Source organism: Thiocapsa marina 5811, from assembly GCF_000223985.1.
Classification (GTDB): Bacteria; Pseudomonadota; Gammaproteobacteria; order Chromatiales; family Chromatiaceae; genus Thiocapsa; species Thiocapsa marina.
Window position 1 is genome coordinate 226,168 of the sequence record NZ_AFWV01000004.1, and the last position, 115,343, is coordinate 341,510.

General features: G+C 62.5%; 85 protein-coding genes and 2 pseudogenes (2 of these 87 only partly in view). 50 read left to right on the forward strand and 37 right to left on the reverse strand.

The window, feature by feature from the left end; all coding sequences use genetic code 11:
* Positions 1-691, forward strand: partial view of a trypsin-like serine peptidase gene (locus tag THIMADRAFT_RS07285; RefSeq protein WP_007192345.1) — the 3' portion only. The gene continues 536 nt to the left of window position 1, outside the view; the window shows 691 of its 1,227 coding nt (coding positions 537-1,227); its start codon lies off the left edge, out of view; the stop codon is at positions 689-691.
* A 300-nt stretch (positions 692-991) separates the two neighbouring features.
* Positions 992-1,570, forward strand: coding sequence for an FkbM family methyltransferase (locus THIMADRAFT_RS24515; protein WP_158308363.1), 579 nt, complete (start codon positions 992-994; stop codon positions 1,568-1,570).
* 146 nt (positions 1,571-1,716) lie between these two features.
* Here the strand turns inward: THIMADRAFT_RS24515 and THIMADRAFT_RS07295 are convergent, their stop codons facing one another.
* Positions 1,717-2,523 (reverse strand): glycosyltransferase, encoded by an 807-nt coding sequence (locus tag THIMADRAFT_RS07295; RefSeq protein WP_007192347.1) that lies wholly within the window; start codon positions 2,521-2,523, stop codon positions 1,717-1,719.
* Between the two features lie 194 nt (positions 2,524-2,717).
* Here THIMADRAFT_RS07295 and THIMADRAFT_RS07300 point away from each other — a divergent pair, with 194 nt between their 5' ends.
* The 5 genes and pseudogenes from THIMADRAFT_RS07300 to THIMADRAFT_RS28510 form a co-directional block, all read left to right on the forward strand.
* Positions 2,718-3,419 (forward strand): glycosyltransferase family 2 protein, encoded by a 702-nt coding sequence (locus THIMADRAFT_RS07300; RefSeq protein ID WP_007192348.1) that lies wholly within the window; start codon positions 2,718-2,720, stop codon positions 3,417-3,419.
* On the forward strand, positions 3,416-3,817 hold the full coding sequence (locus THIMADRAFT_RS07305) for a DUF2304 domain-containing protein (RefSeq protein WP_007192349.1): 402 nt from the start codon (positions 3,416-3,418) through the stop codon (positions 3,815-3,817). Before THIMADRAFT_RS07300 ends, THIMADRAFT_RS07305 begins: the two co-directional genes overlap by 4 nt.
* Before the next feature lie 5 nt (positions 3,818-3,822).
* Positions 3,823-5,001, forward strand: a complete 1,179-nt coding sequence (locus THIMADRAFT_RS07310; protein WP_007192350.1) for a glycosyltransferase — start codon at positions 3,823-3,825, stop codon at positions 4,999-5,001.
* Positions 5,002-5,604: 603 nt separating this feature from the next.
* Positions 5,605-5,727, forward strand: coding sequence for a hypothetical protein (locus THIMADRAFT_RS28225; RefSeq protein ID WP_007192351.1), 123 nt, complete (start codon positions 5,605-5,607; stop codon positions 5,725-5,727).
* A pseudogene (locus THIMADRAFT_RS28510) lies at positions 5,718-6,047 on the forward strand (reverse transcriptase domain-containing protein); the annotation flags it as partial. The gene THIMADRAFT_RS28225 and the pseudogene THIMADRAFT_RS28510, both read left to right, overlap by 10 nt.
* A gap of 20 nt (positions 6,048-6,067) precedes the next feature.
* Here THIMADRAFT_RS28510 and THIMADRAFT_RS07320 read toward each other — a convergent pair.
* The 3 genes and pseudogenes from THIMADRAFT_RS07320 to THIMADRAFT_RS28515 all read right to left on the reverse strand — a co-directional run.
* Positions 6,068-8,290: a recombinase family protein gene (locus THIMADRAFT_RS07320; RefSeq protein WP_007192352.1), complete on the reverse strand. Its 2,223-nt coding sequence runs from the start codon at positions 8,288-8,290 to the stop codon at positions 6,068-6,070.
* On the reverse strand, positions 8,283-8,456 hold the full coding sequence (locus tag THIMADRAFT_RS27010) for a hypothetical protein (RefSeq protein ID WP_007192353.1): 174 nt from the start codon (positions 8,454-8,456) through the stop codon (positions 8,283-8,285). Before THIMADRAFT_RS27010 ends, THIMADRAFT_RS07320 begins: the two co-directional genes overlap by 8 nt.
* 106 nt (positions 8,457-8,562) lie before the next feature.
* Positions 8,563-8,709 (reverse strand): annotated as a pseudogene (locus tag THIMADRAFT_RS28515) (hypothetical protein); the annotation flags it as partial.
* 74 nt (positions 8,710-8,783) lie between these two features.
* Between THIMADRAFT_RS28515 and THIMADRAFT_RS07325 the strand changes: the two are divergent.
* On the forward strand, positions 8,784-9,608 hold the full coding sequence (locus THIMADRAFT_RS07325; protein ID WP_007192354.1) for a reverse transcriptase domain-containing protein: 825 nt from the start codon (positions 8,784-8,786) through the stop codon (positions 9,606-9,608).
* A 271-nt stretch (positions 9,609-9,879) separates the two neighbouring features.
* Here THIMADRAFT_RS07325 and THIMADRAFT_RS07330 read toward each other — a convergent pair whose 3' ends face one another.
* From THIMADRAFT_RS07330 to THIMADRAFT_RS07340, 3 genes are read right to left on the reverse strand one after another with little or no spacing between them, the layout of a single operon-like run.
* Complete coding sequence (locus THIMADRAFT_RS07330) at positions 9,880-10,629, reverse strand: glycosyltransferase family 2 protein (protein ID WP_007192355.1); 750 nt, start codon at positions 10,627-10,629, stop codon at positions 9,880-9,882.
* A gap of 28 nt (positions 10,630-10,657) precedes the next feature.
* Entirely contained in the window at positions 10,658-11,818 is a 1,161-nt protein-coding gene (locus THIMADRAFT_RS07335; RefSeq protein WP_007192356.1) for a glycosyltransferase family 4 protein, read from the reverse strand.
* 26 nt (positions 11,819-11,844) lie between these two features.
* Positions 11,845-13,104: a glycosyltransferase family 4 protein gene (locus THIMADRAFT_RS07340; RefSeq protein ID WP_007192357.1), complete on the reverse strand. Its 1,260-nt coding sequence runs from the start codon at positions 13,102-13,104 to the stop codon at positions 11,845-11,847.
* Between the two features lie 224 nt (positions 13,105-13,328).
* Between THIMADRAFT_RS07340 and THIMADRAFT_RS07345 the strand changes: the two genes are divergently transcribed.
* The 14 genes from THIMADRAFT_RS07345 to THIMADRAFT_RS07395 all read left to right on the forward strand — a co-directional run bounded on the left by THIMADRAFT_RS07345 (position 13,329) and on the right by THIMADRAFT_RS07395 (position 31,520).
* Positions 13,329-14,306 (forward strand): GDP-mannose 4,6-dehydratase, encoded by a 978-nt coding sequence (locus tag THIMADRAFT_RS07345; RefSeq protein ID WP_007192358.1) that lies wholly within the window; start codon positions 13,329-13,331, stop codon positions 14,304-14,306.
* Between the two features lie 21 nt (positions 14,307-14,327).
* A complete protein-coding gene (gene gmd, locus THIMADRAFT_RS07350) occupies positions 14,328-15,419 on the forward strand; it encodes a GDP-mannose 4,6-dehydratase (protein WP_007192359.1) in 1,092 nt (363 codons plus the stop codon).
* A 120-nt stretch (positions 15,420-15,539) separates the two neighbouring features.
* Positions 15,540-16,343 (forward strand): ABC transporter permease, encoded by an 804-nt coding sequence (locus tag THIMADRAFT_RS07355; protein WP_040730144.1) that lies wholly within the window; start codon positions 15,540-15,542, stop codon positions 16,341-16,343.
* A gap of 275 nt (positions 16,344-16,618) precedes the next feature.
* Positions 16,619-17,833: an ABC transporter ATP-binding protein gene (locus THIMADRAFT_RS07360; protein ID WP_007192361.1), complete on the forward strand. Its 1,215-nt coding sequence runs from the start codon at positions 16,619-16,621 to the stop codon at positions 17,831-17,833.
* Positions 17,830-19,428, forward strand: coding sequence for a class I SAM-dependent methyltransferase (locus THIMADRAFT_RS07365; RefSeq protein ID WP_007192362.1), 1,599 nt, complete (start codon positions 17,830-17,832; stop codon positions 19,426-19,428). Before THIMADRAFT_RS07360 ends, THIMADRAFT_RS07365 begins: the two co-directional genes overlap by 4 nt.
* Positions 19,428-23,108, forward strand: a complete 3,681-nt coding sequence (locus THIMADRAFT_RS07370; RefSeq protein ID WP_007192363.1) for a glycosyltransferase — start codon at positions 19,428-19,430, stop codon at positions 23,106-23,108. Before THIMADRAFT_RS07365 ends, THIMADRAFT_RS07370 begins: the two co-directional genes overlap by 1 nt.
* Positions 23,109-23,198: 90 nt before the next feature.
* Entirely contained in the window at positions 23,199-25,265 is a 2,067-nt protein-coding gene (locus THIMADRAFT_RS07375; protein WP_007192364.1) for a hypothetical protein, read from the forward strand.
* Complete coding sequence (locus THIMADRAFT_RS26500; protein WP_139052732.1) at positions 25,262-25,879, forward strand: hypothetical protein; 618 nt, start codon at positions 25,262-25,264, stop codon at positions 25,877-25,879. The genes THIMADRAFT_RS07375 and THIMADRAFT_RS26500 overlap by 4 nt, the downstream gene beginning before the upstream one ends.
* Complete coding sequence (locus THIMADRAFT_RS07380; protein WP_007192366.1) at positions 25,876-26,802, forward strand: glycosyltransferase family 2 protein; 927 nt, start codon at positions 25,876-25,878, stop codon at positions 26,800-26,802. Before THIMADRAFT_RS26500 ends, THIMADRAFT_RS07380 begins: the two co-directional genes overlap by 4 nt.
* Before the next feature lie 681 nt (positions 26,803-27,483).
* A complete protein-coding gene (locus tag THIMADRAFT_RS28520) occupies positions 27,484-27,891 on the forward strand; it encodes a GtrA family protein (protein ID WP_040730147.1) in 408 nt (135 codons plus the stop codon).
* Between the two features lie 24 nt (positions 27,892-27,915).
* Complete coding sequence (locus tag THIMADRAFT_RS25510) at positions 27,916-28,548, forward strand: class I SAM-dependent methyltransferase (RefSeq protein WP_007192368.1); 633 nt, start codon at positions 27,916-27,918, stop codon at positions 28,546-28,548.
* Positions 28,545-29,678 carry a dTDP-4-amino-4,6-dideoxygalactose transaminase gene (rffA, locus tag THIMADRAFT_RS07390; RefSeq protein ID WP_007192369.1) on the forward strand — a complete coding sequence of 378 codons (1,134 nt, stop codon included), beginning with the start codon at positions 28,545-28,547 and terminating at the stop codon, positions 29,676-29,678. The genes THIMADRAFT_RS25510 and rffA overlap by 4 nt, the downstream gene beginning before the upstream one ends.
* Positions 29,679-29,879: 201 nt before the next feature.
* Positions 29,880-30,440: an acyltransferase gene (locus tag THIMADRAFT_RS25515; RefSeq protein ID WP_139052733.1), complete on the forward strand. Its 561-nt coding sequence runs from the start codon at positions 29,880-29,882 to the stop codon at positions 30,438-30,440.
* 339 nt (positions 30,441-30,779) lie between these two features.
* Positions 30,780-31,520, forward strand: coding sequence for a class I SAM-dependent methyltransferase (locus THIMADRAFT_RS07395; protein ID WP_007192371.1), 741 nt, complete (start codon positions 30,780-30,782; stop codon positions 31,518-31,520).
* A 205-nt stretch (positions 31,521-31,725) separates the two neighbouring features.
* On the opposite strand, the gene THIMADRAFT_RS26505 is transcribed toward THIMADRAFT_RS07395, so the two are convergent.
* From THIMADRAFT_RS26505 to THIMADRAFT_RS07415, 5 genes are all read right to left on the reverse strand, one after another.
* The gene (locus tag THIMADRAFT_RS26505) at positions 31,726-32,109 is read right to left on the reverse strand and encodes a hypothetical protein (RefSeq protein WP_139052734.1); all 384 of its coding nucleotides are present in this window, start codon (positions 32,107-32,109) and stop codon (positions 31,726-31,728) included.
* 464 nt (positions 32,110-32,573) lie between these two features.
* On the reverse strand, positions 32,574-33,308 hold the full coding sequence (locus THIMADRAFT_RS26510; protein WP_139052735.1) for a hypothetical protein: 735 nt from the start codon (positions 33,306-33,308) through the stop codon (positions 32,574-32,576).
* Positions 33,309-33,481: 173 nt separating this feature from the next.
* Positions 33,482-34,051, reverse strand: coding sequence for a hypothetical protein (locus THIMADRAFT_RS07405; protein ID WP_040730152.1), 570 nt, complete (start codon positions 34,049-34,051; stop codon positions 33,482-33,484).
* A 205-nt stretch (positions 34,052-34,256) separates the two neighbouring features.
* Positions 34,257-34,640, reverse strand: coding sequence for a hypothetical protein (locus THIMADRAFT_RS07410; RefSeq protein WP_007192375.1), 384 nt, complete (start codon positions 34,638-34,640; stop codon positions 34,257-34,259).
* A 55-nt stretch (positions 34,641-34,695) separates the two neighbouring features.
* On the reverse strand, positions 34,696-36,366 hold the full coding sequence (locus THIMADRAFT_RS07415; protein ID WP_007192376.1) for a S8 family peptidase: 1,671 nt from the start codon (positions 36,364-36,366) through the stop codon (positions 34,696-34,698).
* Positions 36,367-36,816: 450 nt separating this feature from the next.
* Between THIMADRAFT_RS07415 and THIMADRAFT_RS07420 the strand changes: the two genes are divergently transcribed.
* Complete coding sequence (locus THIMADRAFT_RS07420; RefSeq protein ID WP_007192377.1) at positions 36,817-37,551, forward strand: transposase; 735 nt, start codon at positions 36,817-36,819, stop codon at positions 37,549-37,551.
* A gap of 180 nt (positions 37,552-37,731) precedes the next feature.
* Here the strand turns inward: THIMADRAFT_RS07420 and THIMADRAFT_RS07425 are convergent, their stop codons facing one another.
* Positions 37,732-38,058: a type II toxin-antitoxin system RelE/ParE family toxin gene (locus THIMADRAFT_RS07425; protein WP_007192378.1), complete on the reverse strand. Its 327-nt coding sequence runs from the start codon at positions 38,056-38,058 to the stop codon at positions 37,732-37,734.
* Positions 38,051-38,335: a type II toxin-antitoxin system Phd/YefM family antitoxin gene (locus tag THIMADRAFT_RS07430; protein ID WP_007192379.1), complete on the reverse strand. Its 285-nt coding sequence runs from the start codon at positions 38,333-38,335 to the stop codon at positions 38,051-38,053. The genes THIMADRAFT_RS07425 and THIMADRAFT_RS07430 overlap by 8 nt, the downstream gene beginning before the upstream one ends.
* A gap of 523 nt (positions 38,336-38,858) precedes the next feature.
* Between THIMADRAFT_RS07430 and THIMADRAFT_RS07435 the strand changes: the two genes are divergently transcribed.
* A complete protein-coding gene (locus tag THIMADRAFT_RS07435; protein WP_007192380.1) occupies positions 38,859-39,053 on the forward strand; it encodes a type II toxin-antitoxin system RelE/ParE family toxin in 195 nt (64 codons plus the stop codon).
* A gap of 77 nt (positions 39,054-39,130) precedes the next feature.
* Complete coding sequence (locus THIMADRAFT_RS07440; protein WP_007192381.1) at positions 39,131-39,445, forward strand: HigA family addiction module antitoxin; 315 nt, start codon at positions 39,131-39,133, stop codon at positions 39,443-39,445.
* 143 nt (positions 39,446-39,588) lie between these two features.
* Here THIMADRAFT_RS07440 and THIMADRAFT_RS07445 read toward each other — a convergent pair whose 3' ends face one another.
* The 4 genes from THIMADRAFT_RS07445 to THIMADRAFT_RS07465 form a co-directional block, all read right to left on the reverse strand.
* Positions 39,589-41,070 (reverse strand): hypothetical protein, encoded by a 1,482-nt coding sequence (locus THIMADRAFT_RS07445; RefSeq protein WP_007192383.1) that lies wholly within the window; start codon positions 41,068-41,070, stop codon positions 39,589-39,591.
* A gap of 1 nt (position 41,071) precedes the next feature.
* Positions 41,072-41,890, reverse strand: a complete 819-nt coding sequence (locus THIMADRAFT_RS07450; RefSeq protein ID WP_007192384.1) for a hypothetical protein — start codon at positions 41,888-41,890, stop codon at positions 41,072-41,074.
* A gap of 530 nt (positions 41,891-42,420) precedes the next feature.
* Positions 42,421-42,699, reverse strand: coding sequence for a type II toxin-antitoxin system RelE/ParE family toxin (locus THIMADRAFT_RS07460; protein ID WP_007192385.1), 279 nt, complete (start codon positions 42,697-42,699; stop codon positions 42,421-42,423).
* Complete coding sequence (locus tag THIMADRAFT_RS07465; RefSeq protein ID WP_007192386.1) at positions 42,699-42,908, reverse strand: TA system antitoxin ParD family protein; 210 nt, start codon at positions 42,906-42,908, stop codon at positions 42,699-42,701. Before THIMADRAFT_RS07465 ends, THIMADRAFT_RS07460 begins: the two co-directional genes overlap by 1 nt.
* A gap of 268 nt (positions 42,909-43,176) precedes the next feature.
* On the opposite strand from THIMADRAFT_RS07465, the gene THIMADRAFT_RS28525 reads away from it, so the two are divergent.
* Together THIMADRAFT_RS28525 and THIMADRAFT_RS25520 are read left to right on the forward strand one after the other, a co-directional pair.
* Positions 43,177-43,443 (forward strand): DUF29 family protein, encoded by a 267-nt coding sequence (locus tag THIMADRAFT_RS28525; protein ID WP_139052749.1) that lies wholly within the window; start codon positions 43,177-43,179, stop codon positions 43,441-43,443.
* A 1,087-nt stretch (positions 43,444-44,530) separates the two neighbouring features.
* A complete protein-coding gene (locus THIMADRAFT_RS25520) occupies positions 44,531-45,790 on the forward strand; it encodes a trypsin-like serine peptidase (RefSeq protein WP_007192388.1) in 1,260 nt (419 codons plus the stop codon).
* On the opposite strand, the gene THIMADRAFT_RS07470 is transcribed toward THIMADRAFT_RS25520, so the two are convergent.
* Positions 45,753-46,928 (reverse strand): glycosyltransferase, encoded by a 1,176-nt coding sequence (locus tag THIMADRAFT_RS07470; RefSeq protein WP_139052736.1) that lies wholly within the window; start codon positions 46,926-46,928, stop codon positions 45,753-45,755. The two genes, THIMADRAFT_RS25520 and THIMADRAFT_RS07470, sit on opposite strands and share 38 nt — an antisense overlap.
* A 600-nt stretch (positions 46,929-47,528) precedes the next feature.
* Here THIMADRAFT_RS07470 and THIMADRAFT_RS07475 point away from each other — a divergent pair.
* The 8 genes from THIMADRAFT_RS07475 (at position 47,529) to THIMADRAFT_RS24520 (ending at position 53,709) form a co-directional block, all read left to right on the forward strand.
* Positions 47,529-47,747 (forward strand): methyltransferase domain-containing protein, encoded by a 219-nt coding sequence (locus tag THIMADRAFT_RS07475; protein WP_007192390.1) that lies wholly within the window; start codon positions 47,529-47,531, stop codon positions 47,745-47,747.
* A gap of 275 nt (positions 47,748-48,022) precedes the next feature.
* On the forward strand, positions 48,023-49,027 hold the full coding sequence (locus THIMADRAFT_RS07480; RefSeq protein ID WP_158308365.1) for a glycosyltransferase family 2 protein: 1,005 nt from the start codon (positions 48,023-48,025) through the stop codon (positions 49,025-49,027).
* Positions 49,024-49,449 (forward strand): glycosyltransferase family protein, encoded by a 426-nt coding sequence (locus THIMADRAFT_RS07485; RefSeq protein WP_040730161.1) that lies wholly within the window; start codon positions 49,024-49,026, stop codon positions 49,447-49,449. Before THIMADRAFT_RS07480 ends, THIMADRAFT_RS07485 begins: the two co-directional genes overlap by 4 nt.
* Before the next feature lie 39 nt (positions 49,450-49,488).
* Positions 49,489-50,352, forward strand: coding sequence for a hypothetical protein (locus THIMADRAFT_RS27015; protein ID WP_007192393.1), 864 nt, complete (start codon positions 49,489-49,491; stop codon positions 50,350-50,352).
* Positions 50,353-50,356: 4 nt separating this feature from the next.
* The gene (locus THIMADRAFT_RS07495) at positions 50,357-51,169 is read left to right on the forward strand and encodes a glycosyltransferase family 2 protein (protein ID WP_007192394.1); all 813 of its coding nucleotides are present in this window, start codon (positions 50,357-50,359) and stop codon (positions 51,167-51,169) included.
* Positions 51,166-52,050, forward strand: a complete 885-nt coding sequence (locus tag THIMADRAFT_RS07500) for a glycosyltransferase (RefSeq protein ID WP_007192395.1) — start codon at positions 51,166-51,168, stop codon at positions 52,048-52,050. Before THIMADRAFT_RS07495 ends, THIMADRAFT_RS07500 begins: the two co-directional genes overlap by 4 nt.
* Positions 52,047-52,796 (forward strand): glycosyltransferase, encoded by a 750-nt coding sequence (locus tag THIMADRAFT_RS07505; RefSeq protein ID WP_007192396.1) that lies wholly within the window; start codon positions 52,047-52,049, stop codon positions 52,794-52,796. Before THIMADRAFT_RS07500 ends, THIMADRAFT_RS07505 begins: the two co-directional genes overlap by 4 nt.
* The gene (locus THIMADRAFT_RS24520) at positions 52,789-53,709 is read left to right on the forward strand and encodes a glycosyltransferase (RefSeq protein ID WP_007192397.1); all 921 of its coding nucleotides are present in this window, start codon (positions 52,789-52,791) and stop codon (positions 53,707-53,709) included. The genes THIMADRAFT_RS07505 and THIMADRAFT_RS24520 overlap by 8 nt, the downstream gene beginning before the upstream one ends.
* Before the next feature lie 150 nt (positions 53,710-53,859).
* Here THIMADRAFT_RS24520 and THIMADRAFT_RS24525 read toward each other — a convergent pair whose 3' ends face one another.
* Together THIMADRAFT_RS24525 and THIMADRAFT_RS07520 are read right to left on the reverse strand one after the other, a co-directional pair.
* Entirely contained in the window at positions 53,860-55,653 is a 1,794-nt protein-coding gene (locus THIMADRAFT_RS24525; protein WP_007192398.1) for an ABC transporter ATP-binding protein, read from the reverse strand.
* An 87-nt stretch (positions 55,654-55,740) separates the two neighbouring features.
* Positions 55,741-56,256 carry a LiaF transmembrane domain-containing protein gene (locus THIMADRAFT_RS07520; protein ID WP_007192399.1) on the reverse strand — a complete coding sequence of 172 codons (516 nt, stop codon included), beginning with the start codon at positions 56,254-56,256 and terminating at the stop codon, positions 55,741-55,743.
* A 727-nt stretch (positions 56,257-56,983) separates the two neighbouring features.
* Between THIMADRAFT_RS07520 and THIMADRAFT_RS24530 the strand changes: the two genes are divergently transcribed.
* Complete coding sequence (locus THIMADRAFT_RS24530) at positions 56,984-58,171, forward strand: glycosyltransferase (protein WP_007192400.1); 1,188 nt, start codon at positions 56,984-56,986, stop codon at positions 58,169-58,171.
* A gap of 42 nt (positions 58,172-58,213) precedes the next feature.
* On the opposite strand, the gene THIMADRAFT_RS07530 is transcribed toward THIMADRAFT_RS24530, so the two are convergent.
* Complete coding sequence (locus THIMADRAFT_RS07530) at positions 58,214-58,849, reverse strand: FkbM family methyltransferase (RefSeq protein ID WP_007192401.1); 636 nt, start codon at positions 58,847-58,849, stop codon at positions 58,214-58,216.
* Positions 58,850-59,046: 197 nt separating this feature from the next.
* On the opposite strand from THIMADRAFT_RS07530, the gene THIMADRAFT_RS07535 reads away from it, so the two are divergent.
* From THIMADRAFT_RS07535 to THIMADRAFT_RS07570, 8 genes are all read left to right on the forward strand, one after another.
* Entirely contained in the window at positions 59,047-61,413 is a 2,367-nt protein-coding gene (locus THIMADRAFT_RS07535) for an O-linked N-acetylglucosamine transferase family protein (protein ID WP_007192402.1), read from the forward strand.
* A gap of 317 nt (positions 61,414-61,730) precedes the next feature.
* The gene (locus THIMADRAFT_RS07540) at positions 61,731-62,960 is read left to right on the forward strand and encodes a glycosyltransferase family A protein (RefSeq protein ID WP_007192403.1); all 1,230 of its coding nucleotides are present in this window, start codon (positions 61,731-61,733) and stop codon (positions 62,958-62,960) included.
* A 300-nt stretch (positions 62,961-63,260) separates the two neighbouring features.
* The gene (locus THIMADRAFT_RS07545) at positions 63,261-64,391 is read left to right on the forward strand and encodes a hypothetical protein (RefSeq protein ID WP_007192404.1); all 1,131 of its coding nucleotides are present in this window, start codon (positions 63,261-63,263) and stop codon (positions 64,389-64,391) included.
* Positions 64,392-64,641: 250 nt separating this feature from the next.
* On the forward strand, positions 64,642-65,880 hold the full coding sequence (locus THIMADRAFT_RS07550) for an FG-GAP repeat domain-containing protein (RefSeq protein WP_007192405.1): 1,239 nt from the start codon (positions 64,642-64,644) through the stop codon (positions 65,878-65,880).
* Positions 65,881-65,994: 114 nt separating this feature from the next.
* Positions 65,995-66,909, forward strand: a complete 915-nt coding sequence (locus THIMADRAFT_RS07555; RefSeq protein WP_007192406.1) for a peptidylprolyl isomerase — start codon at positions 65,995-65,997, stop codon at positions 66,907-66,909.
* A 97-nt stretch (positions 66,910-67,006) separates the two neighbouring features.
* Positions 67,007-67,417 (forward strand): hypothetical protein, encoded by a 411-nt coding sequence (locus THIMADRAFT_RS07560; RefSeq protein WP_007192407.1) that lies wholly within the window; start codon positions 67,007-67,009, stop codon positions 67,415-67,417.
* A gap of 24 nt (positions 67,418-67,441) precedes the next feature.
* On the forward strand, positions 67,442-68,890 hold the full coding sequence (locus THIMADRAFT_RS07565) for a GNAT family N-acetyltransferase (protein ID WP_007192408.1): 1,449 nt from the start codon (positions 67,442-67,444) through the stop codon (positions 68,888-68,890).
* Between the two features lie 34 nt (positions 68,891-68,924).
* On the forward strand, positions 68,925-70,466 hold the full coding sequence (locus tag THIMADRAFT_RS07570) for a PIG-L family deacetylase (RefSeq protein ID WP_007192409.1): 1,542 nt from the start codon (positions 68,925-68,927) through the stop codon (positions 70,464-70,466).
* Between the two features lie 17 nt (positions 70,467-70,483).
* Here the strand turns inward: THIMADRAFT_RS07570 and THIMADRAFT_RS07575 are convergent, their stop codons facing one another.
* The 10 genes from THIMADRAFT_RS07575 to THIMADRAFT_RS07620 form a co-directional block, all read right to left on the reverse strand.
* Complete coding sequence (locus THIMADRAFT_RS07575) at positions 70,484-72,355, reverse strand: ABC transporter ATP-binding protein (RefSeq protein WP_199484221.1); 1,872 nt, start codon at positions 72,353-72,355, stop codon at positions 70,484-70,486.
* 66 nt (positions 72,356-72,421) lie between these two features.
* The gene (locus THIMADRAFT_RS07580) at positions 72,422-73,216 is read right to left on the reverse strand and encodes a glycosyltransferase domain-containing protein (protein ID WP_040730172.1); all 795 of its coding nucleotides are present in this window, start codon (positions 73,214-73,216) and stop codon (positions 72,422-72,424) included.
* Positions 73,217-73,268: 52 nt separating this feature from the next.
* On the reverse strand, positions 73,269-80,801 hold the full coding sequence (locus THIMADRAFT_RS07585; RefSeq protein WP_007192412.1) for a type I polyketide synthase: 7,533 nt from the start codon (positions 80,799-80,801) through the stop codon (positions 73,269-73,271).
* 69 nt (positions 80,802-80,870) lie between these two features.
* Complete coding sequence (locus tag THIMADRAFT_RS07590; protein WP_007192413.1) at positions 80,871-81,161, reverse strand: hypothetical protein; 291 nt, start codon at positions 81,159-81,161, stop codon at positions 80,871-80,873.
* Positions 81,158-82,354: an aminotransferase class I/II-fold pyridoxal phosphate-dependent enzyme gene (locus THIMADRAFT_RS24535; protein ID WP_007192414.1), complete on the reverse strand. Its 1,197-nt coding sequence runs from the start codon at positions 82,352-82,354 to the stop codon at positions 81,158-81,160. The genes THIMADRAFT_RS07590 and THIMADRAFT_RS24535 overlap by 4 nt, the downstream gene beginning before the upstream one ends.
* A gap of 5 nt (positions 82,355-82,359) precedes the next feature.
* On the reverse strand, positions 82,360-83,445 hold the full coding sequence (locus THIMADRAFT_RS24540) for a Gfo/Idh/MocA family protein (RefSeq protein ID WP_007192415.1): 1,086 nt from the start codon (positions 83,443-83,445) through the stop codon (positions 82,360-82,362).
* 138 nt (positions 83,446-83,583) lie between these two features.
* The gene (locus tag THIMADRAFT_RS07605; RefSeq protein ID WP_007192416.1) at positions 83,584-84,360 is read right to left on the reverse strand and encodes a ChbG/HpnK family deacetylase; all 777 of its coding nucleotides are present in this window, start codon (positions 84,358-84,360) and stop codon (positions 83,584-83,586) included.
* On the reverse strand, positions 84,357-85,481 hold the full coding sequence (locus tag THIMADRAFT_RS07610; protein WP_007192417.1) for a glycosyltransferase: 1,125 nt from the start codon (positions 85,479-85,481) through the stop codon (positions 84,357-84,359). The genes THIMADRAFT_RS07605 and THIMADRAFT_RS07610 overlap by 4 nt, the downstream gene beginning before the upstream one ends.
* Before the next feature lie 52 nt (positions 85,482-85,533).
* A complete protein-coding gene (locus THIMADRAFT_RS07615) occupies positions 85,534-85,845 on the reverse strand; it encodes a hypothetical protein (RefSeq protein ID WP_007192418.1) in 312 nt (103 codons plus the stop codon).
* On the reverse strand, positions 85,833-89,846 hold the full coding sequence (locus THIMADRAFT_RS07620; protein WP_007192419.1) for an acyltransferase domain-containing protein: 4,014 nt from the start codon (positions 89,844-89,846) through the stop codon (positions 85,833-85,835). The genes THIMADRAFT_RS07615 and THIMADRAFT_RS07620 overlap by 13 nt, the downstream gene beginning before the upstream one ends.
* A gap of 559 nt (positions 89,847-90,405) precedes the next feature.
* On the opposite strand from THIMADRAFT_RS07620, the gene THIMADRAFT_RS24545 reads away from it, so the two are divergent.
* From THIMADRAFT_RS24545 to THIMADRAFT_RS24550, 5 genes are all read left to right on the forward strand, one after another.
* Positions 90,406-95,952, forward strand: coding sequence for a type I polyketide synthase (locus THIMADRAFT_RS24545; RefSeq protein WP_007192420.1), 5,547 nt, complete (start codon positions 90,406-90,408; stop codon positions 95,950-95,952).
* Positions 95,949-100,094 carry a non-ribosomal peptide synthetase gene (locus THIMADRAFT_RS07630; protein WP_007192421.1) on the forward strand — a complete coding sequence of 1,382 codons (4,146 nt, stop codon included), beginning with the start codon at positions 95,949-95,951 and terminating at the stop codon, positions 100,092-100,094. The genes THIMADRAFT_RS24545 and THIMADRAFT_RS07630 overlap by 4 nt, the downstream gene beginning before the upstream one ends.
* Positions 100,091-101,107: an O-methyltransferase family 2 gene (locus THIMADRAFT_RS07635; RefSeq protein ID WP_007192422.1), complete on the forward strand. Its 1,017-nt coding sequence runs from the start codon at positions 100,091-100,093 to the stop codon at positions 101,105-101,107. Before THIMADRAFT_RS07630 ends, THIMADRAFT_RS07635 begins: the two co-directional genes overlap by 4 nt.
* Positions 101,049-101,951: a 4'-phosphopantetheinyl transferase family protein gene (locus tag THIMADRAFT_RS28530; protein WP_083829234.1), complete on the forward strand. Its 903-nt coding sequence runs from the start codon at positions 101,049-101,051 to the stop codon at positions 101,949-101,951. Before THIMADRAFT_RS07635 ends, THIMADRAFT_RS28530 begins: the two co-directional genes overlap by 59 nt.
* 134 nt (positions 101,952-102,085) lie before the next feature.
* Positions 102,086-102,697: a class I SAM-dependent methyltransferase gene (locus tag THIMADRAFT_RS24550; protein ID WP_007192424.1), complete on the forward strand. Its 612-nt coding sequence runs from the start codon at positions 102,086-102,088 to the stop codon at positions 102,695-102,697.
* Positions 102,698-102,913: 216 nt separating this feature from the next.
* Here THIMADRAFT_RS24550 and THIMADRAFT_RS07650 read toward each other — a convergent pair whose 3' ends face one another.
* The 5 genes from THIMADRAFT_RS07650 to THIMADRAFT_RS24560 form a co-directional block, all read right to left on the reverse strand.
* The gene (locus THIMADRAFT_RS07650) at positions 102,914-105,190 is read right to left on the reverse strand and encodes a CRTAC1 family protein (RefSeq protein ID WP_007192425.1); all 2,277 of its coding nucleotides are present in this window, start codon (positions 105,188-105,190) and stop codon (positions 102,914-102,916) included.
* 51 nt (positions 105,191-105,241) lie between these two features.
* A complete protein-coding gene (locus THIMADRAFT_RS07655) occupies positions 105,242-105,958 on the reverse strand; it encodes a sulfotransferase family 2 domain-containing protein (RefSeq protein WP_007192426.1) in 717 nt (238 codons plus the stop codon).
* A gap of 67 nt (positions 105,959-106,025) precedes the next feature.
* Positions 106,026-107,942, reverse strand: coding sequence for a glycosyltransferase (locus tag THIMADRAFT_RS24555; RefSeq protein WP_007192427.1), 1,917 nt, complete (start codon positions 107,940-107,942; stop codon positions 106,026-106,028).
* A gap of 70 nt (positions 107,943-108,012) precedes the next feature.
* Positions 108,013-108,882 carry a hypothetical protein gene (locus tag THIMADRAFT_RS07665; RefSeq protein ID WP_139052739.1) on the reverse strand — a complete coding sequence of 290 codons (870 nt, stop codon included), beginning with the start codon at positions 108,880-108,882 and terminating at the stop codon, positions 108,013-108,015.
* Positions 108,813-113,357 (reverse strand): glycosyltransferase, encoded by a 4,545-nt coding sequence (locus tag THIMADRAFT_RS24560; protein ID WP_007192429.1) that lies wholly within the window; start codon positions 113,355-113,357, stop codon positions 108,813-108,815. The genes THIMADRAFT_RS07665 and THIMADRAFT_RS24560 overlap by 70 nt, the downstream gene beginning before the upstream one ends.
* 615 nt (positions 113,358-113,972) lie before the next feature.
* Here THIMADRAFT_RS24560 and THIMADRAFT_RS25525 point away from each other — a divergent pair.
* Positions 113,973-115,343, forward strand: partial view of a glycoside hydrolase family 99-like domain-containing protein gene (locus THIMADRAFT_RS25525; protein WP_007192430.1) — the 5' portion only. Its footprint extends 834 nt past the window's final position; 1,371 of the gene's 2,205 nt are visible here — the first part of the coding sequence; it begins with the start codon at positions 113,973-113,975; the stop codon falls past the right edge of the window.

Genomic DNA, 115,343 nt, shown 5'->3' on the forward strand with positions numbered 1-115,343 from the left:
TGCAACCGCGGGGCACTGCGTCAGTAGCGGCAGCGGCTCGTGGGCAACGAACTTCCTCTTCTGTCCGGGCTACAGCCAAAGCGGGCCGATGACCGGGACCGGTTGCTGGGGCGTGCGTGACGGCGCGACCAGCACCGCATACTTCGAAACGGCCGATGTTGATTACGATGTGGCCTGTTTGATCACGAATACCACCGGCGATCAATACAGCGGTCCGATCGGGGATCGAACCGGTTGGTCGGGCTATGCATACAATTGGGCAACGACTCATCCAATCATTCAGTTCGGATATCCGCAGGGCGCACCTTTTGATGGAAAGACGATCCAGCAAGTGGCTTCCGCGGAGTGGTATGAGGTTGATATGGGAGCGGGTGGCCAGAAATCGAAATATATCGGCAGCGACCTGACTGGTGGATCCAGCGGGGGCGGCTGGTTCCTGAGTTGGCGCCATCCTGCAACGGAATATCCCGATACCGACGGATCTGTGGGGACCGACCCCGCAGGCGCGCGGAATGGTCCTTATATCAACGGGGTCAACAGCCACCGTCGCTGCCGTTCGAATTGCGGCAGTCCCCCGACGGCGACTGCGGGTGTCTTCTGGCAGGAGATGGGTTCTCCTCAATTCCTGAACTCGGCTAGCGACAATCAAGACGCTGCGGACATTTTCGGGTACTGCTTCGACAATCAATAAGGCTGCGCCGACCCGGGCTCCGAACCGGATCCGATTCATCGGATGCTCGACGAGGCAGACAGCAGACTCCTGCGCGTCTGCTGTCTGCCGCCACTCCGGGATCTTCGAGTGCCTCGACCGACGAAACGAACGCGGCGCCAACTGAGGAAGATCGTAACGGTCTTCGGGCCGGAGCGCGCGAGACGCCTATTGTGTCGCGAACGATGGGGAGATCGCAGGCTGGTTGCCGTCGACTGTTGCGGGCGGAAGTGTTTTCTTCGTCTCGGCAGCACCGATCCCTTGGTCTGGTTCAGCGTCTTCATGCAAGAGGACTACGGTGCGGTCTTGCCGTTCGAGCCCAGGATCATTGTCGACTTAGGTGCCTACACCGGCTTTTCCGCAATTTTCTTCGCCAACAAGTACCCTAATGCCGAGATCATCGCCGTCGAGCCGGATCCGGAGAACTTCAAGCTATTGACGAAAAACATTGGATACTATCCGCGAATCAGGCCTGTGCAGGCTGCAATCTGGTTCGAGGACACCGTCCTCGATCTCTACGGCCAGAAAGAAGGTCATTGGGCATCTTCCCTTTTCTCATCGACTCCCTTCCCCGGTCGTTCGGGGATTCATCGCGTGCGGGCGATCGCAATCGAGTCATTGATGTCGCGATTCTCGCTGGATCGGATCGACGTACTGAAAGTCGACATCGAAGGGGCAGAGAAAGAGCTTTTCGAACACTCGGCTCATTGGATCGACCGAGTCGGGGCGATCTTTATCGAGCTTCATGACCGCTTCAGACCTGGCTGCGGAAAAGCCGTAGAGGCGGCAACCGGTGGATTCGACCATCAGGTTGTTGGGCCGATGACTTCTCTGTTGGTGAATTGCAGTCGCCGCAGTTGATCGGCGTCATGTTCCAAAGGTCGGCCTTGGTCCGGTAGACGCGGGGCGGGTTCGCCGATTGCCAGGTTCGGGTGTTTCGCGCCGCGGATTCGACCGTCGCGCGGGACGCCGCGGATCAGCTGAACACTGCCTCGCGGATTGCATGGCTATCGGAGAGAAAAAACTGGGTGAGCCTGCAGAGGCTCAGAGGCGTCAAGTTCCTGATCCGATCGATACAGTCGCAACTCGTTCGAGCTCTGCAGTCGTATGGCTGACGCCTGAAGCCGGGCACGGGAGCGATGCCAACCCCGTTCTAGCTCTTCCGGATCATAGTGCCGGTCAATCCACTTTTCTTTGGCATGGGCTGTGCTTAAGAAGAGATAATGGCGCATAAGAAAATCGGTTGGATAGACCTTTAATTCCGGGAAGCCGATTTGATGGCCACCCGATGACGCAAGGTCGGGAGACGATGCCTGGCGTTTCCAAAGATTGAGGCGATTGTGCGGAAACGGCCTTATCGCGTAATACCGGCGCATGGTGTCTTGGAACTGCGGATGATCGTGATCGGGCTCCTCGCGGGTCGGAACGAAGCAAAGCTCCGCAAAATTGACTGCGTTATAGCCTTGTGAATCGACCTCCCCGAGTGCCTCGTGAATCGTTCGGAAAGGTGGAGGGGGAAGCCGGATCTCATCGGCGTCGACATGCATGAACCAATCGTGACCGGATGTCTGCGCGATCTCGACCTTGCGCTGAAGAATCCGCTCCCAACGGTAGAACCCGTCGCGCGGTAGCGACTCGATTGCGATCAAGCCACGGCCAAGGTACTGCCGGGCGATCTCGACGGTCCCGTCCGTTGATTCGTTGTCGAGGAGGTACGTCTCGAACCCTTGTCGAGCCAGGTTCTCGATGCACGCACGCACGAACCGTTGCTCGTTGTAGGTTGCGAGGATGGCAAGAGCGGTGAGCTTGGCCACGATGATTCCTTCTGCGTTGTGGGCGCGACCTTCCGCCCGTAGGTTCGAGCGCCGATTCCGGGGGCGTTCGACGGGGCGAAGCGTCTCGAAATCCGGCTTCGTTTTGTTGTATCGTGTCGCCTATCCGAGCTCCTTCGAGCTCATCCGGGGCGGGCGCTTTAGGGACGGCCACCTCCTGACCCTCGGCAAGCATTATGATCCTGATCCCGGCGCACAACGAGGCCGCGACAATCGAGCGGATCGTGACCGCAGCGCGTGATCGCGGGGACCGTCCGGTGGTCGTCATGGACGACAACAGCAGCGACGATACGGCCGATCTTGCCCGTGCAGCCGGTGCGATCGTGCTGCCGCTTGCGCTCCAGCTCGGCGCGTGGGGAGCCACGCAGACCGGACTTCGGTTCGCCGCGCGCCACGGATGGCCGATCGCCGTCACGCTCGATGCCGATGGCCAACACGAGCCCGCCCTGATCCCCGAACTGATTGCGCCCATCCGCGCCGGCGAGGCCGATGTCGTCATCGGCGCCTGCCCCTCGCGCGCGAGCCTGGCGCGCCGAATTGCCTGGCGCTATTTTCGCGCGCTCACAGGTATGGATGTGGACGATATCACGTCCGGCTTTCGCGCCTATAATCGCGCGGCGATCGAGCGACTCTCATGCCCGGACGCCAGCTTGCTCGACTACCAAGATGTCGGCGTGTTGCTGATCTTGCGTCGTCAAGGGTTGCGCATCCAAGAGGTCCAAGTGCCGATGCAGATACGCGGCGACGGCCGCTCGAGGATCTTCGATTCCTGGTGGACGGTCGGCCGATACATGATCCAGACGAGCCTGCTGTGTATCGCCCGCATCGGCCGCGGTCCGGTACAACCCTTCTTGGATGAACCCGGGTCTCCCGTATGACCTATCAGTTGACATCGATGGCCATCGGGTTGGCCGTTGCCGGCATCATCCTGTGGCTGGTGCGACGCGACCACCTTCACGGCCCGTTCGCACTCTGGTGGATCGGCGCGGCTGCCGCGGTTGTTGTATTGGGTTTCTGGCCGCGATCTTTCGACGTTTTGGCGTCTTACCTCGGCGTCAGTTATCCCCCGATCCTGGCACTGATTCTGGGATTTACCCTTCTGCTCATCAAGATCCTGACGATGGACCTGGAGCGTTCACGGCAGGAGCGGCAGATTCGTCGGCTGGCCCAAAGACTGGCGATGCTCGAGGCGCGTCACCCGCACCTCGAGTCTTCGGCCTCGGGCTATGTCGCGGACGTTCGGAGCAAGGTGCCGGACTCCGGATTTGACTCCTGACAGCAATGCGCGTCCTTCACGTCGGCAAGTTCTATCCGCCGTTCGCCGGCGGCATGGAGTACTTCCTTTTCGATTTGATCGGCGCGCTGCGGGAAGGCGGCGTGGATGTTGCGGCCTTGGTTCATCACGAACGATTTGGTCCGACGGGAGCTCGCCCCGATGAATCGGATCCGTCGCCGGTCTATCGTGCTCCGACCTTCGGTCGATTGCTCTATGTTCCCGTCAGTCCGACCTTCCCGTTCTGGCTGGATCGCGCGATTCGGGAGTTTAGGCCCGATCTGCTGCATCTCCACCTGCCGAACAGCTCTGCGTTGTTCGCGATGGCGATCGCGCGAGCGCGACGCCTGCCCTGGGTGGTTCATTGGCATGCCGACCTGGTTGCCTCCAAGATCGATCGCCGTTTGGCATTGGCTTACCGAGCATACCGTCCGCTGGAGCAAAGGCTCCTGAATCGGTCAGATGCGATTGTGGCGACGTCTCCGACCTATCTCGCCGCGAGCGAACCTCTCAGGTCTTGGCGATCCCGCTGTACCACAATCCCTTTGGGGCTGGACCCAAGGCGGCTCTCCGATCCCGATCCGGATGATCTGGTGGAGGTCACGCCTCTTTGGGGTTCAGCGCCATTGCGCGTGCTCGCGATAGGTCGTTTGACCTACTACAAGGGTCACGAGGTCCTCATTCGAGCAATCTCGCGGTTACCCGAGGTCGGATGTCTCATCGTCGGCGCCGGGGAGAAAAGCACCTCGCTTCTGGCTCTGATCCGTTCGCTCGGGCTCTCCGCTCAAGTAAGACTGCTTGGATTCAGGTCCGAGCAAGAGCTTCGGGCGTTGCTTGCAACCTGCGATGTGGTGTGTTTACCGTCTCTCGAGCGCACGGAGGCATTCGGTCTCGTGCTTCTCGAGGCCATGCGATTCTCCAAACCCGTCGTGGTCAGCGACATTCCGGGTTCAGGCACCGGCTGGCTGGTCCGCCGAGCCGGTCACGGCCTACTGACGCCCCCGGGTGATGCGCAAGCATTGGCATGCGCATTGAGTCAGCTCAAGTCAGATCCGCAACAGCGGCGGGCGCTCGGCGCTCGAGGAGTCGCCGCGCTTGCCGGCGAGTTCGGAATCGACGCGGTCGGCAGGCAGGTTCGTTCCCTGTACCAAGATGTTCTTGCGCGAACGAATCAAGGTCTAAGTTAGGCGATTTTCGAGAATGAGCATCTCGACTGCGCATGCCTTCAAGGTATGTAGGGGCTGAAGGGGCGACTAAAGTCGCCCCTAGGGTGCCCGGCATGGGCAGACTTGTGACCTGTAAAGAGGTCACCGGAGAGAGTGACGACAACCGTAGTGAAGCGCAAGGTGGAAGCCGCGAGGCCAAGCTGAAAGAAGCGTGGATCAAAGGCACGACCGTAGGAACACGAACAAGCAGTGAGGCCGGATGCGGGCGATGAGCGTGCTAGGGACCGCGAAATCCAACCGTCACCGAAAGACGCATCAGGTAGAGCTTGGCGGCACGGGCCGAAAGTCTTGGCACCTTACCCGGGGAGATCTCGGGTCCGAGAGGATCCGAGAAGTCAGCAGAGGCCGTACTAGCGAAGAAGCCCGGTAACGCGGGTGGAGCGAAGGGCCGAAGGACCACGAGACAGCGAGAGCCAAAAGACGCGGCGTGACCCGCGAAGTCGTCCGAAGCCTCGGGGCGTTGCAACTGCGGCAGCCACCCTGAAGGACGTGGGAGCCGAGAGGTGTGGATCACCTGAAGGCGAGCACGGGGACGGCAAGGGGATCGTCGTGGAGAGCGGAATCATGACAGTGCTGAATGAGCGTTTGATGGAGACGGTACTCACGGAGGAGAATCTTCAGGCCGCCTACCGACAGGTGAAAGCCAACGGGACGGTGGCGCGCCCGGAGTGGACGGGATGGGCGTGAAGGCATTGGCGGAACATCTCGACCGACATGGCGACCGGATCAAGGCCAAGCTCCTGGAGGGGCGCTACGAACCGAGTCCGGTGCGAGGCGTGGAGATCCCCAAGCCGCAAGGCGGGGTCCGTGTCCTCGGTATTCCCACAGTGCAGGATCGGTGGCTGCAACAAGCCATCCAACAAGTCCTGACACCGCGGTTCGAGCCGCTGTTCAGCGACAGCAGCTTCGGGTTTCGTCCCGGACGCTCTGCCCACGATGCCGTTCGCGCGGCACGCGGGTACCTGTTGGACGGGAAGACCTGGATGGTCGATATTGATCTGAAGGCGTTTTTGGATCGCTGTTCATACTACCCCCTGGCTGTTTTGCGGTCGTCGAAAAGATCCGGTGTCGGTTCTGAAACCTTGATTCTCAAGCCCTTACGGTTGCCTTGCGAGACATGGATGGCCTCGAGCTCGCCACGCTTGACACGCTGCAACACCGTTTGGCGCGACACGCCGAGCCGGCGCATGGCCTCGACGATGGGGACAAAGCCTTCGGGCGCCTCGCCGGCGAAGTGCGCGCGCAACGCCGCGGTGATCACGATGCGCCAAGGCGCGCCCGGCGTGACCTGCTCGCCGGCGATGAGCCCGTCGTTGAGCTGACGGTGTAGGGTCGAGGGCGCGACCCCGAGGACGGCGGCAGCGTCGCGGATGGTCAGGGGCTCGCCGGAGACGGGCTGTGCCGGCGGCACGAAGCAGGGAATGCCCCAGTGGGTGCGCAGGCTGCCGACGCGGTTGATGGTGAAGGGTAAGCCGGTGGCCGTGGTGCGCTGCTGACGATTGAGCACGCCGGCGATGACGGCGTCCGGATAATACGCGGCCAAGCGGCGAATGAGCGCCACGGTGTCCTCGTCGGTGCGGACCGTGGCCGCGCGGGTGCGCGGCAACGCGATGCTGAGATCGCTGATCAAGCCGCCGTTCCACCGCAGGGTGACGTGCACCGCGTGCGCGTCCTTGTCGTGCGTGACCAGAACCTCTTCGAGGAGGGCACGCAACAGCTCCTTGCGGTCGCGATCGCTGGTGGAAGGCGCCGACCAGACCGCATCCAAATCCTCGGCCAGGTCGAGCAGGGCGTCGCGCTCGGCCGCGCAGAGCGCCTGCGGATGTTGCTGCTCGGCACGCTGCAACTGCTGCTCGGCGGCCTGCACGGCGTGTAAGGCGCTCTCCCAAGCCGCTTCCAAGCCGCGGGCGACCAGGCGATTGTCGGGGTCGACGTTCTGATAGCGGCGCTGCGCCAGCTGCGCCTGATAGCGCGCCTGCTCGAGCTGATGCTGCCATTGCACGCGGGCGGCCTGCGCGGCGCTGTCGCCGGCCTCGGCCGCATCCAAGGCCGCCTGCAGGGCGGCGGGCTGGACCGCCGCGAGGACGGCGGCGGCCACCGCCTGATGGAGGCGCTGCCCACCGACACGCAGGCACGCCTCGCCGCGCCCGTTGGCGAGGTTGTCGCCGGGGCAGGCATAGGACGGGGCGGCGTTGCGACCGCTATAGGCCACCACGAGCTTGCGCCCGCAATGACCGCAGAGGGCGAGGCCCTGCAGCAGGGCCGCCCCTTCGCGCAGCGCGCCGCCGCCGTCGTGGCGTATCGGGCGGGTATTGGCGGCTAAGCGCACCTGATTGGCCTCGAAGGTCGCCCAGTCGATGAAGCCCCGATGGTGATCATGCAGCACGACACTCCAGTCCGCACGTGGTAAGCGCTTGAGGCGTTTGCGCACCTCGCCATGCTCGTCAATATAGCGCTCCTGGCAGGTTTTACCGTAGACGTAGGCGCCGGCATAGACCGGATTGGTCAGCACCTGATGGATTTTCGTGTAGCTCGGCGTACCCCATTGAATGTCGCAGCATCCATTGGCTTGCGTGGGGAACGGCAGCGCCTCGCTGCGAAACCACAGCCAGACCCGCCGTGCCGAGCCCATCTCGGCGAAGCGCTCGAAGACGGCGCGGATCGCTCCGGTGACCGCCGCGTCGGGGTGAAAGCGCACCTCCCCGTCGGCCTCGCCCCATACCAGCCCGATGGGCAGACCCCGGCGCAGCTCCCCGCGCGCTGCCTTGTTGCGGATGCCGCCATTGAGGCGGGCACGCAGGACATGCAATTCCGCCTCGGACATGGTGCCCTTGAGGCCGAGCACGAGTCGATCGTTGAACAGCCCCGGGTGGTAGAGGCCGTCGGCATCGCCGATCAGCGTATCGGTTGTCCCGCACAGATCCAGCAGGCGGTACCAATCGGCGTTGTTGCGGGCGAGTCGCGAGACCTCCAGGGCGAGCACGATCCCGACATGACCGAGCGCCACCTCGGCGGCAAGCTCGGCGAAGCCCGAGCGGGTGTTCAGGCCCGACCCGGAGAGCCCGAGATCCTGATCGATCACCCGGATCTGCGCCGCCGGCCAGCCGAGCTCTGCGGCGAAGGTCTGCAACTGATATTGCCGCGCGGTGGACTCGCGGTTGGACTCGACCTGTGCGCTGGTGGACTGGCGAATGTAGACCACCGCGAGACGCGCGCGATGCGACGGGGTAATTTTGCCCGGTTCAGTCATCGGGATGCTCCTGCGGCTGTGGTGCCCGCCGGGCCAACACGATCTGGCGCATCAGACGCGCCAGCAGTGCGCGAACGCGCTGTTGCTGTTCGAGTGGGAGGGTCTCCCAAGCCGGCACTGCCCCGGCGGGCGGAGGTGGCTCCAGGAAGGTCAACTGCTCGGGCATCGCTCGGCTCCTTCGGTGAGGTTGGCGGGGCCGACTCGGCGGCCTGCGCACGGCGAAGGAGCCCATTAACAACGCCGCGGAGCTGACGCAACTGCGTCACCGAGGCCAGCACCGCCGGACGCGGCGCGGGCGGGCCGTAGAGATCGGTCCAGGTGGCCGGAACGCGCAAGCGCGTCCCGTCCGGGAGCACCAGGACGAGCTTGAGTTCACCTTGAAGGGTGACGGCGCTGAAGACTTCGAGTGACTGGCCGTCAAAGGGATGGCGGGTCCGCCGGACAGTTACCCGCTCGGGGTAGCCGTCGACGTGGTGGTGGTGGGTATTGTGTCGTGGAGTCCTTTGATCATGTCAACCAGGACCGCCTCGTGCACCAGTTGCGCGAGCAGATTGGCGACCCGCGGGTGCTGAGCCTGATCGGGCGCTATTTGCGGGCGGGTCTGCTGCGTCACGGGGAGGTCGAGGTGCGCCTGGAGGGCACGCCGCAAGGCGGGCCACTGAGCCCGTTGCTGGCGAATCTCTACCTGACCCCGCTGGACCGAGAGCTGGAACGACGCGGCCTCGCGTTCTGTCGCTACGCCGATGATATTACGGTGTTCGTGGGCAGCGCGCGCAGTGCCGAACGTGTTCTGAACAGCCTAGTGGCATGGATCGAAGAGCACCTGAAGCTCCCCGTGAACCGCGAGAAAAGCGGCTGGGGACGCCCTTGGGAACGCCAGATGTTGGGTTTCCGGCTCTTGGAAGATGGCCGGATCGGGATCGCGCCCAAGAGCATCACGCGCTACAAGGACGCGGTGCGCCGACTCTGGGATGCACGCCAGAGCCTGACCAGCAAGGAGCTGGTCCAGCAGTGGCAGCGCTACGTGCGCGGCTGGTGGAACTATTTTCGCCTCGCCGACGCACCGAAGGCACTCACCCGTCTGGATGGCTGGGTGCGTCGCCATATGCGCAAGTGCTTTTGGCTGCGCTGGCATAATCGTCCAGGACGACACAACGCCCTGAAACGTCTAGGGATTGTGGGGCGGGCGCTGAAGTTGGCAAGCAGCCGCAAAGGCGCGTGGCGAATCGCGCGCTCGCCGACGTTACAGCATGCGCTGTGCAACCGCATCCTTCGCCGATACGGATTGTGGGTTCCATCAGACCTCGCTGCCGATTAACCGGTGGCTGGGTCCAACCGCCGGATGCGGAAAACCGCATGTCCGGTGGTGTGGGAGGGCTGACGGGCGCAATCCCGTCAGCCCGACCCGATCGCGTGGGTCGATCCTGTCCGGGAAATAGCCTGAAGATTCATAATCCGACGCGCGGGTCTGCCGCAACATCCAAACCGGCATCATCCGGATCAGGCCTGGCGCGCAATGCAGGAACACTCGGTTGCGACGTGCGGAGTCGGCAGTTTCGATCGCGGTTATCGCGCCGGTCAAGGTGCCGTCAACGCCGAACGAGTGAGCGCAGCCATACGGCGTAGGGTTGTGCCAACCACCACTTGAGCGGAACGCGGCCGTAATGCTGCCTTACCACGGACATCGCCTCCCGATAGTGACGCCGACGCTGACTGTTGGTCTTGGTTTGGCGATGCTCGCGGTTGACTGCGACGAAATGATCGACGAAGAGAGGTTTACCGAAACGCCTAAACATGCGCCACCACAGGTCGTAGTCCATTGCCATGTGCAGGGATGGATCGACACCTCCGACCTCCTCCCAGGCCGAACGTCGCATAAGGGTGCCGGGCTGAGAAATGATGCACGCCTGCGCCATGATCCACGTATTGAACGGCATCACCATCGCCGGTCGCATCTTCTGCGTTGTGTCGCGACAGTTCCACGTGCGTCCATAGGCCATTGCGGCCGCGGGATGTTGCTCAAGCGCGTCGAGAAGCTTGCGCAGGCCGCCGGCGTGCAGCCAGTCGTCACTGTTCAGCCAGCACACGAAAGGCGCTCGGCCGCGGCCGATGCCCTCGTTGATTGCCGCCGCTTGGCCGTCATCCGGAGCGCTGCGCCATCCGGCGAGCCGATGCTGCCACCGTTCGATCACTTCCGGGGTTTCGTCATCCGAGCCGCCGTCCATCAGAAAGACTTCAACCGGCAAATCCTGCTCGAAGATCGAGCGCAACGCCTGCTCCAGGAATCGACCTTGGTTGTAGGACGGCACCGCAATTGTGACCAAGGGCGGCGACACCATCAGGCGTCTCCTTTTTGAGCCTCGAAGCTCATGGCCGATTACCGGAACGTTTCGGAGTCGCAAGCGCCTCATCGTACAGCTCCAGCAGCTGGGTCGCGCTGGCTCCCAAGGCGAACCGCTTGGCCTGTGCCTTCGAGCGCGATGTCAGCACGTCTCTATGTGCCGGATTCGCCGCCAATCCCAGCATTGCCTCGCACCAGGCCTCCGTGTCGTCCGGGGCGAGCAGGATTGCGGCATCTCCCGCGACCTCGGGCAGGGATGTCGATGTCGCGGCGATGGTCGGTGCGCCGAACTGAAAGCCTTCCAGAACAGGCAAGCCGAAGCCCTCGAACAAGGATGGATACAGGTTTGCGTAACAGTTTCGATACAGCCAGATCAGCTCGTCGTCGGATACATACCCGGTCATGATCACGTCGCTGCGGATGCCCAGCTCATCGAGTAGGCGCCCGAAATCGTCCATCAACCACCCCTGTCCTCCTGCAAACACCAAAGGTATCCGTGCACCGCCCCTTGACAGATAAGCGGCGTAAGCCTCGGCAAGCCGCCGTTGATTCTTGCGTGGCTCGATCGTGCCTACGCTCAACCAAAAGCCACCCTGCCGGAGATGGCGTACTGTCTTGGGGCAACGCCCCGCGCGCCGCGTGTTCTCAAAGCGGGAGCAGGGATAAATGACCCTGACGCGCGTCTCCGGGAAATGCGGGAACGTCTCCAGGTAGTGCGCGCGCGATGCCGATGAAATGGCAACGACCCAGTCCGCGCTCAGTGCCGATTGGAATACACCTTGGAAGCAGCCGAGCCGGTTGGCCTCTGTTGTCCAGGATGGCATGATCGCGAAACTCATATCGTAGAGCGTATAGATCAATCGGCTCTGCTGCAGCTGAGATGGACACCAGAAATTATTCGCATGCACAATATCCGGCCGATCCAATGCGCTATCCAGGTTTGCTTGGCTCCAAAAACGCCGTGCCGTTTCCCGAGAGACATGTCGTGGGCCATACTTTACGTTCCTGCCAGGATAAGGCGAGGTGAGCGGCATCAGTGCGTCGAAAAAGAAATCGCCGAAGCTCGGGTAGAGTGAGTATCGGTGACTCTGATCAACCCGAAGCAACGCCTGAATCAACGTATCGGCATAATACCCACAGCCCGCCTTTGCGCGGCCGGCTTGGGAGATATCGAATCCAATGTGCATGACGTCCCTGAGCTCGGAATGCCGGCTCAAACCCGGCGAGCGATGGCGGAGCGAAAGAGCTGCCAATACTCTTCCGCCATTCGATCCGCATCGCCAAAGGCAAGCGCGCGTTGCAGCCCGGCACCGATAAGTTGAAAGCGGATACGCTCATCCAACGCCAAGCGGAGCATCGCGTCCGAGATCTGTGCCGGCACCCGCGGATCGAACAGAAGCGCCGCGTCTCCCGCGATTTCAGGCAACGCCGTCGTATTGCTGCACGCCAACGGAACGCCTGCCGTCATCGCCTCGATGATCGGGAGACCGAAGCCTTCGTAAAGCGAGGGGAATATGACGCCACGTGCTCGCGACAGGATCTCGGAAAGATCCCGACTCGACAGGAATCCGGGAAAAAGAACGCGCCCCGCTAATCCCATGGCCTTCGCTGCAGAGGCGAGCTCGCGCTGCCGTTCTCCCGGAGCCCCGGTGCAGACGAGCCGGATGTCAGGCGCGAGACCCTTGCGGCAAGCGATACCGAAGGCGGTCAGCAGCATTTCGTGGTTCTTGTGTTTCCAGAAGTTTGCCGGGTAGAGCAGATAACGTTGGTCCGCGAGACCCAACTGCGCAAACGTCTCGCCGGTCTCTGCGGGCCGTCCGGCCAATCTCTGCGCCAGACGTAAATGGATCGTCTGAATCCGCTCGGGATCAAGCCTGCCGACTTGAATCGCCGTTGTCCGGGTGTATTCGGAAATCGCGACGAGCGTGTCGGCGCGCCGACATGCCTCTTGGAAACTCCAGTGGCGGTTGGCGATATCATCCGCCGCGAAGAACCACGGATAGGTGTTGTGCTGGAGGTCGTAGACGACGCAGACCGTTGCGACGCCCGGCTCGAAAAACGCGGGAGCCGTGAACGGACAGAAGAGAAGATCCACCTCTAGGCGCCGAAGGAAAGAGGTGCCCCCTGAGCGTTTGAGTGCCGTATGGATACGGTAGCCGACCTGACTAGCCAAGCCGCGCAGCTGCATGGGTAGATGCGGCAACGCGCGTCTCGCGATGTTTTGCAGACCCGTGCGCATTGCGCCTGCCACCGCAGGGGCAGAGACTAAGTGGCGCGAAACATTCGCCCGGTCCATGGCGCCCAGTTCCTCGTGCGATGCACTCTGGGTGAGCAGCAGAAAGTGCGTGTCCGGCACCATGGCGGCAAGCCGATGCAGCAGCTCGATCACAAAGACCTTGGCGCCGCCGTTCTCTCCGCCGGGTAGGACGGGGGTGAGGTCAACCGCAATGATCCTTGGTGTACTGTCCTGCATTGTCCTCGGAGTATTTCGCCATCGTTAGCTGTTTGTTTTGGTGGGGTCTGCGGTCCCGGTTCCACGATCGGTGGGATTCTTGGTTCGCGACAACCGCGGTGGACATCGCTTACAATCCGGCAATCAAGAGTGGCGCGTTGAACCCGGATACCCGATCCGTCGACTCGTGAGCATTCGGGACGGTAAACCGTCGATCAGGCGACATGAAAAGGACTCAATCTGGCATGCCGACAGCCTTCATCACCGGGATCACCGGACAGGACGGATCTTACCTCACGGAGTTGTTGCTCGCCGAAGGTTACGAGGTCCATGGCGCCGTGCGCCGCACCAGCAGCCTCGAGCGCAGCCGCCTCGCGCATCTCTACACCGATCCGGCCGTCTACAATCAGCGGCTCTTCCTGCATTACGCCGACCTTGATGACCCGACCACACTGCGGCGTGTCCTGACGACGGTGGCCCCGCGCGAAGTCTACCACTTGGCGGGGCAGAGCCATGTCGGCCTGAGCTTCGAGATCCCGGAGACCACCTGCGAGTTCACCGCCATGGGCACGTTGCGACTGCTCGAGATCATGCGTGATCTGCCCGAGCCGCCGCGCTTCTTCCATGCGACCTCCAGCGAGATCTTCGGGCGCCCCGCGGACGTCCCGCAGACGGAGCAAACTCCGATGGCGCCGGTTAATCCCTACGGGTGTGCCAAGGCGTTCGCAACCCAGATGGTGCGGATCTACCGCGAGGCGCACGGGCTCTTCGCCGTCAACGGCATCTTGTACAACCACGAGTCGCCGCGACGTGGCGAGAATTTCGTTACCCGCAAGATCTGCCGCGCCGCGGCAGCGATCAAGGCCGGTCGACAGCAGAAACTGTCGTTGGGGGACACCTCCGCTCGACGCGACTGGGGACACGCGCGCGACTATGTCCGCGGCATGTGGCTCGCCCTGCGCCACGAAACGCCGGGCGACTATGTCTTCGCAACCGGTCGGTTGCACAGCGTCCAGGATGTCCTGGAAAACGCCTTCGCCTCGGTCGACCTGGATTGGACGTCTTACGTCGAGACCGATCCGCACCTCATGCGACCGGCCGAACCAATGCAACTCGTCGGCGACGCGAGTAAGGCCCGCGCAGTCCTCGGCTGGGTGCCGGAGATCGCCTTCACGGATCTCATCCGCGAAATGACCCTAGCAGAGCTCCAAGCCCTCGCCTGACAATCCCAAGGAACTATCTCCGTGTCGCAACCCAAAGTCGCACTCATCACCGGCGTAACCGGCCAAGACGGCGCTTACCTGGCCGAGTTTCTGCTCGCTAAAGGCTATATCGTCCACGGCATCAAGCGCCGCACATCGCTGTTCAATACCGACCGCATCGATCACCTGTACCAGGATCCGCACGAGCCGGATCGGCGCTTCGTCCTGCATCATGGCGACATGACCGATGCCAGCAGCCTGATCCGAATCATCCAGCAGACGCAGCCCGACGAGCTCTACAATCTCGCTGCCCAGAGCCATGTTGCCGTCTCGTTCGAGGAGCCGGAGTACACCGCCGACTCCGACGCCCTCGGCGCGCTACGCTTGTTGGAAGCCATCCGCATCCTTGGGCTGGAGCGCAAGACACGTTTTTACCAGGCGTCTACCTCCGAGCTGTACGGCTTGGTTCAAGAGGTGCCGCAAACGGAGACGACGCCCTTTTACCCGCGCAGCCCCTACGCCGTCGCCAAGCTCTACGCGTACTGGATCACCGTCAACTATCGCGAGGCCTACGGCATCTACGCCTGCAACGGCATCCTCTTCAATCACGAGAGCCCGCTGCGCGGCGAAACCTTCGTCACCCGCAAGATCACCCGCGCGCTCGCGCGAATCAAGCTCGGTCTGCAGGAGTGCCTCTATCTCGGCAATCTCGACGCCAAGCGCGACTGGGGTCATGCGCGCGACTACATCGAGATGCAGTGGCTGATGCTCCAGCAAGAGAAACCGGAGGATTACGTCATCGCGACAGGCGAGCAACACAGCGTGCGCGCTTTTGTCGATCTGGCCGCCAGCGAGCTCGGTATACAGCTGACTTGGCGCGGTCAGGGCGTCGAGGAGAAGGGTCACGACGCCAAAGGGGTTTGCCGCGTCGCGGTCGATCCACGCTATTTTCGCCCGACCGAGGTCGAGAGCCTCCTCGGTGATCCGAGCAAGGCGCAACGCCAGCTGGGCTGGCAGCCCAAGACTTCGTTCGGCGACCTGGTACGGGAGATGGTGCGGGAGGACCTCAGAGCATCGGAGCGCGATGAGTTGGTCCAACAGCACGGGTTCCATGCTTACGAGCGCCATGAGTGAGGGTTTAGCCGGAAACGGCGCCATTTTCCCAAACGCCGAATCGACTCCCCCTACTCTGCAGTCGCTCCGGGAGCGACCGAATCCACCGCATCCCGACAAGGATCTCCACCCGTGCCCCGCATGCCCGATTTGCTGATGTTTCGTGCCCTCTGGGTCTATCGCGGCTTCGTCTGGAGCAGCGTATGGCGCGAGTTCAACGCCCGCTACCGCGAGTCACTCCTCGGAGCATTCTGGTCGGTGGCCAATCCACTGACGATGATCGTCATCTATACGGTGATCTTCGGTCAGCTCATGCGCCCCACGCTCCCCGGGCATGAGGGAACCCCGTTTGCCTTCAGCATCTATCTGTGCGCCGGTGTCATCACCTGGGCACTGTTTGCCGAGATGCTCGGGCGATTGAACGGCGTTTTTCTCGACAACGGCAACCTGATCAAGAAATCCAATTTCCCGCGAATCTGCCTGCCGGCCATCGTAACACTCTCTGCCCTTGTGAACTTCGGGATCATCCTGTCCATCTATCTGGCTTTTTTAGCCATCATTGGCCACTGGCCAGGCTGGCTATTGCTCGCCTTGATTCCTTTGGTTATTCTTCAGATTCTGTTCGCCTTGGGGCTGGGCATTTTGCTCGGCACGCTCAACGTCTTCTTCCGCGATGTCGGCCAGCTGACCGGCGTTGTCCTACAATTCTGGTTCTGGCTTACTCCAATCGTCTACACGCTGTCCATTCTGCCGGAAGGTGTGCAGGATGCGATGCGCTTCAACCCCATGCAACCCATAATCGCCGCCTATCAGACGATCTTCCTTGATCGTCAAATGCCCGATTTTAAGTCGCTTATTCCGTTTTCTCTCCTCACCGCGTTCTTACTCATCCTTGGCGGACGCTTCTTCCTTTCCAGAGTAGGCGAGCTGGTAGATGAGCTTTGATATTTAGCAGGTTTCCTTAAGATGGACAATAAGGCAGCGCCACTAGTCCATGAGGTCGGCCACCGAACGCACCAGCCTCCTAGCGACACCACGCCGGCGGTGTTCGCCTCGCCTGGCACTCCGCGCCACGCGTCGCTCTGGCCGAGTTGATGAGCGAGACCCATGCAGCATATGAGTCTTTCACGGTTGACAACGAGCGTGTCCGCAAACCTCCTAAACGGGAAAATCGCGGATCCTGCCAATCAATCTTCATCTTTATTTCGTTCTTCACCTGAATGAGCTTTCTAACCGTCTCCAACGTCGGCAAAGCCTACAAGCGGTATCCCGGGAAATGGTCGCGCGCGCTCGAATGGATGACCGGCAAGCCGCACCATGACAAAAACTGGGTGCTGCGCGACATCAGCTTCACGGTGGGACCGGGTGAAGCGGTGGGCATCATCGGCGTCAATGGTGCAGGCAAGAGTACGCTGCTGAAGATCGTTACAGGAACCACTCAGCCCACCAGCGGCAGCGTCGCCATTCAGGGCCGTGTCGCGGCGCTGCTGGAGCTCGGCATGGGCTTTCATCCCGACTTTACAGGTCGTCAGAACGTCTTCATAGCCGGACAGTTGCTTGGTCTGCGCGCCGAAGAGATTGCTGCCTGCATGCCTGAGATCGAGGCATTCTCCGAAATCGGGGACTACATCGACCAGCCGGTGCGCGTGTATTCCAGCGGGATGCAGGTGCGACTCGCCTTCAGCGTCGCGACAGCAGTCCGCCCGGATATTCTCATTGTCGACGAGGCGCTGTCGGTCGGGGACGCCTATTTTCAACACAAAAGTTTCAATAAGATACGAGAGTTTCGGGAGCAGGGAACGACGTTGCTCATCGTTTCGCATGATCGATCGGCCATTCAGAGCCTATGCGACCGTGCTATCCTCTTGGAGCACGGTTATATCATCAAGGACGGCAATCCTGAGGAGGTGATGGACTTTTACAATGCCATCATCGCCGAGAAAGAAAATGCGACCGTTGAGGTGAAGAGGCTGGAGGACGGTAGGGCCCAAACGAGCTCAGGCACCGGCGAGGCACGGGTGGAGTCAATCACTCTACTGAATCAGAGTGATGAGGCAGTGGAATACATTAATGTCGGTGATTCGGTGAAATTGAAGATCGATGTCCGCATTCATGCTGATTTACCCGAATTGGTGTTTGGCTATATGATTAAGGATCGTCTCGGGCAGCCGGTGTTTGGCACCAACACGCATCATCTTGGCGTTGAAATAGGTCGGTGTTGCAAAGGTGACAAGGTGACTCTTTTTTTTTCGTTTCCAGCCAATATTGGCCTGGGTTCATACTCTGTTTCTACTGCGCTCCACATAGCGGACAGCCATTTAGCCGTTAATTATGAGTGGCGTGATCTCGCGCTGGTTTTCAATGTTGTCAATCTTAACCGCGACCAGTTTGTCGGCGGGAGTTGGCTTCCGCCGCAGGTCAAATGTCAACGATGAATCAAACCGGTTTTTACAGTACGTTCGAAGAACGTCATCGTGGTACGCGTGAGTTAATCAAGTCTCGGCTAGGTATTTATCGACCTTTTGTCGAGCCTCTGCTCATGCGCTTCAAAAATCCTAGTGCAATTGATTTGGGCTGCGGGCGTGGCGAATGGCTGGAGTTGATGGAGGGCTGGGGTTTTGATGCGCGCGGGATCGACCTCGATGATGATATGCTCTCAAGCTGCCGCAGTCGTGGGCTGAAGGTGCAAACCGGCGATGCGATCGCGTTTCTGCAAACCTTGCCAGATGCCAGTGAAAGTGTCGTGTCAGGCTTTCATTTTGCTGAGCACATCCCCTTTTCCGCATTGCAAACACTGGCTGCCGAAGCCTTCCGTGTGCTTCGGCCCAGCGGGCTGCTTATCCTTGAGACACCAAATCCGGAAAATGTGGTTGTGGGAACCACAAATTTTTATCTCGACCCAACTCACCAACGCCCGATCCCTCCTTCGCTGCTCGCTTTTCTGGCGGAATACTCCGGGTACGCGCGGGTAAAGATCCTACGCTTACAAGAAGCGTCAGAGATGGCCGGTTCGGAAGACGTTGGATTGTTCGATGTTTTTGCCGGGGTCAGCCCAGACTACGCGATCGTTGCTCAGAAAAGCGGGGGGGGTGAAATCCCGGATGCCTTCCGCGAGGCTTTCGACAAAGAATATGGATTAGAGCTGAGAGATCTGACAGATCGTTACGACGCGCTTCTCGACCGACGTCTCTCTGAATTTCGTCTACGCCTTGGTAATGCTGAAAGTCAGGCAGGTGGTATTAGTGACGCCTTGGCGCGTATCGGAGACCTGCAAGATCGGTTGATAGACTCTGTGTCACAGACTGAGCGAAACGCTGCCCGCGCTGAATTGGCTGAAGGTTCTGCGCAAATCGCCACGGCTGTTGCCCAAGAGCAAGAGCAGCGCGCCCTTGACGCGGAGAGTCTGGCTCGAGAGCAAGAGCAGCGCGCCCTTGACGCGGAGAGTCTGGCTCGAGAGCTAGAGCAGCGCGCCCTTGACGCGGAGAGCCTGGCTCGAGAGCTAGAGCAGCGCGCCCTCGCCGCTGAAAACCTGGCCCGGGAGCTGGAACAAAAGAATCATGAACTGGGCGGTAACTGCCATCACTGGTGGCTGTCGGCCAGCGCACTGGAATCCGAACGCGACGCGCTGCGGAGAAGCTGGTCCTGGCGCATCACTGCCCCCTTGCGCGGGGCAGCTGGGTTAGCCATCGGTGGCGTCACACCACTCAAGCGCGGCGTGAACCACCTTGCACGGATCAGTATCGAAACCCTTCACCACCCCGTCGCCATTTTGATGCGCCCCATCCTGCGTCGGCCTGATTTAAGTTATCGCATCAATCAGCGTCTGATGCGTAACCCCGCGCTGCACCAACAGCTCGTCCGAATAGCACGGCAGAGTGGCGTCATCCCCGATTTGCCGAACCACCCCGCCGAAAATACGGCTCAAGGCAGTCTCGCCGCCTCCCCGGAGCCCATCCAGCTTACCCCCCGCGCGCGCAGCATCTATGCTGACCTGAAGGCCGCGATTGAAAAGAACAGGGAAGTTCACTGATGCGAATCGTCATCGACATGCAAGGCGCCCAAACCGAAAGCCGGTTCCGCGGAATCGGGCGTTACACCCTTTCCTTCGCGCAAGCCATTGTCCGCAACCGGGGGGATCATGACATTATCCTTGCCCTCAGCGGCCTATTTCCCGACACCATCGAGCCCGTTCGCGCTGCGTTCGATGATCTGCTGCCGCAGGAGAACATCCGTGTCTGGCAGGCGCCAGGCCCTGTTCGCGAAGGGGTAGCGGGCAATGAGTGTCGCCGTGAGACCGCGGAGCTGATCCGGGAGGCGTTTCTAGCCAGCCTTCAGCCTGATCTCGTGCATCTCTGCAGCTTGTTTGAGGGCTATTGCGACGATGCGATTACCAGCATTGGGCGTTTCGACCTTACAACGCCGGTAAGCGTGATTCTTTACGACCTCATTCCACTGCTGAACCCGGACCACTACCTTAAGCCCAACCCGCAGTATGCCCAGTATTACCAGCGCAAGATCGAACACTTCAGAAAAGCAGCCATCTATTTGGCGATCTCTGAGTTCTCGCGGCAAGAGGGGCAGGCGCATTTCAAAGGATCTGAGAGCCAGTTCGTCAACGTCCTAACGGCCATCGAACCCCACTTTCAACCCCTCGAAATCGACAAAGAAGCCGCTATCCAACTACGCTGCAAATTCGGCCTGACCCGTCAGTTCATCCTCTACACCGGCGGTGCCGACGAGCGCAAGAATCTGCCGCGCCTCATCCGGGCATTTAGCTGCCTGCCCGAGTCGCTACGCGGAAGTCACCAGTTACTGCTGGCCGGAAAAATGAGCGAAGGTACGATTGCAGGATTTAGACGTCAGGCGAAAGCCGCCGGGCTTGAGCCCACCGACTTGTGCTTTACGGGCTACGTCACGGATCAAGAGCTCGTCCAGCTCTACAACCTTTGCCAACTCTTCGTCTTTCCCTCCTGGCATGAAGGCTTCGGTCTACCGGCGCTTGAAGCTATGGCCTGCGGAGCCCCTGTTATCGGCGCCAACACCACCAGTCTGCCAGAGGTGATCGGTTTAGCGGATGCGTTGTTCGATCCACTCAACGTCGCCGCTATCGCGTCTAAGATGGCCCACGCGCTTGAGGATGCGTCGTTTCGAAACGTGCTACGCGAGCATGGTCTTCGTCAGGCGCAGCGATTCTCCTGGGATGCCACGGCGCGGCGGGCATTTGCGGCGTTTGAGCAGATCGTTCCAGAGCGTGATGCGTCCCCGCGCAACAACAGTTGGCGGTCTGTGCGGGACCGACTGGAGCGGCGCTATGCGGAGTTGATCGACGGGGTCGCCGGGATCCAGGGTGCGAGACACAGCGAGTCCGATCTGATCCGATTTGCCGCGTGCATGGCAAAAAACGAATGTGAAGTCGATCCAATTCTGCGCGCGGGGGTGTTACCCGAGCGGCTGCGTTGGCGGATCGAAGGCCCGTTTGACAGCAGTTACAGCCTCGCGTTGCTCAATCGGGAGATGGCGCGAGCACTAACGGGTTTGGGGCACGAGGTAGCACTGTTCTCAACGGAGGGACTTGGCGATTTTGCCGCCAACGAGCAGTTTCTGGCGCAGAATCCCGACCTGGCGGACTTGCACGCGCGCGATGACGTCATGCATCCGCTGGATGCCGATGTCGTGAGCCGCAATCTTTATCCGCCGCGAGTGCATGACATGCAGTGCAGGCTCAATCTGCTGCACGCCTTTGGGTGGGAGGAGTCCGGCTTCCCCGGCGACTGGGTCGAGTCATTTAACGATGCTCTACAGGGCATGACGCTCATGTCCGAACAGGTGCGGAAGATTATGTGTGACAGCGGCGTTAGCGTTCCGCTGGCGGTTAGTGGGGTGGGGGTCGACCATTGGGAGCGCATCGCCAGCGATGGGGGTGCCGAACTGCCGGCGTGCAGAGGGTTTCGTTTTCTGCACGTCTCGTCCTGCTTTCCGCGCAAGGGCGCCGATGTGATGCTGGCAGCCTACGGTCGCGCCTTTCGCGCCGAAGATGACGTGACTCTGGTCATTAAGACGTTCCCGAATCCGCACAATGAGATCCACGTGTGGCTGGCAAAGGCGCGGCTTGGCGATGCGGGATTTCCGCATGTCGTAGTGCTCGAAGAGGAGTATCCCGATGCGAAGCTCAAGGCACTCTATGAGCATTGCCATGCGCTAGTAGCGCCAAGCCGTGGCGAAGGCTTTGGGCTGCCTTTGGCGGAGGCGATGCTCTCGGGTCTGGCCGTCATCACGACGGGCTGGGGCGGGCAGGTGGATTTCTGCACGCCGGAGACGGCCTGGCTGGCTGATTACCGCTTCGAGCCGGCGCGCACGCACTTTGGACTGTTCGATTCGGTTTGGGCGGAGCCGGATGAGGGGCACTTGGCCAGCCTCATGCGCGAGGTTCACGGTCTGCCGGAGGCCGCTCGGGCTGAGCGCGCGGCCGCGGGGCGTCGGTTGCTTCTTGAAGGCTTTCGCTGGTCCGACGTGGCACGGCGTAACATCGAGGCGGCACGCCGATGGGCGGGCGCAAGCGAGCGGCCAGAGCCGAGAGTCGGTTGTGTAACAACCTGGGGCACGCGCTGCGGCATCGCCAGTTATTCCGCCCATCTGATCGGGAATCTGCCGCGGGCAGTCACGATTTTAGCGGCCCGTGCCGAGGGGACAGTCGACGAGGGCGCTACCGTCGTTCGGCGTTGCTGGACGGCCGGCGACGGCGATTCGCTGCAGGACCTGCGACAGGCGGTCGCCGAGGCCGGCGTCGATACCCTGGTGATTCAGTTCAATTATGGTTTCTTCGAGTTAGACGCCTTTGCCGCGTTCCTCATCGATCACGTCGAGACCGGCCATATCGTCGTTGTGATGATGCATGCCACGACCGATCCGGCGACTCAGCCGCAGAAGAAACTGGCTTCGCTGGTACCCGCGCTGGCGCGATGTCAGCGGATACTGGTGCATGCGCCGGCAGACCTGAACCGGCTCAAGGCCTTGGGGCTGGTGGAGAACGTGGCGCTGTTTCCTCATGGCATCCTTGACTGGGCGCCACCGTCGTGCGCAACGCAAGCGCCGGATGGCACGGATCGCGACTGGCTGATTGCCTCCTATGGCTTCTTTCTGCCCCATAAGGGTCTGCCACAGTTGGTCGAGGCGCTGGGGCAGTTGCGCACGCTGGGCATGCCGGTCCGGCTGCGGATGGTGAATGCTGAGTATCCGGTGCCGCAATCCAAGCAGGCCATCGAGCAGGTGCGGGTGCGAATCGCGGCCCTCGGCCTTGGCGATTTGATATCGCTACACACCGACTACCTGACCGACGACGACAGTCTGCGCCTGTTGTCAGATGCGGATTTGATCGTGTTTCCCTATCATGAAACCGCCGAGTCCTCCAGCGCCGCGGTGCGCTATGGCATCGCCAGCGGCCGCCCGGTGGCCGTGACCCCCTTGCCCATCTTTGCCGACGTCGAGCAGGCCGTGCACCAGTTGCCCGGAACCTCGCCGCAAGCGATCGCCGAAGGCATCGCGAGCATCCTGAGTCGGCTGCGCGATTCGGATCCGATCCTGTCGGAAAAAGCCCAGACCGCCCAGCGCTGGCGAGACGACCACCGCTACTCGCGGGTTGCGCGGAGGCTCGACGCCATGCTCGTGGCGCTGCACCTCGAGGCGCAGTGCGCCACGGCGGGTGCGTCGTAAGGTGCACGGCAATGTCGGTGCCCGATTTCCGCGGTCGATGCGATTGCCCTGAAAGATAAATCGCTTCGGCTTATCCTGGAGAAATTACGGATGAAACTGCTGGCTGATCACCTAAAGAACAGTCGCTTGCAGATTGTCATTTTGCTACTGATTTTTAATGCGTGCCTACTGGTGTGGTATATTTTTTTCGGCTACCAATCAGATTTTCACTCTGATAGTGCTGCTAAGGTATTGCTCGCTAGAGAAATCGTCGAGATGGGTGATTATTTCCCCGATGATTGGAACTACGTAAACGGAGATTTGTTTGTTCTTTTCGGGCATGCTTTCATTGTTCCTCTGCTCGCGTTCATGCCAGCGGGTTATACGGCACATGCCATTTCCGGGCTTATATCGGCTTCTCTAATTCTTTCGGGCATCTGGTTCTTAATTGGTATTCTAGAAGTTAGTCTCAGCCGGCGACTCCTCATCGTTGCGATTATCGCAGCCGGCATTTCGGGTTTTATGGCTGAGAACTTATACGGACAAGTTTCGTACGGGGCGATCGTATACCAAACCTGCTTCATAATTTATTTTTCTTTTCTTTTTATAGCAGTGGATAATAGAACAAGCCGGGGTCTGCTTGGGGCGGTCACGTTTGTTCTAATCGTTCTCGTTTTTTGGTCGAATCCGCAACGCGCTTTCGCGTTTATCGGGCTGCCGTTGATTTTAGCGATTTTATGGTATCGACTTAAAATCGTGAAATCTCATTCCGGGATAGAAAGGAGATCTGTTTGGCAATTGTGCGTAATCTTATTTGCGGGCGCAATGGTAGCGACGCTTCTGCATAACTGGGCTCTGACTGGTGCTAACAATGTGCTCGGTGCAGGCTATGCGCGTTGGCTGCCTTATGACGAAATGATGCGCAACTTGGGCTTTCTGTTAAAAGGCTATCTGGCCATTTTTGGAGGAATGCCATCACCTAATAATGCTGTTATGAGCATGGCTGGTCTCTACGATGCGACGAGACTCGGCGTTGCCTTGCTGCTCTTGGTATTGATTGCGTATCAAGTTGTGGTGGTTTTTCGACGAGGGCAGGGTGCGAATGTTTTTCTCGGCATATTTTCTCTGACTGCGTGCATGACAGTGCTCTTCTTGCAAGTGACAACGACTATTCCGGACATGACCGATCCAGTTGGGGCCTCTCGATATCTAGTGCCGTCGCTCTTTTTTTTACTTGTTTTTGTATTGGCTCAACCGCTTGATTGGTACAACAAGCCATTGGTTGCGTTTGGAACTATGTCGCTCGCGGCGGTTTTTGTGACGAGTGCAATTCCATCATTCGTAAAGTCCGACAATGGTTCCAACCTTAATTGGGGGCTGAGTGTTGAGCGTAAGGCCGAAAATTTGTTTGAGGGGTTGCGCATTTTTCTTGCGGATAACGGTTTACGGTATGGCTACGCAAGTTACTGGAATGCTGGGATTTTAAGCGTGATGAGTGACGAAGAGGCTCTCGTTCGACAGATCATATTTGACCGTGGCCTTCCAGTCCCTATGCGGCATTTGTCATCTAATCGCTGGTATCGGTCATCTGCCTGGCAAGGTGAAGCGTTCTTTCTCTTCACGAAGCAGGAAGCGGATTTGGTTGACTGGGAGCTGCTTCAGTCTTACATAGGAAAGCCAGAACGGGAACTTGTTTACGGAAACTTCAGAATCTTTGTTTTTGATCGGAACGAACCGTCATTACTGCCTGGGTGGGATACTCGATACGACTCGCCCATGACCTTCTTGGCGACGAAGCGGTCCCTCACACGTGCGGGGCGCTTCGTGGAGGGCTACGATAGTATCGGTTCGGTGTTGGTTGCAGAGAAAAGCGAGATAGGCCCACTTCACTTCGGCCCATACGTAAACGTCGATCCTGGTAAGTATAGAGTTACGTTTCTTGTATCCTCTGATTATAATGAGAGCGGTAGTGTGAGACTGGATGTGGTTGCCTTGCCAGATCAAAAGTTATTTGCCGAAGAGACGTTTAATTTCAGCGATGGCACGCGTGAGTTAAGTATCGAGCTGGATGAGCCACGGACATTAGAATTTAGGGTCTGGGCGCTAGGGAGGGAGAAAGTCGTTTTTAGAGGCGTCACTATTGAACGTGTCTCAGATCACGAGCGGGGTCTTGAGTGATCACCGCGGAGTGCATCGACCTGCCAATAATACTTGCGGCTCACCGCCACGAAGGAGCGGAAAAAAAGTTGACTTTTGTATCCGGTATCCAAGACAGGTTGACCTTCTCCGGAGTGCTACCTTCGCGATGTGATGAACCTGGGCTGGTGCGAGCGGTGGGATATCGCGTTTCTTCTCGATTTTATCGAGCAGTTGCCGGAAGATACAGGGGCGATGCCCAGGCGGTTCAGGTGCTCAAGCCCGGAGGGCTTGTATTCGTCACCACGCAGGCCTTTCTACAGTTCTGTAGCTTAAATGACGACGTCGCCAACCGGCCGCGCTGGTACAGGTGTGGGGAATTTGGCAATCTAGCTGAAGACTGTGGGCCTGAGCTGTGTGACGCGCGCTATTTCATGTTCCTGCTAGTTCCGCTCTATTGGTTGGTAAGGCGGCGGAAAGGTTTCGAAACAATGACCTGCGAAGAACAGCAGCGAATTCCCGAGAAGGCAAACCAAATCCCGGCTGCGCCGATCAGTTTTTTGCTGAGCGCCATATTTGCAGCGGGAACCCCGCTCGGGTACTGGCTGCGTTTTCCCTGGGGTGCTTCGATTTCCGGCGTCTTTCGTAAGCCATGATTTCCTTTGTTGTTCCCGTCTACCGCTCGGCGGAGAGCCTCGCAGAACTGTATCACCGCTTGTTGGCGGAGTTCGGCTCAACGGCGGCCGGGTTTGAGTTGATCTTCGTCGAAGACTGTGGGGGCGACCGCTCTTGGCATGTCATCCAACAACTCGCCGCCCGTGATGCACGGGTGCGTGGCTTTCAGATGAGCCGTAACTACGGCCAGCACAATGCGCTCCTGTGCGGCATCCGGGCGGCAGAAGGCGATGTCGTTGTGACGCTCGACGACGACCTACAGCATCCCCCGGAAGAGATTCCGAAGCTACTGGCTAAACTGGACGAAGGTTACGACGTAGTGTACGGTCCTCCGGAGCAGGAGCAGCACGGCCTGCTGCGCGATCTGGCCTCGCAGATCACCAAGCTGGCGCTTGAGGGCGCGATGGGAGCGGCGAATGCCCGCCACGCCAGCGCGCTGCGCGCTTTCCGCACGCGCTTGAGGGATGCCTTTGCTGATTACAGCAGCCCAACGGTGAACATCGACGTGCTACTGACCTGGGCCACTACGAGCTTTACAACGGTCCGGGTCCGGCATGAAGCGCGCAAGTTCGGGCAATCCGGCTATACGCCCCGAAAGTTGGTGCGCCATGCCCTGAATATGATGACCGGCTTCTCCACACGGCCCTTGCAGCTCGCTAGCCTCATGGGGTTCGCCTTTGCACTTTTTGGCCTGGTCATCCTCGGCTATGTGCTGATACGCTGGTTGCTGCAGGGTAGCGCAGTGCCTGGTTTTGCTTTCCTGGCATCCATCATCACGGTCTTTTCCGGTGCCCAACTGCTGGCGCTCGGAATAATTGGAGAGTATCTGGCGCGGATGCATTTCCGCACTATGGACCGCCCGCCCTATGTGGTACGTGAGAAAACGGGCGAATCGAGCTCCTGAGCCAACAGTTCCCACTCACCTTCATGCCAGATATGCCGCAGAAACGACTTTCGGCCCAGGAGGTGCCTCGGAACACGCTGGTGCTCATCGTGCCGGGAAATCAAGTTGAAGGGCTCGAGGTCTTCAATTCGCATGGTGCCATCACCGACTATGGCGGGTTCAAGGCTGGCTGGAAGGCGAGTGGACGGCGTTCTGATTTGCCGTCCGGCAGATTGCCGTTTGCTGGACGCGATACTTCTTGAGGGACATGTGTTTCGCTTTATTACTGCGGTTGCTCAAGGTTGGGGCGGTGGAGCCTGATCGGGATATTTTTCGTCGAGAAAAAGTCGAGGTTGTCGGTGTATTAGCGTCTGACCGTGATCGCTCCGCGGTTGCACTGGCGTGGTTATGGTCGAGATGTGTGACCGGCGGTGCAGAGGCGCCGCCAAACCGAAGGCTGAGAAGCCGTGCACACTACGGCCTCCGCCCGCAATACGGCGGCCTCAAAGTTTCTATGCGTTACTTCAGTTGCGTTTCATTCCGTTCGAGGTATCCTTTTAACGGATAGGGAGAGAAGAGTGATTGACTAGCATTTGCAGTGACCGCGCTCGATTGCACTCTGGTTCGCGTCATCACCATAAGCGATGACGATGGTCAAAGGTTTTTGTTCTATTGTGATCCTCGGCTCCTTCAAGCTAACGCATGAAATCCCTTCACGATTTAAGCAGGCAGACAATACGGTATGGCATCGTCGGGCTCGCTTCGAATATAATGCTTTATGTACTATATTTGATCCTTGTTGATTTGGGGGGGGACAGCAAGTTCGTAGTGGCGCTCCTGTATGTTGTTGGGTTATCAGTTACTTTTATTTTTAACAAGCGCTGGAGTTTTTCGCATCAAGGTAGATTAGAGTGCAGCCTGAAGCGTTACCTCATACTTTACGGGTGTCTCTATCTCACAAATGTCATGGTACTTTGGCTGTTTGTCGATTTGTTCGTCCTCCCACACGCCATTGTACAGGCATGCGTGGTCCTGACCTTTATTCCTGTAGTCTTTCTGGTGCAGCGTTATTGGGTATTCCCGGTAGCCGCTAGCGCAGGCCTTGAATGAAAAAATGATCAGCGGGTCTCTCTTATGGCACAGTTGACGACAGGCATCAGAAAAATTCTTACGCGGCCTTGGGTTTATGACCTGTTTCAAGAGGCGGTTGGGGCGGGGAGATTACGCAAGAAATATGTCGCATCTTCTGTGCAGCCCATTCCAGGCGTAAAGATTCTCGATATTGGGTGCGGTACGAGTGAGATTCTTCGCTTTTTGCCGGAGTCGGTAGTTTATGTTGGTTACGATTTATCGGCCGACTATATTCGCTCAGCACGAAGTAGATACGGGTGTCGGGGTGAGTGGCACTGTTCTCCGGTCTCCGATATGCACGTTGACGATTTCGGCACCTTCGACATTGTAATGGCGAACGGGGTCTTTCATCATCTGGATGATCAAGATGCGATGCGACTAGCAGAGATCGCGGCAAGGGCATTAAAGGTATCGGGACGATTCTGTTCCTTCGACGGTTGCTTCACTAAGGATCAAGGCCGAATTGCGCGATACATTATTGCCAAAGACCGGGGACAAAACGTACGTAAACCGGAAGGCTACCTGGCACTGGTGCGCCCATATTTTTCTACCTGTGATATTAGCGTGCGGCGAGATTTGTTAAGAATTCCTTACACCCACGCCATTATTGTGGCTACTAAGGATAGTCCAGGATGATCCCGTTCAACCGACCCCACCTCGTCGGCAAGGAGCTCTGGTACATCGCACAGGCCCACGCCAAGGGCCAGATGGCCGGGGATGGAAGCTTCACCAAACAATCTCAGGCCTGGCTGGAGCAGCGCACCGGCTGCCGAAAGGCTCTGCTCACCCACTCGTGCACCGCCGCGCTTGAGATGGCCGCCATCCTCGCCGACATCCAGCCCGGCGACGAGGTGATCCTCCCGTCCTACACCTTCGTCTCCACCGCCAACGCCTTTGTGCTGCGCGGCGCTGTTCCGGTGTTCGTCGATATACGCCCGGATACCCTGAACCTCGACGAGCGGTTGATCGAGTCGGCCATCACGCCGCGCACCCGTGCCGTCGTGCCGGTGCATTATGGCGGGGTTGGGTGCGCCATGGATGTGATCTTGAACCTAGCCGAACGTCATGGCTTGCTGGTCATCGAGGATGCTGCGCAGGGGGTGATGGCGTCCTATCAGGGAAGGCCGCTGGGCTCGATTGGGCATCTGGGTACACTGAGCTTCCACGAGACCAAGAACATCATCTCCGGCGAGGGCGGCGCGCTGTTGATCAACGATTCGACCCTTGCCGAACGCGCCGAGATCATCCGTGAGAAGGGCACCAATCGGAGCCAGTTCTTTCGCGGCCAGGTGGACAAATATACTTGGGTGGATATCGGTTCATCCTACCTGCCGGGCGAGATCATCGCCGCCTTCCTCTGGGCGCAAATGGAGGAGGCCGACACCATCACCGCACGCCGGCTGGCGATCTGGGAGCGCTATCACGCCGCCTTCGAGTCCCTGGAGCGGGCCGGGCGTGTGAGGCGGCCGGTGATCCCGCAAGGGTGTGGGCACAACGCCCATCTTTACTCGCTCTTGCTGCAGGATCTGGATGATCGCACAGCCTTCATCGACGCCATGAAGCAGTCTGGGATTCACTGTGTCTTTCACTATGTGCCATTGCATAGCGCACCGCATGGCCAGGTGGTGGGCCGAACCGCGGGCAATCTGCCGGTGACCGATGATCTCGCCGATCGCTTGGTGCGCTTGCCGCTGTGGCTTGGATTGGAGGACCAACAAGAACAGGTGATCGCGGCCGCACTGGCCTTGCTGGAGAATGCTCGCTAATGACGGATTAGCCTCTGCTGGTCGGCCGTCGACATCGGGGTGGAGTTAGGTGGATGGGTGCGTTACTGTCGGATCACCGGCACGTGCGGTTTCGGTAGTTGGCGTTGGGGGGCATTGGGGACTATCTGGCGGGTATGCCTTTCCTCACGATGGACCGCCCGCCTTATACCGTTCGCGAATTCACAAGAGGAAATTAGTGCCATGGGCTTTCTGTCACAGCAAGAGCTTGAGGATCTAAATTTCAGATCGCTTGGCAAGAGCGTTCTAGTTAGCACAAAGGCATCAGTTTATAATCCGGAGCTTATAGAGATTGGCGACCACTCTAGGATTGATGATTTTTGCGTTATATCTGGACGGGTTCGCTTAGGCAGGAATGTTCATATTGCGGTTTTTTGTAATGTTTGCGGCGGAGAAGAAGGTGTCTTTCTTGACGATTTTTCCGGGCTCGCCTACGGTTGCCATGTCTTTAGTCAATCAGATGATTACTCGGGTCAGACTATGACGAACCCGACTGTTCCTGACCGCTACAAGAAAGAAGCAAAAAAGCCAGTGGTCATAAAGCGTCATGCTATTGTTGGCGCATGTAGTGTCATCTTACCCGGCGTTGTTCTGGAAGAGGGTGTTTCCGTAGGGGCAATGTCGATGGTTTCAAAAAAGACCGACGCTTGGTCTATTTATTTTGGGGTTCCAGCAAAAAAGATTAAGTCAAGGTCTCGCGAGTTACTGAAGCTTGAGAAAGATTATTTAAATAGTGGTGTGTAGCCCGCTCCGCCAGGACCGAAAACACGTGTGCCGAGGGGTTCTCACGACGTGACCTGATCGGTTTTGGCTTAAGGAATCCTTAGGCTACATTTCCGCTAGGCTTATGCGGCTTAGCTCCAAAGTTAGCAAGAAGAAAGTAGACAGCGGCAAACTTAAATGAAGATGAATCCAGCTACGTTTCACGACTCGGTGCATCTGGAAAGTGACAAGCTTGAGCTACCTCACTCGGCGTGTCCATTCTGCGGGTCTACCAATCGAAAGCCTATATGCCTTTTGCAGAACGATCCAGAGGTACTCTTGCTGCGATGCTCTGGCTGCCACGCGGATAGCGCATCGAGGATGCCCACTGAGCGCGCGTTGGCAGAATATTATGGCAACTATTACAACTCGTCATGTCTCTCTAGCCGGGATGACAAGGTCACGTTCGCATCGGTCTCCCGTTTTGCTAAGCATCTGGCCGCCAAGTTCGTTCAATACCAGAGCGATTCAAGTATTTCCATTCTGGACTTCGGGGGCGGTGACGGGTCTATCTCGCATGCGGTAGCCGTTGAACTTCTGAAGACATGTAACCGAGTAGACATATCAGTTGTCGACTACACCGAACATCTGATCGTGCCGAGAGACAAGCGAATCTCTATATCCAGAAAAGACAACCTAGCGGAGATCTCTTCCGAATATTCCATCGTCATTGCGAGCGCAATCATCGAGCATCTTCCGAAGCCACGCGACACTCTGAGCGGGTTGCTGGAAAGATTGAAACCGGGTGGTGTGTTTTATGCTCGCACACCATACGTAGTGCCTTTGATGACACTGCTGTCTCCAATTGGAATCAAGCTTGATCTTACATACCCCGCACATGTGCATGATCTCGGGCAGGAGTTCTGGGAGTCATATTTCGCTCGCGTCGCCACGCCTAACAGCTTCCGGATACTGCAGAGCAAGCCATCAATCGTGGCAACCAATTTTCGAGAACATTTCCTGACGACTCTGGCAGCCTATCTACTCAAAGCTCCCTGGTATCTCATCGGTCGGTCATACAAATTCGTCGGTGGTTGGGAAGTGTTTGTTCGGAAGAACTGAGCGCTGATGGCAGAGGTAGGGGTAAAACGATAGCAAGCGAACAAGATTGAATGAGTGGATCGTGTGACCAAAACGATCCACGATCGGAGCGGTTTGTTCGCCGAGTGTCGGGGCATGAAGGCGACGTCGACATTCCGCATTGGTCGAAGAAGCTTCGACTCGCTGCTGTTCCAACTGGCGCCTGCTGGGGCCGTCGGTTCTATACTCAGGGAGCGCCGGGAGGTACGGCCGCGTCCTCGATGATGTCGAGAACCTCCGGATAACTGATTAACTCAATGAACTCTTGTTCGTTTATGTGCATCGCGACGGCGGGGGTTATCTCGAATGCCTTGATTGCCAATGCTTCTGGCTTGCTATCTGTTGATCTGAGAAGGCGATCAATCACAACCTTCTGAGTCGCGGAAAGTGTTACTTCTCCATTTTCCTGGATTCCCGACTGGCCACTTCGACTACGCAATCTCACGATGACGGGGAGTCGACCAGCCGAGCGTATCCGATTGAGAAGCGACAAATCAGCGGATTTGAAACCCGGCGCGGCCGTGGTCCTCAGGGGAGAGTCCTTCGCACCGGGTGGAGCATCGGCGTTCATCGATCTCTCCATTGCAAGGCTGGCGTAATCGGGCACGGCTGGCGACGCAGGTCCGGCAACGTGCATGCCGACATGTCGGAAATTTGGATCGAGCGGCACGCCGAATGTTACAGGAGCGGTGCTTCGGGAATCCCGAAGCGAGTGGGCGCTCTCCAATGGACCCGCGAAACCGGACGAAACGTGAAGGCCGCTTACCAACCACGCCAGCAAAAGGCAACTCAACGGACAAGGGACTCGAACGGGGGTCATCGAACTCTCCGATTCGATAAATCCAAGGATCGGAACCGCAACAATGGATCCATCTCTCGCCTGGTCACCTGAAGAGAATTGCTGCTCCGATTGCCGCGGCGACAATGGCAGGGTTCCGCCTGATGTCTCTTACTCGTGGTTAAGCATCTCCGGTGCCGAAAGGCAGCCACCCGATGGAGGTAGCTGCCAGCGACCATGTGCGTCTCGGCACTGATCTACGGGTTATCCATATCAAGCGCGCTTGGCGCTGGTGGGGCGACATCAATTGGGGTTGTATTCGTTACCCCGAGGCGGTCCTGAATTGGACCGGACACCACTTCAGCCATCGATGGCGAAGGGGGTGGCGGCGCGAGGGCGTCAGGAGGCAACAGCGGGGGCATGTTGCTGCCATCAGTAGTCCGCGAACCGGAAACCCCTGACGGACGTCGATACTGCGCGGGCTCGGGGGGCTGTGGCATCTCGGCTGGTCCATCCGGATCCGACGCGGCGGGCGTTGTTTCGGTCCACGCATCAGGCGGATCTACCGTCGGTTCCCCGGTAACGCCCGTTTCCCCCGGGGGCAAAGGAACACGCGGGGGCACGCCGTCTCCTTGCGAGGCCGGCTCTGCCGCAAACGCGGGCGCTTCGTCGCTGCCGTGATTCAGGATCAGAACCCGCTCGATCGAACCATCGTCACGAGACACAACAACCTTGTTATAGCGATCCAACAATTTTTCGAGGATCTGAGGCCAGCTCTCAGCTTCGACCACGCCGTCGATGCTGTCGTTTCGAACCCTGGCCTCGACATCGACGCGAATTCCGCTGCGGCTCTGCAGCGCTTCGGCAACGGCCCACAGGGGACGAGCGGCGACATCGATCCGAATGCCCGCTGGTGCCACATCGATAAGAAGCCTTGTATCGGAGCCGTCGCAGAATGCGTAACCGCCCGGAAAGGCGCTCAGCAGCACCATGAAACCTAGGTAGCTCCAAACCCGTTGCTCAGGCGAGCGATTCGGCACCCACCGGACCGCGCAAGGGAACAGTGTCAAGTTCTCCGCACGATCCAGGATTCCGAGTGGGCTTTTTGGCATTGATGCTTCCTCTTCATGATGTCCGGGGCTCCTCCGGCCCGCCGCGTGATCCCTCATTTAGGCTGGGTAGGGCTCCCCGTAGACTTGCGGTCGACCGCAGTTTCAAGATCAGCCGGACTGAACGCCGCTGGAGGGGGTGCGGTCATCGGTGCCGGCGTCATTCCCGCTTGAGTCGGCGGGTCGACAACTACAGTCTCCTGACGGTCGGGTATCCCCGTTGCGCTTGAGCTCCGATCAGTTTTGTTTTGTGCGGGGAATACGATCTTTTGAGGAGCAGGCGGCAGCTCAAATACGAATAGATCGAGAGTCGGAGGGGGCGAAACGCCGACGTCCAAGGCAACACCTTTCAACAGCATCTGGACTGCGGCCTGAATGTCCGCTACGAACTTGGTCGTGGCTGGTTCGCTGGGTTTCCATACCGCATCGGGGCCGAGCCCCGGGACGATGTTGAGATTCTTGAGAAGCTCGACCGCGCCATTTGAGTCTGAGGCTGTGGTCTTGTGGCCGAGCTTGCCGGCTAGCTCTACAGCGAACTGCCCTTGAGTGGCTGTCTGTACCGATTCGGCATAGGCCGCGGTCGTGGCAAAACACATACAAATCGCCGTCAGCAGGAGCGAGGACACCCTGCTCGCTCCTCCCCGGTGTTGACGCTCAGTCGAAAATCCGCGCATGATAAATCCGAAACCCGCATGACAGGCAGCTCGGTGATCGGGGACAAAGTGACCGCCGAGCGGCGCAAACCTGCTTAGACTCCTTTCCATGCCCCTTAACGGGGTAAGCGGGCATGGAACGGATCATGTTTCCCCTTTCTCCGAAGGAGTCGCCGGGTCAGTACTTGTAGAGCCTGACGTGATCAAACGTTGTGGTCGTATTGAAGTTGATCCCGAGCCAATGACCCGAGGCGGCCGCGGCGATGAAGGTCTTCTCGCACTCATTGTCGTCGCACCACACCCATACGGGAGCGGTGCTAGAGGACCCATAAAAGCTCTCCAAATAGGTCCACGTTTTGTTGTCCCCGATTGCCCGGTATGTTTGCTGGACCTTTGTCCAATAGAACCCTGGGGTTATCTGGACCGTAGCGCCAGTCACGCCGCTCAGATCGCTCTGGGCGGATGCAGCCTCGGGAGCGGCCTGCGCAAAGGACAACGTCGAGCAGAGAGCGAGCAATCCGGAAGCGGCGAGGCTTGAGAGAAACGCAACTCGATTCGTCATGGCTAATTTCCTCGTAGAGTTCGTCGAAGGTCACTGGGCTAAAGGCATGCGGGAATTAGTATTTGTAAACCCGCACGTCGCTCACGGTGAAGGAGGTTCCGGAGATGCTACTGACGCCGACTCCAACCCAATGGTCGGCGGCGGTTGCTTCGATCAAGGATTCCTCCGCCTCGTTGTCGTTGAGCGCGATCCAGGTACTGTTGCTTTCGAGGTAACACCAAGTGACCGTTTCGCCGAGACCGCGATAAGTCTGCTGGCAGTGATCCCAGTTCAGTCCTATGTTGAGGCCTGTCGGCAGGGCGGCCAAGGCGTTGTCAAGATCGATCCTCGGCTTGTTTCCCACCGTGGCGCCGGTCCAGATCGGGACTCCCGTGCTTTCCAGTGCATTCTCCACGGCCGTCACGGAGGCGACCCCGTTCTTGGACTTCATCAGCGCCCACGCGCCCGTCACATGCGGTGCGGCCATGGATGTGCCGCTGGCGAACCCGTAGCCGGTACCGCAGTCCTGAGTCCAACCGTTGACGGACGAGCAGATGTCGCTACCCGGTGCCATCACATCGACCCATGACGCGGCATTGGAAAAGCTGGACTCCGCATCGGACTTGGTCGAGCTACCCACCGTGATCGCAGTCGAGATGCAGCCCGGCGCGCCTGTCATGTTGGTGAACCCGTTGTTCCCCGAGGAGATGACGGTGGCGATTCCGACATTGCGGAGGTTGTCGATGATCGGCTTTCGGGAATCTGTATCGCAAACGGCCGTGTAGGCCCCTCCGCCGAGGCTCATGTTCGCGGCGGCAATGGCGTAACTGTTGCGAAGCGCGTGTACCCGCTCAAGCCCCCGGATTTGGTCGGAGGTGAAACTCAAAGCACAGTCGGTGGTCGAGTATCCGATGCTCTGGCAGTAAGCGGCGTTGAAACGGGAAAAAACCTGTACGGCGATCACTGTCGCATCGCGCCCGACACCATGCATGGTTCCTCCACTCGACGCCCCGTTCCGGCCTGCGGCAATCCCGGCGACATGGGTGCCATGGCCGCAACCGCGGATGGTGGCGGCTGAGCAATCAAGTCCGGAGCCGGAGGCCGTCGAGGAGCTGACGCCTCCCGGGCACAGTGAAGTCGAGGTGCAGCCAGACCCGCAGCTTCCGCTGGTGGAGTAGCAAGCCTCCGAGACGACCTTGCCAGTGAGGAAAGGGTGTGTCTTGGTCACCCCGGTGTCGAGGATGGCGACGGTTTGGGAGCCGCCTCGGTAACCTTGGTTCCAAGCTAGGTCTGCATCGATTAGGGGGATGCTCTGGTACAGAGTCGCCGGTTGCGGGACGTCTTCGTGGACCGCCGCCACTGCGGGGTCGTCGAGGATGTGCTGCAGCGCCGTTGCGTCGACGGCCATCGCCATACCCGGTATCACCTCGAACCTTTTGACCGAATTTTGGTCGATGCCGCCATACTGGCTCAGTCGATCTACGAGGCCATTCTGAACTGACGAGAGCCCCGCCGAGAAGTCTTCTGCGCCGATGCTTGCGGATGGCACCTTCAGCTCGACGATGACGCGGACGATGCCCTCCCGGCTAACCTTGTCAAGTAATCCCGCGACACGCTCTTGAGCCGCGAGCTCGATTTCCGCGTCTACTTGCGGCGACTGCGCCATCAAGGCGCCGCTCGTGAGAGTCAAAGCCAGGATCGCGAGACAGGCTCGCATCGTTGGCCAAGAGACAAGTGGTCTTTTCACCTAGTCACCTCCTCGTTGCTTGGATTATCGGTTCGCACTCTCGGGCAGCTTGGAACTGGATCCAGTCTGTAACCAAAACGACTGTTCTTTCGGGCGACTGGCTCAAAGTCGACGCCCCTTCGGTACAGCGATCGGGCGAAGATCCTAACTCCTCCTTTCCAGATTTCTATTTCTGCTGGTCCGGAGCAAGCTTCCTCGTTTGGCGGGCCGCGCAGGCGAATCTCATGAGTGGCAATCGGCTTTTACCCTACCATCACGGTGAGTAAAGCATAGGCCACTTAGTAAGCCTCTACAAGAATTTGGCGCATCGCCAGCAGCAAAAAAAACGAGGGTTGGTAAAGCCATCTTAATGATCCAGGTCTGACGTCCCTTGTCATCAAGTCAGTATAATTCAGAACGGCCGTGGCAGCAGGAAAAGGGGTCAGGTTCGTTTTCTGCTAAGCTTTCCCCATGCCTAGACGCCCGCGAGTCCATCTTGATGGTGTGCCGTTGCACCTCGTGCAGCGCGGGCACAACCGTGGTGCCTGCTTCTTCGACGAGCAGGATTATCACGCCTACCTGGGATCGTTGGGGGATGCGCTGCAGCGCGAGCAGTGCGCGCTGCATGCCTACGTGTTGATGACCAACCACATCCACCTGCTCGTCACGCCGCGGGACGCCGGGGCCATACCCAGGTTCATCATGGCGATCGGCCGCCGCTACGTGCAGCACATCAACCACACCTACGGGCGTACCGGAACCCTCTGGGACAGTCGCTACCGATCCTCGTTGGTCGAAGAGGACACCTACCTTCTGCTTTGCCAGCGCTACATCGAGCTCAATCCGGTCAGAGCGGGAATGGCGGACGACCCCGCCGCCTATCGCTGGTCGAGCTACCGAGCAAATGCTCCTGGGGAACCCAACGCCCTGCTGTCGCCTCATCCGCTGTACCTGGCCTTGGGGCAGGACAAGGCCGGTCGGGAAGAGGCTTATCGCGCCCTGTTTCGGACGGCGCTCGATGACGAACCGATCGGGGAGCTCCGCATGGCCCTCAACCAAAACCAACCGGTCGGAAACGCACGCTTCTACGAAGAGATCGAAGCAATGACCGGGCAACGTCGAGAGCTTCGGCAGCGGGGACGCCCGCGCAAAGCGGAAGCGGCCGAGGTCGTGGGGGAGTCTGCGCAACAAGAGCTACCGCTCTAGATCAACTGAACCTGACCCTTTTCCCCGCATCAACAACGCCGAAACCAAACAAGCAATTGCGACAGTCATTGAGCGCAGAGCTGCCGGGTTGCAGGCGAGACGGGCTTTCTGATCATCGGTCCGCCGGTGCGGCGCTCGGACATCGCGATCCGGGGCGTTGACGCGCGGCGAACGCGGTTGCTAGTCGCGCACCAGCCGTTCCAACATCAGCGAGGCCAAGTCGCGTCTGCCGTCGAGCACCGCCAGCACGACGACCTGATCCGGCTCGATCCGATAGACGATCCGCCAGGGCCGCTCGATCAGCTCGCGATATTGGAGAACATCCACGACCTTCAGCTCCGGCAATACACGACCACGCTCGGCAGCAAGGCAAAGTGACTCGGCCCGCTCCTCCAAGCGGTCGAGCACCGCGACCGCGTTTTCAAAGGAGTCCTCGGCAATGAAATCGACAATGAGCTCCAGGTCGGCGCGGGCGGTCTCGGTCCAGCGGACACGACGCTCATGCATCGGATGACGATGTGCCCTGGAATCGCTCTCGCAGCGCAGCGAAGACATTCCCTTGATCAGTCAGCCTTCCCGCGCGAGCATCTGCCTCCCCCTGCGCCATGAGCCTTAGCATCACCAGCGCCTGCTCACGACGCTGATACGCTGCATAATCCTCCACGACCGCACGTGCGCGGCCGTTCTGCGTCAGGACGATCCGGCTCGGCTCGTCGCGGATCTTATCGAGCAGCCGGCTCGCATCGGCCTTGAACTCACTCAAGCTGAGGATGGAATCGCTCATCGAAGCCTACCATTTTCGGACTGAATTCAGTGAATGAAGCCTGCTCGCGAAAGCCCGTCGAGTCAAGTTTGCTTGCGAGCGAAGGCCGGCTGACAGCGGCTCACTCGGTCGGCGGTGAGGTGCCCGTAGCGCTCCGGGCGTACGCGGGGGGCGGGATCGGGTATAGGTAACGGTTTAGAAACAACTTAGCCATTCCGGTGCATTCTCCCCCTCTCCCCAACCCCTCTCCCGCGAGGGGAGAGGGGCCAAGATGGATCTCTTGATATTGAACGGCTGCTAGGGTCGCGAAATGAGCAAAGGCTCATCGCCGCAGCCGGTCAATTAGGTCTTCGCGGCCGCGGTCCCGGCTTCTCGAATCAGTGCGGACACCAACAACGAGGTACGGAACAATGCAATCGTTGATGTGCCGCGCGCGCCGCGCGTAGGTGGGGGGATGTCACGGTCAACCAGACCGGCGGTTTCGTGGTTCGCGTGGAGGGTTTCGAGTTGACGTCGCCCACCTAGACGCCCGAGAATTCTCCACATGATCAAGGGGTTCCGCTGCAAAGAAACCGAGTCGATCGCCCAAGGTCGGCGCTTGCGGCGTTTCCCGCCGGAGATCCAGCGTCGCGCCAAGATGCTTATCGACCGCATCGATGCGGCATCGGCCTTGGACGATCTTCGCCTGCTGCCGTCTCATCGTCTCAATGCGTTGTTCGGAAACCGCGCCGGGCAGTAAAGCATCCGCATCAACGAACAGTGGAGAATTTGTTTTGTCTGGCTCGACGGCGACGCTGTCTGAGGTCGAGATCACGGATGATTCCTGAGGCCTTTACCACCATGCCCATACGCGACATCGCAACTGTTCACCCCGGCGAGCACCTGTTGGAGTTCTTGAACGAGCTTGAAATCGATGCTGATTGCGCGGTAGCCGACCTGCGCATCCCGGCTAACCTCCTGGACGCGGTTCTTGCCGGTACTCGAGGAATCTCCGCCGATATGCCATTGCGGCTTGGTCGCTACTTCGGCACGACCCCGGCATTCTGGATGTCTTTACAGAACAAGTACGATCTGGAACAGGCCAGCGATGCCCTGGGCAGCGAGATGAACCGAATCGCGCGCGTTGCCTAAATCCAAGCGGAAAAAGCGAAACGCCGAGGTAGAGACGGGTCTCTCTGCGGGGATAGGGCACACGCCTTGGAGCATTGAGTCTCCCGGGGTTCGGGTCTGAGCCCGACCCCTTTCTCCGCTGAACCCGACCCTTTTTCCGGCTGTCAAGTTATCTCGGACCCAGTCGAGCTCTCGACCGGTTTCGTTCGGTGGAAGACGGACTTGTCCTGTTCCACCGCAGTGAGCCGCAACATCCACACCGTCATCGTCCAGAACACGAAGGCCGGGGCAAAGTGGAGCACGATCCGATTGGTACTGGTCGCCTGGATGGCCCAGAGGGCGGCATCGGTCCAGAAGAAGAGGATATAGAAACCGAGCAGGCTGGCAACGACCCACGCCAGGCCGGCACGGAAGGCGGGATCGGTCGGCCGACGCATCGCGTGCGCCGTTCCCCAGCCGAGTGTCAAGGCCAACAAGTAAAACAAGAGGTGCCAGTTATCGTAAATGAAGAGATGCCGCAGAACCGGCTCCGAAGCTTCGGCGGGTGCGAGATCGAATCGCCCGATATGCGGCAGCTCGATACGATCCGGTCTCAAGGAGACTTGCCCGACCCACGGAATCTCGAAGACGATGCCGCCCGACATCCAGAGGGCGATGCCGAGACCGGTTACCACGAGCAACACGGCGGGTAGCCAGACACCGCGCAGTTTGGCGCCCAGCCAGGCGGCGACGAAAAGCATCGCCCAGGCCAGACCCTCGACCTTGATCAGCATGCAGGCCACCACCAGCAGGACCCACCAGACGCCGTCTCGAAGATCTCCGTCGCGCATCCAAAGAAGAAAGGACATGAAGGCAAAACCGAGGGCTGTCGCCAACCAAAGATCCGCGTAGCCGGCGAGCGCGATATGTGTGTTCAGTAGCGGGAGCGACATCAGCAGCCAGACTAAGACCATGGCCGTCAGCGGTGGCGCGCCCCAGCGGCGTGCTTGCCCGAAGAAGCCGAGTCCGAGCGCCAGGAAACAACCCAGCCAGGGTAGGTTGGCAAGGGGTTCGTTCCAAGTGCCGAATGCCAGTACAGGCCAGGCCGCGATCAGGGAGACCGTGGGTGGATAGTGCCATGCCTCGATGGTGTAGGCCCGACCGGTGGTGTCGATCAGCCAAGCCCCGGGCGAGATGAAAGGCACCAACTCGGACAGGTCCGCCCAAACACGCGCACGCAGCGTCCAGGTCGTCCAGGCGTCCCACGGAAACAGCGGCTGCCACCAAACCTCGAGCGCGAGGCCCATGAAGCGCAGGCCCAGCCACAGCAGAATCGCACCGGTCAAAACCGATTGCCAGATGGGGAAGGCAGGGGATTCGCGTCGATGGTCGATGGCGGCATCGTTGCGTGGCTGCCGGGAGATCCGGTGGATAGCAAACGCGGTCAAAAGGACCAGAAAGACCATGATCGGGACCGGGGCGAGCGGCAACCCGAACAAGTCGAAGAGCCGGAGCAACAGCGTGACTCCGACCCACCCGAGAAGGTAGCCGTAACCCAGGATGACGGGCCATCGTCCGGGGGTCGGTTCCGGCCACAGGCTCCGCAGCCAAGCGGCGCCGGCGATCAAGGGCAAGACGAGTGCAATGGCGACGGTCCAGGAGCTCACCTCAAGACCCCTCCTTGATTCGGTAGAGTGTCCCGAAGCGAGGGATTGCATGGATCGGCTCTGCCGGGATCTCGCTGTCGGACCCGACGAGTCGTCCTTTCGCCCGGTCGAACCGAACTGATCTGAGTGGCAACAGCACGAGAACGTAATCGCCCGGAACGACCTGAGTCGGGGCGGGCAGCTCGGATAATCCAACGTGCACCCGATGAGGCATCAAGTGATAACGGGTGCGGTACGACAACGCCCCGTGTGGATCGGCGCTCAGGAGTAAAAGCCGCGTCGGGTCCGAGGGAAGTCGCTCGCGTATCTCCTGCACCAGCCCGACGAGTTTGGCGTCCGGGGCCGCGCGCACGCGCTCCTCGAAAGACAGTCCGGCGTACCGATCCCGCGTCATGCTCAGGCGCTCCCACAGCTCCCATTGCCAACGCACGTCCAAGATCAGCCATCCCGAGAGGATGAGAAGTGCAATGATGCTCGGCGGGAGTCGGGGTCTTCGGCGCGTCGGAATCACGGCAAAGAGCAAAAGGCTGAGCCCGACCCAAACCGCAACCAACACGACCGGGGTGATTCGCGTGTCTTTAGGTGCCCCGGGGTGGAAATTGACGGACCTTCCGGTCCAGGGCTCGAAATGGCTCCAGACGTGCGCGAGTCCGGTGCGGATCTCGGCCGAGGATGGTACCGCGGCCTCCGGTGTCGGATCACGGTCGAATCGCGCATCGATCCAGAGCGCGAGCCAGAGCAGCAGTCCAGCCGCGACACCGGACAAAACAAGCCCGAGAGCGCGCGAGCCGAACGACGTCAATCGATCCGAGATGGTCAAGCCTACCCCTCTGTCACGGATTATCGAGCCGGTGATCCGGCCGGCGGCGATCGATCGTCGAACGAGGTAACGCGTCGGCCGAACAGCGTTTGGCTGAATCCAGGATCATGTCGAGGAACCATGCGTAAGTGGACGCCCTGCGGAGCCTGTGTTCATCGCCCTCGCAATTCTCGCACAGGGTCGAAGTCGCTGCGAGCCGCGGTTCCGCCAACGGGAACCACCGATGCTTGAGGGCATTGCCGGCGCTTGCGGGCATCCGCCCCCACGGTGATTTGCCTTTTCGATCATTTCGCCGCGACATCTTCGACGTGAAGGGCTCAGCGTTGTTAGGGTCTCGCCATGAAAATCGTTCATGTCGCAGTCGAGTGCGCGTGCCAGGCGCAGCGGGGCAGGGTTGGCAGTGGGATTCGCTTTGCCGCTTTCCGCCATCGACGGTATCTGCCGGGTGATGCCGGAGGTTTCCGGAAAAAGGGCTCCGGCTCCCTCTTCTCAGGCTGGCTGATGGCATGAGAGGTGCAGCGGATTTGCTGTCAGCCGTCCAGCCGCTTGAGATCGCGGTAGAAATTCTCGTGCGGACCGACCATCAAGAGTTTGAGCGTGTTCTCATCCAGGGCCCGGCAGGCTAGCAGGCACAGCAGATTGCCCATGCGGAATTTGTAGACCTGCACGCCCGCCAGGTCACCGACTTTGGTTTCACCAGCTGCTGGCTGGCTGGCGATCGTGCGCACTGCCTCGTCGAGCGCCGTTTTTTGTTGGCGGTGCAGTTTCTTGACCGTGCGCTCAAAGGTGGGAGTGACAAGGATGCGCATCAGCCGAACTGGTACTCACCCACGGGCTCTTCCTGATCCGCAATCAGGATGTCGCGGATGACGCTGAAGGGCAGATCCGGGTTTTCGGCGGCGATCTTGCCGATCTGTGACCAGTATTCGATTTGCTTGGGCACCGAGCGATGCTCGATGGTGCCGTAGCGCTTGGCGCTTTCGACCAGGGCTTCCGGCAGTTTGACGTTGATAGCCATGGGGACCTCCATTGAGTGGCGCCATCATAGTTCGTTATGGACCAAAATGGAACCTGGCGTCTGGCAAGTTCGTTGCGCGAGGAAAAGGGTTCGGAGCCCTTTGCTGCGATGTCTGAGGAATAAGGAGTCGGAACCCTCGCCTGTCTGGGTCTGGAGGAAGGCATCTGGTCTTCAGGCGAGTTGCGCGATCTGGTTGAGGGCTTCCAGCCCCTTGCGCGGTACCAATGATCAGTATGATCGATCGGCATGCCGAATACGATGGTGATTTCTGCGGCATGATCCGAGCGATCGTGGGATCAGCTGGCGATTGTCGATCGCGAATGCTGGCGATGAGATATCCGCAATCACTTGCGATAGCCCAAGCCTTCGGCCACGGCTCGCGGAGTCCGCCGCCGGCCGTTCTGAGGGCGCTCGGAAGCAAGCGATGCTCTGTACGGGCCTAGCGCCATCGATCCTTCCCGAACCGAAACATGCCGGTTCAGCGTCGAGCAGCTCCTGCAAGAAGACGAGCTGCCGGACTGAGCGCGTCGTCTAGGTTGAGCCTGCGAACCCGTGCGCGCGGGTGCGGTAGTCGTGCCGGGGTTTGCAAGCTCACCCCAGCCTACCGAGCTTCATCTGAAAGCCCAGGCGCATATGGCGCCGACAAAACACACGTTGCGGGCTGATCCGAACGCCGCTCCGGTTGGCTTCCGCGCACTGAACCGCCGGTAATGTCACGGGGCGGCGGCGGAAGGGGCCGGTAAAACTTTGGCTTATAGGTATGCTGGCTTCAATTAGCCTCATTTGTGCGTACCCCCTTTTTCCTGCGTTTCCCAAGAACACCACCAGATCACCTAGAGCGGCTCGTCTTGCCCCGGCAAGAGTCCATTTGGAGCCTATCCGTGTATGGGCTATAGTAGCCACACTAAAGACAAGAGAAATGGGATCGGTCGGCGGCATGACTTGGTGGCGGTGGCTCGCCGCCTTGATACCGGAGCGGTCCCTGAACGCCAGGGGTGCCGTGTCGGCTTCCGCGTCGTCACTCGCGGGTTCGATCCTGCCGCGTAGCATTCTCCGAACTGTCTGCTCAGGCGCAACTTCGCCGAGCGCAGGCGTCCATTCTCACCTGCTGAATTGACTGGTGCGGAATGCAAAGAGCGCTGTCGCCGCCTAATGAAGCGTGGGACGAGATCTGGGTCTATGACGTTGAGATGGCCGTATTTGCAGCCGTCGCTGGACGGGCTGTTCGTCATCAGCCTTATGTTTGTTCTCCGCGACTGGTCTACTGAGACAAGTCGTTTCGAAGGCGGCGAATCCCTGGACAGATCCGGATTATCATTCAAAGTCTCCGGCATGAGAATAGTAGAGCGGCGGGCCGGGTCGCGGGTTTGGATCAACGTTTGGTCCAGCTGCGGGATAGTCGGGTGACATCCGGCCGTAACAAGTGGATTCGCAACGGTATGCGTTGTGATGTCCGACCCTTGGATTAGGTTTTTGGGCGAGACGATGATCAAGGCCAGACCGCGACTATTGTTGCACTGTTCCCTGGTCGAGCTTGAGATGGCAGCAATAGACCGATGGCGGCTCCGTGTTGGCCCTCGAATTGGGGTTCTGATAATATTCTAGCGGTAGGAGTTTTCATAATGGAAGTAGAAGGAGAAAGGGTTATGGTAAAAACTGATGCTCGCTCGCTTATCCTGCTTCTCGTCGGTACGGCCGGTATCTCCTATACTGCAGTTGGCGGTGTCGATGGACCTGTTGGAATGCCTGCCTTGCAGGATTCAGGTGACGCTCAATCGGGTGGAATATACGAGTATTGGACCCCGGCGCGACTGATCTCCGCGCAAGCGTTACCCGCGCCTTTTCAGGTGGTCTCGGATGACCAGTTGAGCGAGGCATCGAGCGAGGCGGGCCCCATATCCGATCCTCCGATGCTTACGTCCGGTTGGGATCCTGGCAGCAATGCTCCGCAACCAATTCCAGGCGCTGTTTACACTCTGGATTTCTCAACGAGTGCTGGCGACTACACGACTCAAACCTTCGGAACGGCTCCGATCAATCCGAAGGATGGGCCCTATGCTCGATTTCAGCGGTGGACGATGCATGGCCGCTATGACATGTGGCCGAGATCGGTACACGGAAAACTGTTTTTTTCTCGTTTAGGCCGCGACTATGTTTGTTCCGGTACGGTAATCGGTAGAAGCGTCGTGGCTACGGCTGCACACTGCCTGACCGATGGATCGGGAAATTGGTCGACGAATGAGCTTTTTTGCCCTGGTTATAGCCAATCCGGTGCGATGCCTGGTGTTGGGTGTTGGGGTGTTCGCGGGGCATGGGTGACTGGTCCGTTTGCCGCGTCCGCGGATGTCGACTATGACTACGGATGTCTCGTTACCGACCGGGTCGGGAGTCAATTTGGAGGTGAGATAGGAGACCGCACGGGTTGGTCTGGAATTGCATGGAACTGGCACTCCTCCCAATTGATTTTGGCATTTGGTTATCCGGCGTCGGCTCCTTTTGACGGTCGAACCCTACAGCAGGTTGCCTCCACGGAGTGGTACGAGGTCGATACGCGCCGCGGGGGGCAGGTCTCCAAATACATCGGTGGGGATCTGGCAGGCGCTAATGGCGGTGGCTGGTTTATTAACTGGCGTCATCCGACGACCGAATATCCGGATACCGATGGAGGGAGCGTGTGGCCGACCGATCCGGGTAATCCGGCGACAGGTCCCTGGCTTAACGGAATCACGAGTCACTCACGATGCCGAACCAATTGCAACAGACCGCCGAGCGCAAGCAGCGGCGTCTTCTGGCAGGAGATGGGTTCAGCCGTATTCCGAAGCACTGAATCCGACATCAACGATGCTATGGATGTTTTTGGTCTTTGCTGGGACGATCAGTGATCCCGAATTCGGGTGAGTTTTTGGTTTGAGGCGGCGATGCGGGCGAGATCGTGGAGCCCATCGCGGACAGAAACGCTTCTCTCGAAAACAATGCCGCGCGTGTCTCGCAAGATGCGCGCAAGGCTTTTGCTTTCGCGGCCGTCATCGATCGAACGGCGCCCCTGATATCCTCGACAGTGAAGCTCGGCGGAAGGAGGTGACCGGTCTCGTCGGGCACAAGGGTTTCGAGTAATCCACCCTCTGCAACCCCGATGACGGGTTTGCCTGCTGCCATCGATTCCACCGGCGATATGCCGAAATCCTCGTCTTGGGCAAGATAGATCGATGCACGGCAGCTACCGATCAAACGGCTGAGCTCGTCACCGGCGAGCCAGCCGGTGAAGTGAATGTTGGATGCGTTTGCGGCGAGCCTGCGCAAGGCCTTCAACTGGCCTCCGCCCGAGGCTACGACCAGCGTCTGATCGGGCATCTGCCTAAACGCCTCAATGATCGGCGCGACTCGCTTCAATGGTTCCAATCTGGCCGTGGAAACAAAATAGTCGTCCTGTCCGGACCACCGAAAACGTGAAAGGTCGACTGGCGGATAGACCACCGTGGATTCGACATCGACGTAGTGTTTCAGTCGGTGCTGCACGTTGCGAGAGTTTGCGAGGACGACATCCATTCTGCTGATGGACGCCTCGTATCTGGATTTGAACCACGCTTGGAGTGCGCGCAGCAGTGGTCTTTGCAGCGGCGAGAGCCTGCTCAGATAGTAGTGTTCAAGATCGTAAAGGAACCGTGGCGGGGTGTGACAATAGTAGATGGAGCGACCGGAGTGGTCCGGTGAGGAGGCGAGCACGGAATATGAGCCGGAATAGATCCGATTTGGGTATCTGGCGACCGATCCGGCGATGCGTTGAAACCTCGCAAGGAGATGAATCAGCTCGAGCGGAGGAAAGCGGCTATGTGCCCGAAGGTCGATCAATCGACCGGGGTCGATCGCGTCGCCGAACACATGTTGACTTACAAACCCGACGCAGACGTCGGCGTCGAACGCGCCGTAGAGCGTCATCAGTACGTGCTCGGCGCCGCCACGGATTCCAAGTGAATCGTATAGCAGCAAAAGGGGTGCCGCTGATCGGGTCTTGCTCGTCATGTGCGTGTCGGAGCCAATCCGTGATAATCCCAAATGCCGTCTTGTTCCCCCGGCGAGTCTCGAGACGCCGAGCCAGCGGTCTTTTCGGAATCGCGGGTCCGCGGAATGGGCAGGCGGATGCGGCGGCTCGGGGGTGGCGCTCGGCACATGGTGTCGTGCCGGTGGGTGTGTTGGCAAGCAACCTTCCGAGACGCGGGCTGCATTCGAACGTTCGGGGCATCCGCGATTTGGCCCAGTCGATCGAAGTGTGGATCCGGTGCGCCGTGTGTGGCGCTACCGGAGCCGTTCGTGTCCTTCCGGAGGTTGACACTCGGACGATCTTCCCGGATGCTCGCGTCGCCCGAAGCGCCCCCTGCCGAGATGACGTCTCAGACGCGCCGCGCTCGATTCGGAAAGACGTTTCCCATGAGCGGAGCGGCTTGCTGGGCCGGGACCGAGTACCCTCGTTCCAGGCGCTCTGCCCGGGTGATGATGAATCCTTCTCGTGCCTTTCGCGTTGCAGGCTTCTTCCTGATCCGTGCTGCCCGGCAAGACCGCGCCGGCGTCGTCCGGTGACGGCCGAGTTTCGATTCAGGATCATTAGACGGGACGATTGTCGCTGTGAAACCACACTACCGGGATCGCACTTACGCGGCCTATCCCGATCTGCATCCTCGGCCCGATGTCGAATCCGATCCTGCCATCGCCGATTTGGTCGTCAGGGAGTGGCTCGACCGCATGGCAGCCTGGCTGCCGGTCGACAAGGATGCCGAATGCCTCGATGTGGGCTGCGGAAACGGGAGCTTGCTGTTGACGCTCAAGCGATCTCTCACATTCTGAAGGTGGCGGGGTTCACCGCCTTCGAGGTCCATGAGTGTTCTCCATTCGTGCACGACCTTCGGAGCAGCCTACGCCGGTCTTTCTGGCGTGTGCTCCGCACCTTTCTCTTGTTTTGGAGTGTTGTCGAGACCGATAGTACGGGCTCAGGGGTGCTGACGAGAGACTTCATTGCAAAGGTCGACAAGCCTGGATAGGGAGAACGCGTGGTTCGGTCGATGTCGAGCGACTTCTGCATGACGGCCGGCTCCGGGTGCCGGTCGGATGCCTGTCCTCTTGTGTGCACCATTGTTCTCAATTGGAATCGCCCCGATGCGACCTTGTCCTTTTTGGAGTCGCTGCTGCCGTCGGTTCGCAGCGGAGCGACTTCACTGATCATTTGCGACAACGGATCGGAAGACGACTCGGTTCGACGCTTCGGGGACTGGGCTGCTGGGGCCATCGTGCCGGACCGCGACGACCGATCCCCGTCCGATTGGGATGTGCTCCTGATCCGAACACCCCGGAATTTGGGGTACGCCGGCGGCAACAATCTGGGGATCCGCCGCGCGCTGTCCCGTGGTTTTCGGTATATCTGGATCGTGAACAATGACGTCGAGGTGGCTCCGGAGGCCCTTGAGGCATTAGTCGAGTGTGCCGAGCGAGACGCCTCGGCGATGATTCTCGGCAGCACGGTGCTTGATTTTGCCGCGCGAGACACTGTCCAGTATGCCGGGGGCGCCCGGTATCTGGCCCCGTTCACGATGATTCGCAATCCTTACCGCGGCATGCCGGTGGATCGCATGCGTGCGGCGACGAGGCCCGCGAAGCTCGATTACGTGTCGGGATGTGCCATGTTTTGCCGTGCGGAGATTTTCCGGTCTTACGGGCTCTTGGATGAACGCTTTTTTCTCTACTTCGAGGAGTTGGATCTGGCGTATCGGCTGCCGGACCCGAGGTCTCAACTCAGATGGTGCCCGGAGAGTTTGGTCTTCCATCACGAAGGGCATTCGGCAGGAGGACGATCCGCCGGCAACCGAACCGAGTCGGCGCGAAGCAGTTACCACGAGAACTTGAGTGCCTTGCGTCTGACCAGAAAGCATTGGCCCCTTTACCTGCCGATCGCGATGCTCGCGAGGCTTTGTGGCAAGTCGCTGGCAGCCGTTTCGAACGGGCGATGGCACCTGTTGGAGCCGTTGATGCGTGCCTTCCTGGAATTCCTGAAGGATCCGGAGGGACGCCACGGCAGCGGGAGCGAGCTCGCCGTGACGGAGGAGATCCTCTCGTGCCGGATTCGGCTGTGACGGCACGGAACGCCGGGCCCCGACGCGGTCGCTCTGTCGCGGCAGAGATTGGCACGGATGCGCCGATTGCTGCGCCCCCGAAGGCGCTCTTGTTCGGCCTGCATGTTGCTCGACGGGTCGGGGTGCCTTCTGTCGGCATTTTTCACGGGCTCGAGGCTTGGGCGGATTGGTCACACGCCTTCGCGCGCGCCATTCAGGCCTGCCCGGGTCTCGCCGCGGTCAGCCGATTCACCGCACAATCGGTAGAACGTTGGCTGACCCGCGCGGATCCGGAGTTGTTCTGCTTGCCACCGTACATCGATACCGCGCGCTTCGTACCGGGTCCATCGCCCGAGCGCCACGACGACGTCGCCGTTTTCTTGACCGTAGGCCGTCTGTCGGCCTGGGACAGGTACAAAGGACATGACCCTCGAACCCTGTGATTCGCTCCCTAAGCCGACGCCTCCCGGGACTCGTCTCGCATGAGCGCCCGCGTCTGTGTCGTGACCCTCGTTCTCGGCCGCGATGCCTACTATCGCAGTGCGCGCGAGTCCATCGCGTCGGTCTTGGCGAGGACACCCTTTGATCTCTGTGTCGTTTCGGATCGGGATGTCGCGGGGTTGGCGGACGCCGGTGATCGGATCATCCGGAGGAACCTGTCTGCGGCGGTTCGGGACGATTGCCGTGCCGCCCCCTTCCTGAAGAAGTTCGAGGCGATACAGCTCGCGTTGGCTGCAACCCCGGCGCCCGTTTTGGTGCTCCTCGATGCCGACGCACTCTTCGTGCGCGCGACCTGCGAGGCGGACGTGACGCACGCCTTGGGCGATGCGGAGCTCGCGATGGTGGAGCAGCCGACCGTGACCGGCTCGGGTATGACGCGTGCCGATTTTCTCGACCATTATCGCAACCACACCCTCGCTTGGTTCGGCGAGGATCCCGGCGTCGTGCACGACCCGGAGGCTTTCCGGTTTTTCAATTCTGGCGTGGTCGCGGGGCGTCGAGCGACTTTCGAGGCTATAGCCGATTGGGCGTCGACGACGATCGCCGGGCGCGACAGCCTGCACCGGGTCGGCAAGCACATGATTTCCGATCAGGACTACTTCCAGTACTGGTGCCACCGCCTCCGGCCCGGACGCTGCGCAGCCCTGACTTGGGACTGGAATCATTGCGAGCATTGGGATGACGGGTTTCCGCGGCCCGATGCCCGGATCGCGCACTTCAGCAACTTCTGCCACGGTCCGTCACGCGTGCAGATCCGGCGCATGCGGATTCTCGGGCAACGGGGCCGGCTCGACGGCCTCGAAGGACGCCTGCTGGGCTGGATCTCCCGGATCGGGCGCGGCTGACCCCATGCGTGCGGACATCGATGTGGTCGTGGTGACCTATCAGTCCGGGCAGAGGATCTCGGGCTGTCTCGAGGCCCTTCGCGCCTCGGAGGCGTGCCGGTCTTGTGTGGTCGACAACGGTTCCGACGACGACACGCTGCGGTGTCTCGATGAACTGGGCATCGAGCCGCTCGTGCTGAGCGCCAATCCCGGCTATGCGGTTGCAGCCAACCGCGGCGCATCGCTCGGGAGTGCGGGGTATCTCGCATTCGTCAACCCCGATTGCCTCGTCCCTCCGCATTTTTGGCGCGACGCCCTGCGTCTGCTCGCCGACCATCCGACCGCTTGTGTCGTGCCGCGCCGCCTGATCAAGCCGGGCATGGTTCAGCTCGGGCGCCAGCCCGGTTATTCGTCGCTGAAGCTCCTCGGTGACATCTTCTTCGACAACTATTTCAACCTCGGCTTGGGGCGTCTCCTGCGGCGACTCCCGGGATACCATGCCCCGGATTGGTTCTGGCCGCACGGTGCCTGTTTGGTGATGTCGAGGCGCTGGTTCGACACGCTCGGGGGTATGGATGAGTCCTTTCCCATGTACATGGGTGATGTCGTGCTCGGGCGACGCATGCGCGAGCTCGGAGGCGTCATCCTCGAGTCCGGGATCGACGTCGTCCATCTCGAAGGCGAGGGTGCGGCGGTGACCCCGGCGCGGCGTCTGGCCCTGTTGAACGCCGGACGCACCGCCTACGCCGAACGGTTCCACGGGGCTGCGCTGGCATGGGCGATGCGCCTGCTCGCTTGGCCCGGATTCACGCTGCGCCGGCTCTTGGTCTTCCGATGATCTACTATTTTCTCCCGGATTCGGGTCACTTCGGCGGCGTGAAGGTCGCCTGTCAGTTCGTGGAGATGCTCAACACGCTCGGGATTCCGGCGGTCGTCTGCATGCGCGACGGGTTCGCGCCTCGGTGGTTCTCCGGACGATTCGCGGTCCTCCCCGAGGCCGTCGCGATCGAGCGCATCACCGAGCGCGACATCCTCATGATCACCTGGCCGCCGGATCATCGGCGACTGGCGCACCTGCCCGGGCGTCGCGTCTGCCATGCACAGGGGACGGATCCGCTGATGGATCCGATCTTCGCCGACCCGGACGTTCTCATTCTCACCTGCTGGGACCAGGCGACCGACTATGTGCGTACAGAGCACGGACGCGAGTCGGTTCAGGTCGGCATCTCGATCAGCGACTGCTTCTATTTCGGCGGCGGGCTCAAGCTCGACAACCGAGTGGCCTATATGCCGAGGCGGGGATTCCGGATCCTGCTCCGCTGTCTCCTGGGGGTGCGAGACTTCGATTTCACGCCGATCGACGGGCTCGCAGAGGCCGAGGTCGCGCGCCGACTTCAGCGTGCAGGGGTATTTCTGGCAAGTGCCGTCGGCGAGCAGTTCGGTCTTCCCGCATTGGAGGCGATGGCCGCGGCCTGTGTCGTGGTCAGCGTGCCGGTGAAAGGCGGGATGGAGTACCTGCGCCACGGCGAGAACTGCCTGGTTGCCGAGCCCGAGGATCTGCCGGATGCACTGGATCGTCTGGCGCATCCGAGTCAGGCGAGCGAGCGGGTGCGGCTGCGTCATCGTGCCGCCGAAACGGCACTGGCGTATCGGCCGCAGGTACAGCGCGAGCGGCTGCGGCGTCTCCTCGCGGCCGGCTTGAGCGAGCAGCTGACATGAGCGCGCGCGCCTTGACCTGCATCCTGGTGTCGCGCGGGCTCGACGGGTTGCTCGCCGTCTGCACTGCGCATCTCGAGACGGCGCTGGCGGTCGCGGGGGTGGCCGAAGACTCCGAGGTCGTGATCGTCGACAACGCCTCTCCGACCCCGTATCGCGAGGCGGTTTGGTCCAAACCCGGCCGGCGCCTGATCCGGCTCGATCGACACCACGCATTCGCGTCCGCCAACAACCTGGCGGCACGGCGCTACCCCAATCCCTATCTCCTCTTGCTCAACAACGACGTCCTGCTGCACCGCGAGACCTTGAGCGGCATGCTGGATCTGATGGAGGCCGATCCTCGAATCGGGATCTGCGGGGCGCGTCTGCTCTTTCCGGATGGCTCTTTGCAGCACGGCGGCGTGGTCTTCGGCGCCGGACGGCGCGGTCCCTATCATTTGGATCGGTGTCGCCCCGCCGATCTCGTGCCGATGCAGGACCGCGAATTCCAGGCTGTGACCGGGGCCTGTCTGATGGTTCGGCATGCCCTCTGGTCTGCACTCGGCGGTCTGGACGAGGACTATGCCTTCGGGCTCGAAGACGTCGATCTCTGCCTGCGCGCGCGCGGTCTGGGCTGGCGGGTCTGGTGCTATCATGGCGCGGATTCTCTGCATTTCGAGTCCATGACACCCGGCCGCGTGCGTCTCGATGTCGGCTCACGGAGGCTTTTCATGCAGCGCTGGCAAGGCCGCTACAGCATCGATGGATAGACCCGCGATCACGGCGATCGTCCACACGCGCGACTCCGCGGAGACCCTCGCCAAGGCCCTGGCCTCGTTGCGCTGGGCGGACGAGCTCATCGTGGCGGATATGGACAGTAGGGACGAGACACGCGAGATCGCGGGTCGCTACGGTGCGCGCATCGTTCCTTTGGAGCCAGCGCCGCGCGTCGACGGCGTCAGGGATCGGGTGACCGCCATGGCCGTCCATCCCTGGATCCTGGTCCTGGATTCGGATGAATGGCTGGCCGAAGACGCCGAGTCCGCCGTCGCCGCGCTCATCGCGGATCAAGGCGATCGCTTCGATGCCTTCGCGCTTCCGCGCTTTAACTACGTCGGGGAGCAGTGGCTGCGTGCCCAGCCCTGGTATCCGGACAATCAGATTCGTCTGTTTCGCCGCGGTACGGTGACCTGGCCGGACGCCATCCATGTCTCCCCGCGCATGACCACCGGCTGGCAGCGTCTGAAGGAGCTGCAGCCGCCCGGGTGCCTGCACATCCACCACCGCAACTACCGCGATCTGCGCGACTTCGTGCGGCGTCAGCTCGACTATGCCTTGAGCGAGACGTACGACGATCGCCCCGAACGATTCGATTTCGGCGACCATGTGGCGAAGGCCTACGAGCAGCTCGCGCTAAGGCAGGCGCCAGATCGAGACGGCGACCTCTCGCAGGCCGTCGCGCTGCTCCTCGCCTGGGACGCCGTCGTGCGCGGTGTCCTGCATTGGGAGTCGCTCGATCCTCGTCCGCCGCTCGGGGCGATTCAGGCGCTGCCCATCGCGTCCTGCCGTGTTCCGCGTTGGTTGGTCTTTCTGCGACGCTGGTCGGGCGCGCGCCTGCCTTGGCTCTTTCTGTTTCGCACGGCGCGTCGGATGACCGATGAATGGCGCAACCGACGCGCGTGAGCGACGTCGAGGGTTAGCCCGATTTCCGCGAAACCGCCCCGCCGTGGGTCGGGCTTCAGCCCGAGAAGAGCGCCGCAGGATGGCTATACCCACGGGTCGGACTCAAGTCCGACCCACAGCGCGTCGGGGACACGATTCTCCGGAAATCGCCTAGGAACTGTTTTGGTCAAAGAGCGTTCGGTAGAGCGAGGAGTCGCGCAGCAATGCCGTGTGGGTGCCTTGGGCAAGCAGGCGGCCCTGATCCATGACCAGAATGGTGTCGGCGTGCTGGATGGTCGAGAGACGATGCGCGATCACGATCACCGTGATGCGTCCGGAGAGCGCGGCCAGCGTGGTCTGAATGGCACGCTCCGATTCCGAGTCCAGTGCCGCGGTCGGCTCGTCCATGATCAACAGTGTCGGGTCGATCAGCAGGGCGTGAGCGATCGCCAGACGCTGGCGTTGACCCTCCGAGAAGCGAGCGCCGTGGGAGCCCACGTCGGTCTCCAATCCGTCGGGAAGGCCTGCGACGAAGTCCTCACAGTGACACAGACGCAGGGCCTCGTGGATTCGGCCGTCCGAGGGCGAGGGGTCGATGCCGAAGGTCAGATTCTCCCGTAGCGAGGTGCCGAAAAAGAAGGGTTTTTGCGCCACGACACCGATTCGGCGGCGCAGCGTCGTGCGGTCGATGTCCTGCAAAGGGACGTCGTCGAAAAAAATGCCCCCTTCGGTTGGACGATAGCAACCCGTCAACAGGCGGATCAATGTCGTCTTGCCGGCCCCGGAGCGCCCGACGACGGCCGTGGTGCGACGGGCCGGGATCGCCAACGACAGGCCTGCGAGCGCCGCCCCGCGCGTGTCGCGGCTCGAGTACCGAAATCCGACCGCGTCGAGCCGAATCGCTGCGTGCAGATCCTTGAAGCGCCGGTCTCCGCAAGCCGCTTCCCGATGCGCGCCCGCGTCGCCTAGGAAGGTGCGCAGACGCTCGAGGCTCCCGTTGTAGACCCGCATCTGCGCCCACTGTTGAGACATGGCGAGCGTTTGGGGCACCAATCTCGTGATCACCAGCAAGAAGATCCCGAGTGCCGCAAAGCCCATGCCGACCTTTGCGATCGCGAGATAGACAATCACGAAGACCGACATGACCAAGAGCGGCTCGGTGCGCACCTGAATCAAGGCGCGGAGCCGATCGCCCTGTTTCATGTTGCGCGCGATGCGATCGGTCACCCCGGTCAGCTCCGCGATCGCTTCGGCCTCACGTGCACGGAGCTTGATGCGCTCGATCCCAAAGATCCCGTCGCTTAGTTGCTCGCCGAGCGCCGTGTTCTGCTCGCTGAGTCGACGACTCGTGCGGTCGGCCTTTCGGCCGTGATGTCGCAGGAGCAGGCCTGTCAGCGCGAAGACGGGGGCGGCGTAGAGCGCGAGCTGCGGCGATACGGCCACGAGCAGGACGGAATAGGTGATGCTCAGTGCGCTCGCCGTCAGGAAGGCCACCTTGCCCGCGACGGCCTCCACCGCACGATCGGCTTCGACGGTGACCAACGCCTGCAGCTCGCCTTGCGAGCGGTTGCCCAGAAATCCGAGGTCGGCCTGCATCAGTGCCGTGATGAGCCGGCGGCGGACAGCGCGGCTGATCTCTTCCTTGAGGGCTGCCAGATGGATCTCGCGGCGGTAGAAGAGCCAGACGCGCAGGCCAAACGGCACGGCGGCCATCAAGAGCAATCCGGCGAGGATCAGATCCGCATCCGAGGTGCCGAGGAATCCGCTCAAGAGCGCCTCGAGATCCTTCATGATGCCGGTTGCGCTCGCGTCGCGGCCCATTCCGCTCGCGTAGGCGGCTATCGGGACCAGCATCCCGAGCCCGACGCCCTCCGAGACGGCAAACAGGAGCGTCAAGACCGTTAAACGGGTGATCGTTGCCCTGGAAACGCCGAGCCCGGCGAGGTCGGCGAGGATGCGAGGCATCAGTATCCGCTCCGCAATCGCAGGGCGGGTGTTGCGGATGGATCCGCGCAGCTTAGCCGGCGCGTCCAAGACACGTCGCCGATCGAACTATCCCTTTGCGGCATCCGTCTCTTGCCGGCCCTTCCAAATAATCCAGGCACCAATCGCGATGATGGGCAGCGGCCAGAGCTGCTCGAAAGAGTCGAACCCTTTGAGCACGCCCCATGCGATCAGGAACAGGATTGCTCCGAGCGTGATCGGGCGTGCGCCCCTGCGCAGCCCACGCCGAAGATCCCCGCGCAGTGCGTCGGTGAAGAGGATGCCTAGTCCAGCGAGAATCGGATACAGCGCCCAGAGATAAGACCAGCTCCCCCAATCCCCGGTGCTGTTTTGATAGAGCAGGATCAAGCCCGTGCCGACAAGCAGGATGCCCGGTGTCGCGATGCGGCGTGCGGAGAGGAGTCCGATCCCCAGCGAGACAATCCCGAGGGCGACGATGACGAGCGGCCAGCGGTCGGCGAGGTCGAGCGAAGGTGTGATTCCGGGGATAAGCTGGGCGGCTCCGGCGACGAGTCCGACCGCGATCAGCGTCGATCCCATCAGGACGTGCGAGCGTCGTTCCATTGGGCAAGGTTCCTTGGGCGAAAGGAGGGGCCGATCCGAATTTGGCTGGGTGGCCGATTTCCGGGTGGCCGGCTTTAAGGCCCGGAACCGGGTGCATCGTTATCGTAACGACCGTGTCGCCGCGGGACAAGCGCGGTGGAGCTGTCCCCGGCGGCGTTGCCGAGCTCGACATCGCCGCATCTGCACCGATGTCGGTACGGGCTCCCGGCCAGGGAACGCGGGTGTGCTGCACGTCGGCGATTTCCGAGAGAGGAGATGCTTTTTGGGATCAACCGCTCGGGCAGCGGCTGACCTCGCCCGCAGAAGGCTTTGCGCTTGAGTCGGGGCGGCGGCCTCTGATGACGCACGCCAACTGGCCGGGAAGCTGGTTGGTTATTTCGGCCATCGTGGCACGTGGCGCAGAGCGCCACGGGGCATGCGTGACACCGCGGAGCGGATGTCACGAGCCGTCGGTGATGTCACGAGCCGTCGGTGATGTCACGAGCCGTCGGTGATGTCACGAGCCTCCGTTGATTGCTCTAGCGCCCTGCAACGTTGGGTCGTCGGCCTAAGGAGCGAGGTATGGTCAGGCCGCGGCACCCTTCGTTGACACTGATTCGCGGCGAGTGCTAGGTTCATCGCGCTCGCGCGGGATAGCCGCATAGCGATCCCGCGTGTCGCGTCCTGCAATAGAGAAACTCTGGGGAGCCGCTATGAGAGTCGCTACACCGGCGCGTTTTCCTGCGTCATGCTGAAAAAGCCGCGCGTCGGCTTGCTCGGGGAATTCGGAGATTTCGGCGGCACGACGGTGTCTTCCGGTCATCTATCGGAGCTCTTGAGCGACTCCCTCGAGATGGTCCCGATCCGTTTCGCGATGTCGGGCGCCGAGGAGGACTGGGCCGGCAGGGTCGAGGTCCGGGAACGTCCCGATCGCGGTCCGGCCTATGTCGTCTTCGCGGCGGACTTCAACATCGAGCGCATCCTCGTCCCCGAGCTCGGCGACCAGATGCTCAACAAGGAGCTGCGCATCCGCTCATGGGCCGAGCAGGCCCTGGGCATCGCTCGGCGCGAGCGCCTCGATGCCATCCATGTCTACGGCGGATACGGCGAGCTGGCCTTCATCGGGGCCTATGTCTCGGCACTCATCGACAAACCCTTGGTCTTGACCTTTTGCGGCCAGGACCTCGAGCGTCGCATCTTCGGTGCCGCCTTTCCCCATCTCAAAGCGTCGGCGGCGCAGGCCGTGTTGGTGACCTGCAAGTCCGAGAAGGCACAGCGCATCGTCGAGCGCCTGCTGCGGCCAGCGGCGCCGACCCGGATCATCCGCAATCATGTCGCCGAGGCGGATTTCGATCCCGAGGCCGTCGTGGAACGCCGGGGCGATGACCCGGTCATCGGATGTTTCGGCGAGTTTCGTCGTGTTGTCGGTCTCGACGTCTTGTTGCGTGCCTACGGGAGGCTGGTGACGCAACGTCCGCTGACACTCGCGCTCGGCGGCCCGATTCGAGCAACCGAGGCGGCCTATTTCAATCGTCGGATCGAGGCCCTTCCCGAGCAGGCTCGGGTTTGGCGGATGGGCCGAATCCCGCACGCGCGGATGCTGGCCGCCTGCCGCGCCTGCGATTTGATCGTCGCGCCCTCCTATGCGGACACCTCGCCGTTCAAGGTGCTCGAGGCGATGCTCGCAGGGGTCCCGCTGATCACGACCACCGCGGGCGGTATACCGGAGCTGGTCACCCACGAGCGCGAGGCGCTGCTGGTCGAGCCCGGCGATCCCGACGGCCTCGCGCAGGCCATCGCCCGGCTTCTCGATGATCCGGAGCTCGGCAGATGTCTCGCCGAGCGTGCGCGTGCGCGTGTTCTTTCCGAATTCACGCGGGAGCGCGAACGCGGCGACTGGCTCGCTGCATACCGGGCTTCGGGGATCCTGGCTTAGCGTAACCTGATGCGCCGAGGCACACAGGGCACGACCCGGCCTTCAGGCCTGCGCAAGCTCATGCAGACAAAAGATGTCGTCCGTTCCGAGTCGCGCGACCTTCGCGTAACCGCGGTCGTTCATCAGGTCGTCGATCGCGTAGTTGTCGAAGTTGTTCTCGATACAGAATACCGAGACCCGAACGCGCTCCCAGGGGAAGGCGCGCATGATCTTCGCCTCGGTCCCCTCGGTATCGATGCTCATGAAATCGACCTGATCGAGCGGATGGCGATCGAGCAGCCACGCCAAGTCACGCACCTCGACCTCGATCTCGTGCACGGATTCCTGCGGGAGATGACCTTGAATCCTTTCGCGATGCTGTGGCTCGATGTCCGCGGCGATGCCGGACCAGCCGAGAAACCCGCCGATGATCTGAACGAACGGCATCCGCCCGTGACAGTCGGAGAGGGCGACGTTCTCCTTAATCGCATTGGGGCGATTCTTGACGAGCCGTGCGAAGGCGACTGGATTCGGCTCGATCAGGATCCCGTTCCAGCCAAGCTCGCGCTCGAAAAACAGGGTATTGCTGTCGATGACCCCGTCGAGTGCGCCGAACTCGATGAAAGTCCCGGATCTGTGGTTCTGGAAGAAACGCTCGTGGATGAACTGATCTTGTCCGTGTTGCGAGTGGTAGCTCATCGGATCTTCTCTGATTGTCGATGTCGCGTGCATCAGTCTTGTCGATCGACCGAAACCCGGTGGATCCGAGGCCGGCGCGGCATGCAAGGCTCTCCGGGACTCCGGTCGGCGTCGAGGGTTTGGGTTTGCGGCGTCGGTTGGTCACATTTCGAATGCGGCGCCATAATAGCGCGGAAGACGTAATCTAGGTTCACTGAATGAAATCGCGTGTATCCAAAAGCCTGATGGCGCCCCAGCCGCCGCGTGACGATGTGCGAAGGCGCTTTATCCAGGCGCGCGAGCATTACGGGGCCGGGCGGCTCGACGAGGCCGAGCGTGCACTTCGCAAGGTCCTCAAGCGGGCACCGAAGGCCCCGGAAGCGCTCTATCTCATGGGGCTCATCGCCGCCCGCCGGGGTTCGAAAGAGGCGGCCGAGCAATGGCTGCGACAGTGCACGGTCGCCGCCCCGGATCATCTCCCGGCGCGGATCAATCTCGGCAATCTGCTCCTTTCGCGCGGTGATCCGGCGGCGGCCGAGGCCTGCTACGCGGCCGCGATCCGTCTCGAGCCACGTCATCCGGTTGCGCATTACAACCGGGGGTGTTGTCTCAGTGCGCTGGGTCGGCTGCAGGATGCAATGGATGCCTATCGCGAATCCATCCGGTTGAAGCCGGACTTCGCCGAGCCCGCGATCAACCTCGCGTCCGTGCTCTGCGAGTGCGAGCGCTATGCCGAGGCGGAGGCGATCTATCGCGATCTGATTCGCTCGCATCCGGGGCGTCACGACGTCCGCCTGCAGCTCGGCAAGGTTTCCCACCTGACCGGGCGGCTCGGCGAGGCGCGCGAGCATTACGAGGCGATCCTCCGCGCGAACCCCAACCACGCCGGTGCCCGGCTCGCCTTGGCTTCGGCCTTGTTGGTCGATCGCCGGGTCGACGAGGCCGCGGAGTTGATCAAACAGGCCGGGGCATCGGGCGGCGCGCGCAAGACCGAGCTTTTGATCACGCTTGCATCGCTGCGGGCCGCGCAAGGCGATCCGCGATCGGCCATCAAACACCTCACGGACGCGATCGAGGCGGGCGCCGCCTCGCCTCAGCATTTCTTGACCCTCGCCGGTTGGTACGGGGAGATCAGGGATCGCGCGAAGGCCGTCGCGGTGCTCGAGCAGAGCCTCGCGCGCTTCGGCGAGCGTCCCGCAGGGCTGCTGCCCGCGCTCGTCGTCAACCAGCGCTATCTCTGCGACTGGCGGGGGTCCGAAGAGCGTCTCGGGCGTCTGCTCGAGCAGCTGCGGGGTCCGTCCCCGCCGCCCATCTCGGCGTTTGCCGCGCTCTTTCTCCCCGGCTTGACCGCCTCGGACCTGCGGCGGTTGACGCGGGCCGAGGCGCGGCGCTTCGATGCCCTCGCTGCGTCCGCACTTTCGGCGCGCTCGTCCGTCGCCCCGTCCCCGCGGCGTCTGCGCATCGGTTATCTGTCGTCGGACCTGCACGAGCATGCAACGGCCTATCTCACGGCCTCCGTCTTCGAGGCGCACGATCGCGCGCGCTTCGAGGTCTTCGCCTATTCCTACGGGCCGGATGATCAAAGTGCGACGCGCCGCCGCTTGCTCGATGCCTTCGAGCACTTCGTCGATATCCGCGAGCTCGGCCATACGCAGGCCGCGACGCGGATCAGGGACGACGAGATCGACATCCTCGTCGATCTGAAAGGATATACCCGCGGGGCGCGCACCGAGATCCTCGCCTTGCGGCCGGCACCGATTCAGGTCAACTGGCTGGGTTATCCCGGGACGATGGCCGTGTCCTTCATGGACTACTTGATTGCCGATCCTGTGGTGATCCCGCCCGAGCAGGCCTCGAGCTACGACGAGGCGCTGGCCTATCTGCCGGATGCCTATGCCCCGGTCGATCCCCGCCGCAAGGTTGCGGAGACACCCGGCCGCGCCGCTGCGGGTCTGCCCGAGGAGGGCTTCGTGTTCTGCTGTTTCAACAACCCGCGCAAGATCACGCCCGAGGTGTTCGAGCGCTGGTGCCGTTTGCTGCATGCGGTGCCCGGATCCTTGCTGTGGTTGTTCGCGTCCCAGGACGCGGTGATCGATAACCTGAAGCAGGAGGCCGAGCGCCGCGGGATCGATCCGCGGCGTTTGGTGCTCGCGCCGCGAGTCCCGCAGCAGGAACATCTGGCCCGATTGGCCTTGGCGGATCTGATGCTCGATACACTGCCCTACAACGCACACACCACGGCATCGGATGCGCTCTGGATGGGGGTGCCCGTGCTGACCTGCGTCGGCGACACCTTCGCGTCGCGGGTTGCCGCAAGCCTGCTGGGTGCAGCTGGGCTTCCCGAGCTGATCACCTCGAGCCTGGACGACTACGAGGCGGAGGCGCTGCGCCTGGCGACGCACCCGATGGCCTTGGCCGGCGTTCGGCAGCGCCTTGCGATCGCCCGAAAGACCGCGCCCTATTTCGACCCCGCGGGTTTTGCGCGACACCTCGAAGCACTCTACGTGCGGATGCACGAGCGCCTTGCCGCCGGACTGGGCCCGCAGATGCTGATGCCCGATCAGGGCCAGACTAGCGGGGTTTGACGCCGTTTGTTCACTGTTCCGAGAACATCCCCTCGAGAACATCGCCGGCGCAATGCTCGGGTTCGGCGGCGGGTTCCGAGCGTCGTCGTCACCGCAGTTTGTCCGAATGATGCCTGCGTGGTGTACCTGCGTCAGGCACCGAGCTCACTTGATCCGGTGCGGACGATTCTACGACTCGGTCGCGGTCGAGGAGGCCGCTCTCCCCGCCGGGGGTTGGATCTGGATCGGGTTTGTTGTGTATCCTATCGGTTTCCGAGCCCTCCGGGCCTCGGTCTCGAAGCAACCCGCGACACACCGGACGTTTAGCAAGGATCATTATGCGCGTCGTCGTCTCGCTCACGACCATCCCCGGCCGGGAGGCGATGCTGAGCCGAGCCGTTGCGTCGATTATTCGCCAGACCCGCCCCCCCGATGCCATCCATCTGTGGCTGCCCGAGGAGCGATTCGGGTCGGCGGCAGCGCTTCCGAGCTTCCCCGGGGTCGTGGTGCGCGCCGGTCCCGATCTCGGGCCGGCGATGAAGCTCCTGCCGACGCTGGAGGTGGAGGCCGATCCCGAGACCCTGCTGATTCCGGTCGACGACGATATCGAGTATCCGCCCGAGCTGATCGAGAAGCTGGTGGCGGCCTCGATGTTGCTGCCCGAGCATGCGATCGGGTTCACGGGCTGGAGCTGCGAGGAGCGAGCGGACGGACCCCGGATTCGGCACTGGAACGAGCAGGAGCCGTTCGCCGGGATGTTGCAGCCGGTCCAGGTGTTGGAAGGTTATCGGGGGGTGCTGTATCGCAGACGCTTCTTCGAAAGCGACATCCGGGCGCATCTCGACGCGCTCGAGGCCTTCCGCTACCACGACGATATCCTGTTCAGCGGTTATCTCGCGAGTCGAGGCGTTGCGCGCGTCGCGCAGTGGTTCGGATCCGTGCCGAGATCCGCCGACACCCTGTGGTTGCTGCATGGTGACGACACCGGACTGCATACGCTGCCGGACTGGTACGCGCGTGGCCGCGAGTGCCTCGCCTATTGGGCGCAGCGGGCCCCGGGGTTCATGGCTGCCGTCGCGGGATCGGTCGCGGGATCACGCCTTCAGCTCGAGACGGGCGAGCACCCCCGTGTCGCATTTCTGCATCACGCCTCTTCGGCGGTTGACTTTCCGATCGAGAGCGCACACGATTTGTTTGTGATGCCTTGGCCTTGGTCCGAGGGCCTCTTCTCCGAGGTCCTTCTCGTTCGTCCCGATCGCCTTGCGGCGCTCCCGCAGGAGCGGTGGTTGGCCGAATGTCGTAGGATTCTCGAGCCCGGCGGTGTTTTGCGTGTCTTCTGGCCTGCCCTGCCGGTTTCGGGCCAGGCCGCTATACCGCGTGGCGAGAGAATGCGCTCCGACGCCGGTGCGGGTGCGACGGCTGCCCGCTTTCGAGGGCTGGCCGTCGATCGAGGCTGGCAAGCGTCCTGGACGACCGACCGAGACGGCGTGACGGCGACACTCATCGCCCCGTGCCGGGGTTCGCAGGGTTCGCGCCACGCAGGTCTATCCTGGGTCGCAACGCGGTGAAATCCGCCGGCTCGGTGTGTCATTTTGCCGACGATTACCCCCGTGCGCCCTGTGCTCCGTCCGACGTGTGTCCGCCACACCGCGGGGCGGTGAAAATGTGACAGATGCACGGGTACAACAAAAAAGGCCCGCTTGAGGTTGACTTTCGGCAACGATGCGGCATACTTTGCATGCACCGCGAAGAGGTATTACCGCAACTGTGTGGAACTCCTCGATCGACCGCCAGGGGGCCAAACAATTGGGGTCGGCGCGGTCAGTCGGTCATCACATGTGAACTTGACAATGGAAGAGAGGCAAGTTATGAGCTCAAACTTTAAAAAGCTGGCTATCGCGGCCGGTGTGTCTGCAGGCTTGGCAGCGGTCAGCGTGCCGTCCTATGCCGTTATCCCCGGTCCTGCCGGCGAAGCCCTGCTGATCCCGCTCGTCGCTCACGGCGGCGATGTCGCCGGTGGATCCAACACCATCATCCAGGTGACAATCCCGGGTACGGTCGGTTTCGACAGCATCCCGAACGACTTCACCGCTCCCAATACCACCCCGACCAATCCGGGCCCGACCCTTTTCCCGGTCGATGCCGATCTGGTGCCCGGAAACGCCATCCATTGGTATTGGTTCGACAAGGAGAGCGTCCATCGCCTGAACCGTATGGTTCCGGTGACGGCCGATGACGTCGTCGTCATCGACTGGCTCCAGGCCTCGGGTGGCTCCTTCGCCGGTCAGGAAGGCTACATGGTCATCGGCACCGAGATCGCCCGCACCGGCGCCGCAGCCGACTTCGCCATGTTCGGCGAGGCTTGGTTCGAGCTTTACAGCGACGACACCGCAGATCGCGTTGGCACCTTGGCCCAGATCCCGGTCCTGCCGATGAGCGACGGTGTCGACGGCGCGTTCGACAGCCCGGTTTCCAAGGCCGACAACGTCAAGTACAACTCGGCCGGCATCCCGCGCGCGGTCTCCCCGCTCATCAGCGGCATGCGCACCAACCGGTCCGACGGCATCCTGAACGACACCACCGTGTTCAACCTGGCGCTGTCCGATCGTAACTTCCCGAGCGTCCATGTCGTTTGGCTCGACGTGAATCTGGATGACGATGGCCGCGGCCTCGGCGTCGACGTCTTCGACAGCGACGAGTTCTCCTGCTCCGGCTCCGTTGATCTTCCCTACGAGCTGAACGTGATCTGGATTCCTGAGGCGTTCGCCGCTACCACCGCCAATCCGTTCGGCATCCCGAGCAACGAATACTGCCTGCCGACCCAGCTCTCGGGGGACGAGATCGGTTTCGTGACCTATTACATCCCTGAGTACATCGACACCAACATCGACGAGCCTGAGTCCGCCGGTGTGGCCTTCAGCATCCTGATGGACTGGGACGCGGTCGATAACCTGAGGTTCACCACCTCGCTGGGTCAAGAGCGCGGCACCTACAAGTAAGCCGTTGCTTTCGCCTTGAAGAGACGGTGCGCAGCGATGCGCACCGTCTTTTTTGCGTTTGGGGGTCAGGCTTTCCGGGCACTCGGGCGCGCGCGCCATCGCGAGCGCATCCCGGCAGAGCCCGATCGGACACACCGTCGCCGGGTTCTCGGCCATCAGCTGCTTCGACGACGAATCCCTTCACCGAGTCCCCCGTCGATTCTCCAGGTGGTATCATAGCGGGCCAGCGATCGCACGGATCCATAGGCCCATGTCTCTCTCGCGTCCATCAAACCACCATCTCTCGTTCCCGGTCATCCTGCTGGTGATCGGCGCGCTCGTCGGCTGCGATTCCGAGCCACCGTCTCCCGAGACGGCAGCCGAGTCCCCGGCACAACGGCTTCCCTTCAATGCGATCGTCTTCGACGCCCTTGCCGACGATATCGACGGAAATGGGTTGCTTGATCTGGCCTTCACATCGCATCACTCGAGTTACACCCAGGTCTTCCTTCAGACGACCCCGCGCGTCTTCGTGCCCGGCCCCAAGGTCGAGGAGGTCGGGTTCCATCCCGGCGACCTCATGCGCCTGCCCGGGGATGATCCGCGTCTCTATCTCATGAATGCGGAGGGGGTGAATGCGCTGCGTGTCTTCGAGCCCGGACCCGACGGCGCGTTGGGGCTGGTCGCGCAGATGAATGCGCCGGCACCTCGTGTCGCTGCGCTGTTTCGTTGGCCGGACGCGGGTCTCGGGCTCGCCGTTGGACCGTTTGCACAGAGCAGGCTCATGCTGATCAAGGACTTCCAGCCTGCAACGGCCGAGCGCGGCCTCGCCTATGGGCTTCCCTTGGCCTCTCAGCTGTCGCAGGTGCATCAGATCGCCGCCGCGGACCTCGACGGCGACGGCAGCGACGAGATCCTCTTCCCCGAGCCGAGGTCGCATAGCCTCTACGTGGTGCGTGCTCCGGCCGGCGACGAGGAGCCGGCGACCGAGGTCCTCTGGGCGTTCGAGCCGGGCGGGATGCCTCGACATCTCACGATTGCAGACGTCGACGGCAACGGCGCCCCGGATCTGTTGGTGCCGGACGAGGTCGCGACGCCTTCACGGGGCGCTCAGGTGCATGTCCTCCTGAACGACGGTGCCGGGCAACTGACGCCCGCGTCGATCCCGTTTCCGTCGATCGAAGAGAATCCAAAAGGTATCAAAGGGATCCGCTCGATTGCCTTCGGGCGAGATCAGGACGGGTCGGGTGTTCTCTTGGCATCCGCGGAGACCCATCTGGCGTTGTTGCGAATTCCGCAAGGTTGGTCGGGTGAGCCGCTCGAGTCTCGTGTTCGGCCGTTTGCGTCGATTGGAGCCATCCGTAGGATGCTGCTCGTCGATCTGGACGGTGACGGCGCGCTCGATGCGGTGCTCGGACGTACCGGCGGATCCGAGTCCGGGCAGATATTTTACGGACCACTCCGGGAGACGTTCGACTCGATGACCGCAGCCGGGATATCGATCGATTGAGGCCATCTGAAGGCCCCAAACCGATGCCCACAGCATGCGATGCCCGCAGGTCGCCTCGAATGCTCCGGGCCGCCTCGTCGACCTTGTCCTAATCAATTTGCTATCGGAGTTCTTATGCGATTTCTGTCTTACACGGTCGTCTTCTGTGCTTGCCTGCTGATCGGGTCGAGTTTTGCCTATGCAGAGCCTGTCGCCGGGGCCTCCGAGGGGGATGATGCCCCGGTCGCGATGGCCCGCGTGGGTGAGCATGAGATTACCGTCGAGCAGTTCATGCAGTTCCTGACCAAGAATCCCGGGCGCGTCCAGGAGGCGACGACGCCCGAGGGCAAGGGCAAGCTCCTGCGCACGCTGGTGGAGGTCGAGCTGGTGCGCCAAGCGATGCTCGATGCGGGCTCGATCTCCGAGACCTCGACGCCCGAAGAGCAGAAGATCGCGTTGGCCCAGCTTGCCGCGGCGAAGTTCCCCTTGCCTCCGGCCCCGGACGAGGACGCCTTGCGTGAGTACTACGAGCACAATAAGGATCTCTTCGGGATTCCTGCATCCGTCAGGCTGAGTCAGATCCAGCTTCGCGTACCGGAGGGTGCGAGCGAGGAGGAGAAAGCGGCCGTGCGTGCACGTGCCGAGGCCGTCCTGGAGCGGCTCGAGGCGGGCGAGTCGTTCGCGGAGCTGGCATCCTCGCTGACCGAAAACCCCCGCGCGAAGGGGACCGACGGCGACCTCGGGTTCGTTTGGCGCGACGGGCATGAATGGCTCGAGTCCGCACTCGAGGGCGTCGAGGTCGGTCAGCATACCGCGGTGCTGGAGTCTCCGGTCGGATTCGACATCCTCATGCTGACCGACGAGCGCGAGGCGGTCATCACGCCGTTCGAGCAGGCCCGCGACAGCGTGGTTCAGCGTATCCAGGCCGAGGGACAGGAGAAGGCCAGGCAGGCCTATGTCGCTTCCCTTGCCAAGTCGGCGAAGGTCGAGCTGCTCGTCGATGATCTCAAGACGGCCTACCCGAACGGTCTTTTCGAGACATCAGAGTGATGCCTGTGCCCCTCGCCAAAACGCGGTCTTCGGGCGAGGTATCGCGGGGAGGCGCGAATCGACGGCGCATCTCCACCTTGAAAACGAGAAATTCTTAATGGATATCAAGACACTGTTGCTTCTCATGGCGGCCCTCCTGGTCCCGATCGCACCCGCGAGCGTGTTGTCGGGCGAGCAGCCCGATCGCGCGCGTCTGGACGAGCGGGTCGCGGCCTATTGGGATGCGATTCGGATTCGCGATCTCGCCACCGCCTATGCCCTCGAGCTTGGCTCGGTGGACGGAACCCTGACCGCGGATGCGTTTCGTCGGCGTTCCGATAAGAATGTCTGGGATCTGGTCGAGTACAAGATCACGACGGTCGAGATCGATGGCGAGGAGGCGCGGCTTGAGCTCGACACGGTCGTGAGGGCCCCCCAGATCGCGAAGCCTTTGAAGCGGTCCCGCGCGGACCGCTGGGTGTTTTCCAAAGGTGATTGGTATCGCGCGCCCGCAGCTCCTACTCGTTAGTGGATCGATAAGATCCCGTTGGCTATGGATACCTGGTCGGTCGGGGTGCTCCCGCAGGACGCTCTCGGCGATGTTCTTTTGCTGGGTTCGGATCGGACGGAGACGGCATCCGTTCTGACGGCGCTCGGCTATCGCATCTCGGCATGCGGCTCGACTCGGGTCGGGCCGTCGGAAACGACGGCTGGTCCCGGGGAGGGCGATCCAATTCGTTCCGGCGAGTCGGCCGACCCGCCTCGCCTTACGGATGTCGCTCTGATCGGACACCGGCTTTCCGATCCGCCGCTGGCGCTGTTCAACGGCTTGCGCGAGCGGCTTGCCCCCGGCGGCCGCCTGACCCTCGTCTTGTCTCGGCAATCCGGCGAGGATCCGGAGTCGCCTGCTTACGCGCGCCGGCTCGGCTATCTGGAAGCGATCGGGGCACGCTGCGGTTTCCTGTTCCAGAGTGAGCCACAGGGGACGTCGCGTCGGGATTCGGCTCGGACGGGATGTCTGTCGTTCGTGCGAGCCGACCGAGACCCTCGTTGGCGCGTCAGGGTCTTGCATGAGAGCGATGTTCCCCGGTTCGTCGGTCTCTTCAAGACCGCCTTCAATCAGGACATCGATATCGCACTCTGGCGTTGGAAATACGGGGACGGACGCGGCGACGCCATCATCGCGGAGACCGGCGGGCGTTTGGTCGCGCACTACGGCTGCACGCGTCGGCGGGTTCGGTTCTTCGCCGAGCCGACCATCGCGCTTCAAATCTGCGATGTCATGGTCGATCCAGGCGAGCGCGGCATCATGACCAAATCCGGCGCCATGTTCCTCACCGCGGCGACCTTCGCCGAGATTTTTTTCGGACTGCAGGAGATTCCGCTCGGGTACGGATTCCCGAGCCGACGTGCGGAGCGTCTCGCCAAGACACTCGGTCTCTATGCGGAGGTCGGGCGCTTGATGGAGGTGCGCTGGCCGGCCGGCGACACGCGCGCCCGTCTCGCGAGTCGCGTGCGCCATCTCGATCCCGAACAGGCCGGGGATCGCCGCGCCGTGGAGCGCCTCTGGTCGGCGATGGCCAGGGATTTCGAGGACGGGATCCTCGCGATCCGGGATTGGTCCTACATCGCCTATCGTTATGCCCAACATCCGCTGAACCACTACGAGCTCTTGCTGGTGACGTCGCGTCTGACCGTTCGCCCGCTCGGACTTCTAGTTCTGCGCAAGGGGAAGGATGCGGTCGAGCTCGTCGATCTCGTCGCGCCTCGCTCCAATCTTCCGGTCCTTGTCGATCAGGCCCGTCGGTTGACCGCGCTCTGGGGACTGCCGTCGGTCTTCTGTTGGATCACACAGCAGCACGTCGCGGCTCTCGGCGGTCCGGACGGCGAGGTCAAGGACCTGGACATCAGTATTCCGACGAGTGTTTGGGTCGACGGACCGGCGCCCGAGCGGCTTCGGGACCGCTGGTGGTTGATGTCCGGCGACACCGATTTCCATTAGGCGGCATCCGAGAAACATCGGGGATACGCCAGTCATGAGCTTCGTCGAGCAGCATTTCGTTCCCTATCGTGCCGAGCAGTCGCTTGGGCCCGGGCGCGCATTGGTCTTCGCGCCCCATCCGGACGACGAGGTCCTCGGGTGCGGGGGGGCGATCATGCGACACGTCGCCGCCGGCGATCCGCTCGCGGTCGTGATCGTCACGGACGGCGGTGCGGCGAGCGGTGCCGGGAGCGAATATGCACGGGTTCGCGAGCAGGAGTCGCGGTGTGCCGCGGAGATCCTCGGCTATGGCGAGCCATTGTGCTGGAGGATGCCGGATCGCGGGATCGCCTACGGAGAGGCCCTGATCGAGCGGATGATGGATGCGATCCGCGAGCAGCAGGCCGACCTGGTCTACGTGCCCTCCTGGTGGGAGATGCACCCGGATCACTACGCGGTCGCCTTGGCGGGCGCGGAGGCCGTGCGGCGCAGCGAGGGCGACATCGCCTTGGTGATGTACGAGGTCGGAGTCCCCCTGCACCCGAATCGTTTGCTGGACATCACCGACCTTGTGCAGCGCAAACAGGCGGCGGTCGATTGTTTTGCGAGTCAGTTGGCGCAGCAGGACTACGGACGACACATCGGTGCCCTGAACGTCTATCGAACCTACACCCTGCCCGCCACCGTGCTCGCGGCGGAGGCCTATCGGATCGTTCGGGGCGATGCGCTTCGGCTGGATCCCTCGCTGGCGGTGCGCCCGGGGGTCTACTACACGCAACGCCAAGCGGAGGCCGTTGCGCCGCCTTTGGTGTCGGCGATCCTGCTGGGTGCCGACCGCGCACACGGACGCGAGGCGCTCGACTCGGTGTTTCACCAGACCTATCCGAACCTGGAGGTGGTCGCTCTCGCGGAGCGCACCGATGCGGCTCGATCACTTCCGCAACCCCCGGAAGGGGGTGCACGCTTTCCGGTTCGATGGGTCGAGTGCGATCCGAGCACGCCGCGCGGAGCGACAGCGAATACGGGGATGGCGCAGGCCACCGGGACCTATCTGCTCATCCTGGACGAGGCGACCCTGCTCGACCCGGATCATGTCGCGTCCTTGATGACGTGGCTCTGTCTCGACGGGCAGGCGCACTTGGCGCGGTCCGGCGCGATACTCGAGGAGTTCCTCGACGGACGGCTGATGCGCCGAGTGGAGCTGAGCGGGGATCCCGATCCAGCCCGGATCGATTCCGGGCAGGTGTACCCGCTTGCGAGCCTCCTGTTCGAGCGCGCCTTGTTTCTCGACGGGTGTCGGTTCGACGATGCCGCGTCCGACGACACGGACTTTCTGAAAGGCATCCTGGCTAGCGCCGATCCGCTGCCTGTCGATCGAAAAAGCGTCAGGCGCCGACATCGCCTATCACCCGGTGTGCCTTATGCTCAGCCGCAGCGGGGATCGTCGGATCCGCTCGGCGAGGATCGGGACCCTGCGTCTCGGGTCGACGCGCGGATCCAGGCGCTGGAACATGAGGTGGAAGCGTTGCGACGCTCTAGCTCCTGGCGGGTGACGGCCCCGATGCGCGCCTTCTCGCGGCTCCTGCGGCGGCTTTGAGGATCTAGGTTGAAACGTCAGCGCTGACCGCCGTAGAGCGTAGCGTAGTGCCCGACCTCGTCGATTAGATCCTCGTGACGCCCTTCCTGACTGATACGTCCCTGCTCCATGACGACCACGCGGTCGGCTTGGAGCACCGCGGTCAAGCGGTGGGCGATGATGATGGTGGTGCGACCGGCCAGGAATCCGGTCATGGCCCGATGCAGGCGCTCTTCCGTTCCGGTATCGAGTGCCGAGGTCGCCTCGTCGAGAATCACGACCTTGGGATCGGCCAACACCATCCGCGCGACCGCCAGGCGCTGGCGTTGGCCCCCGGACAGCCGCACGCCGTCCCGACCGAGTACGGCATCGAGACCTCCGCTTAACCCTTCCACCACATCCTTGAGCTGGGCGATCTCGAGTGCATGCCAGAGACGCGCGTCGGGGATGTCGCGCCCGAGGGTCAGGTTCATGCGCAGGCTGTCGTTGAAGAGCGACGGGTCCTGCAGGACCGTGGCGACATGGTCTCTGACGACGTCCAATCCGATGTCCTCGACCGGGACCCCATCGAAGAGGATGCGGCCGTGACGGATCGGGTAGAGCCCGAGGATCACCTGTACCAGGGTCGTCTTGCCGGCGCCGCTCGCGCCGACCACCGCGACCTTCTCGCCCGCCGCAATGCTCAACGTCACCCCGTTCAACACGGGTTCTCCGCCGCCGTAGTCGAAGCGCACGTCACTCAGATCGATTGCGACCGTCTCCTTGCCGACAAAGGGGTCTGTCCGATGGGGATACTTGGGTTCCAGACCCATCCCGAGCAATCGATTGATGCGCTCCAGTGCGGCCTGAGCACTGTGATAGTCGTACTGGACGTCGAGCATCGTCTGCAGGGGGTTCATCATGAACCATAGATACGCAAAGACGGCCAGCATTTGACCGATCGACAGATCCGAGAAGACCACCATGAGCATGGCCGCCACGCGGAAGACATCGAAACCGACGATGAAGATCAGGAACGACAGCCGGTTGGCGGCGTCCGCCTTCCATCGGTACTCGAACGAGGTGTCGCGAATCCGGCGCGCACTCGCGACGCTGCGCCCCACGTAGAAGCCTTCCCGATTGCTGGCGCGAATCTGCCGAATCGCGTCGAGCGTCTCGGAGATCGACTCCTGAAACCCCTGAAAAGCACGGTTTTCCTGCCGTTTCAACGCCTTTACGCGACGCCCGAACCGGGTCGTAATGTAGATGACGACGGGGTTGAGCAGAAGGATGAAGAGCCCGAGCTGCCAATGCATCCAGAGCAGGACGGCGGCGGTGCCGAGGATCGTGAGTGTGGCGACCAGGAAGCGGCTGACCGCGGACGATACCAGGTCATCGATCGCGTTCATGTCCGTTACGAGATGAGAGGCTACCGTGCCCCCGGCGAGGGTCTCGTACTCGGCCATCGAGACGCGTTCGAGCCGATGCAACAGATCGCCGCGCATGCGGAAGACGACATCCTGGGCGATGCGGCCGAAGAGACGTGTCTCGACGATGCTCAGTCCGACGTTCGCGAATCTCAGCACAAGCGTTGCGATTAAGGCCGCGAGCAGATACCACATGGGGCCTAGCCAGCTCGCGGGCGAGATGTGGTCGATGAAGGCGACCATGGCCCCGGGGTCGTCGAGCAGGACCTCGTCGACCATCAGCGACAGGATCAAGGGTATCGGAATCGCCGCGAGCGCGGCCAGGATGGCCACGAGGTTCGCGAGGATGAGCTCGCGGCGATGGCGCAGCACCATGTCGGCCAAGACACGCCAATCGTAACGGCTCGGCGCCTCGTCGGTCGGCCGGGCGTACGATCGTCCGCCGGAGTGACCCGCGGCTTGATCCTCGGCGTGACCGAGAGGTCGATCGGCGGACGAGGTCATCGGCGGGGTCTCGGGAGCGGGCCGGGGTGTCGGCGCCGGAGCGGGGTGCATCGAGCGTATCTCATCTCAGCTTGATCGTGCGTCATCTGTCGTGGAACCCGTCTCGATTCGGAAGATCGGCGCAGCGACGAAGCCGATGTTTTGAAACATCCGGCAACGGTAATCGAGGGCGATCTCCGAGGGTCTCTCCATCCAGAGGGTCCGCAGGATTCCCTGCTCGGAATCGGGTGCCTCGGGGGTGGGGGGAATCTCGAGAGCCGCGGCAAAGAGGTCGCGACAAAACGCGGTCCGACCGATCCATGTGCCCCCGTTGAGGTAATGGAAATCGCCCGGCTGTCCGGCGGCCATCGCGCGCTCGAAACGCTTGAACCGCGGCAGCGGGGGCCAGCTCAGACGATCCGCCCCGAAGACGATATCGGTCTCGAAGTGGCCCTCGAACCGATCCACGAGGATCTCGGGGTTGCCGAGGATCAGGGCGTCGCGCGAGTCGGCATAGAGGACGTACGGGGTCTCGATGGTGTCGAGCAAGGCGCAAATCGCCCGCGGTTTGTCGCGCGCGTTGACCCAATCGCGAATCCCTTGTCCGCCGACCCGATAGGGGACGCCCAAATGCTCGAGCCCCCGTTCGAGCAGCCCCATCGCCTGCGCGCCGTTGTTGCAGGTGATGACGCTGACCCGCGCGGACGGGCCGATCGTTGCCGGTGCCGAACGGAAGAAGGCATCGCGGATCGGAGGCCAATGGGGGTGGTTGCGATGGTGGCCATGTGCGTGGACCACCAAGGGCTCGGTGCCGAGCTGCTCGTTGACGAGCCGCAGCCCGGCCGGGTGTGCGGGCGCCCGATCCGTCGAGGGTGGATCCACCGCTAGCGCTCTTGTAAGCACCGCATCCGCAGACATCGGTGCCGATGCCTTCTTAGACATGCACACGCTCGCCGGACCGCCGCTCGATCTCCAGGTCGCTCGTCGCCCGCTGGGCTTGGCCTGCGATGCCCCAGGGACCGTCTCCTGCGATGACCTCGCAGACCTCCGACGCCCCGGCGGCCAGCTCCGCGATCAAGAAGCGCGCGCCGGCTTCGGGGGTGATGACCGGGATACCCTGCCGAGCAAAGCGTTCCTGGACCTTCGCATCGGCCATTCCGACCCCGGTCCAGGGCCCCCAATTGATCGCCAGGACACGCGTCCGCGGCCACTTCGCCCGCATCATCCAGGCCAGTCGATTGAGCGTCTCGTTGGCAGCGGCATAATCGCTCTGGCCGCGGTTTCCGAAACGACCGGCGGTCGAGGCGAAGAGCACCAGGGTCCCTAGGCGCTCCGGATCCAGGCGCGCCATCAGGGTATGGGCGGAGTTGGCCTTGGTTTCGAAGACACGCGCGATGGAGTCCGGTGTCTTGTCGACGAGCAGGCGGTCTTCGATCACGCCCGCCCCGTGCAGGAGCAGATCGATGCGGCCGAGCCGAGCCTGAAGCGACTCGATCAGGGCGCCGAACGCCTGCGAGTCGCGAACGTCGCAGGCGTGATACTCGACCTGAATCCCGGACGCGCGTAACCGTCGGAGCGTCGCAACGGCCTCTTGGTGCCGGAGGACGACGCCGACCTCGCGCTCGATGGCGGCGGGAGGGCGCGATCGTCCGGCGGAGCGATCCGCCTGGATGAGCCTTGCGCGGATCTCCGCCGGGGTTTTTTCCTCCCCTGCGTCGCTGGCCAAGACATCTTCGAGCGCTTGTCGACCGATCAAAACCACCCGCATGCCCGGACGTGCCAGCGCGCCGACGAGCGACGCGGTGATGCCCCGGGCACCGCCGGTCGCCAGGATGACGGCATCCGGCGGAAGCTCGGCGGCGTCCCCCTCGGTGTGATCGAGAGGTGCGGGGCGCGGGGAATAGGACCAGCGTTCACCTTGCAGGTAACCGACCTCCGGCGCACGGTCCGCAAAGATGAGCTCGTTGACGATTGCATCCGCAACGGCGAGGGGCGGCCGATCCCGCTCGAAGTCCAGACACCGGGTGTGAAGCGACGGCCACTCATGCTCCAGGCTTCGCAGGATCCCGAGCGGCGCGGCCGCGACAGGCGAGCCCGCGAGCAGCGTTGTGTCTCGGCCGAAGCGTCCGCCCAGGGCTGACGCGGACAGAATCCAGCGTGTCTTCGTGCGGTCCGGGCGCTCGAAGTCTCCACGAACCGCCTGGAGAAGCCGGAAGAGGTCCAGGATGCTGCGTTTGCAGGCATCGGCCCAATCGACGGGGTTCTCGAACGTATCCCCGCGATCCAGCCCGGAGAGATGAACGATGCCCTGAACGGGGCCATAGGTCGAGCGCAGCGCGGCGATCTTGTCCTCGAGGTCGTCCACGGTCTCGACCAGCCCGGCATAGCCGCCGCGCAGCTCGAGGAGGGCAGCGAGCTCTTCGGCAACGCCCAGTCGGTCGCGGGTGACAACGAAGAGTCCGCTCAGGCGCGCATCGCTCGACGTCTCGATGGGCTGTTCCTCGGCCGCCATCACATAACGCGGACAGGCATCGACGCTGTTGTCCGGTGCCGCTGCGGGCGACGCGTTCGGCGGGGCGTTCGGCAGCCTCGTTTCCGTGCCCCGGCAGAGTCGATCGACCCATTCCCCGAGATGTCGAAGCCGAGTCAAGTCCTCCGAGAAGGCGTGGATGTCGACATCGGTACGCCCCGCAATCTCCTGCCTAAGGCGGTCCGCCATCTCGATGCGCTTTAGCGAATCGATGCCCAGGTCGGCCTCGATATCCTGCGTCAGATCGAGCATGTCGGCCGGATACCCGGTGACCTCGGACGCGACACGCAGGATGGCATCGGCCCAATCGATGGTGTTCCCTGTACTGACGTCGGCTCGTACGGGCCGATCGGCTTCGCGGACGCCGTCCGCCTCGGGCCGGACGCCGGCTGTCTGCGCGCCGCCGGGCGGCATGCTTACGGGCGGCACGGATTCGGCGGATTCGAGCCAGCCCCGCAAGGTGCGGATACGGGCGAGCCTATCGACGTCGAGATTGCCCGTGCCGGCCCCCGGCAGCGCGCGCGCAAAGGACTCGAGGATCTCGAGCCGCTTGAGCGAGTCGATGCCCAGCTCGGCCTCCATGTCGTCGTCCAGGCTCAGCATGTCCTCCGGGTAGCCCGTGACCCGGGAGACCGTCTCCATCAGGATCCGCTTCGGATCCAGTGACGTCGGCGCGCTCGGTGCAGGCTGTGGCGTCGAGGCCGGCGCCGGCCGGGGCTCGACGGGCACCGATTCGCGAGATGGTGCCGAAGCCGGAGAGACCGACGGTCGCGCGACCGCCCCGGGGATCGAAGCAGGTTGCGAGAGGCTTGCCGGGACGGGCAGATCGCTGCCGACGAGCGCGCTGAAGATGCGCTCTTGGCTGGCGATGAAGGCCTGCATCGTTTCGGCATACGCCTGATAGATGCCGGCGACCCCGGCGTCCTCGCCGAGCGCGGGCAGAGGCGAGTGGCGGGGTTGAGAGTTCGCGGATTCGGACGTTCGGCGCGCACGTTCTGCCTGTTCGCGCGCGAGCGAATCGGCGTCGTAAAGCGGCTTGAGCGCGCGCCATCGCGGTGTCTCGACAGAGCCGTCGCCGTGCTCCGAGACCGGCCAGGCCATGTGTCCGTCGACCATCCAGGAGGTCGGTCGAAGCGGCGGCGCCAGGGCGTCCCGACACACCTCGTCGATGCTGCGGATCCGCTCGACCCGCCCGTCGAACAGACGCGCAAGGTCGATGGGCCGGCCGGCGCGCCAGAGCGCGGCGAGCCCCTTGAGGAACCCCGGCATCCCCTGTTTGCCGGGATCGAGCGCGACGACCCGGATATCTTCCGGAAGGTCCATCGTCCCCAGCAGACCGGCCAGCGTATCCATCGGACCGACGTCGACGAAGACGCGGGCCCCCGCGCCGATCATCTGCCGCACCATGGCGACGAACTCGACCGGTGCAGTGAGATGGCTGTTGAGATGGGCGGCGACGTTGGGACCCTCCAAGCGCCTGCCGTCGATGTTGGAGTAGGCCGCGATCCGGGCTGGCCTCGGGACAACGCGCGAGAGGTCACGGGCGAAGGCATCGCTTGCCTCGGCCATCAAGGGCGAATGGAAGGCGGTCGACACCCGCAGCTTCAGGACCCGCCAACCCTTGTCGGCCAATCCCGCGCAGGCGGCCTCGAGCTGCGGGGCAGGGCCCGAGATCACCACCTGCTTGTCGCTGTTGTGATTGGCGAGCACGATCCCGGGATATCGGCCGAGCTCGGTCTCCACGGCCTCGCGCTCGGCAAAGACCGCGGCCATCCCGCCGGGGCGGCTGACCGCCGCCATCAAGGCTCCGCGTGCGGTCGCGAGGTCGATGAAGTCGTCGAGGGAGAGCACGCCCGCGGCATGCAGTGCCGTCAGCTCGCCGAAGCTGTGACCGGCGACCATGTCCGGGATGACGCCCAAATGCACCAGATAGGCCACGGATGCCGCCGAGACGGCGCCGATGGCGGGTTGGGCCACGCGGGTGTCGACCAAGCGCTCCTCGAGACGGGTGCGGTCGGTCTCGCTGAAGGCCGACGGCGGAAAGAGGTAGTCGTCGAGTGCAAGCGGGAGCTTTCCCTCAAGGCGCTCGCGCACATGGGAGAAGACCGCGCGTGCCTGCGGGGCATGAAGGGCCAACGCACGTCCCATGCCGACGTACTGTGCACCTTGGCCGGGACACAGAAAGGCCAATGTGTCGGCGTTGTCGGTCGAGCGTTGCTCCAAGCCCAGCTCGCTCGGCAGACGGCGTCCCGGCTCGTCCAATGCGCCGATGAGGCCGGCGAGGGCCTCGGCGAGTCGCTCGAGGTCGGGGACTACGGCGGTGGCGACCCAGCCCGTGCGCGGATCGCCCGCAGCCTGCGCGCTGGCCGCGGCCAAGGCGCGCAGAGACGGCTTCGCGCCGCGGGCGAGCCAGTCCTGCAGACGGGCGAGCTGTGTCCTCAAGCGGTCGCGATCGGGTCCGTGAAAGACGAACAGCTCGGCGGGCCAACGGCCGGCGCCGTACGGCACGGGCGGGCCGCCGGGTGCGCGGTATTCTTCCAAGACGACGTGGCTGTTGGTGCCGCCGAATCCGAAGGCGCTGACGGCGGCGCGATGCGGATGGGCGTCGCGATCGAGCCAGGGGCGCGGTGCGTTCAGCAGTCGTAGGGGCGACCCCTCTTGCGTCAACCCCGGAATCGGGTTTGTGACGCCGTAATGCGGCGGCAACACCCCGTGATAAAGGGCCAGCGTCGTCTTGGCCAGACCCAACAAGCCGGCCGCCGTCTTGGCGTGGCCGAGGATCGATTTAAGCGACCCGAGGGTGCAGCGTTCGGCGCCCACGCCGGCCTTCTTCAGCAACCCGCTGTAGGCCTCGATCTCGGATTGATCGCCGACCCGCGTGCCCGTTCCATGGGCCTCGTACAACTCGATGCTCGACAGCGGGATCGCTGCTTTGACGTAGGCACGACGCATCGCACGCAGCTGACCTTCGGCGCGAGGCGCCGTCATTCCCATGGCGCGCCCGTCACTCGAGGCGCCGACCGCCTTGACCACGGCGTAGATCCGATCCCCGTCGCGCTCGGCGTCCGCAAGCCGCTTGAGCACCATCACGATCGCGGCTTCGCTCGGCACGAAGCCGTTGGCAGACGCGTCGAATGCGTGCTCGGTCCCGGTTGGGGAGAGTGCACCGGTGCGCGTGAATCCCGTATAGGACCCCGGACTTTGGCCGACGTCCACGGCGCCCACAAGGGCGAGATTGGTGCGACCGGACTCCAGCGATTGAACGGCGATGTCCAAGGCCGTCAGGCCCGACGCGCAGGCCGCATCCACGGTGAGGTTCGGCCCGCCGCAATCGAAGCGGTTCGCGACTCGACCCGCGACGACGCTGGTGAGGCCGCCGGCGAAGGTCTCGTCCGCCAGCTCGGGCGTGCGGGCCTTGATCTCGGCGGCATGCGGGCCGGCGAGCACCGGCGCCATGGCACGGGCACGAATGGCATCCCCGGTGAACCCGGCAGCATCCGCGGCGCCGAAGATCACGGCGGTTTGCTCCCGATCGAAATCGCCGTCGGGATAACCGGCATCCAGGAGTGCGCGCCGTGTCATCTCCAGCATCAGGAGCTGGGCGGGGATGATGTTGCCGACCGATTTCGGCGGGATGCCGAACAGCAGCGGATCAAACAGGACGGGGTCGAAAAAGCCGCCCCAGCGGCACACGCTGGCATCCGGGTCAAGACCCTCAGGGTCGTGATAGAGCCGCCAGTCCCAGCGTGCTGCGGGAATCTCGCGGGTTCGCGGTTGCGCGGCCAGGATGACGTCCCAAAGCTCTTCGGCGTCGCTTGCGCCCGGCGCGAGCATCCCGATGCCGATGATGGCGATATCGCTCGGTTGCCCCTCCCGAGCGGCATCCGCGCCGCGCAGCGCCGTCTCCTCGGCCGCGCGCGTCTCGAGCCAGCGCGCTGCATCCTCGGTCACGCTGCGATGAAGGCGGGCGATATCGGTGAGCTCGTCCTTCACGACGGCGCAGTCCCCGATCATATACATGCCGTCTTGCTGCTGCTGATCCGAAGGGGCCTCGATCAACCGCTCGCCGTCCCGGACAATGCCCTTCGTCGCGATACGCAGCCGCCCGAGCAGGAGTGTATCGAGCTGCTCGCGGGTTTCGTCGATCGAGCGCCGATCCTGGAGAAGCGTCCGGCGATTGGCCGAGAAGAGGTCGACGAAGGGCGTGTCGATGCAGCGATTCGCGTGTCCCGGCGCGCTCTCGATCGTGGCGGTGCGACGGCACGCCAAGGCGGCCTGCTGGAAACCCGCGACGACGGCCCCTCGATCCACGGCCTCCCGCGTGTAGAGATAGGCGGTTCCCATGAGCATCCCCCAAGCCGCTCCGCGCGCGACCAGCGGAGCGGCGATGACGGCAGCCATGGCTGCGCTTGCCGCGTCATGGATGCCGCCCGCGAACAGGACCTCGAGGTCCTTGATCTCCGCGCCTGCGCCCGCGAGGATGCGCTCGACTGCCATCTCCCACAGCGGCAGGGATCCGATCGGCCCGACGTGTCCTCCGCACTCGCGGCCCTCGAAGATGAGGCGGTGCACGCCCTCGCCGAGAAAACGCTCCAGAAGCGCCGGTGTCGGCACATGGACGAAGGTCTTGAGTCCGATGGCCTCCAGTGTCTTGGCTTGATCCGGTCGGCCGCCCGCGAGCACGACATAGCTCGGCGTGATTCGCCGCAGGCACTCGATTTGGGCCTCCAGCAGACTCGGCTCGATGAATCCGAGCAGGCCCACGCCCCAGGCCCTTCCGGCGAGCCGCTCGCCGCAGCGTTCGAGGAGCGCGGAGATCGCGCTCGGGCGCATCACCCCCAGCGCGAGTGTGGGTAGAGCGCCTCCGCCGGCAACCGCTTCGGCGAATTCGGCGGTATCGCTGACGCGGGTCATGGGGCCTTGGACGATCGGGTCGGCCACGCCGAGGTGTGCGGCCATCGGGCTTCCGCGCAGCGTTGCACCCTGGGTCGCCGCGGTCTCGATCATCCGCGGGATCGCGTTGTCGATGGCCCGCAGGAGCCGCCCGAGGGTGCGATACTCGCGTGCGAAGCGCTCCGCGAAGCCGAGTCCCTGTCCGACGGGCCACAACGCCGTTTCGGGCGATCCGAACCCGAGCCGCTCGCCGATCGATCGGCGCCATTCGGCGCGTGCCTGCTCCGGTGAGATGTCTTCTCCCTCCAAGGCAATCGCCAGATCGCGCGCAGGCTTCGTCTGCCGAAAACGCGACTGCTGCAAGACGCGGCAGGGGGCCTTCAGAGAGGAGCCGAGGAGCAGGCTGGCTTCTACGCTCTGGGTTTCAAGCCAACCGCGATGCTCGGGGCCGAGCGGCGATTCGCGCAGGAGCAGGAGTTGATCGTCCAAGACGACGCCGGCCGCACCGGCGGCCCGACAGGCGGCCATGCCGCCGATCCCGAGGCCGCCGTAGACGAGCACGGGCCCGATCCCGGACGCGAGAGCCGCCTGAAGGAGGACAGGTGCGCCGGTTTCGCCGCACCAACCGGGACTCTCCTGCCCGCGCACGATGATGCCCTCCGGGCGCAGATCGGAGGCTCGGACGGCGTCCAGGATCACCACCGACGGGATCTCGATCCAGACGGCTGCGCCGGTGGCGCGGGCCGCGCGGGCGGCCTCGATCAAGCGTTCCGCGCAAACGAGATCGGCGTCGGTGATCAGGATCGGACGCCCCTGCAGATCGGGCGCTCCGACGGCGCTCTCGACCTGCTCCGGGCGCAGGCGCAGACCGGCCGAGGGCGGCGCATTCGCGATCGCATGCGTGAAGGCGGTCTGGCCGCAACGCGTGAGGTCGAGGACTCCGAGGTGTCCCGCACGGGCCGCCGCCAGCGCGATGGAGCCGCCGGGAAGCTCGGCGGGATTCAGGCACAGGCAGAGGAACGCCTGCTCGATCGGATGCTTCATGACGTCTCCAACGGAGGGGTTGCGCGCGGTCACTCGAATACGCAGCGAAACGGGTCGGGCAGGGGCGTCTTAGAGCCCCTTGTAGTCGGCAAGGCCTTCCAGGAAGACATCCGCATCGACGATCGGGATCACCTCGACGTGACTGGCCTTGAAGTAGGGGTTCATCCGCACCTTGAGCAGCAGATCGCGCGAGTTGTCCGCACTCGTGACAAAGGCCCCGCCGCCGGCGACGAAGGCATAGGCGGCCTCCACGTCGCCGCTGCTCAGGGCGGCTCGAACCTCGCCCGCGTACTGACGGACCTGCTCGGACTCGATCTGATAGGGTTGGCCGTTGGGGCGCATGATGACAAGGAACTTCATTGGGGAGTCTCTCCGGTTGAAACGGGGGAGGTCGTGCGTGTGTCGTCGCCCGCGAGCACAGCGGTCAGGCATTCGCGTAGACGTTCCAGTGCGTCGGCCGGCGGCTGTACCCGAGCCGGAAGGGTCAGGAGGCGCGGGACGATCCGCGCCGCGACGGGGCAGGGACGGCGTCTGATGCCCGCGCGGTGGTCCTCCCAGTCAAACAGGCTCTGATGCTGGAGCGTAGGCCAATAGTGGTTCGGCTCGAGCGCCGCGCCAGCTCGGCGGAGCCGCTCGGCGATGGTCGCGACCTCCTCGGGCGTTGCCGCGAGGCCCTCCGGGACGCCGAGGACAATGCGCCAATAGACGCGTTCGGCAGCGCAGCAGGGTCTTAGAGGGATCAGACCGAGATCGCCCGCGATCGTCTCGACGTCACGCGCATACCCACGCTGCAGCGCCTGCTTCTCCGGATAGCGCTTGAGCTGACCGAGTGCGAGCACCAAGGCGACCGGGTGGGGTCGCAGCTTCAAGCCGACCGCCGATCCACCCCAGTCGAGGGTCTTCAGATCGCCCGGGACGCGGTTGACGTGTCCGTAGACCAGCATCCGCTCGTGCAGCTCGGGGTCCCGGGTCACGGCGCATCCGAGCTCCCCGCCCGAGACGAGTTTTCCCCGCCCGAGCGAGAAGCAGGCGATGTCGGCATGGGCCGCCAGGGGCTCGTCGCGATAGAGTGCGCCGTGGGCGTGCGAGGCATCCGCGACGAGCGGAACGCCGGGTGCCGCGGCACGCAGGGCCGCATAGTCGGCCGGGATACCCCAGGGATTGTGGACCAATATCGCGGTCGTCCGCTCTGAGATGGCTCGGCTTAGGTCCTGCGGGTCCATCGTCAGGCCGAGCGGCTCCGCATCGACCGGCACGACTACGGCGCCGAGCGAGCGCACCGCGGCTGCCATGCCGTGAAAGCCGTAATCACAGACCGCGACCTCGTCGCCCGAGCGCACACCCGCCGCCCACAGCGCGGCATGGATCGCCGCGGTGCCGTTGTTCGTCGCCACCGCGTGCCGGCCGCCGGCGAAGGCGGCGAACTGCTTCTCGAACCGTGCCAGATGTCCGCCGCTGACGATCGAGATCTCGCCGCGCCGAAGCAGGCGAGCGACCGCCTCGATGTCACTCTCGTGGACATCTTGCCAGTTCTCCGAGGGCTCGATCGGCATGAGAGTCAGGCCCGCGCAGTGAGCGGCGATGCCGAGGTCGATCCACGTTCGCCTCGGGCGGACGCATAGATCGCTTGGATCACCCGTACCGCCTCGGCGGCCTGCTCCAGGGTCGCGGCGCGCGGATCCGGCGTGCCCTCCACCGCGCCCGTCAGGGCCCGGAACTGCTCCCGGTGCGACACCCCGTAATAGGACACGCCCAACGGGATCTCGTTGGTCTTCTGCGCATCGGCAAAGGCGGATCGCCAGTGTTTGAGCGCCTTCTTGGATGTCAGCTCCAAACGGTGAAGACGCGCGGGGGTCGACAGATCGAAGGCCACGATGCCGCGATCGCCCATCAGCTCGATGACGTTGCTCCAGGCGGATCCGGCGGCACCGGTAATGGCCACCGTGCCGAGTGCACCGTTTTCGAGCTGCAGTGCGGCGACCAGACTGTCCTCGGTCTCCATCACCTCGCGATTCCCCAGCGTGTCCATCATGGCCTCGACCCGAACGACCGGGCCGGCCAACCACATCAACATGTCGATGAAATGGTAGCCCTGATTCATGAGGACGGACCCGCCCTCGCGCGCCCAGGTCCCGCGCCAGTCGCTCGCGCCGTAGTAGGCGGGATCACGTACGCATTCCAAGGAAATTCTCGCCATGCGCAGTGCGCCGAGATGTCCTTCGGCGATCAGATCCCGCACCAGGCCCACGAGCGGGTCGAAACGGTGCTGGGTGATCGGAAAGACGAGTCGGTCGGCCGAACGCGCCGCCGCGGCAAGGGCGAGCACGGCGTCCGGGTCGAGCGTGGGCGGTTTCTCCAGGAGGACATGTTTGCCGGCGCTCAACGCCTGCAAGGCCAGATCCGGGTGCGTATCGTGCGGCGTGCAGATCGAGACCGAGCGGACCGCGGCATCCGCCATCACCTGGTCCAATTCCGCGGGCGCCAGACCCCAGCGCGCCGCGAACGCGCCGGCGATCTCGGGGTCCGTGTCCACGGCGTAGGCCAATCGCAGGGGTGCCGCATATCCGGCCGCGTCTACATGGGTCGGCGCGACGCGCCCGCAGCCGATCAGGGCGTGTAGCCACTCGTTGGATGGATTCAACATGCGTGATTCGATCTCGTTGATCTCTCAAATTGCGCCGGCACCGGATGCGTTGCTTGCGGGCTCGGCATGTCGTTCGACCCGGCAGCCGGAACGGGCCGCCAGAGCGGGCCGCCGGACCGGGCCGCGAGGCTCGCGGTGTCAGATGCCGAGGGCCGCGAAACCGACCACCTCAATGCCCTCGGTCTCCAGCGCCTCGCGCAGATCGGCGGAGCAGAGCAGCTGCGTCTCTTCGACACGCGCATCGACATAGCCGGAGATCGCCGCGAGCGCCGCATCCTGCGGATATCCCGGATGGCATCCCAGCTCGACGATCGACCCGGGGCCGGCCATTCGCAGCGCCAGCCTTAGCCGTCCCATGACCAATGCCGTCGTCAGCGGCCGCACGCCGGAGAGCATGAGCAGGTCGGACGGTGTCTTGACCCCGAGCTCCCGCAGGCGCCGTGCCTCTCCCGTGCCGCATGCGCGCCCGGGCAGGCCATGTCGCGACGCCACCTCGGCAAACGCCGGGATCAGCTCCCGCCGGCAATGCACGTGGTGGTGGCTGTCCAGATGGGTCGGCTCGATCCCCCAGCCGCGCAAGCGCGCGATCTGCGCGTCCCACTCCCGAACGACCTCGTCCGGATGACAGGCACCGAGTCCGCTTCGATGATCGGGAAATCGCCCGTCGAGCCCCACCAACGACGGGATATCGCGCGGATCGAGCAAGGGTCGGCCTCCGGTCAACTGGAGGTGACAACCGATCCGCCCAGCGAGCCGGTCGGCGACCCTGCACAGCCGAGCCTCGGCCCCGGGGACACAGACCATTGCGGTGGTCGAGGACAGGACACCGCGGGTTGCGGTCTCCAGTGTCGCCTCGGTGACCATATCGGTCAGAGCGAGGTCGTCGGCATTGATGATGACGCGTGCGCGGATCATAGCGTAATTCGTCTCTTTGCAAGGGAGGCAAGCACGTGGGCCGCCCGTTCGGCACCGTCGCAATCCAGAGATGCGGCACGCCCCGCAGTGCGGGCGCCGAGCGCCTCGTCGATCAGGGCCGCGAGGGACGTTGCACCTGCCTTCTCGTCGAAGTCCCAGACAGCATCCAGTTGTCCGAGCGCGGCGGCGCGCTCGATCTGGTCGCTGCCGGATTCCGCATACGGGCAGAAAACGACCGGGAGGGCGGTTCGCAGCAGGGCGTACGCGGTGTTGTACCCGCAGCGCGACACCACGAGGGATGCGCCGTCCACCGCCTGCTGCAAGGGCGCCCGTGTCAGCACGTGGATCCGGGATGCATCGATGCAGGATGCCGTCGGATCGCCCAGAGGGCCGGCGACGACGCGCAAGCGGATCTCGCCGCGATCGAGTCGGGTGCGCAGGGCGGCTTCGAGCAACCGGAAGAGACGGACCCCGGTGCTGCCGCCTCCTGCGAGGCCGACCACCAAAGGCGGCGATTGCGGCGGCGCGGGCACGAATGCGGACTCGACGACATAGCCGACCGCGTGGCGCTCCTCGGGCAGGAGGTAGCCCTGTCGCTCGAAGGCCTCGGCGGCACGCTCGTGTCGCGGGTCCACGTAGCAGAGCGCGACGTCGTAGCGAGCGATGGCGCGCCGCACGCCGAGGTTCCGCGGCCCGCGCGCCGAGGGCCGGGGCCCGTAAGGGACACCGATGACGAACAGCGGCGCGTTCGGATTCCGAGGGGTCGATGCGAGCAGGGGCGCGAGCTCTCCGCCGAGCCCGAGAAAGAGATGGTCCACGAGCACCGCATGCGGGGCAAAGACCCGCAACGCCTCCGCGATCCGCTCGCTGCGCTCGCGCACGCACGCCGGGCCTGCGGGGTCGTCGGGTGCGGGCCAGTCGGGCAGCGCCGCGACCTGCAGCCCGGGCGGGAGGCGGAGACCGTCGAGCCCTTTTCGGCACGCCAGCAGCATGCAGGCGGCGTCCTGACGCTCCATCAGGGCGGCCGCGATCAGCAGGCTGCGTTGCACGTGGCCCACACCCAGCTGGGCATGGGCGTAGAGGAGAATTCGCGGAGTCGAGGGGCTCTGCGTCGGTGTCACCGCTGCAGGATCCGAGTGTCTTCGATGCGCGTTCGAGCGTCGCTCATCCGGTTCACATCGCCTGCGGACGCGGTGCCGGGGCGTCCTGATGGGTGAAGGCGAACTCGACCAGCTCACCGACGGTGAGCTCGTCGCGATACTGACCGTCGGCCATGACCAGGGCCTCGTAGGGCAGACGCAGGCTCAGACGCAGGTCGAGCATGGCGAAGAGCTCCATCGCCTCGACGGAGGTCAGACAGAGATCGGTGTTCAGCATGGTCGCGGCGCCGAGCGGCTCCTCGAGCTCGAGGTCGGTATCGGCCAGGATGTCCTGGATGCATAGGAGCACTGCGTCTTGAATCTGTGCCTGTGTCAGGTTGTCCATTCGACCCTCGTTTTGTGTGTGATGGATTGTTCATGCTCGATGGCGTGAGCGGCGTTCAGCTGCATGTCGATGACCGCCCGGATCCGCCTGCCGACCCTCTCGATCTTCACGGGCGGAAGGGCCCCGCGGAGCCGGTCGGCCCAGTTCCCGACGGGACGGATGCGAGCGAGATGCCCTTGTGTTGCGGCCTCCTCGGTCAGCTCCACGCAAAGATCGAGGTGATCGGGCGATTGGCCCTCATGCTCCCTCAGCCAGACGATGGTCGCCTCTTTGGCCGCGAGACGCATCAGTAAATCGGTGTGTTTCCCGTCGCCGCCTGCCGGCAGCCTATCCTCCGGTCTGTTCCCGGCTTGTTGTTCCGTTTCGACGAGGACCAAACGTGCGAGCGCCGCGACGAAGATGCCGCCCGCGAGGTCCAGGTCATCGACGAGTTGTTCCGGGCACTCGCGCACGAGTCTCCGCGCGTCCGTCGCGGATCCGCCGGTTGTCAGCAGAGGTTGATTCTCGCGCCAATACAGCCGCGAGAGCATCGGCTGAAAGGGGTGGTAGACCATCAGGCGCATGCCGTCCATACGGGCGAAGACAGGTCCGTGCGGACGCGCGAAGCTCGCGTCCGCGACGAGCGTGTCGCCCTGCTGACGCACCCGGACCGAGCAGGCGACCCGATCGCCCGGTGCCGGAAGGTCGCCGGTCTGCCGATACCGATCGATCGCGACCGGAAATGCCGTGAACCAGCGGGTTCCGCGCGCGAGGAGCCAGAACGCGACCGCTTGGCCCACGGCGTCGAGCAAGGCGGCGGGTGTTGCCGCCTCCGCCTGGCGGTCCGGCCCGAATAGCCGGTCGCGCCGCGGTGCAACCGCCGTCAGCTCCAACCCGTCCTCGCGCAGGGCGATCAGACGATCGAGACAGCGAAACGCCGGCCCGTGAAAGAGCGCCAGCCGGTTGAAGTCGGCCATACTCCAAGCGGTCGCGAAGGGTGCGCCTCGGGTTTGAACCGGTTCCAAGGGGATGCTTGCGGTGCCGAGTATCACCTGTGCGGACACCGCCTCCCGAGCCGGCTCGTCGTCCCGCGTCGGCGGCGCAAAGAGTGCGGCGGAGAGGCGTTCGAGACCGTCGGCGTCGCGATGCCGTCCCTGTAGGCGGATGCGCAGACGCGATTGCCGCTGCGGCACGCTGATCCAGCGTTTTCCGAGGAGACCGTCGACACCCAAGAAGGCGAGCGGACCGCTGCCATTCCGGCCGGACAGCCCGCTTGCTGCACGGGCCATGACCTCCAGCGCCATCACCATGGCCATGACCGGCAGTGGACGTTCGGGACGGGATTCTTCGCCGGCCGGGACCCGACCAAGGCGGTGATGGTCCAGATGTGTATCCCGATCCGGTTCCAACAGCAGGTCGAGCTCGACCCCGCCGGCGACCTCGCGGGCGGGACCGTCGAAGGGTCCGTGGGATACTGCTCGGGGTGTGCTGCTCGGTAACGCAACCTCCCGCGGTTTCCGGGCCCTGGCGGCGGCGATGAATCCGAGCGCGACCCGTTCCTGAGTCTCGATGAATTGCCGTGTCAGGGCCAGTTGTCGATGCATGAGGGCGATGCGATCGGGGGTGAGCCCCCGCGGAATCGCGTCCGGGAAGCCGCGTGCGGGCTCGGGTGTGTTCGGTGCTTGGATGTGCTCGGCGGGATCCTGCTCGCCCAACGCCTCGGGTGGACTTGTCCGGACCCATTCAATGAGGTCCCGCTCGTTTTCGTCGGGTCCGGGAACGATCCCGAAATCCATCAGTTGCGCGGGGCCCGGCCGCAATCCGCCCAGGTCGATGCGCACGCCCGCCACGAATAAGGTCGCGAGCGCATCCAGGACGATCCGGGCGCCGTCTCCGCCTTCCCGATCGAGGCCCACCAGCGTAGCCGGCCGACGCCGCAGCACATCCTTGGTGTAGCCGACCAGTTGGCTGCGCCCGCCGATCTCCACGAAGGTGCGAATTCCGCGTGCGTAAAGCGATTCGATTGCCTCGCGAAACCGCACGGTCCCCGTCAGCGCCTGCTTGACGACTCCGGGGAAGCGTTGCGGATCGGACGGGTAGGGCGCGTTTGCCGCGCAGCTCCAGATCCGTGTCGCCGGCTTGCGATACCCCAGCCGGGCAAGCAGGCGCTCCAAGGGTTCGAGCTCCTCGCGATAGAGCGGGGTGTGGAACGGGCGGTCGAAGGGTAGGTGCAGGCAGATATTGGCGCCCTCGTCGAGTGCGGCCACGACCCTATCGATCTCGGGCGCAAGACCGAACAGCACCACGTGTTTCGGCGAGGCGTCGATCGCGAGAAACACGCGACCGGCATGGATCTCCAGCAGCTCTCCGAGGCGCTCCCGGCCCTGGTCGACGAGGTGAACGGCCACCATTCGCCCGGTTTGAATCAGGCCGTCGCAGCGTCGGCTCCTGCCCGAGGCCGCCGTATCCCAGATCAATCGTTCCCTGGTCATGCCGGGAGGCGGTTGCATGGCGCCGGCGAGCAGCAGGGCGGCCATCTCGCCGTTGCTGAAGCCGAGCAAGGTGTCGGGCTCGAGTCCGGCTCGCGCGAGGAGTCTCGCCGATGCCATGACGGCCATGGAGCCGACGGCGCCGCTCCAATCGAAATCGTTCCAGGCAGCAGACGCGGCAACCCCCACTCGATAGAGACTGTTGCAGAGATCCCCCGGCGGACCGGGCCACGCGGCTGCGAAGTCGTCCAAGGTGTCCATCACGGGCGGGAAGCTCAGTGCTTGGCTGCGCAGGATGCCGGGGTAGGCCGAGCCTATACCGGGCGCCATGAAGGCGATGGAGGGCGGACCCTGGACCCCTGTCGGTGTGGCGTCCGGGAGCGAAAGATGGACGCCGATGCGCTTTGCTCGCATCGAACTGCCGACGCCGTCGAGGAGGTCGGCCGCGACCCGCAGTCGGTCCTCGAGCTCCTGTCGGTCGGCGGCGACGAATCCCAGTCGGGCAAGCCCCTCGTCGCGATACACGGATTCGGCGAGCGCGGTCATGGAGAAGATCGCGGGGACCGCAGCCAGCCGATCGGCGAGAGTCGCGACCTCGGCACGCAGGGCCGCGGCCGATTCCGCGGCCATCAGGAACGGCTCGGCGGGCCAGGCGGTGACCGAATGCTGCAGGAGCACGCCTGGCTCGTCCGCGGCCCTCAGTCGGACAATCCGCTCCGAGCCGTCGGCACGCAGGACAATATCGGCACGCCGCGGACCTGCGCCGAGGCCGTGGACCCAGGGCGTTGCAGGTGTCGATTTCGTCCCCGACGGCGGCGGTCCGTACGGCGGAATCATGCGCTCGCGCACGGCGAGGGCGGCGACCGCCAGGGGCAACAGGCTGGTGAAGGTCTGCGAGAGGTGGAGCGCGTGTTCGGGTGACCACCACCAGAGTTCGGGGCAGTCTCCCGCGGACTCCGAGGCGAGGTCGGATTGTGCCGCCGGACTCTCCGAGCCTAGCCGCAGGGCGGCCGGCTGAAATGCACCAGGGTCGATGACCGCGAAGACCGGGGTGCGCGACGAGACCGCGACGGACAGGGGCATGAGCCCGACGATGGCGCCGCGGTCGAGCTCGCACGAGGCGATCAGGACCCGGGAAAAGCCCTCGCGAAGCAGCTCGCCGGCATGATCGAGCGCGCGCGCGCCGGACTCGGAGCCGCCGCCCAGCGACCAGACGCGAACATCCGTCGGCGCGCACGGTGCGAGCCGGACCTCCAGATCGCGACGACGGACCGGCGCGCCCGGCGCGGAGCTGTCGCACACGACGATCGCTAGGGGCTGGGGTCTCTCGGGCGTGGTGAGTCGACGCAGGGCGGATGCGATCAGCTCGACCGGATCGAGCGTCGCTGTCGTGGATTCCAGCGAGCGCCCGGCCAGAAGCCCGTTCCAAACCGCCGCGACATCGGGCAGGCGGCCGACCCGCAAAGTCAGGTCGGTGATGGCGATCGGCCGGGAGTCATGCCCCCGATCGGTCTGCTGACTGCGCTCGGACATTCAGTGTTCCAGGGGGGTACGCGGCGAGGCTTGTGGTTCGGGACCGAGCCCCGCGGGCGTCAGGATACCCTCGGGCTCACAGGAGCGATGACCTGCCGGGCAGGTCCGGGGCGGCTGGCTGTCTTGGCTTGACACGCGGCGCAGTATATTGTCCCCTCCGATCGCCTTCAAATCGAAATACGGTGGGCCGATTCGAGTCGGCTCTTGCAGCCGACCTGGAGCCCATGGCGTCTATGCATGCATCACGGGGCGGCGCGTTGAAAGAAACCTTCCCATTGGTAACCATCTCCCTGTGAAGAGCGCACAAGACCGCGCAGCCGACGCCGCACGTTCCTCCGTCGGCACTCAAGCATCCCGACTTCATCTCCTCTGCGCGCCCGCTCGGGCCGATCTATGCCGTGCGCTGCGCCGGGTTCTGGAGCGCGGGTCCGACAGGTTCGAGCCTCCGGCGGCGGGCGCTGTCCCGGAGAGGCATCGACTGGCCATTGTCAGTACGGACCCTGCCGACTTTGCAGGCTCCGTTGCCCGGGCACTCGATGCCCTCGAGACGCGTTCGAGCATGCGCTTGAATCTGGGCAACCGAATCTACTACCGCGACGCCGGCGGGCTCGAGGAACCGGGCCGTGTTGCGGTGCTCTTTCCGGGGTTCGGTCATCGCGACACCGGGCTTGCGCGGCAGCTGTGCGGTCTGTCTCCGGCAGTCGATGCTTGGTACGGAAGCGTTGCGGGTCCACGTCCGTTCGGTCTCGCCTCGGGTGATTCGGGGTCGGAGCTTGCGGGGATGCTCGATGATGTCCTGATGGCCGATCTGGCCATGTGGGTCTTGCTGCGGGATCTCGGCCTAAGCTGCGATCTGCTCGTCGGCCATAGTTTCGGCGAGCATGCTGCTTTGGTGGCGTCCGGGATGGTGCCGAGCCTGGCCGATTTGAGCCCGCTCTTCGCGTCGGTCGCGAGCCTCGATGCCGAGGGCGACCCGCTCGGGATGCTGGCGATCACGGAGGCCGCCGTCGATCTGATCGCGCCCGAGATGCAACGCGATCCGCCGTCGGTCTTCATGGCGCTGGACAATTGTCGACAGCAAAAGGTCTTCTGGGGCCAGCCCGAGGTGCTCGGACGTGTCGAAGCGCAAGTCAAGGCACAAGGTCTGCTGGCATACCGTCTCGCGGGTTTGGCGTGTCCCGTGCACACGCCCGCCTTCCCTGTTGGCGGTGAACAGTTGCGCCGAGACTATGCGGCACTCGCGCTCTCTGCGCCGCGGATCCCGGTGTGGAGCTGCAGCCGGCTGCGCCCGCTGCCCGAGGAGCGCACAGCCGCCACCGAGGTGCTGGCCGCGCAATGGCATGAGCCGGTGCGCTTCCGCGAAAGCATCCTTGCGCTCTTCGACGCCGGTTTCCGGACCTTCGTCGAGGTCGGCCCCGGCGAGCGGCTCTCCGGGTTCGTGCGCGAGACCCTTCGCGGCAAGGGCGTGTCGGCGGTGCCGACGCATCGCGAGGGCCACCCGCCCTTGCAGACGATCCACGTCGCCTTGGCTCAGCTTTATCTGCTCGGTCAGGCGATCGCTCCGGATCGCCTGAGCCCTCGGCCGAGCGTGTCCGAGGAGCGGTTCGACGGCCGCGGGATCACGTCGAGCGGTCCGCCGGAGACGCGTGGCGAATCCGGGCCGCCGCCGGCTGTGCAGCAACCCGCCTCGACGGATCGACAGCGGTTCCGGGATCTCGTCGAGGTGATTCAGGGCGAGGTCGCGGGATTGTTGGATCTCGCGGACCCCGAGTCGCTTGACTCCGAGACCGGGTTTTTCGATCTCGGGCTCGGCTCTTTGGGTTGCGTGGAGCTCAGCGAACGTCTCGGGCGGGTGCTCGGGAGATCTCTGCCGCAAACACTCGCATTCGATTACCCGGACATCACGCGGCTGGCGCGGGCCTTGGCGAGCGCCCCGGGGACGTCTCCCGAGTGCGCCGGCAGCGACGCCGGGCGCGCAACCGCAGCGTCCGAATCCGCGTCCGAGAATGAGCCGATCGCGATTGTCGGGATCGGTTGCCGCTTTCCGGGCGGGGTCGATTCACCCGATGCATTCTGGCAACTGCTCCGAGAGGGCCGGGATGCGATCTCCGAGGTCCCGCCGGAGCGTTGGGATCCGGGGGTCTACGAGGGTTGGATCGACGCCGACCAGCGCGAGGCGGCCCGATTCGGCGGGTTTCTCGCCGACGCCTTGGGCTTCGACGCGGATTTCTTCGGTATCTCGCCCCGCGAAGCCAAGACACTCGATCCGCAGCAGCGCATGCTTCTGGAGGTCAGCTGGGAATCGCTCGAAGACGCCTGCATCGATCCTAAAGGTCTCGGCGGCTCCCGCACCGGCGTCTTTGTCGGCATCAGCAGCGCGGACTATGTTCAGCGGCTCTCGCCCACGCAGCGTCTGGAGGTCGGCGGCTATCTCGCCACGGGCAATGCGCCCAGCACGGCAGCCGGACGAATCGCGTTCGCGTTGGGCCTGAACGGCCCGGCGATGGCGGTCGATACGGCCTGCTCGTCGTCACTCGTCGCGGTACACCTGGCCTGCGCCAGCTTACGGCGCGGCGAGAGCGATCTGGCGTTGGCCGGGGGTGTCAATTTGATGCTCAATCCGGAGACGACCGTCTTTCTGGCCAATGCGCATGCCCTCTCGAGGAGCGGGCGGTGCCGGACCTTCGATGCGGGCGCCGACGGCTATGTGCGTGCCGAGGGTTGCGGCGTCGTGGTGCTGAAACGGCTTTCGGATGCCTTGGCTGCGGGGGATGCGGTCGTCGCAGTGGTCTTGGGATCGGCCGTCAATCACGACGGGCGCACCTCCGGCTTGACGGTCCCGAGCGGTCCGGCCCAGAACGCATTGATCCGCGACTGTCTGCACTCGGCGGGGGTCGAGCCCTCGGAGGTCGGTTATCTCGAGGCCCACGGAACCGGGACTCCTTTGGGTGATCCGATCGAGCTACAGGCCCTGGGTGAGGTCTTTCGCTCGACGCGGGCGGTGCCGCTGCGACTCGGATCGGTCAAGTCCAATATCGGCCACCTCGAGGCGGCGGCCGGGATCGCCGGGCTGATCAAGGCCGCACTGCAACTACGCCGCCGTCGGCTGGTGCCGAGCCTCCATTTCCGGACACCGAACCCTCGCAGCAACTGGGCGTCTCTGCCGTTCGAGGTGAACCGGGACGACCGGGATTGGGACTCGGTCGGGCGGCGGATCGCCGGGGTCAGCTCCTTCGGCATCAGTGGAACCAACGCCCATGTGATCCTTGCCGAGGCGCAGTCAACGCGTTCGGCGATCGAGCAGAATGCGGAGTCGGATGGGGCCGACACGGGCCGCGCGCATCTGCTGGTTCTGTCGGCCCGAACCCCCGAGGCACTGCGCACCGCGGCGCTGCGGATGGTTGATCGCCTGGAGGAGAGTCCGGTGGATCGCTCGATGGATCCTGGAGCCGTCGAGCCGGGTGCGTTTACAACGCTGGTTGGTTGCCCTGCGTCGACGTTGGTGGACTGCGCTTCGCTTGTCCACCCTACACCGCTTGTCCACCCTACACCGCTTGTCCAGCCTACCGCTCCGATCGGGGATGTCGCCGGGTTTATCGGCGACGCCGTCGAGCCACTGTCGGCACTGTGCCGGACCAGTTGGCTGGGACGCCATCATTGGCGCTACCGCATCGGGGTGGTTGCACGCAGCCGCTTGGAGGCGCGCGATCGACTGCGCGAGCGTATGGCCTCTGCGGCTGTCGACCGGGCAGGGGCCGAGGCGCGTGCCCCGCGTGTCGCCTTTCTGTTCACCGGGCAGGGCTCGCACGAGCCGGGGATGGGGCGTGAGCTCTACGCGACCGAGCCGGTCTTTCGCCGGGCATTCGATCGCTGTTGCGAGGGACTCGCCCCCGATCTGGAGGCGCCGCTGGCCGAGGTGGTGCTGGATCCTCGCGACCGGCGTTTGGAGCAAACGGCTTGGGCCCAACCCGGGCTCTTTGCCCTCGAATACGCCTTGGTCGAGACCTGGCGCAGCCGCGGAATCGTTCCGGATGTGGTGATGGGTCATAGCCTCGGCGAGTACGTCGCGGCCTGCGTCGCGGGCGTGATGTCGCTCGAAGATGCGTTGCGACTGGTCGCCGTGCGTGCGCGTTTGATGCAGTCCTTGCCCGCAGGTGGCGGCATGCTGAGCGTCGCGGCCTCTCCCGAGGGGCTGGAGTCCGTCGTCTCGCTCGCGTCGCTCGGGCTTGACCTGGCTGCGGTCAACGGCCCCGCGAGCCTTGTGGTCGCGGGTCCGGTCGGCGCACTCGATCGCGCGGAGCGTCGGCTCATGGAGGCCGGGATCGGTTGTCGACGCCTGCCCGTCTCCCATGCTTTTCATTCGCGCTTGGTCGAGCCGATCCTGGCCGAATTCGGTCGATATGTGGCGGCCTGTCGGCTCTCGGAGCCGCGCATCGAGATGGTGTCCAATCTCACCGGCGAGAGGGTGCGGCATGAGGTGACGGATCCCGCGTACTGGGTCGACCACCTTCGACGCACGGTTCGATTCGAGGCCGGGATGCGGACGCTCTCGACGCTCGGCTGCGATGCCTATGTCGAGATCGGTCCCAAACCCGTGTTGACCGCGCTCGGCCGCGAGTCGGCAGACGATGCCCGAGGCGTGCTCTGGCTGGCGAGCATGCAGCCGCCGGTCGATCCAAGCCTGACCCTGTTGAACGCCTTGGGCCAACTTTACGAGCGAGGCGCCGATCCGGAATGGACGGGGTTGGAGCCCGCAGCCGCGAAGCGGCCTCGGGCCCGGCTGCCGACCACGCCCTTTGAACGCAGGAGCTTCTGGATCGAGATCGCCGAAGGGCGTCATGACGCCGTTGCTCCGTCGGATGCGCCGCCGCGTTTGCCCGGGCTTCTCTTGAACCTGCCCGGCAACACCGGTGCTCTGCGCTTCGAGGCCCGAACGGGCGTCGGCCTGACCCCCGAGCTCGACGGCTATCCGGCGCTCGCCGAGCGAGCTCTTCCTCCGGGTCTTCTCCTCTACGCGGCGCTGCGGGCGGCGCGTCGGGCCGCACCCGGTATCGAGATGTGGTTGGAGGCCCTACGGCTTGTCGATGTTCAGCGATTGGCGGACCCCTGCGTGATCCTGCACACCCTGGTGAAGACGCCGAACGCCGATCCCGGGGTGGTCGAGATCTACGGTCGCGCCGAGGGTGTAGAGGATGCGCCTTGGAGCCTGCTCATACAGGCGCGTTTGCGCGCCGTATCGGGTTCACCTCAGCCTGAGCCCCGGCCCATGTCCGGTCGTACTCGGGATGCGGACGAATCGCTGCTCGCGCGTCTTCGCTCGGCACATTCCGCCATCGAGAAGGCCGCTTTTTATCGCGCGGGTGAGCAGCTCGGATTCCGATACGGTCCCGATCTGCAGGTGCTGCGCGAGATCCGCCTCGGCATGCACGCGGCGAGCGCCGTTCTGGATCTGCAGACCGGCGGCGGCGTCGACCCCTCGCCCCTACCCGATCTACCGCTGGCGGCGATCGAAGGCGGGCTGCAGCTCCTGGGCGGACTTGATGCCGGTGCGACGCCGCCGCGGGTCAGACAGCTGCGCGCGATCGACCGCATCGACGTCGCCGCCCCGCTCCCGCGCGAGGTCTTGGTGTTGGTGTGGCGAGCGGAGGATCACGCATCCGCGACGATTCGGCTCCTCGATGCGCGGTCCTTTTTATTGTGTGCCGAGCTCTCAGGGATTCAGTCGGACGCGATGGAAATCACCCGGGTCTCGACGGCGGAGGGCGAGATTCGAGACAGGCTCGAGCGTGTGCCTCGCGAGGAGTGGCCACCGCTCATCGTGGGCTTCGTGAACCGAATCGCCGGTCTGATCATCGACGGGAGTCCCGATTACCGCATCGACCCGAGCCGACCTCTCACCGAGCTCGGCTTGGATTCGCTGATGGCCTTGCGGATCGCCATCGAGCTCAAGGCCGATCTCGGCGTGGAGATCCCGGTCTCGCAGATCGTCTCGGGTGCCACGATCGAGACACTGGCGGCCGTGAGCGTGGAGCAGGTCATGGACGGCGATCTGACGACGGAGGTCTCGCAAAGGCTCGACGGATTCTTCCAAGAGGGCGAGCTGTGACCGGTCTGGAGTCATTCGAGACCCTGGTGCTTGCCGGATGGCGATTCTGGCTGGACGGGGAGCGGCTGCGCTATCGCGCTCCGAAATCGGGTCTCGACGCGGAGGTCTTGGAGCGGCTGCGAGCCGATCGGGGGCGCCTGGTCGAGGCGCTGCAGCGCGATCCGGGATGCTTGGATCTTGCACCTCTCTCGCACGGCCAAAAGGCGCTTTGGCTGCTGCAACAGCTCGAACCCGGGTCTGTCGCATACAACCAGTCGATGCTCCTGCATCCGGGGCCTACTGCCGACGCGGCGCTTTGGCGCGCGGTCTGCCGACACCTCCTGAGGCGTCATCCCGTCCTGGGTACGACATTCAGCCTGCGGGACGGAGAACCGGTCCAGCGCTTCGGCGCGTCGGCCGGACTGGATTGGGCGGAGATCCGGCCGTCGTCCGAGACCTCGGATCTGACGGAAACGCTGCAACGCCTTCAAGCGGAGCCGTTCGATTTGGAGCATGGGCCCGTCGCCCGGTTTCGGTGGATCCTCGCCGAGACGGGGCCGACCTTGGCGATCCTCATCCACCATATCGCCTGCGATGGCTGGTCTTTCGAGATCATGCGGCGCGAGCTGCTCGCGCTGTGCGATCGGGCGGACGCGGTCGGGGATCCGGCGCAAAGCCTCCCCGAGCTCCGCCACGATTATCGCGATTTCGTGCTTTGGCAGCGGGAGATGTTGGCGAGCACCCGGGGCGAGCAACTCTGGGATTTCTGGAAGACCGTGCTCACCGGCCCGATTGCACCGCTTGAGCTTCCAAGGGATTTCGAGCGATCGCCGAAGCGATTGCGTTGCGCGGGCACCGTCGAGAGCGTCCTCGACGCCGAGGCGTCCGCGCGGCTCGGCGTGCTGGCCAAGTCACGCGGAGTGACCCTCAATGTCCTCATGCTGGCGGGGTTCCTGGCCCTATTGCACCGCTGGACGCGGCATACGGATCTTCTCGTCGGGGTGCCGACGGCAGGTCGCGGACTCCCCGAATGGCAGGGGGTGGTCGGTTACTTTGTCGACCCCGTCGCGATCCGCGCCGGGCTCGATCCGGACGACGCCTTCGATACCTTGCTCGAGCAGGTGCGCTCGCGCTTTCTGGCTGCCCTCGAGCATCGGGATCTCCCCTTCGCTTTGATCGTCGAACGCCTGGGTGGGCAACGCGATCCCGAGCGCTCGCCGCTCTTCGATGTCCTCTTCAATTTCATCGGCCGTCGGGGCGCGGATCCGCTCGCGGAGATTGCGGCGGTCGACGCGAAGTTCGAGCTTACGCTCACCGTCGTCGAGCTCGACGCAGGTCTTCGGTTAAGCTTCGGGTTTCGCACTGATCTTTTCGAGGCGGCAACGATCGAGCAGCTCTCAGCCGGTTTCAAGCGGTTGCTCGCCGCCATCTGCGACGATTCGAGCCGGCCGGTGGCGCATTTGCCGCTCTTGGCCGATTCGATTCCCGAACCTGCGATCCGCGGCCGCGCGCTCGACTCGGCGGCACTCCAGCCGGTCTACGTCCTGATCCGCGAGGCCGCTCGTCGCCATCCCGATGCCGTGGCGTTGGCCGATTGGCCCGAGTCCGACACGGGCGCGGTGCGCTCCTTGAGCTACCGCGCTCTGTCGAAAGAGATCGATCGCATTGCCGGCGGGCTTCTGTCCGCCGGCTGTGTCAGGGGATCGCGGATCGGTCTGTGTTGCGAGCGCGGCTCCGATGCCGTGGTCGGCCTGCTCGCGGTCCTCGCCGCAGGCGGCGCCTATGTCCCGCTGGACCCGGACGATCCGCCGCACCTGATGCGCGAAATGCTCGCCCGGGCCGGGGTCTCGCTGCTGTTGACCCAAGGTGAGCTTGCACAACGTCTCCAGACGTTGGGCGCGCCGGTGCTGCTCTTGGAGGACATGCAGGCACCGATGTACGACCGGACGTTACCCGAGGCTTGCGTCGGTCCGGACGACCTCGCCTATGTCATCTTCACATCGGGCTCCACCGGACGACCCAAAGGGGTCGCCGTCGAGCATCGCGGCCTGACGAACTACGTGGCCAGCATGACCGAGGAGCTCGGGATCCAGCCGGAATCCAGTTTCGCGTTGGTCTCCTCGCTCACCGCGGATCTCGGCAACACCGCCATCTTTCTCGCGCTGACGAGCGGCGGAACCCTGCATGTCCTGCCGAAGGCGATGACGACGGAGCCGGCCGGCTTTCGGGAGGCGCTCGCGCACGGGATCGACTACCTCAAGATCGCACCCTCGCATCTTGCTGCACTCGGGGTCGGCGGGCCGCGGCCATTGCCGCGCAAGGGCCTGATTCTCGGCGGCGAGTCGAGCCCATCCGAGTGGGTGCAGGGTCTGCTTGCGAAGGGCCGGTGTCGGATCTTCAATCATTACGGCCCAACCGAGGCAACGATCGGCGTCTTGATGCATGAGGTCCGGCGCGGGGAGAGGAATTCGGGTTCGACCTTGCCCTTGAGCCGGGCGGTCGCGAACTGCGCGATCTTACTTCTGGATCCGAGCCGGCAGCCTGTACCGAAGGGGTTTCCGGGAGAGATCTGGATCGCCGGGCCCTGCCTGGCGCGAGGATACGTCGGCGAATCGGCGGGAGATACGTCTGGTTTCGCCGTCCTCCCGGGGATCGGGCGTGCTTACCGGACGGGTGATCTGGCGAGGCAATGGTCGGATGGGGTGCTGCGGATCCTGGGCCGTGTCGATCGGCAAGTCAATCTCCACGGACATCGCATCGAGCTGGCCCAGATCGAGCAGGCGTTGCTGGCGCACGACGAGGTCGAGCAGGCGCTCGTCCTTCCCGATGCCGACGGGCTGCATGCGTCGCGACTGATCGCGTGGGTCGTGGCGTCAGAGGTCGGACGCGCGGACTTGTCGCGGGACGCGCTTCGCGGCTTTCTCGCCGCGCGGCTGCCGGCTCATTTGATCCCGAATCGGTTCCACCTCGTCGATCGCATCATTCTGACTCCGAACGGAAAGGTCGATGCTCGAGCCATGCGCGCGCTGCAGCCGGCGGAGATCACCGGCCAACGGCGTGCACCGATCACGGATGCGACCCAGTTGCGGCTGGGCGTGATCTTCTCGGAGGTCTTGCGTGTCGAGCAGTTGAGTGCGCAGGACGATTTCTTTGCGCTCGGCGGCCATTCGCTCTTGGCTGTCCAGCTGGCGGGGCGGATCTTCGAAGAATTCGGTAAGCGGCTGCCGCTGGCCGTCTTCTTCACACATCGCACGATCGAGGCCCTGGCCGAGGCGCTCCGGCAGTCGGGCGACCCTGTCGAGCGGGATACCGTTCTCGTTCCGATCCGCCGAAGCGGGGACGGCGCGCCGATCATCCTCTTTCCCGGTGCCGGCGGCAGCATTCTTTACTTCGAGGCATTGGCCGTCGCCCTGGGCGCCTTGGCTCCGATCTGGGGTGCACAAGGTTCGAGGGGCGATGTTGCCTCGATGGCCTCGCGATACCACGAGGCGATCCTGCGCCATCTCGGGCCTCGACCCTGCCATCTGATCGGCCATTCCTTCGGTGCATTGGTCGCTTTCGAGCTTGCGCGTTTGCGTGAGGCCGCTGGTTATCCGACCGGATCGCTCTGGGCCTTGGACAATCCGGGCCCGCGGGCGGTGGGCGAGGAACGATACCGTGACTGGAGCCTTCCCGATTGGTATGCCCATATCGCTCGACGCATCGCCCGACTCTACGATGTCCCTTTGGCCCTTGATCGCGCCGCGTTGGACGGCAGGACAGGCGCCGAGCAGGCCGAACGCTTCGCCGATTATCTGGTCGAGGCCGGTGCCCTGCCGCGCGGGACGCCCCGGGAGCAGCTCGAGGAGTACGTCGCGACCTATCGCGAGAACGTCATTGCGGGGGAGCGCTATGCTGGACCCGTCGCGCCCCTGCGCATGCCGATCCAACTGGTCAAGGCGCGCGATCGGGACGGGCTTCTCGCATCCGAGGATGCCCCCGAGGATCTGTCGTCGGATTGGATGTCCTGCAGCGCGCAACCGATCCGCTCGTTCGAGGTTCCCGGAACCCACATCACGATGCTGCTGAGGCCCCATGTGGATCATCTTGCCGAGCGCATTCGGTCGCTGATCGGGGCGTCATCCGAATCCAACGACATGGATCGCGAGGTACTGTCCCCATGAATGCTGCCTTTCTTGCCTGCGGCGGTATGCTGGCCTGCGCCGTCGGAGCCGCGGCCCGTCTCGGGATTGCCGACCTGCTGGCTGACGAGCACTTGTCGGCGGGCGCTCTGGCTGAACGAACCGCGACGCTTCCCGACGTTCTCGAAGTCGTCCTCGATCTACTTTGTACCCAAGGGGTGTTCCGTCGCGATGAAGCGGGTCGCTTCTCCAACACGCCGGACTCCGAACCGTTGCGCTCCGATCATCCGCGATCGATGCGCCATTTCTGCATCTTGGCGTCTGCCGAGTACCAACAGGCCTTCGGGGCACTGATGGTGACCCTCTCGACCGGAGAGTCGGGGTTCCGCGCGACCTTCAACGGCTCCATCTACGACTATATGACGCGAAATCCGGAGCCCGGCCGCGTCTACGATCTGGCGATGGAGGATTTGTCCCGTCCGTTGTCGGCGATCCTTGCGAGCGAGTGGCCCTTTGCGGAGGCCGCGACGCTCTTGGACCTCGGCGGCGGACACGGCGTTTTGCTGCGTGGTCTCCTTCGCGCTCGACCGGACTTGCGGGGGGTCTGCTTCGATCGCCGAGACGTCTGCGTGCGAGGTGATCTCGATCTCCGGCAGATGGCCCCGGATTTGGTCGGACGCTTGCGTTTCCTGGGCGGCGACTTCTTCGCCGACGTCTTGCCCGATGCCGATGTGTATCTGCTGAAGAACGTCATTCACAACTGGACGGACGAGAGCGCGATCCGGCTTCTTGCGAACGTCGCGAACGCTTTGAGCACGCGCTCGAATGCCCGCCTCTTGGTGATCGAATCGCTCACGGATGGCGGATTCTCCGAGACCTATCGTGCGATCGACGCGTTGCTTGCGCGCGTACTCTGCGAATCCGGGACGCGTCTGCGCGACCTGAATACCTTGAGCCGTTTGGTCGAAAGTAGCGGCCTCGTGGTGTTGCGGGCGAATGTGCTGTCGACCGGGCATACCCTTCTGGAATGCGCAGGCACATCCGTTGAGTCGTGAGGAGCGACGAGCCACGCCACTGCCGGATGGCGATCGGCGACCGACGAATCAGTTCCACGGGGGCCATGCTGCCCCACCGAGCAGCCGATTCCCGCCCCTCGTCGAGCGACCGCTTCCCCCGCTCGACGACGAGATTCATCTCTATACTTGGAATCTAGACAGGCCCGACCTACAGATCGACGCCGACTGGATGTCGCGCGACGAGCGCAACCGCGCCGAGAGGTTTCGATTCGAGCGAGACCGTGGCAGATTCCGCGCCGCGCGACAAACGTTGCGTTGGATCCTCGGGTCGTGTTGCGGATCTTCCCCGGACGCGATCCGATTCGACTACGGCGGTGCAGGGAAGCCGTACCTCTTCGGTAGCGAGCTGGCCTTCAATCTCTCCCACTCGGCTGGGCGGGCACTCCTCGCGGTCGTCTCGCGCGGTCCCGTCGGGGTCGATCTAGAGGAGATCAGGCCTATCGGGGGGCTGCTCACCATTGCAGAGCGCTATTTCTCGCCGATCGAAGCCGCGGAGCTCACGCGGATCTCCGGTCGATTCCCGGGGCTTGCTCGGCAGGCATTCTTCCGGTGCTGGACACGCAAGGAGGCCTTTCTGAAGGCGTCCGGCGCGGGGCTGTCGGAAGAGGCTCTTCGCGCCTTCGCAGTCTCCTGTCATCCGGACGAGGCGCCGCGTCTTTTGATTGACAATAGCTCCATTGGGGATCGTTCGGGGTGGTCCTTGACCGATGTCGCGCCTTATGACGGCTTCGTCGGTGCCGTGGTGACGTCCGGGTCGCGCCGACGTTGGTCGGCCTGGGAGCTCGGGAGCGAACTGCCGCCAAGCGTGTCCGCTTCTCGGTGATCGATCGGATCAAAAGTGCACGGCTCGCTTGCCAGTCGGAAGGCCGCTGCCTTAGCATAGCCGCGATCGACGGTCGCCCCTTGATCGGCCGCGATCTTAAGCATCAGAAGCGCATTCCAACGGGTTAACTCGCCATGCCAGAACAGCCCCCCTCCGAGATCGTCAACAGCCTGTTCGCCGACCTGCCGCAAGTCCATGCCGAGCTTGGTAATCCGGAAGGCGGTGTGTGGCGCACGGATCGACCTTGCTATGAATTCATCGCGGATCGATGCGAGCCGCAATGGCGAACCCTGGAGACGGGATTGGGGCTCTCAACGATGCTGTTTGTGCTGATTGGCACCGAGCATACCTGCGTCGCACCTTGGAAGAGCGAGATCGACAATCTTCTGCTGCATTGTCGGGACAGGCAAATCGCGACCGAGCGACTGACCTTGATCCAAGGCTTCAGCGACGATGTATTGTCGACCTTACCGCAGACTGAGCTCGACCTTGTTCTGATCGACGGCGGCCACGGCTTTCCGACTCCCATGATCGATTGGTATTACAGTGCCGGGCGCTTGCGGCAAGGTGGCGTGCTGGTGATCGACGACGTCCATCTGCCTGCCGTCCGGCTTCTTCTGGGCTATCTCGATGCCGATCCCCGGTGGACCTCGATCGTAAAGACGCCGAAGTGGGTCGCCTACGAACGTGAATCCAATGGTCCGCTCAGGGAGAGTCACGCTCAGCAAAGGTTCTGGAGTATCTAGCGCCGGAGCATAAGACCCTCCGTGCGGTAATCGAGCAGATATTCAGAAGGATGCGTGAGCCACGGTCCGCCGATTCATCTCCAACGCAAAGCCCAGATCCACAGGAGACCTGACAAAGCCAGATCCTGCAATCCGGGATGCAGCACACGCAGGTGTGGGAGCCAATGTGGGTGGGGCAGTACGCGTGAAGTCTTCGGGAAACGCCCCAAGCGGTGATTAATGCTCGCCGATCACTGTGATTTGCGTGCGCACTGACATGGATGGTCCGTTTTCTCGGCTCAAGACGGCCTCGATCGAGTAGCTTCCGGACTTGTCGAATCGCTTGGTGAGGACATTCCCGCTCGCATTCTCTAGAGGCGTTCCGTCGATCCGCCATGTGATCCGTTCCGGGGGTGTCGATGTAGGGTCAAGCAGAAGAAAACGAGCGGCTCGGTGTTGTTCGATGAGTGTTCGCGCGACGAGTAGCCGAGGCTCGGCGACTGCGTTGCCTGTGCCCTCTCGGCAAGTAAAGAGCGTGTTGCTCGAAGGCGGAACAAAACGCTCCAAGGTGCCGTCGGGCCATTCGACCAAGAGGTCTTTCACTGTCTCGGCTGCGCCGAGACCGAAGTGAAGTGTTGGCTCGTCTTGGGCCGTGACGCGTATCCCACCCGAGGCGGAGCGCATCTGCCAGCGATCTCCGGCATTGACAAAAGCCCGGGCTCCGAAGGCGTCGGACGCGCTTTTGTTCCCCTTGAGCTCGACACGGAGCCAATGGTTTCGGTTGCCGCGGTTGCGCAACAGCGTCAGCGGGCCATGTTCTTCAACGATTTCGGCCTGTCCCCGCGTAACAAGGATATCGAGAAAACCGTCCTTGTCGAAATCCGCGGTGGAGACCGAGTCGATCAGGCCCGTTTGGTAGTGCTCTTCCGTCCCTGAAGGCAGGCTCGCTGCGAAGTGGGTTTCATGGTTCTCGTAAAGCAGGTAGGGACGGGATCCGAGGTCATCGGCACAACCCAGGAAGATGTCCACGTCCATATCGTTGTCGAAGTCGCCTGCGACGGCCGAGACACAACTGGTCTTGACTGTCGATAGACCGTAGTCGCCAGGTGTGCGCTGCCAGGTTTTCTCACCTTGAACATAGAACACATCGCTTGAGCCGGCGTCGATGGGTTCCGTGATCGGGATCTCGCCGACAAGGTCGATCCGGCCGTTTCCGATGATCTCCAAAAAGAAAGGAATGCTTTCGTTCTTCTTGACCGTGACCGACCAGAGATGTGTTTCCGGATCGAACGCCAAATAAAAACCTGTCGCCGAGAGATTGAGGCTGGCGCGCCCGTGAAATCGAGTGTCGCCGCTGTCGAGCTCGAATTGGTAGGCACTAGAATTAGCACCGGACCTGCCCAGGAAGATACGCTGTTGGCTCGAATCGATCCAGCTCTTGGGTCCCGATGCTGGTCGGACGATGACCATGGCCTCGCCTTCAACCTTGAATTCGAGGCCCGCGATCGTTTCTCGACCGGGCAAACCAATCGTGACTTGTTTGAGGTTTGTCTTGCGAATGAAAGGCCCGCCCGCCTTCGTCGGACCAAAATAATCCAGACTCAGATCCCCCGTAAAATCCGCCAATACTAGGTCATAGGCATACCGAGCCCCAAGCGCCCTATCGGGCGAGACCTCGATGAAAGAGCAGGAGCCGAGCGCATTTTCGCGGTAAAGCTTACCCGGTGCACCGCTGAACTGAAGGTGTCTAGCTTGGTCTCGGAAGCCCCTGAATTGGATCACTGCACCCGATGAGTCGTCGGGTCCTAAGCCCGGGAGCGCCTGAGTGCAGGGTTCGAAATGCCCAAATTGGTTTTGAAGGTAGATCAGAGCGCGGGGATCCGGGGGGCTCGCCAGGGCGAAAATGATGTCCAGTCGTCCGTCGAGGTCGATGTCGAACCAAGATGCGCGCCGACCTCGTTGCCAGGGAAGGGCGAGACCTCTTTCCTCTGATCGATCGACGAAGCGGCCGTTTGACTGGATAAAGAGCAGGTTCGTATTCAGAATACGATCGACGTTCGTGATCGGTCCCGGTCTTAATAGGCCGGACCCGCCTCCGCGCGCGACAAACAGATCCGGTGCATTGTCGTTATCGACGTCGGCCCAAGAGGCCCCGTGCCAATCTCCCGGGGTCGATCCGAGGGCGACCGAGCCTTGATCGGAGAACCGTGCTCCGCCTTCATTGCGATAGAGTGATGCCGGAACCTTGCCGCCTGGGGCGAACTTGAATGGTCTTGGATGCGTAAAATGATGGGAGACAAAGATGTCGACGAAGCCGTCGTTGTCGAAATCGCGCCAAGATGCCCCCCAAGTCTGGCCACGGTAAGTCAGGCCGGCCTGATCGGACCAGTCCGTGAAGCCGATGGTGGTCTCGAATTCGTCTGCAGGCAGCTCCCGTGATGCCATCGCCGGCAGGAGCAACACCGCAAACGAAAATAGCATGAATCGGCGATACGTATGGCGCTGAATTCTCACGTTCTTCGCCCTCGAATCGGATGAAGATGGTAGGATCGACGGTCTCGCATGTTACGATCTCGGGCGGCGCAAATCCATTTTAGCCTCCTCCGGGGAGTAACCGAAGACCTCGAAATCCGAACGATATTTCTCGTATACGACGGCTAGATCGTCTTCCGATGAATAGAAATGATGAAGACCCTTAAGCATGTTCGACGAGGTGTTGCGCGGCGAGATATTTTCGGGTGGAGGTATTCCGATACGCTGAAAAACCTTCGCGATGTCCCGATCGAAATACTCGACTCGTCCGACGTAGTCGACGAGAACCCTGAATGATCCGCCGGACGGTTCCGTCAATAGCTTCGTCATTGACGGCTCGACGAAGGCGGGATGACGGATGAATTCGGAAAAACCGTCGCTTTCAAGGAATGCTTTCGAGATAGGCCACGTGTCGATGATCTCCTTATTGGCTCCGAGAATCGTACGATGCAGTTTCGCGATGAAGGTATAGAAAGAGATCACCCGAAGAAACGGATTTCGGACGAAGCCGAACTTAAAATAGGCTTCAAACGTTTCATCGCCAACGACATCGCGAACGTCGCAAGCGCCGGCATGTTTCCAGAGGCCGAAACGTTGCTGATAGACGCCCTGAAGGGTCTCGCCCAGGGTTGAGACACCGAGCTCGATGTCGTTCCAGCAGCTGTAGGGGCTAAGAAGATCCGTGATGGTTGAGCCGGCGCATTTATGAGTATGGATAAAGATGAACTTTCTGCTGTTGGATATAATCATCAGATCGGGTCCATGAGTGAGCGGTATCCGTGTTGAGTCTTTCGTGGCCGGGCTGCGGTTTTATCGATCAAATCCGGGTCGCTGCAAAAAACAATTGATCGCGTCCGAGATAGCCATAGATGAGAGAGTGATAATGCAACGCATGCACATCCTTGAAATCTGCATTCCGAATGTCATCGAGCAGATCCCATCCGAAATGGTAGAAGCTTAGGCATCCCTCGGGCCGTAATGGGTCGCCGTGGTATTCGGGAGCCGTAAGATGGCTGATGTTGCCGAGCTCGTCGACCGTGGCGCGCACCAGTGTTGTCTCCTCTCGAGGCCGAAAAGGAATACTCAGGAACAATGTACCACCGGGTCTCAAGATCCTCGCGAATTCCGACAATGCAGACCGATACGCAGGAACATGCTCAAGAACGTCGAACGATAGAACGACGTCAAAAGAGCGGTCGTCGAAGCTCAGGCATGTCACGTCTTCGTTGCGAATGCCCGCAGCGTTCGTGGAACCGAGAGCCAAGGTTCCGCCTAAGAACTCACTGCCGACGCTGTTGGGATAGCGCGTCTTGAGTTGCTTGAAAAACGGCGTCGCGCACTCGGTGATATAGATCTTGGATTCCTGCGTCGGAGCGACTACTTCGTTCAGGACGTGTAGGGTGGCGCGCATCCTATTGTTCAAGCCGCATAGGGTGCATGCAGCCGTCTCTCGCCAATTCGGCGTGAGCTTTCCGCGCAGCCTATATGCGTGATCGAAGGTGACCCTGAATCGACCGGGTTGATCACACGCGTAGCAGTAGCCCTCGATCTCGCGTGTGCTGCCGATCTCGACGATGGAAGATTCGATATCAAACCCATCCACCTCGTTCTTTTGAAGATTTGCCTCTAAGGAGAGGTAATCTGCGAGACGCGACAGCGGGGTGACAATGAGCGGAGGCGCCGGCTCGCCGGGACTTGGATCCGCCGGGTGCAGAGGTTTCCGCAGGGTTGTCGTTTGCGCATGTTGCGGATCTTCGCGCATGCGTTCCGAGGTGCCCCGAATCCGGTTCGCTTCGAAGGCTGCCCGGTAGCCGCGGTAGAGAAGAGCTTCGGTTGTCTCGTTGATCGGTAAACCGAGGTCGGCTCTCGTGCCGACGAATCGATCAAGCTCGCGAGCGGACTTCATAATCGCGTCGAAGCGCGGTGCGATCTGCTCCCATTCGAGGGCCGCTTGCCCGGATCGAGTCCAAGTTTGGACCTCGGGATCCGGATGCAGTCGGCTGAACAGCCAATTCGACCGACCCTGCGCATGACAGCGCCTGCAGAAGTCCTCGAAGTTCAGCGTTCTGACCATATGACTGATCGCGTTGGCGTTATAGACAACACGCAGTCCGACCCGCTGAAGCCTGAATCCGAGCTCGATGTCTTCCGCGCCGAATCGAAAGGCTGGATTAAAAACGCCATGCTCGAGCAGGAATCCGCGCTTACAGGAGGAGCGACCGCCCCAGAAATAACTGAAATCGAGTTCCGAGCCGTGGGTCAGATGAGGATAGGAAAAGAGCTGGCAGCCGATTTCCGTCACGTAATGCATTAATGGGGATCGGGCGGGCTCGCGAGCAAGGTCGGTGTATCCGAGTACGGCGAAATTGGGCAGCGGGAAGCGCTGATGGCTAAGGTAATGCTCTTCCAAGCAGCGTTCGTCCAGTATGTCGTCATCGTCAAGGAAGGTGACGATGGGTGATCGAGACAGGAATAATCCATGGTTCTTCGCGCTTGCTAGACCGGAATTTCTTTGGTAGGCGTAGCGCAAGGAGAGAAGGGAGCGAAAGCGCTCGACCGTCTTCGGGGTTTCGTCCGTGGAGCCATCGTCGATCACGACCACTTCGAATCGGTTAATGCCGATGGTCTGGTTGCACAGCGAGTCCAATGCTTGTTGCAGCAGCGAGGCCCGATTGTGGGTGCAGATGACTGCGCTGATAAGTGGCGCTGGGCCGGGTAGATCAACTGGGTTCACGGTCAATGCCTTCTCGTGGCGGTGATCTTGACGTCGAAAAAGACCTCGCGATCGAGGATGTCGGATCCGGTTATGTGCTCTGCGGGTGCAGTGGATACGTCTCGATCGCGATGAACGCATCATCCCTTGCGAGGTGTTTTCGTTCGGCGAGAAAGCGGCTCATCTCGGTGTCGGTCTCGCCATAATCGTAGGTCGTCACCGGTTTGCGCAGGGCGTGTTTGACCGGCGCGGCATCGACGATTCCGAGCCGACAGCCTTTGGCCTCCAACTGTACCGGCCACACGAAATCGAGACCCCAGCCCATCGGCGCTTCTTCGTTGAAAGGCAATATATGTGGAAAGGCGTCGCGTCGGAGTGAGAAGACAGGACCGATCTCGACGAAGCGAGTCCATCGCGCTGCGACGCCGAGCAATTGGGCCACGAAATAGTGATCGATATAGCTGTCGTGTGTGCGGGCGGGTTGTGCCAGGGCGAGATCGTAGGTTGTTTGAAGCTCCAAAAAACGGTCGAGGAATGTGGGGCCGATTTCGATATCGTCGTCGATGACGATGATGTAGCGGTATCTATCGAGCTCGATGCCGGCGAGCAGCCGATTCAGAAGAGCGTACTTGGGAACAGGCGAGGCGAGTGCCAGCGCGGTATGGTCGCGAACCAGCTCCGGCACGGGCCCTTCCCCGATTGCAGCCCATCGAAGATCAACCCTCCAGCGCCGGGCACCCAGCAGATCCGCCGAAATACTATCTGCATGGTTGGCGATCGTCGGCAAATAAACGCCGACGATAAGAACGCTGTTGTCTTCGCCTGTCGGCATGGCGGGCTCCGATAATTGAACCGGCGAGGCGTGTCGGCTCGGCTTGCTCTTTGGAGATTTCATTCGAAAAGGGGTAGGAGCTTCTTTGCAACGGCTTCCTTGGAAAAGTGGCGTTTGATCAGTCCACACCCTGCCGCCGAGAGACTCTCCCAAAACGTGTCGTCTCGATAGAGCCGCAGAATTGCCGCAGCGAAATCCTCCGGGTCATCGCAAATCATAGCGTTCACCTCATGCGTCAGCCCCATGCCCTCGGCACCGATCCGACTCGTGACGACGGGCAATCCATAGCTGAGGCTTTGGCCGATCTTGCCCTTCATCCCGGCACCGTGGCGCAGCGGCGCAACGAAGACCCGACTTTGGTCGAACCAAGCGGCGACATCCGGGACATAACCGACGGGGTTGATCAAGGATGATTCGAGTGCGCGAATCACATCCGGCATATCGCTTCCGACGATGTTGAATCGGATATCGCGCTGCCGAGCATGTACGAGCGGCAGTATACGTTGAACGAAATAGAGCACGGCATCGACGTTCGGTGTGTGCTGAAAGCCGCCGATGAAAAATAGGTCGCGGCGGGACGACGGGGGTGCGACGGTCGGGCAGACGCGATGAACGTTCGGCACGACGGCGACCTCAAGCCTCGGACTTTGCTCGAGCAGTGCATGCTTTTCGTCTTCGGTGATGGCGACTGTGAGGTCTGCGCCGATTGCGTTGGACAGCTCGATGCGTCGGTAGTGCTCGGCCAGGGAGACCAGTCGATCGGGATCGGCTTCGAAAGAGGCACCGCGTAGGAAACGGATCCAATGGAGATCGACGGTGTCGTAGATGACCCGAGCGGCGACGGCAAATGCTCGCACGATCGGCAGATAGACCTCTGCAAGCTCGGGCCGAGAGATCCAAGCGCTGCGATAGGTTCCGCCTTTGGTTCGCAGGTGCTCGAGCGCTGCCTGTTGACCGATGATAATCCCGATGCCCTTAACCTCGAGGGACCGGGCGTAACCCGGATCCTCTGCGGGTCGATCTGCAATGAAATCGACTGCATGTCCGGCTTCCAGGAGGAGCTCCAGGATCATCTGCATTCGGTAGGAGCCGGAGTCGCGGTCGGGCGTCGGGGGTTTCCAGTCGATCACGAGCAGTCGGGTCGGCACGGTCTCGGGTTCCGGAAAAAGAGACCGCCAATCTCCGTCCCAGTCGCAGCTGGCACGCCCGGCCGTTTGGTTCGGGTCTCCCTTTCCAAAAGCTCCCGGCTTGAGCTCAGGGCGTCCTTTGGCGCCGCTGTGTTCGGGGTTTAGGGGCAAACGGCCTTCGGATGCGCCCGCTATTAGGTAGTGGATCAATGGGTTGATTGCTTGGGTGTCCGGATACCGACTGCGGTACCATGCCGAGTCGAAGCCGGGCCCCGGGCTGCAGCCCCGTTCAGCGCCGAACAGCAAAAAGTCGACGAGAGGATTACGTCCGCTTTCCGAAACGTCCGGGTAGTTCTCGAGATACCAGGACGTATTGAAGAACGGGTGGGGATCACGTCCCTCGTCGGCGCCGGCAGAGAGGTAATGATAAAGCGGGTTGGCACCGCAGATATCGGCGTTGTGCTCGCGATACCAATCCGTATCGAAAAGCGGACAGGGATCTCGGCCTTCGGATGCCCCCGCAACGATGTAGTGCCGCAGAGGATCAATTCCTGCATCTCGCACATCGGCGCTGTGTTCGAGATACCATGTCGAATCAAATAGCGGATGCGGAGCGAGGTGCTCCGTCCAGCCCTGAGTGACGTAATGAATAAAGGGGTGCAGTCCGCTGGATGCCACGGTCGGGTTAACTGCCGCGTACCAGGGGCCGTCAAACAACGCATGAGGACCCTCGTTCGTCTTTGTGCCATCGACCAGAAAATGACGAAGCGGATTGATGTCGGATCCTCGAAGAGCGGGATTGTTCTCGAGATACCAATCCAATCGGAACAGGGGGTGCGGATCTCGGCCCTCTCGGGCGCCTTGTTCGACAAAATGGATGAGGGGATTCTTTCCTGCTGCGGCGACGTCCGGGTTGTTCTCGAGATACCAAGCTGCATCGAAGAGAGGATGCGGGCTCCGACCTTCCCGGGCGCCTGTAGCGATATAATGCGCGAGCGGATTGACACCCATCGCCGCGATATCAGGGTTGTTCTCGAGGTACCAGGCGGTGTCGAAGAATGGATGCGGGTCGATGCCTGTGTTTGCGCCGACTTGCAGATAATGAATAAGAGGATTGATTGGGCTCTCGGCCGCCTCCGGACAGTGAGCGAGATACCATGCCGTATCGAATAAGGGATGCGGGTCGCGGTGCTCTTGCCACCCGATGCTCAGCCAATGCAGTATCGGTCGGTAACCGCCAAGCAGAACCTCCGGATAACGCTGGGTATACCAGAATTCATCGAACAAACCCGACGCGTTGATTTGTCGTGCATGTGATCGACGACGTAAGGCCGATGGAAGTGTAAAAGTCGCCGACCACCAAGCGATTTTCATCGCTGTCGTCATTGTCCGAGGAAGCGTTCGCTGGTCTCGCTCGAGCAGGAGGAGTTTCGCCGCCCATGGCCAAAACGCACTGCTGTATATCGTGTTGAGCCGTTCTGCGAGCTGGTCCCTCTGATTCGCGCTCGCTTGTGCCAACTCGAGGGCCGAAGAGAGGTCGCGCTCAAGCGAACAGTTCTTCTGCTCGTGGGCAGCGGCAATCTGTTCGAGTGCTGCGACCTGCTCGCGCTCCGCACTCAACGCCGATCGAAGCGCATGCATCTCCGAGATGGACTCGCCGAGCGAGGACTCCAGCTCCAGGGACCGCGTTTCATGGTTGGAAGACGCATACTCCAACTGATCGATTTGCAGCGATTTTTCGATACTCTCCGACTCAAGTTTGGCTATGCGCGCTTGACATGCGGCGAGCGCCGTCGTGAGTTTGTCCAAGCTCGCGATTCTGCCGTCGGTTGTCGTTTCGAGGAAGGAGATTCGAGCCTCGCGCGCAGCCAGCGTGGCCTGCATCCTCTCCAACGCCTGTTCTCGCTCCGCGTCCTTTTTGTGCTGCGCACGTAATTTCCGGAGATCCTCCCGCAGTGCATCGCATTGCCGTTGAGATTCCGCTTTCGCCGCAGCGACCTGATGTTTGGTGTAACCGGCGATCGCGATCACTTCCGTCAAGTTCCAGCGCCGACGCCAGAGATCGAAGAAGGCTTCCAAGCCGACACGCGTCTCGGGTGTCGGGGCACGTACCCCGAAGCCGCTCCCTTCCGATATGCGATAAACGGTGGTGATTCGGTCGACATGCAGGAAATTGGTTCGGCGACTCAGTTTGACCCAGAAATCCCAATCTTCGTAGAGTGCCAAATTATCGTCGAAGCGAATATCGTCATCGAACAGCGATCGTTCGAAGAGGACGGCATGGATGGGAAGGTAGTTTTCGACGAGAAGTCGGGTTGCATCGTGCCGCTCGTTGAACACGTGGATGACTTCCCAATCCCCGTTTTCGCTCCTCTTTCGGCATTCAACCCCCGCATAGGCGGCGCGAGCGGTATCCGACCGGCTCAAGGCGGTGACGAGGCAGCTCACGTGATCCGGGAGGAACCAGTCGTCGTCATCCAAAAAGACGACATATTGGCCGATCGCCGAAGTTACGCCGAGGTTGGCGGCAGCTCCGCGGCCGAGCGGGGCGCCGCTCGACGCCGTGCGCACCGGAAACTGCCCGCACCAGGGTTCTGCGTCGAGCATTCCGTTCCCCGCGACATCGACCAAAACAACTTCGATGTGTCGGTAGGTTTGCGCTGCGATTGAATCGAGGGCGTCCGCGAGCTCGGGACGATGCGCGCTACGGATTACGACGGAAACGAGGGGTTGGTCGGACGGCGATTCAGCCCACGTCTTCATTCGCGATGATGTGCCCGGCACCGGCCGCGAGAGGTCTTCGCCGCGACTGACCATCAGCCCCTCGGCGGCCTTGGCCTGGGCGGGAAGTTTGAAGGCGCGCAGGCGATTCAGTGCTGCGACTTGATCGCTGCGCAGCTGCTCGTGCGGCTGCGAGCTGAAACACGCTGCGGCGGCCAGTTTCAGGTCGAAGACGGCAGTGATGTCGCTCAGCAGATTCGGTTGGAGCGGTACATCGATCTCGTACCCGACTAAAGCCGAATCAACGGGAAGCCGACGGACCGCTTCGTGTGCGATCAAGCCGATGACGGAGCGTGTCGGATCGGGGTCTTGAACGGAGGGGGCGTAGATGAGTTTGGCGCCGGCCTCGGTGGCGACCTGAACGAGACGTTGGATCATCTTCTCACCGTATTCGATTGCCGAAGATGCTTCGCCCCAGAATATCGGCTCTCGAGACTCCAACACTCGCGAGGCCTTGCGGCTTTGGGCTTCGAGCCTGCCTCTGACCTCGGCGCGAGCCGATGGGTCCGCGAGATCACGACAACCGTCGGTGATGACCAACACCACGACGGTGTCTCCCGCAACGGCGTGTCGGCGGCAGGTGCCGCCGCAGCCGAAAATCTCGTCGCCGGGCTCGGCAGCGACGACCAGGACGGGTCCACGTCCCGCAAGGTCTTCGGATGAGGTCGGGAAAAAGGCACCTGGAAGGTTCTTCATATCGCAAATCGAAGCGTCTTAGCGAGATAGAGCGGCTCTCGCCGCGGCCGCTCGGTCAAGTTCGTGAGGGTGATGCGCGTCGAGGCCGAGGGAGACGCATCTAGAATGACCAGAACGCGCTCGGTTCGCCGTGGCCCACCCGAGCGATGCGCCCGGGCGATTTCTAATGTTTGCAGCGAGGGCGTGGGCCTGCCTCTCGACACAATGGTGATGATCCGACGCGGATCGCTCCGTGTCCGGCGCTCGCGAAACTTGCCCGTCGGCCCCATCCGACGATGATACTGGAGAAACGATCGGAGGTGCTAATCGTCGACGATACCCTGCGCCGGCCGTCGCGATTGGCGAGGCGGCGACGGGATCTTGGAGGATGCAAGGGCAACATCGATGCTGGCATGCGTCTTGGCTGCTGTTAAGATGTCGCGTCGCCCGCGCAAAGCCTCGGCGTTTAGGTTGCCCTGCTGGATCGCCTAGTCGCAGTCTCGCCGACGACTATGCTCCGGCTCGTTCGCTTGAACGGAAGGGCGAGCGATCGGTGCCAGCCTTGGAGATCCGGTGAGTTTCGGAGTCCGATCGTTTCATAATCACGTTTTTCAACGATTTAGTCGTCTCGTCCACATGAGAATTCCGCGCCTTCAGCACGTCGCCACCCTGTACGATGCGCGAGCGATCGTCGGGCGCGCGTTACGCGCTATCTACCATAGGCTTCCGCTGCCATCTGGTGGAAGACTACGCTTCAAGTCACTGTTGTACAGATCGTTCTCTTTTTTCATCAAGGATACCGCGAGTTACCGGCATTGGCTGCAGGAGCGGCACCCCGACGGGGTCTCGGAGCGCGAAGAGGATGTTTCGCGAATTGCACCCCCGCACCTACTTCCTGCTCTCGAGAGCGGGTTCGTGGAGGCGGCCTCCGATCTTACTCTTCCCTTCGATCGGGATCCCGAGGTCACGATCCTCATGCCGGTCTACAATCAAGCCGGATTCACGCTTTGTTGTCTGCAGTCCATCGCGGCAGCGCCGCCACGGGCTTCGATCGAGATCATCGTGATCGACGATGCGTCGACCGACGAAACACCTGAGATGCTGCGTGCCGTCTCGGGGATCCGTCATGTACGTAATGACGTCAACCAAGGCTTCCTCTTGAGCTGCAACCGCGGCGCAGCTCTGGCCCGAGGCCGCTACCTGCACATTCTGAACAACGACACCCAGGTCCAGGCCGGGTGGCTCGATGCCTTGCTCGACGTCTTTGTGCATGAGCCGGACACCGGGATTGCAGGCTCCAAGCTGATTTATCCAAGCGGGCATTTGCAGGAGGCGGGAGCTGCTCTAAAGCGTAACGGGAGTGTCGAGTTGATCGGACTCAACGAAGACCCTTCGGACCCGCTTTATGGTTGGCGCCGTCGGGTCGATCATTGCTCGGGCGCGAGTATCCTGATCGAGGCGTCGCTGTTCAACAGTCTGGGCGGATTCGACGAAGTCTATGCGCCGGCGTACTACGAGGACTGCGATCTCTCCTTGCGCGTTCAAGCGGCCGGGCGTCACGTGGTCTATGAGCCGAGCTCGGTCGTTGTGCATCATCTGAGCATCTCGACGAATGCCCGCCCGGCCGAGAAGTTGACGCGTATTGCAGCCAACAGTGCAATCTTTCTCGACCGGTGGCAGTCGACACTCGATGATCTGGATACGGTCAAGCTCATTGCGTTCTTTTTGCCGCAGTTTCATCCCATCCCGGAAAACGATCTATGGTGGGGCAAAGGATTCACCGAGTGGACCAATGTCACCCGCGCGAAACCGAACTTTTCGGGGCACCGGCAGCCCCATCTCCCTTCGGATCTCGGATTTTATGATCTGAGGCTTGCGGAGACCCGGCAGGCACAAGCCGATTTGGCGCGGCATTATGGTATTTACGGGTTTTGTTACTACCATTATTGGTTTGCCGGCAAACGATTGCTGCAGCGCCCGATCGATGAAATGTTGGCATCCGGAAAG

Coding starts and splice junctions, on each gene's coding strand:
- THIMADRAFT_RS07465 (WP_007192386.1), bottom strand. CDS start 42,908: ATGGCTATCAACGTCAAACTGCCGGAAGCCCTGGTCGAAAGCGCCAAG.
- THIMADRAFT_RS07535 (WP_007192402.1), top strand. CDS start 59,047: ATGAAATCGCGTGTATCCAAAAGCCTGATGGCGCCCCAGCCGCCGCGT.
- THIMADRAFT_RS07500 (WP_007192395.1), top strand. CDS start 51,166: ATGATCTACTATTTTCTCCCGGATTCGGGTCACTTCGGCGGCGTGAAG.
- THIMADRAFT_RS07585 (WP_007192412.1), bottom strand. CDS start 80,801: ATGAAGCATCCGATCGAGCAGGCGTTCCTCTGCCTGTGCCTGAATCCC.
- THIMADRAFT_RS07330 (WP_007192355.1), bottom strand. CDS start 10,629: ATGGTGTCGCCGCCCTTGGTCACAATTGCGGTGCCGTCCTACAACCAA.
- THIMADRAFT_RS07340 (WP_007192357.1), bottom strand. CDS start 13,104: ATGCAGGACAGTACACCAAGGATCATTGCGGTTGACCTCACCCCCGTC.
- THIMADRAFT_RS26505 (WP_139052734.1), bottom strand. CDS start 32,109: ATGAACGCCGATGCTCCACCCGGTGCGAAGGACTCTCCCCTGAGGACC.
- THIMADRAFT_RS24515 (WP_158308363.1), top strand. CDS start 992: ATGCAAGAGGACTACGGTGCGGTCTTGCCGTTCGAGCCCAGGATCATT.
- THIMADRAFT_RS07575 (WP_199484221.1), bottom strand. CDS start 72,355: ATGACCTCGTCCGCCGATCGACCTCTCGGTCACGCCGAGGATCAAGCC.
- THIMADRAFT_RS07345 (WP_007192358.1), top strand. CDS start 13,329: ATGCCGACAGCCTTCATCACCGGGATCACCGGACAGGACGGATCTTAC.
- THIMADRAFT_RS26510 (WP_139052735.1), bottom strand. CDS start 33,308: ATGGTGCTGCTGAGCGCCTTTCCGGGCGGTTACGCATTCTGCGACGGC.
- THIMADRAFT_RS24530 (WP_007192400.1), top strand. CDS start 56,984: ATGCTGAAAAAGCCGCGCGTCGGCTTGCTCGGGGAATTCGGAGATTTC.
- THIMADRAFT_RS07435 (WP_007192380.1), top strand. CDS start 38,859: ATGATCAAGGGGTTCCGCTGCAAAGAAACCGAGTCGATCGCCCAAGGT.
- THIMADRAFT_RS07620 (WP_007192419.1), bottom strand. CDS start 89,846: ATGTCCGAGCGCAGTCAGCAGACCGATCGGGGGCATGACTCCCGGCCG.
- THIMADRAFT_RS07460 (WP_007192385.1), bottom strand. CDS start 42,699: ATGCGCATCCTTGTCACTCCCACCTTTGAGCGCACGGTCAAGAAACTG.
- THIMADRAFT_RS07565 (WP_007192408.1), top strand. CDS start 67,442: ATGGATACCTGGTCGGTCGGGGTGCTCCCGCAGGACGCTCTCGGCGAT.
- THIMADRAFT_RS07505 (WP_007192396.1), top strand. CDS start 52,047: ATGAGCGCGCGCGCCTTGACCTGCATCCTGGTGTCGCGCGGGCTCGAC.
- THIMADRAFT_RS07420 (WP_007192377.1), top strand. CDS start 36,817: ATGCCTAGACGCCCGCGAGTCCATCTTGATGGTGTGCCGTTGCACCTC.
- THIMADRAFT_RS24535 (WP_007192414.1), bottom strand. CDS start 82,354: ATGCCGATCGAGCCCTCGGAGAACTGGCAAGATGTCCACGAGAGTGAC.
- THIMADRAFT_RS25520 (WP_007192388.1), top strand. CDS start 44,531: ATGGAAGTAGAAGGAGAAAGGGTTATGGTAAAAACTGATGCTCGCTCG.
- THIMADRAFT_RS07590 (WP_007192413.1), bottom strand. CDS start 81,161: ATGAAGTTCCTTGTCATCATGCGCCCCAACGGCCAACCCTATCAGATC.
- THIMADRAFT_RS24520 (WP_007192397.1), top strand. CDS start 52,789: ATGGATAGACCCGCGATCACGGCGATCGTCCACACGCGCGACTCCGCG.
- THIMADRAFT_RS07530 (WP_007192401.1), bottom strand. CDS start 58,849: ATGAGCTACCACTCGCAACACGGACAAGATCAGTTCATCCACGAGCGT.
- THIMADRAFT_RS07410 (WP_007192375.1), bottom strand. CDS start 34,640: ATGACGAATCGAGTTGCGTTTCTCTCAAGCCTCGCCGCTTCCGGATTG.
- THIMADRAFT_RS07550 (WP_007192405.1), top strand. CDS start 64,642: ATGTCTCTCTCGCGTCCATCAAACCACCATCTCTCGTTCCCGGTCATC.
- rffA (WP_007192369.1), top strand. CDS start 28,545: ATGATCCCGTTCAACCGACCCCACCTCGTCGGCAAGGAGCTCTGGTAC.
- THIMADRAFT_RS07520 (WP_007192399.1), bottom strand. CDS start 56,256: ATGGAACGACGCTCGCACGTCCTGATGGGATCGACGCTGATCGCGGTC.
- THIMADRAFT_RS07310 (WP_007192350.1), top strand. CDS start 3,823: ATGCGCGTCCTTCACGTCGGCAAGTTCTATCCGCCGTTCGCCGGCGGC.
- THIMADRAFT_RS24545 (WP_007192420.1), top strand. CDS start 90,406: ATGCGCTTGAATCTGGGCAACCGAATCTACTACCGCGACGCCGGCGGG.
- THIMADRAFT_RS28520 (WP_040730147.1), top strand. CDS start 27,484: ATGAAATCCCTTCACGATTTAAGCAGGCAGACAATACGGTATGGCATC.
- THIMADRAFT_RS07355 (WP_040730144.1), top strand. CDS start 15,540: ATGCCCGATTTGCTGATGTTTCGTGCCCTCTGGGTCTATCGCGGCTTC.
- THIMADRAFT_RS07375 (WP_007192364.1), top strand. CDS start 23,199: ATGAAACTGCTGGCTGATCACCTAAAGAACAGTCGCTTGCAGATTGTC.
- THIMADRAFT_RS07635 (WP_007192422.1), top strand. CDS start 100,091: ATGAATGCTGCCTTTCTTGCCTGCGGCGGTATGCTGGCCTGCGCCGTC.
- THIMADRAFT_RS07370 (WP_007192363.1), top strand. CDS start 19,428: ATGCGAATCGTCATCGACATGCAAGGCGCCCAAACCGAAAGCCGGTTC.
- THIMADRAFT_RS07335 (WP_007192356.1), bottom strand. CDS start 11,818: ATGCACATTGGATTCGATATCTCCCAAGCCGGCCGCGCAAAGGCGGGC.
- THIMADRAFT_RS07425 (WP_007192378.1), bottom strand. CDS start 38,058: ATGCATGAGCGTCGTGTCCGCTGGACCGAGACCGCCCGCGCCGACCTG.
- THIMADRAFT_RS28530 (WP_083829234.1), top strand. CDS start 101,049: ATGTGCTGTCGACCGGGCATACCCTTCTGGAATGCGCAGGCACATCCG.
- THIMADRAFT_RS07655 (WP_007192426.1), bottom strand. CDS start 105,958: ATGATTATATCCAACAGCAGAAAGTTCATCTTTATCCATACTCATAAA.
- THIMADRAFT_RS07320 (WP_007192352.1), bottom strand. CDS start 8,290: ATGACTGAACCGGGCAAAATTACCCCGTCGCATCGCGCGCGTCTCGCG.
- THIMADRAFT_RS07360 (WP_007192361.1), top strand. CDS start 16,619: ATGAGCTTTCTAACCGTCTCCAACGTCGGCAAAGCCTACAAGCGGTAT.
- THIMADRAFT_RS07605 (WP_007192416.1), bottom strand. CDS start 84,360: ATGATCCGCGCACGCGTCATCATCAATGCCGACGACCTCGCTCTGACC.
- THIMADRAFT_RS07395 (WP_007192371.1), top strand. CDS start 30,780: ATGCCCACTGAGCGCGCGTTGGCAGAATATTATGGCAACTATTACAAC.
- THIMADRAFT_RS07300 (WP_007192348.1), top strand. CDS start 2,718: ATGATCCTGATCCCGGCGCACAACGAGGCCGCGACAATCGAGCGGATC.
- THIMADRAFT_RS28225 (WP_007192351.1), top strand. CDS start 5,605: ATGACAGTGCTGAATGAGCGTTTGATGGAGACGGTACTCACGGAGGAG.
- THIMADRAFT_RS27010 (WP_007192353.1), bottom strand. CDS start 8,456: ATGCCCGAGCAGTTGACCTTCCTGGAGCCACCTCCGCCCGCCGGGGCA.
- THIMADRAFT_RS07470 (WP_139052736.1), bottom strand. CDS start 46,928: ATGACGAGCAAGACCCGATCAGCGGCACCCCTTTTGCTGCTATACGAT.
- THIMADRAFT_RS24560 (WP_007192429.1), bottom strand. CDS start 113,357: ATGAAGAACCTTCCAGGTGCCTTTTTCCCGACCTCATCCGAAGACCTT.
- THIMADRAFT_RS07440 (WP_007192381.1), top strand. CDS start 39,131: ATGATTCCTGAGGCCTTTACCACCATGCCCATACGCGACATCGCAACT.
- THIMADRAFT_RS27015 (WP_007192393.1), top strand. CDS start 49,489: ATGAGCGCCCGCGTCTGTGTCGTGACCCTCGTTCTCGGCCGCGATGCC.
- THIMADRAFT_RS24550 (WP_007192424.1), top strand. CDS start 102,086: ATGCCAGAACAGCCCCCCTCCGAGATCGTCAACAGCCTGTTCGCCGAC.
- THIMADRAFT_RS07560 (WP_007192407.1), top strand. CDS start 67,007: ATGGATATCAAGACACTGTTGCTTCTCATGGCGGCCCTCCTGGTCCCG.
- THIMADRAFT_RS07615 (WP_007192418.1), bottom strand. CDS start 85,845: ATGGACAACCTGACACAGGCACAGATTCAAGACGCAGTGCTCCTATGC.
- THIMADRAFT_RS25510 (WP_007192368.1), top strand. CDS start 27,916: ATGGCACAGTTGACGACAGGCATCAGAAAAATTCTTACGCGGCCTTGG.
- THIMADRAFT_RS07495 (WP_007192394.1), top strand. CDS start 50,357: ATGCGTGCGGACATCGATGTGGTCGTGGTGACCTATCAGTCCGGGCAG.
- THIMADRAFT_RS07540 (WP_007192403.1), top strand. CDS start 61,731: ATGCGCGTCGTCGTCTCGCTCACGACCATCCCCGGCCGGGAGGCGATG.
- THIMADRAFT_RS07305 (WP_007192349.1), top strand. CDS start 3,416: ATGACCTATCAGTTGACATCGATGGCCATCGGGTTGGCCGTTGCCGGC.
- THIMADRAFT_RS07365 (WP_007192362.1), top strand. CDS start 17,830: ATGAATCAAACCGGTTTTTACAGTACGTTCGAAGAACGTCATCGTGGT.
- THIMADRAFT_RS07380 (WP_007192366.1), top strand. CDS start 25,876: ATGATTTCCTTTGTTGTTCCCGTCTACCGCTCGGCGGAGAGCCTCGCA.
- THIMADRAFT_RS07555 (WP_007192406.1), top strand. CDS start 65,995: ATGCGATTTCTGTCTTACACGGTCGTCTTCTGTGCTTGCCTGCTGATC.
- THIMADRAFT_RS07570 (WP_007192409.1), top strand. CDS start 68,925: ATGAGCTTCGTCGAGCAGCATTTCGTTCCCTATCGTGCCGAGCAGTCG.
- THIMADRAFT_RS25515 (WP_139052733.1), top strand. CDS start 29,880: ATGGGCTTTCTGTCACAGCAAGAGCTTGAGGATCTAAATTTCAGATCG.
- THIMADRAFT_RS24525 (WP_007192398.1), bottom strand. CDS start 55,653: ATGCCTCGCATCCTCGCCGACCTCGCCGGGCTCGGCGTTTCCAGGGCA.
- THIMADRAFT_RS07545 (WP_007192404.1), top strand. CDS start 63,261: ATGAGCTCAAACTTTAAAAAGCTGGCTATCGCGGCCGGTGTGTCTGCA.
- THIMADRAFT_RS24540 (WP_007192415.1), bottom strand. CDS start 83,445: ATGTTGAATCCATCCAACGAGTGGCTACACGCCCTGATCGGCTGCGGG.
- THIMADRAFT_RS07430 (WP_007192379.1), bottom strand. CDS start 38,335: ATGAGCGATTCCATCCTCAGCTTGAGTGAGTTCAAGGCCGATGCGAGC.